The sequence below is a fragment of the Lentimicrobiaceae bacterium genome (genome assembly GCA_020636745.1).
Lineage (GTDB): Bacteria > Bacteroidota > Bacteroidia > Bacteroidales > Lentimicrobiaceae > Lentimicrobium.
This window is the reverse complement of sequence record JACJXH010000003.1, coordinates 57,672-173,014: the sequence shown is the minus strand read 5'-3', so window position 1 is coordinate 173,014 and position 115,343 is coordinate 57,672. Positions and strand designations below refer to the sequence as shown.

The following is a 115,343-nucleotide window of genomic DNA, read 5'->3' as shown; positions in this document are numbered from 1 at the left end:
TTTGACTTTTCCGGCCCGCTATGTACCGCAAAATGCTTTGCACAGGCAGATGTTTTCAGGTAGTCAGGATGATTACCCTGTAATCCCTTCACAAAGGAAACGCCTAACAGGCTGGTTAAATAAGGATCTTCGCCGTAAGTTTCCTGCCCGCGTCCCCATCGGGGATCTCTGAAAATGTTAATATTGGGTGTCCAAAAGGTTAATCCGGTATATCTGTTATAATTGCCTGCCGCTATGGCTGCATTATATTTAGCGCGTGCTTCATCGGAAATGGCGGAAGATACCTGATAAATAAGGCCATTGTCAAACGTGGCGGCCAGTCCTATTGCCTGGGGAAAAACAGTTGCAGTGCCTGAACGGCCCACACCATGTAGTGCCTCATTCCAATAGTCGTAAGGTGGTATATTCAGTCGGGGAATAGCCGGAGTACTCATCAGCATCTGACTTGCCTTTTCCTCCAGGGTAAGCTGCCCAATCAAATCCTTTACTCTTGCATCAGTGTCAGCCTCAGGGTTGAGATACAGGGGCTGCGCATTTAAAGAACTTAAGCCAATAAAAACGAAAAAAAGAAACACTACTTGTTTATACATATAACCTTTTGTTTGAAATATTTTTATCATTTTGATTAACGTTTCACAGTTTAGCAAATTGGCAGATTAAGCACACATACATTTAGTAAAGTACTGATGATTGACAGAAATCAGATTGATTCATTTAATACTAAACAAGTCATTTAATAAATCAGCCCGCATCAATTTGACTTTATGATTTTTCTGATTGTCTTATTGCCTGATTCATCAATTATCTCAATCAAATACATCCCATTTTGCCAACTTTCAATTTCAATTAAACAATTAAAATCAGACATATTTTTCGATAAGACTTCCTGCCCAATACGATTAAAAGCGCTGATTTTTTGTATTCTGAAGTTTGAATTTATAAATAAATGATGAGGAGTTGGACTAGGAAAAACATTTATATGAGATGCATTCTCATAGACATTTGAATTGAGCGTCAAGTCCTCTTGAATACTTATACCAATACTTGGCTGCAGAAATTTACCACAACCTGATTCCATAACTTTTAAAGCCCTTACCATATACCAGTGTGAAGGATTATAATCTGGAATAAGAAAATCAGGTGTTGTAACAATTGAGCTGGATATTCTTTGGTATTTACCAAATTCAGCATTTGATTCATAAATATGATAACCAATAACATCATTATCAGATGAAGGGGCCCATTGTAAAACCGCGTTATTGTTCACATTATTAAGTGTGAGATTGGTAATTGGCCTGACTTGAAACAGACTTAAAGTTGGATCGCCCCATATTTCAAAATGCGTTCTGTTCCACCAATCCTGGGTATCATATTGTTGGGGAGGCTTTTCAAGATATTGATTTACTTCGTTATGATTGATGATTTCTTTCATTGCTTCACCAATGGATAATCCGTCACAAGCCTGATAGAAAATATTAATTCCCATTGTCGTCCATAAAGCGACCAGGCATTTGGATTCCATTCCCAGCAATGTGCGAATGCGACTGTAAACGCCTAGAGGTTGAGGCACATCGCCAAATCCCCAATAACTCTGATCACTTGAATAAACAGTTGCATTCATGCCATAATTTAACCAATCATCAAGGTTGGGTATGGTAACATTTTGCATATATATTTTAAAAGGACCATTGTTTAACACCCATTGATTGTGGTTTGAATTGTCAGTTTTTTGAAAGACATTTTCCGGTTTTGAGATATTTACCAATGACCTATATGAACCATCATTAGAGTTATTATAACCAAAATAAAAGGCAGATTTTTCTCCCATATAGAACCCGTCGCTTACATTTCTATAATGGCTAAGTCTGTCTAAATAGTTTTCTATCAAGGTAATTTCAGGCGTACTAATTTCTGTCAAATCAGCGAAATCAACGCGTCCAAAAGCCATTTCGATGTCTGAGGGGAAAAAATCCTGATCCCATTTAAAATCCCCAGGGTAATTAATTGCCAAAGGGGTAATTAATCCGCCTGGGTCATAAGTGGCGGTATCGGTATAAACGCCATCCATATCAGCATAATAACCATCACTTCCCCGCGCACCGGTATTTTGACTATGATCATCCGGTGCAACAACATTTGTTGAACCACAACGAGGCAAAGGTACATGTCCTAAAATAAAAAGCGATTTTGGCTTGTCATTAGCAGGTGCATTAGCGTATATGGTTTCAATTTGATTTTTTATGCCAATTACTTCATCCCCACTATCCCAATCAGAAGCTCTTGGAACAATTAATTCATTAACAAACCAACCATCAGCAGTCAGTTCCTTTTTTAAGCGGAAATATTTTGCTGGTAAATTATCGGGGATATCATTGGTCACTAAAAGAATCATTTGCCCTTTGTAAATAGAATTATCATGAAGTAATGCCCCCATTGTATAACCGGTTGCACTATAATGATTACCCTCAAAAGTCCATGTATTCTGCCGTTTTATCTGATATTCCCATACTTCACCCAAATTTACGTTTGTATCTATCCAATGCCCTGTACCTGCAGCAATATTGTTGGCAATACTATTCCAGGTATGTGTTCCTGCTAAACGTCTACTGATGAACAGGGGTTCGCTTGAATTTAATAAAGAATCATGAAAAATTAACTTAACCTGTTCATTATTCAGGTCAACTTGAGATGAGACTAAACAAACACGTCTTCCAGTGGTGTTGAAATCAAAATTGAAGTTTTGAGCATTTAAATTCCAAACTATCAAAAGAAATACTATATTAAGTAATCTTGCTTTCATTTTGCTTTTTTGTGATATCTCAAAGTAGTTCTATTACCCAGGTTATTTACTTCTGTGTTCCGAGATACATTGACTGAGCTACTTAATACAATTAGCCTGCCCACTCTATATATAGCAAGCACTATTTTTGTTCAAATGCAAATATAAACATTCTAAACATGCAACAATTGCATGAAGTCTGCTCCGTTCAACGTTTTGATTATATCAACTGCCGTAATTTTCTTTCAGTTTTCTCATTAAAAGTCTGACTCCTTGCTGTGTATCCTGATTAAAAGAGTTTGTAAAAATAATGTATGCTTTTCCTTTTATTCTATCAATTTGAACGAGTGAATAATATGTTCCTGCGGTGCCTGAATGTGTTGAAAATTCTTTGCCATTTTCATAAATATTGTACCAACCCAAGGCATAATTATCCAAGCCTTTATGTATCATTTGATAGGTTTTTGCAGTCAGATAATTATTGTGTCCCTGCAGTCCGTCTATATTCAGCTGAATAAATCTTATGTAATCCTTCAGCCTGATATTTAAGTCTCCTGCTGGTTCAGTAAAATCGAGATGATAATCAGTATCTGAGGGTACTGGAGTAAGTTTTTCATTTTCATAAACATGCCCCCAGGTATCTTTCCGTTTTTGATTCTCGGGCCACGAAAATTTCACATTCAACTTCAGATCGTGATTGAATACTTTTACAATTAACTGCTCCCAACTTTTACCTGTTACTTTTTCTAGCATTAATGCAGCCAATGTATAGCCGGCATTCGAATAGGAAAATTTATGAACAGTATCCATTTCAACCGGATTTAAGGTTAAAACAAACTTCCCAAAAGCTTCTCTTTTTTCTTGTTTTGTGCCTTTAATTTCAGGAATGTCCGGGTCATTGTTACCTTGAAACGGCTGTATTCCGGCCCGGTGAGAAAGTAAATCCTGCAGGGTAATTTGTTGATATGCTGCGTTGGTCATATCTTTCCATTCAGGAAAAATATCAAAGAATTTCGTTGTCCATTTGAGTTGTCCGCTTTCCACATATTTGGCAATCATAAACGCTGTCATCGCTTTGGTATTTGACCCCAGATGGAAGCGGTCGTTTAAAGTTGCGGTGTCATTAAGATCAACTGAGTGATGACCGAGTGCCGCTATCTCCAGTATTGATTTACTGTCAATTACAGCATAACTGATTTCGGGAATGTTGTATGCTTTACGAACTGAGTCAGCATAATGAACCTGATGCTGCCCCAGGCATAAAGATGTTAAACCCAGAAATAAAATGGATATGATTGTTTTCATATTCTTGTCATTTATAAAAATAATGATTGGCTGGTTTTATAAAATCGTTTGAGGGTGTGCGCTGCATTCCAGCCAAATAGTAACTAACCTGTTGTGTAGTAAATTGTTTGAATATTTGCAAAACCCCATTTTTTTTACCTCATATTGAACACACCATGCCTGCATGGATATCTAATTCAAAAATACTGATTCTGAATGTTCTTCAGAAATAATTTGCTTAACATCGTCATAACCCCTACCAATACTGCCCCTCAAAACATTGCCGGAAATGGGCAATAGTTTAACCTGAGGTAATCGTTGGGTATCAATGACTAAACAGAGCCTTGTTTATTATTGTCTGGCGTTAAAATCCTGATAAACTGGTATTTTTATATAACTGTCATTATGCCATTTTATTTGTAAAGGTTCATCTGCATCTTTAATAGTCTCTTCTGAAACGGGCTTTCCTGAACCATAATTAATAATTTCAAATGGATGCTTATTGATGTTGAGCAAAATTACGAACTGACTTCCCTTTCCAATTTTTTTGCTAACAAATCTAGTATTATTAAAAGTAATAAACTCTTTTTTATTAGGTCTTAGAAGTTGTCTGTGAGAATTGTCTTTTGCATAGCTGGCCCGGCCTATATAACGGGTAAGGAAAAAATATTTTCCGTTGGGCATGAGTTCGTATAATACCAAAGAAATGTCCATATCTTTTTTGTTGATGGTTACGTTCAAGCTACCTAAAAACGAACCATTCATTGAAAAATCAGTTTCAAAAGGTTGTGTTTTAAAAATCAAACCATTACTTGCATCAAGGGTGTCAAAAATAATTAGCGGAGTGTAATAATTATTTTGGCTATTCCGGTCAATAAAGTCAACTGTTTGAACTTCAAACCCACTCTTTATTGGTTTTTGGGTTGCAAGCCTTGTGCGGTCTAAATAAAAGGTCAAGGTATCATTATTTATTTTGTCTAATGATGGAGCATGCCTCCATTCATTTGTTCCCATTACCTGAAAATTGATTTTGTCTTTTAATATTTCAGGCTGGGCTTTGTCTTTCAAAATAAAATCAAGCCACTGAAAAGCTAAGTCTCTCATATTGATATTGGCAACACTGTCAATTTCATAGCCCATTAAGTTTCCTTGTGGTTTGCTTTGTCCACCCCAATGGTCATAGGGACCAATTACAAAATAATGGTTCGCATTTTTATTGTATTTATAGTGAAGTTTTAAATATTGAATTGCCCCAATTTGTGACCCGTCATAATAACCTGTCGTTGATAATATCGGAATATCAATTTTTGAGTATTCGAGGGGTGTGGGTACCATTGTTTGCCAGTATGCATCATAAGCAGGATGCTGAAGCCACTTTTTAAAAATTGGGTTGGGCTGACCTCCTAAACTATCTAAACTCCGAAAGGAACTGCCATTATTATACCATTCAAAAACCAGACTTCTGTCGTAAGGTTTGTTTTTATATATATTATCGTTTGCCCAGCCTAGTATATTCCCATAAGGGACGTTGTTTTCCATAGGGGAATCAAAACCTGGCATCACAGCTACTTGCGGAACAATCGTTTTTAAAGCCGGATGAATATTTTTTACAGTTGCCCATTGTGCAAATCCAGTATAACTACCCCCAAACATTCCTACTTTTCCATTGCACCATGCTTGTTTGCTTATCCAGTCAATAATTTTAAAGACATCGGTTCCCTCATGTTCATAAGGAGCATATTCGTTTATATTTGTGCGGATGCCACGCGCATAAGCAACAACTCCAACAAAACCTTTATCAGCTGAAATTTTAGCAAAATAGTCGTCAGTCTTCCCTTGATCGTAAGTTGTATAAAAAAGAATGGCAGGCAAGGGTGTTATGCTCTCTTTTTTTCGGACTATAATAGCCGAAAAGTCAATACCGCCTTCGGTCGGTATGCTTACACTGTCCTGTATAATATAAATGCTGTCTGATGGTTTATATTGCTGGCCAGATATCAACGTAATTTTTGCCAGAAAAAGTAATGTTAGAATTATATATTTCATTTGTTTACTATCCTTGTTTGTTAATTTTTTGAGGCATTGCTCTGACCACATGTTGTTTTCAGTGTGAAATATTCGCAAACCGGAGTATCGGAGCTCCAACCTTAAAACCTCTGCGAATTCATGTAAATGTATTCATGTTCATGAGGCCTTTATATTGTCAGATAATCCATTGATAAAGCAACATGCGGCAGCTTACCCAGTCATTTATATTTGTTGACACAAAAATTATCAGCTGACAGCCGGTGCCAAATAAAACATACCGCAAATGCACAAAGTGCTTTTGAGATGCTCCTTCACCCCTGCCCCTATCATTTGCCCAAACCTGTCCAACTCGGCCCTCAATACATTGCCGGAAATGGGGAAATACTGCAGACGTAACAATTCAAAGGGTGCCGGGGCAAAATACTCATATGATTTCAGATTATTTTTTAATTTCTGAAGCCGCTTTTAGCTCTTCTAAATTTGTAATAACCCCTGAATCCAGATTTCGCTGGAAATAGCTACGGAATAATCTTGGGAACACACCTTGAAGGCTTTCCTCTACTTTTACCATTGTTTTGCCATTAATCTCTACAAATGTCCAATTATGAATAGCACTCGCACCAAAAGTAGTTCCAGTCCAACCAAACATCGACTTTGATTTTACGGTATGTATCTTAGATTTAAAAGAAAGTCCGCCAGCTTTCCAATTAAATTGGGAACCTTCCTTTATCTCTCCGTGAACTTCTGTTTCTGAAACAGCCTTTTGCCAATCTGCCCAGCTACGGATGTTGGTAAGTATCTTCCATACAGTGTCAATTGGAGCATCAATTTCTATTTGATTCATTGACTTTACAGGGGCGTTTTTATTAATTGGTATATTCATACTACCTTTGTTTGGATGGCTAATATACTTATCAAAAGTATAAATTTCACCAATAAATAAAACTGAAATAAACGACAAAAGAATCAAAAGTATAAGGAGTATTTTTCTCATCGCTATCAATTTTTAAGATTAACAAGCTGAGCAAAGCCTGGCAACCTGATCCGTAATTTTTACAAATAAAAATACAAAAATTATCAGCTGACAGCCGGTGCCACATAAAACATACCGCAAATGCACAAAGTGCTTTTGAGACACTCCTTTACCCCTGCCCTTATCATTTGCCAAAACCTGCCCGTCACGCCCCTCAAAACATTGCCGGAAGGCGGATACCACTAACAGCATCTTGTTTATGCTAACACGTTTTTTATCCGTTTAATTTTCCATTGTCTGTCAAGTGAGTAAACATTTTCTTCTTTTTCGAGGTATTCATAAATAATCAGACATTTTTCATAAAGGGACCTGTTTACATCGTGACTGCTTTCTGCAACAAGTAACAGGATTTCGGCAAACATACCTATGTTTTCGTTGGTTAAATTCTTTTTGGACTTGAGTGTGGTTATAAAATCTTCTTTTCGAATCTCCGCTAATTCGGTTATGTTAATATCTAATTCGTTTTTCAGGGTTTGATTTGTTAATTCAATCCCATCGTTGATTTGACCTTTATTTTTAAACCCAGCGAGGTCAGTGAGAATCTGGCCCAAAATGCGACCAATTTGGTCTATTTGTCTCTTTAAATAATCCTGCTGTTCCATCCTCTTCGTGCAGTTAACTTACAGTTTCAACAATTTACCTGATTTCTGCCGGTATCATCTTTCCATCCTCAATTTTCCCATAAAAAATGTGCATGGTTTTTGGCGTTTATAGTAGTGAATTACCTTCCGTTTCTGCCAGAGTCTCATGCTTACACTAACACCAAAGATATGCAGAATTTGTTTTTAATTCTATCAGATAAATCGTTGTTTTGTAATCGTAATCATGATTGTGAACGTGAACGATACTGTAATCGCTGGTTCATAACCGCGAACCTATTTTTATGGTTTAATTTCTGCCTTTACTTCCTACATTATCCACATGTAATACTTTTTCACTTTTAATAGCAAGTGATTTCGTCGGCAGGAGGCTTTTTCAATATCTAACTTGCCTAAACATACTCTTGCCTGTATAATATGTCAAACTTTCGCTTTAACCATAATAGCTTTTGAAACACCTAAGCCTTCTTTCATACTATTATTTCATCATATTTAAAGTATTTATCAGCTGCCTTCTCTTATTTATCTGACCTGTTACAGAATTGATAAGCCTCTCCCCCTTTTGTAACAATTCAGTTGTTCGAAAAGCAAAGAATGTCCTAAAAACAGAAAACATTCTGTAAAAACAGAAAAAAAGTACAAAAAAAGAAAGGACCCTAAACCCGAATGTAACTGCCACAGATTTTAAGAATAGAATTTTGTGTAACTTATGCTTTTCATACCTTCGCAGCCTGAATTTGTATTGACATCAGAAGTAAACATCAACATAAAAAAACATATAACAATGATTAACCAACAACTCATTCAACCGAAAAGCACCGTCGTTATCGGAGGCTCAAACGATACCACAAAGCCGGGAGGGAAAGTACTGAAAAACCTGATTGACCATCATTTTGAGGGCAGTTTGTATGTGACCAATCCTAAGGAAACAGAAATACAGGGAATTAAATGCTATCAGAATCCCAACGATTTGCCTGAATGTGATTTGGCTATCTTGGCCATAGCTGCCAAATACTGTCCTGAAACAGTTGAATTGCTGGCGCATCAAAAAAATACCCGTGCCTTTATCATCCTTTCAGCAGGATTTCACGAAGAAAGTGAAGCCGGGGCTATACTTGAGCAAAAAATTGTAGATACCATCAACAGTGTAAATGGATGCCTGATTGGCCCCAACTGCATTGGAGTAATGAACCCGCACCATACCTCAGTCTTTACAACTCCCATTCCCCGTCTCGATCCCAACGGGGTTGATTTTATTTCTGGTTCAGGTGCCACGGCCGTTTTTATTATGGAATCAGGTATACCCAACGGGTTGTCGTTTTCGAGTGTTTACTCGGTTGGCAACAGCGCACAAATGGGTGTGGAAGAGGTGCTTCAGTATATGGATGAGCATTTTGATCCGGCAAACAGTTCAAAGGTTAAATTGCTTTATATTGAAAGCGTAAACAAGCCTGATTTACTATTAAAACACGCCTCATCGCTCATCAAAAAAGGGTGTCGGATTGCGGCAATCAAATCAGGCAGCTCGTCGGCCGGAAGCCGTGCAGCATCCTCGCACACAGGCGCGCTTGCCAGCAGCGATTCAGCCGTTGATGCGCTTTTCCGCAAAGCCGGAATTGTCAGGTGCTATGGCCGTGAAGAGCTGGCCACGGTAGCCGCCATTTTTATGCACAAAAAGCTTACAGGAAAGAATATAGCTATTATCACACACGCCGGAGGTCCAGCGGTAATGCTGACAGATGCCCTTTCAAATAATGGACTTGATGTTCCCCATATAGAAAGTCCTGAATTGCTGGCCAAACTCCTCCCCGGCTCATCGGTGGCCAACCCGATCGACTTTCTGGCAACAGGCTCTGCAGCCAATTTGGGCGATATTATTGATTACTGCGATACTCAATTCGACCATATTGATGCCATGGCCGTCATTTTCGGAAGCCCCGGTTTGTTTGAAGTTTATGATGTTTATAAACTTCTTGACGAGAAAATGAAAACCTGCAGAAAACCCATTTTCCCGATTTTACCTTCTGTCATCAATGTTAAAAATGAAATTGACTACTTCCTTTCGATGGGCCGTATCAACTTCCCCGATGAAGTCGTTTTCGGACAGGCTCTTGCCAAAATATACCATACAAAAGCTCCTGCCGCTGCTGCTGCTCATCCCGAAGTTGACTTAGCAGCTATCAGGCAGATTATTTCAACCTCAGAAAACGGGTATATTTCGCCTGATAAAGTACAGCAACTGCTCGATGCAGCCGGTATTCCACGCGCTGGTGAAGCCGTGGTAACCACATCTGCAGAAGCCCTGGAATCAGCTCATAAGCTGGGATATCCCATTGTAATGAAAGTGGTGGGCCCGGTGCATAAATCCGATGTTGGCGGTGTGGTCCTCAATGTGAATGACGATAAAACCGTGATAGCCGAATTTGAGCGGATGATGCAGATAAAAGACACAACTGCCATTCTGCTGCAACCCATGTTAAGCGGTACGCAAATATTTGCCGGAGCAAAACTTGAACCAAAGTTTGGCCATATGATTCTTTGCGGACTGGGTGGTATCTTTATTGAAGTGCTGAAAGATGTACAAACTTCATTATCACCTGTTTCGCATGATGAAGCTGCCGACATGATCCGCAACCTTAAATCGTATAAAATTATACAGGGTGTGCGCGGCCAGGAAGGCGTTCATGAAGCTGCATTTGCCGATGCCATTGTACGTTTATCAGCTTTATGTGAAGCTGCGCCCGAAATTGCAGAAATGGACATCAATCCTTTGCTTGGAAATGCCAAAGGTGTTGTGGCCGTTGACGCCAGAATAAGAATTGAAAAGTAAATTGCTTTCTGTTCGTTTTTTTTATCCGTCGAAAACATGTTTACATGTCATTTGTTTACCAATTATTTAACTTAAACTCCCGGATATGAACAACATGGTAGGATGGTTTGAAATACCCGTAACTGATATGGAACGGGCCATAAAGTTTTATTCCACTGTTTTTTCTATAGAATTGCAGAGAAATAAGCTTGACGGATTGGACATGGCCTGGTTTCCTTTTGATGAAAAAGGGCTGGGAAGCTCAGGCAGTTTGGTTTATCATCCTGAGTTCTACAAGCCTTCAACTGACGGTACTTTGATTTATTTTACACCTCGCTCAGGCAACCTGGCTGTTGAGTTGGCAAAGGTTGAAGCTGCCGGTGGTAAAGTGCTGGAGTCAAAGAAACTGATATCAGAAGATATTGGTTACATGGGGTTGTTTCTCGATTCGGAAGGCAACAGAATTGCCATTCATTCAAGAAAGTAGTTTATCTTTTTATTACTGACAAACAAAAAAAGGCTGACAGTGAATGGTCAGCCTTTTTTTGTTTTAGGATTGGGCAACTTACCGGTTTTTAAGTTTATCTCCGGTATTGTTGATCACTTCTTTTTTCCATTCATCGTTATAACCGGGGAATGATGGTGACTGCGGGTATCCCCACTCATTTCTCAGGAATACGCCGTCTTTCTCTTTTTTAACATTGCCGTCCATATATTTCACCAATAAGAACTCGCCAAGTTTTCTCCATCTGTCAACTGTTTGCTGGGCAGTGTTGGCCGAATACCGGGTGATGGTTTCCAGCGCTGCCTTCTGGTCGGTTTTCCAAAGCTCTGCAGCCTTATTGTCAATGTCGTGAATTTCAGAGGCAAACCTGGTTTCGAGCTCATCCTGCACCTTAACCAAATCAGGCATCACTCTGTTATAGAACAGATACTTGAACTGAGCCACACGGTTAAACACCCAAAAGGCTGCATTTTCAGCGTAAGTAAGCATATCGCCATTGCCTTCTGCAACACAATAAGGCACTTCGGTAATTCCGCAATAGAAAGGCATATACACGGTTGAAGTGGCATCATCTACCCCAAACCAAAAAATACCGCCCACAGGATCAGGCATCCAGCTGCGCATTTGGGCAATGAATGAAAAACCGGTTTGCTGTGTGGCTGTTACCCTTTCGTTAAAATACTCCTGCCCTTCATATTCCCAGGTAAGCGGGCGCCAGCGGTAAGGAGAGCCAAATGGGCCGGCACCGGCATCTTTCGACATATCCAAATCAGTTCCCTGCAGATAATCGCGTTTAAATTGCATCAAATCTCTTGCTGTTAACTTCCTGTCGGGTTTAATATACAAGGGCATTCTTTCCTTATCAATGGCTCCGGCAGCATAATCAAAGTATTGCTGCATCTGGCTGTTCACATGATTAAACATGGCCCAAACCCTCAGTTCGCAAAAACGGGCAGCACCAAAATCAAGCGGAGCATACACATCGCTGAAACTGAATTCAGCATCAGAACCTTTAAAATACCCTTTGGCCCTGGCAAAAGAGATCACATCATGAGCATAAATCACTTCCACTTCAGGATTGTTGATGAGTTTAAAATTTTTGCTGCTGATAGAGGTTTTACCATTATCAGCCGGGAAAGTAGTGATACGGGCATGATTGGCATGGGCCGAAATATAACCATCAGGAATTCTGATAGCCACCCACACGGCACCTTTATCGGCATTGTGTGATTTTCCCGATTTTTTATCGAGCGTCATGCGTGTACCTTTTCCAATGAGCTCCATAATCCACACTTCATTGGGGTCGCCGATAGAAAAGGATTCGCCGGTACTGGCATAACCAAATTTCTCGACCAATTCACCCATTACCCGGATAGCTTCACGGGCTGTTTTTGAACGCTGCAGGGCCAAAAACATCAAACTTCCATAATCCACCACGCCCGTTGAATCGTAAAGTTCACTGCGTCCATCAAACGTTGTTTCGCCTATAGCCACCTGATGTTCATTCATAAAACCAATAACCTGGTAAGTATGGGCAACCTGCGGAATTTGCCCCAGAGGTTCAGCGGTTCCCCGATCGTAAAGGGTCACCATGGTACCAGCAGGCCAGTCGGCTGCCGGACGCCAGTATAACTCTCCATAACGAATATGAGAATCAGCAGCATAGCTCACCATGGTTGAACCATCGGCCGAGGCTCCTTTGGTAACCAGGTAGTTTGTACAGGCTTGTGATGGGGTTGAAAAAGCAAAAAACAATGAAATCAGAATGAGTTTCAGCAAGTTATTCATACTTCAGGTATTTAATGAGTAATAAATTTTTAAACAATGATGCATTTATGAAAGTCCCGACGCTTATAATGCTGCATTATCTGAAGCCAGGCGGGGCAACAAATCAGGAGGTGCAAAGCAGGAATGATGAAACAGATCGCCTTCCGAATACGTTCTTTGTATTACGCAAAGTTTTACAATTTTTTTACCCTGGCCATCTTCATAAACTTCAAGTTCGGCATCGTCACCTCTGTAATTGGCCAGTTGAATGTACCTGGCAAATTTAAATCCCATGGATTCAATAAAATCAGCAGCCGGATTTAAAGATACAGCCTCTAATCCCAGCGTTTCCGAGTCAAAAATTTTTTGTTGATCTTCTGTCATTGCTTTCATAATAAGAAGTATTTAGCGTTGAATGTGCTAAAATACAATAAGGATTGAAATGAAAAAGAAAAATTGCCGGCAAGTCATTCTCTCACTTATACATAGTGTATATCGGGTTCATTTCTGCAATTCCTTCTCTCTTTTCTGATGAAATGACTTATCATTGCATAATAAATAAAACACAACTGTGAATTTGTAACGCACTTATATTCAAATATTTAAAAATGATAGTAAGCGAAGAAGCCCGGCTGGAACGCCTTGTAATTCATAAAACAGGAAATAAAAGCCGCGAAGAAGGCATTAAGTTTTCCAAATCTCCTGTGCAGCTTAGCGAAGCAATTAAAGATTTGTTAATCAGGTATTTTCTTTCTCCCTTTGGGAAAAATGAATATTTTAACCTTCATCATGAAGCTGATTTAAATCTGAATGAAGTCTACCATTTTGCCTGCTCCATTTTTGACGATCCGGGAAGTTTTTACCTTAACTCGGTGAACCTGGCCAATCATTTGTATGAAAACTCGGTACATCCCAAGGTAAAAGCCGGTGAATTTTATGCAGCTTACCTCAAAAACCTGATAGTCGACGGCGAAGAGGTAGATGCTATCGGGCTTTTCAAATCAGAATCACACGAAACATTTTTAAAGGTTTATCCCACCAATGACAATTTCAGCATCGAACATGAAGATGGAATTAACATCAACAAGCTGGATAAAGGGTGTTTAATTTTCAATACTGAGCGTGAGCATGGTTTTGTAGTGGCCACGGTTGACAATTTGAGCAAAAGCAACGAAGCACTTTACTGGATGGACAGCTTTTTGAAATTGCGGCCCCGCAACGATGAATATTTTCAGACCAGCCAAACGCTCACCTTATGCAAAGAATTTGTAACCAACAAATTACCCGAAGTGTTTGAAATTGACCGTCCGGCCCAGGCTGAATTGCTCAATAAATCCATGAAATTCTTTAAGGAAAAGGATGCATTTGTGATGGAAGAATTTATGAGCGAGGTATTTACAGAGCCCGAGGTAATTGAAACGTTTAACGAATACCGGCGCGATTTTGAAATTGAAAGAGAAGTGAAAATCAACGATGATTTTGACATCTCAAATCAGGCTGTGAAAAAGCAATCAAAAGTGTACAAAAGTGTATTGAAATTAGATGGCAATTTCCATGTGTACGTTCACGGTAACCGTGATAATATTGAAAAAGGGTACGACGAAGAGCGTAGAATGAACTTCTATAAACTTTACTTCAAAGAAGAGGAATAAAAACCTAAATATACCTGTCGTTCAGCACTTAACCCGTCATTACCTGAACAATAGCTCTAACCTCTTTTTTCTCGAAAAACCCGATCAATCTGAGCAGTGTTCGTACCCATCTGCTTGCAGGATAAATCAATGACAGTCCAAGAGCAGATATCTTTCTGTCCCTTTGTAAAATTACATCGGCCTGATTATCCGATTTATGAATGGTTACAGCATTTTTCCATGCTCCATCGCGGGCCTGGTTGATACTGAAACCAACCAGCATGGTATCTGATTTTCCGGCCCATTGATCCAAAAGCCCAATCAATGGCGAAACCTTTCCTATGGCAGCTTGAACACCCATCGTTAAATCTGAAAGAATTTGATTGATAGCATTGAAATCATCCTGGATATCTTCTATTGGTTTGCCTTTCATGGTTTCAGCTGCAGCAATCCCGAGATCAAGATTGATATGTGCATTCATGCCTGACAACAAATGCTGCAAAACAAGCAATGGTTTTTCAGATGATTCAAATACAATACGCCACGAACCACTCAACGGATGGCCTGATTTATATGCAAAATATGCATCAAAATAACGGTTGGCAAAACGTACATCCAACTGTTCCATGCGCGTGTTATCGTCAAACTCACAACGGTCAATACCCTGCTTTACTTTTACCGTAACTAGCTGATACAATGCAGGAAAAAAAGCCAAGGGGCTGTTATGCTGAGTTTCAGACAATACAATACCTTGCAGTATATCAATCACTTCGTCAATATTGGAGGCTGATGACATATTTGTGGTTGTTGATTGTGCCAGTCTGAACATACAGTTGGCAATAATTGTTTATTTTTACCATCGAATTTTAAGTTTATGAACGAACCACTAAGTTGCCCGGTTTCCGATGAAAGGGTGAATGAAAACATTGTGAGGCTTATTGCCTTTGAGATTGTAATTTTAAGTGCTTTTACCTTATTAACAGGCGCCTGGGTTATAGCCGCTGCCATGACCATTGATTTTGCCCTCAGGGCATTCAGCAAGGGGAATGCAAGCCCGTTAAAGATATTTACCAACATCATAGCCGGGACACTCAGGCTTAGCCCACGCATGATTGACGCCGCGCCAAAGCGTTTTTCTGCCGGCCTGGGCATGGTGTTCGGTTTATTGATTGCTTTTTTCCTGTTTGCCGGTTATGCACTTGCCGCTGAGATAACAGGCTATATTCTTATTTTTTGCGCTCTTCTTGAAAGTGTGCTGGGCTATTGCCTTGGATGTAAAGTTTACACCTATCTGATACTTCCGTTTAAGAAATAGTGCCCCAGTGCAAATCAGCCTGTATTTTGTATAAAAGAAACCCGCCCGACAGTGCCGGTTAAGTGAAATTGTGGATTTTGAAGAACCCAAAGATATGTTTTTGCAAAGATGACAAAGGATTCTATCTTTGCCACCTGATAACATACTGTTCAATACATGAAGCGCAACGATTTACTGTTTACCATCTTTATAATCCTGTTTTTTCTTCCATTCTTTTTATCGCCTGAGGTTTTTGAGTATTACAACTCGTTTAACCGCGAACATGGAATGGTCATGAGTTTTATCAAATTTGCGCTTTTGGCTACGCTGGGCGAAGTTATAGGGCTGAGAATAAAAACCGGACACTACAATACCCCCGGATTTGGCATTCTTCCCCGTGCCATTGTATGGGGAGTGCTCGGGCTCACCATCAAACTGGCTTTTGTTATCTTTACTTCAGGAACGCTTGAATTTCTGACATACATGGGCATGACCAATGCTTCAGCAATCTTTAAAGCAGGTTTCAGCCCCGAAAAGCTGTTTATCGCCTTCTGCATCAGCGTTTTTATGAACACTATTTATGCTCCTGTGATGATGACTTTTCATAAAATTACCGACACCCATATATTAAAAACCGGCGGCACAATCAAAGGGCTGTTCAGTCCAATCGATTTCAGAACAATTTTTGTCAACCTCAACTGGGATGTTCAATGGAACTTCGTGTTCAAAAAAACAATTCCGTTCTTCTGGTATCCGGCACACACCATAACCTTTCTTTTACCGCCTGATTATCAGGTATTGTTTGCAGCCTTACTTGGAATAGCCCTTGGAACAATCCTTGCCCTGGCTTCCATGAAAACCAGATAGCTACATTGCCGATTCCCGATTATTTTTTCATCTGTGGAATATTTTTTCATTGATTGAATTGCCATGTGAAGCCATTTCTATATCTTGCCAGCCATAACGAACTAAGGAATATTTTTTACACTAAGTCAGAAGAAGGGCCATAAGTCATTCATTTGCAGCAAGCTATTGAAATCTGCATTTTTTATGCAGTATGTTGAAGTCTTCAGATTTAAGTGAAACACCGAAAAAACCAACCAGCATAATACAATGAAAGAAGAATTCAGGAAGGAAACTCCTATTGATTACGCAGTAGTATCGGAGCGCATTAAGGAAATGAACCTTACCAACGTTGGGAAGGCCAGTATCCGCGAGATTAAGCGGTTAATTGACAAAATAGAGCAATCAACCGGTAAAAAATATATCAGGATGGAGATGGGAATTCCGGGTATGAAACCCTCCTCCATAGGCACCGAGGCCGAAATTGAAGCCTTACGCAATGGGGTGGCAGCCATCTATCCCGACATTGACGGAACACCAGACCTTAAAAAAGAAATTTCAAGGTTTGTTAAAAACTTCATTGATATTGATGTCATGCCCGAAGCCTGTATTCCTACAGTAGGTTCAATGCAGGGAAGTTTTGCTGCTTTTCTCACCCTGTCGAGAATGGATCCACAGCGCGACACCACCCTGTTTATCGACCCGGGATTTCCGGTACATAAGCAGCAACACAAAGTGCTTGGGCAAAAGTTTGAAAGCTTTGATGTATATGATTTCAGGGGAGAAAAACTCCGCGAAAAGCTCGAATCTTACTTCAGCAAAGGACATATACATTCTGTACTTTACTCCAATCCCAACAATCCCTCGTGGATTTGTTTTACCGACGATGAGCTGAAAACAATAGGAGAACTTGCCAATAAATATAACGTGGTAATCTGCGAAGATCTGGCCTATTTTGGCATGGATTTCCGCAAAGATTATTCTAAACCCGGCGAAGCACCCTATCAGCCCTCGGTGGCCAAATACACAGGCAATTATATACTGTTTATTTCCAGTTCAAAAGCATTCAGTTATGCCGGACAGCGTATAGGCATGATGGTTATTTCAAACGAGCTTTTCAATAAAAAAGCACCGGGCCTGCTGCGTTATTACAATAGTGACATATTTGGGAGAGCCATGATTTTCGGAACAGTATATGCCTTAAGCTCAGGCACGGCACATTCGGCCCAATATGCACTTGCAGCCATGCTTAAAGCAGCCAACGAAGGACGTTTTAATTTTGTGGAAGAGGTAAAAGTATATGGCGAAAAAGCCAAAATAATGAAACGTCTCTTTATTGACAACGGATTTCATATCGTATACGATACCGATGTAAACGAACCGGTTGCCGATGGATTTTATTTTACCATATCCTATCCCGGGTTCACCGGTGAAGAATTGATAGAAGAGCTGCTCTACTACGGTATAAGTGCAATATCGCTGGCCATCACCGGAAGCGAAAGACTTGAAGGGCTGAGAGCCTGCGTATCATTGGTACAACCATCGCAATTCCCCGATTTGGAAGAACGCTTGATAAGGTTCAAAAAACATCATCAGCAATAAAAATAATTCATCGTCAGATAATTATACAATACGTGAACCAATTACTGCCGATCAGTTTAAAATCAGTATAAATAAAGAAATTAAATGATTTTGCAAACGTTTGCAGGCAATCGAATGATAAAATTATTCTAATTTCGTGGCATCAAACTAATACAACATTAAACTCTTAATAACATGGCAAAAGTCGTAGGTGACATTGTAATTGACATCGAAAAATGCAAGGGCTGTGGGGTTTGTATCCCTGCATGTCCGAACGATGTGATTGCATTGGCTAAAAATGTGAACGGCAAAGGATATAACTATGCCGAAACCATAAACGAAGAATGCATTGGCTGTGCCAATTGTGCTATCGTTTGTCCTGATGGTGTTATCACTGTTTACAGGAAAAAAGTGGAATAACGAATTTTAATTACTGAAAGTTTATGAAAGAACTCAGATTAATGAAAGGCAATGAAGCCTTTGCCGAAGCAGCCATTCGCGCAGGAGCCGATGGATACTTTGGATATCCGATTACACCACAGTCGGAAGTAATGGAATACCTGATGGCTGAAAAGCCTGAAGAACGCACCGGAATGGTTGTATTGCAGGCAGAAAGTGAAGTTGCAGCCATCAATATGGTATATGGTGGAGCAGCTTGCGGTAAACGTGTTCTGACTTCTTCATCAAGCCCCGGAATTAGCTTAAAACAAGAAGGAATCTCTTATATCGCCGGAGCAGAATTACCCTGTGTTATCCTCAATGTTGTTCGCGGAGGACCAGGTCTGGGAACAATTCAGCCTTCACAGTCTGATTATTTCCAATCGACCAAAGGTGGCGGACATGGCGATTACCGCATGATTGTTCTTGCTCCTTCATCCGTTCAGGAAATGGCAGATTTTGCCGGACTTGGCTTCGACCTTGCCTTCAAATACCGTAACCCTGTTTTGGTTCTGTCTGACGGAGCTATTGGCCAGATGATGGAAAAAGTTGAACTGGAAGAACAACGCCCGCGTTTTACCGAAGAAGAAATCATTCAGAATACCCCATGGGCAACCACTGGTAAACCCAAAACCCGCGAGCGTAATATCATTACCTCACTTGACCTTGACTCAGGCCGCCAGGAATTGCACAATATCGCACTTCAGGCTAAATACAAGGAGATAGAGAAGAATGAAACCCGCTACGAAGCTATCCAATGTGATGATGCTGATTATTTGATTGTTGCCTATGGAACCAGTGCCCGCCTAAGCCAAAAAGCCATCGATATTTTAAGGGCTGAAGGCATTAAGGTTGGTTTGCTCCGCCCCATCACCCTGTTCCCTTTCCCCACCGAAATTATTTCAAAACTTGCCGGTCAGGTGAAAGGAATTCTTACAGTTGAAATGAGCGCAGGACAAATGATTGAAGATGTCAGACTTGCAGTTGGTTGCAAAGTTAAAGTTGAACATTTCGGCCGCATGGGAGGAATTATTCCTTCACCAACCGAAGTTGTTGAAGCAATGCATAAAAAAATAATCGGAGGATAATCGTCATGGCCAATATAACCAAAGAAGAAATCCGGCAACCGGAAAACCTGATTTACAAAAAAACCGACCTGATGACCGACAATACATTAAGTTATTGTCCGGGTTGTGGTCATGGTACTGCTCACCGCATTGTGATGGAAGTGCTCGAAGAAATGGGCATCCAGGATAAAACCATCGGTATAGCTCCGGTTGGCTGCTCAGTACTTGCTTACGATTTTATGAACATCGATATGCAGCAGGCTGCTCACGGACGTGCTCCGGCAGTAGCTACCGCTGTTAAAAGATTACATCCCGAAAAGTTTGTTTTTACCTATCAGGGCGACGGTGATCTTGCTGCCATCGGAACAGCTGAAACCATTCATGCCTGCAACCGTGGCGAAAATATCGTGATTATTTTTATCAACAACGGTATTTATGGAATGACAGGTGGCCAGATGGCTCCTACAACCTTACCCGGGATGAAATCATCAACTTCGCCTTACGGACGCGATGTTCATTCAATGGGAAACCCGCTAAAAATTACTGAACTTATTGCCCAGCTTCCCGGAACTATTTATGTGACCCGTCAGGCTGTTCATACCCCCGGAAACGTACGCAAGACCAAAAAAGCCATTCGAAAAGCTTTTGAAAATCAAAAACTTAACAAAGGACTCTCTTTTGTTGAAATCGTTTCCAATTGCAACTCAGGCTGGAAAATGACCCCGGTGAAAGCGAATGAATGGATGGTTGAAAATATGTTCCCATTTTACCCGCTTGGCGATATTAAAGTAAACGAAGATTAACCTGAAACCGGCAACTTGCATTTCAGCATTGTAAAACAGACAAATTTTTTTAGTCATGACAGAAGAAATCATTATAGCAGGATTTGGCGGACAGGGTGTCCTTTCAATGGGTAAAATCCTGGCTTATTCAGGCGTAATGGAGAATAAGGAAGTCAGTTGGATGCCTTCCTATGGCCCGGAAATGCGCGGTGGAACAGCCAACGTTACTGTAATTATCAGCGATGAGCGTATTAGTTCACCCATCGTTAATGCTTTCGATACCGCTATTATTCTGAACCAGCAATCGATGGATAAGTTTGAGAAAATGGTTAAACCCGGTGGTTTACTCATTTACGATCCCAATGGAATAACCCGCCATCCTGACCGTAAAGACATCAACATTTACACCATTGAAGCAGCTGACGAAGCCTCAAAAGTTGGTCTCGCCAAGGTGTTCAATATGGTAGTACTTGGAGGTTACCTGAAATTAAAACCAATTGTTCAGCCTGAATATATCCGCAAAGGACTCGAAAAATCGCTGCCTAAACGTCATCATGGTATGATTCCTGAAAACGAAAAAGCGATTGCGAAAGGCAAAGAAATTATTCAAGCTAAATTTCTTTTAAATTAGATTACGCATACACACACACCAACCACCGAAAGCCTCTCCGCCTTGTGCAGAGAGGCTTTTAACTTTAATTCATTTCAGATAACATTCAACCATCAAAATTGTCATCAGCAAATAAAATCATTTATTCAGGCAAAACCATGTTGGTTCGCAAGGCCATTTTTCGTCTTCATTCGCCATTTTTTCTGCCTCAGCAATTAAATAAATCTATCCTTTCGTTTCTGTTCCATCTTTGCACCTGATAAACAAATACATCTGCATTTGCAGATGCCCATCAACCTCAAAAACAAGTGCAATGAAAAAATCTCTTCTACTCCTGGCTTTTATCAGTTGTTCGCTTCTGGCATTTAATCAGACCCTAACCCCCACCTATTCTGATCTGGATTATGTGGGAAACGGCAATACCAAACAAATGCTTGATCTTTACATCCCTTCAGGTGTAAATTCTCCTACACCTCTTATCATTCATATTCATGGAGGAGCATTTATGGGAGGAAGCAAAGGCATTGCAGAACAAGGCTCTTTTCGCACGTTTTACAACGCAGGATATATTTGCGCTGACATAAACTACAGGTTAAGCGGCGATTCCATCTGGCCTGCACAGCTTTTTGATTGTAAAACGGCTGTCAGATTTCTGAAAGCACATGCTGATTTGTATCACATTGATACTTGCCGTATCGGTTTGATTGGTGAATCAGCAGGCGGCCATTTGGTATCCATTACCGGAACAACAGGCAACGACCCATCGGTTGAAGGACTTCACCTGGGAAGTGCAGGAGTATCAAGTCGTGTACAGGCTGTGGTTGACCTTTTCGGGCCTACTGATTTTTTACAAATGGATGGGCATGAAGGTATAGGTTGCACCAGCGCCAATCATAATGCAGCCAATTCACCAGAATCTATTTTATTGGGTTGCGCTCTGCCAACCTGCCCCGAAAGAGTTGAAAGCGCAAACCCTATGCACTATCTTGATTCCGACGATCCACAAGTTTTTGTTTCATGCGGCGATCACGACTGCCTGGTAGCCCCTTATTCAAGTTTACTTTTTGATGCTGCGCTAACTGAAAAGAATGTAACGCATACCTATGAACTGATTGCCGGACAGGGTCATGGAGGAAGTTTCTGGCACAGTACTGCCCAGGACGCCAAGTACCTTGAATTTTTTAATGCAGCCCTTGCCGATGGTTGCAATACCACCGACATCAAAGAACGGGATTTAAAAAGATCAAAAATCAGCATCTTCCCCAACCCGGCTACCTCCGGTTTTACCCTTGAACTTCCCGCTGATGAATATTTTGATATTCAAATGAAAGACCTTACCGGACGAAATGTTTACCAGCAAATGCAAGTTACCGGTAGTCATCATATTTCTATTTCAGATTTTCCTGCCGGCTTATATCTCATCGAAGCTTTTGGCGGGAAACATGTACTGAACGGGAAAGTAATGAAAAATTGAAAATGAAATAATGTGTGAGTAAATGTGGAAACCCGGTGAGATATTTACCGGGTTTCTTTTCTTATGGGGGCAAATGCTGCAAAATCTATCCATGGGTCAAATAGCACCAGGATATGAGAAACAAAAATACCCGGGATTTACAGCTTACAAAGAAAAATGCAACACCATGCATCATACTTTTCAGTACATCGGGGCTCCAACTCATAATCAGATTAACTTTGCTACATGAAAACAAGAGATATCAAGTCGCTGCTCGAGGAGAAATATGCATTTTTCAACGCTCCTGAATTTATTCCGTCCGACCCTGTTGCCATTCCACATCTGTTTTCGAAACGCGAAGACATCGAAATTTCAGGTTTTTTAGTGGCAACCATTGCCTGGGGCCAGCGAAACACCATTGTCAAAAACGGTCACAGATTAATGAATCTGATGGATCAGGCTCCTCATGATTTTGTATTACATGCCGGCCCTGATGATCTTCGCCGGCTCACAAGCTTTGTGCACCGTACTTTTAATGGTGACGATTGCCTGTTTTTTATAGAATCTCTGCGTAACATATACACAAACGGGAACGGGCTTGAAGAGGCGTTTTCAGCGGGAATTAAGGCGCAAGAGCATCATATCTTTCATGCCATATTAAATTTCAGAGAAACATTTTTAAAAAGCCCTCACCTGCCGCGCTCTGTCAAGCACATTGCCAACCCTGCAGCCGGAAGTACAGCCAAGCGCCTCAATATGTTCCTGAGATGGATGGTGAGAGATGATCATAAAGGTGTTGATTTTGGCATATGGAAATCACTGTCTCCAGCTCAACTCTATTGCCCGCTTGATGTTCATGTGGGTCATATAGCACGTAAAATCGGTTTGCTTCAGCGCAAGCAAAATGATTGGCTGGCAGTGGAAGAACTTACAGCTAACCTGCGCTCTTTTGATGCTGATGACCCTGTAAAATATGATTTTGCATTGTTTGGCATGGGGGTTTCCGAAAAAATAAAATAGTTGACCAATTATAGATATACATTGAACAGAATCTGCTAATTTAGCTTTATGAAAACGGAATTAAATAGCCAGTCAGCCCTCGATCAGTTAAACAGCAGCACCCCTGCCCTCCTGCTCTATTTTTATAACGATAGCTGCGCCCCCTGCGTCGCACTCAGGCCCAAAGTTGAACAAATGCTCCTCAGCGAGTTTCCTCAGATGGCCCATTCTTATGTAAATTCAGCACAATTTCCTGAACTATCAGCCTCTAACGGTGTGTTTGCCAGTCCAACCATTGTAGTATTTTTTGATGGAAAAGAAACCTTCAGGGTAAGTAAATATATTTCAATTGATGAGTTAGCCGGAAGAATACGCAGATATTACAACCTGATTTTCAGCTGATTTACATAAAAACATCTGATTAACCCCATATTCCATCTAACCAGATGTAGCATGGGAGTTTCATGAATTCCCACACAACTTTCTGAACTTCCCCCTTGTTTTCATTCCCTGTGCTGTGACTGCTCAACTGTTCGGTTTTAATCACCAAGGTGTTCGGACACGTACATGTTTTTTCACATAATCATTCATCTATGTATTTGATATAAAGAGCATTACAAACATGGCGCAATTATTGAATAATAGATACCCATAAACAATTTCATGATGAAAAAACATCTGTTCACCGCACTTTTAAGCGTTTTATCCGTTTGTTCAGCCTTGATGGCGCAAAACACAGGAATTTATTTGCCACGCGAATATCAGCGTGCCATCAAAAACAACACCCGTAGTACAACGGGAGCGCCCGGAGCGGGCTATTTTCAAAACAGAGCTGATTACAAAATTGAAGCTTCGTTTGATCCCGAAACCCGACTGCTTACTGGTTATGAAACCATTAAATACACCAATAACAGTCCTGATACTTTAAAAGTAATTGTCATGAATATTGACCATGATATATTCAAAAAAGGGATAAACAGGGTATACCAAATTGAGGAAACAGACCTGACCAGTGGCGTGGAAATGAATAACCTCAGAATTAATGGCGATGAAGTGACCATGACAGCCCCTTTATGGCAACAGGATGGCACTGAAGTATTTTTACGGCTCAAAACGCCACTTGCGCCCACGAATTCAGTGCAGATTGAGCTCAACTGGAGTCTTGTTCATCCACTTGTATCTCAGATAAGAACAGGCACCTACGACTCACTTTCATTTTTTATAGCCTATTGGTTTCCGCGCATAGCCGTTTATGATGATATTTTCGGATGGGATTACAGCCAGCATCTGGGCTCAGCCGAATTTTATAATGACTTCGGCAATTTTGATGTAAACATGTCGTTGCCAGGCCATTATATGATGTGGTCAACCGGTGAGCTACAGAACAAAGAAGAGATTTTCACCGGACAAACACTCTCAAGACTCGGCAAAGCCGCCGAAAGCAGCGAACCTGTAGCGATAGTTACTGCGGATGATTTAATACAAAAGTCAGCCTTAAAGCCATCAATCAGAAAAAACTGGCATATAAAAGCTGAGAATGTAACAGATTTTGCCTTTGGCATAAGCCCTGTTTACCTGTGGGATGCAGTAACTGTGCAGCCCGAAGGTGGAAAAAAAGTGCTGGTGCAGGCGGTTTATCCCGAAAAAGCGACAGATTTCAAAGAAGTTGCAGCCATCGGAGCTAAAACCATTCAGCGAATGTCAGACGAAATCACAGGTTTTCCTTACCCATATCCTGTAATGACTGTATTTAGCGGACACGGAGGAATGGAATTTCCGATGATTGTAAATGATGGTCCTGCCACAGAACGTCCTTTTACAGTGTTTGTAACCGCACATGAAATATCGCATTCATGGTTTCCTTTTATAGCCGGTTTTAACGAAACACGCTACGGATGGATGGATGAAGGGCTTATCACATTTCTTCCGAAAGCCATTGAAATGGACTATTTCCCTGAATCCAATCCTCATCGCAATTATATGCGCTCGTATTCACAATGGGCAGGACGTGAAGACGATATTAACATGTCCGTTTCATCCAATTCAATCGCCAACACAGTGTCATACCGTCAAAATGTTTATGCAAGAGCTGCAGCAGCCTTTTATCATCTGGGCGATGCCATGGGCAAGGAAAACTTTGATCAATCACTTCAGACATTTCTTGCTGAATGGGCATTTAAACACCCCTCACCCTATGATTTTATGAATACCTGCAGTCGCATTGCCCGTGAAGATCTAACCTGGTATTTCGGCCCATGGTTTTTCGAAAACGGATATCCCGACTTGGCCATTACCAATGCTGAAATAAAAAATAAGAAGCTGGAGATTACCATTGAAAGAAAAGGAGTTATTCCGGTTCCCATTGATTTAACCTTCAATTTTGAAAACAAAACCAAACAAGACTTTCATGCATCTTCTCAATCGTGGCGCGATGGAAAAAACGAGCTAGTTTTATCTTTTCCTGTTCCACAGAAACTGATTTCCATTGAGTTGGGTGGCGCCAATACACCTGATGCCTTTCCGAAAGACAATCATTGGGATTTTACAGAATAGATAAACTATAAATAGGCAGACCAGGCGAAAAGCTGAAGCATCATCAGTTCGTTAGTGAACCTGATTCGTAAGCACTTTCACCTGGTCTTTTTTATAAGACCAAATCATAATGATAATCGCCATAAACAAGGAGGCAGCTCCCACACAAAAAGTGAACACAAAACCATAGAGCTCGTAAAACAAAACACCAAGCAATGGAGCAAAAACGGCACGGGTCGCAGTCAGAAACAAGTGAACAGACTGATAATCGCCCGCTTCGTGCGGTTTACAAAAATAGGCCGAGCCAATGCTCCACAACAATGACATGGTTGCTGCAAAAACACTATGAAACAATACAAAAGGAATCATGCTGTAAAACAGTTTGAAATTCCCAATTTGCGTATGTTGAGGAAAATAAAAAGTTAAGACCAGACTAAGCAGGTAAAACATGATGGAGGCAAAAGTAAATGCAGCAAACTTACGCGGATCAATTTTACCAAGTATTCGTCCGAAAAACGGAATCAGGAATAACGCTATTATATTATAGGCATTTTTATAGGTTGCCACACTAAAATAATTGAGTCCCAGCTGTTTTTCAAAGAAAATAGTCATCACAGTAACTGTGCTCATAAAGGCAAAACCATAAAACAGGAAACCCAGCTCAAAATGACGGAAGGGTGTATTATCCTTCATGATACGACGCATTCCTTTGGCCGATTCAAGCACCGATTTCAGAAAACCGCCTTTAGGGACTACTGCCGCACTTTCGGTATAATGAATCCTTGACAGCAGCACCACCGATACAACACCGGCCGTTGCTGCCAATGCAAAAACCCAGGTATAGGCATACTTGTCATAATCAAGCAGAATTCCATAAATAAAAGCGGTAACAAGCATCAGAACTTTACCGTAGACGGTTGCTAAACTATATAATCGGCCGAAGTTTTCGTGCCTGTAATTGTTTTTAAGAAACAAGTTGATGGTGGGAAATATGATTGGGTTTCCCAGGTAATAAATAAAGAAAAGCAGTAAAAAAATAAGATGATAAACCGAGTTTGCATTCATGGCCTCTGCTGAACGGGGAAAGAACAGCAAAACGGCAAGTGGCGCCCGGGTAGCAATGCCAACAATCCTGATAAGCTTTTGCTTATTCTGAACCCTCTTCAGCCATTCCGAAACAAAAATCAGAAAAATAAAAGCCAGCACCGAAAACTGAAAAAGGAAACTCAACTGATATGACGAACCGTTCAGACTCCGTAAAAAAACAAATTCATTCAGCGTTAATACACCAGCCACAAAATTATCAAATACCGTGTAGCCCAGGTGCAGTTTAAATGTACGCTTCTCTTCAGGCAGCAGCCCGTCATAGTTAAAATTACGCAGCAGTTTTTGAGCAATCAGATTCATGGGCACAAAGGTAAATCTTTCAGTTCATTATCTAATCTCCTTTTACATCTGCATTGATGAACATTGCTTCACAGAACTTGTTTAAAACGTAAACAAAACCCCCAAAACAAAATGAAACAACTAAGTATAATATTTGCCCTGATTATTTTTTTTGCAGGAGTTTCCGTAGCTCAGAAATCGCTTTATAGTTTTAAAACCAAAACAATAGAAGGCAAAGATTTTGACCTGTCTTCTCTTAAAGGCAAAAAAGTGCTGGTAGTAAACACGGCCTCCAAATGCGGCCTCACACCTCAGTATAAAGAGCTTGAGGAACTTTACAGGAAATACAAGGACCGTAACTTTGTCATTATTGGTTTTCCGGCCAACAACTTTTTGAGTCAGGAACCCGGTACAAACGATGAAATCAAAGAATTTTGTGAAACGAACTACGGGGTTACTTTCCCTATGATGTCAAAAATATCGGTTAAGGGAAATGATCAGGACCCCATTTATAAATGGCTCACTGAGAAATCGGAAAACGGGAAATTTGATGCAGAGGTATCCTGGAATTTTCAAAAGTTTATGATTGATGAAAATGGCCACCTGGTTGATTATGCCAGTCCGCGCGAAAGCCCGATGTCAGAAAAGATTATTAGCTGGATTGAAAAATAGTCTCTCAATGACCTGTGAAGAGTCATCTGTTTCAGATGGCTTTTTTTTTATCGTTTGCAAATTGCTTAATTTTACGTTAATCAAGAAAACATTTCATCATGGAAAATTTTACGGGAAGTAAAACAGAACTCAACATTGCCAAAGCCTGGATGATTGAATCGGCCAACATCAGAAAGTGTGAGATATTTGCCAAACAAGCTAAAAGAGATGGTTATGAGCAAATGGCTGCCATTTTTATGGAAGTGGCCGAGCAAAAACGTTCTCATACCAAAACCCTGTATAAATTTCTGGAAAACAGCACCATTGAAGTTAGTGTTCCTGTCAGTGCCAAAGGTATTGGCGGTGTGTTGGACTGTCTGCTCGAATCTTCTGAAAATGAATTACACGAAGCATCTGTTATTTTTGAAGAATTTGAAAGAATAGCCTGGGAGGAAGGCTTTAAAAAAGTTGCTACCAAACTCAAACTTTTCAGACAGATAAAACAGTTTTATCATGAGCGTTACCAGGTGCTGGCTCAAAATATTGAGGAAGGAAAAACCTTCAAACGTGATAAAAAGGTAAAATGGATTTGCCGCAAATGCGGATTAATTTATGAAAGTGAAAGGGCTTTAAAGAATTGCCCCGGTTGTGAGCACCCTCAGGCCTATTTCGAAATTCTTGCCGAAAACTATTAGCCAACTTAAGAAGTATGCTAAAATCATGATTTGTCAATCAAAATTTACAAAACTTTAGCCACGCACAGCTTATTGCAGAATTAATTCAACCCTGTTCAGCTGATAAAAAAAACAAAGCCATCTCTGATAAATGAGATGGCTTTGTTTGCAGAGTCGCAAAAATTTTACATTTCGGCAGTCAGGTTAATCTTGAGCGAAATTTCATCATTGATAAACTTATCTTTCAGGTTATCAAAAAGAGTTTTGGAACCATACTGAACGTTCCATTGAGTACGATCAATCACAAAAGCAGGAGTTTCGGCAGTAAGTTTGTTGTCTTCGATTTTAACCATGGCAGGGAAAGTAATGCTTTTGGTTACATCCTTCATGGTAAGATTGCCTGTAATATTGTGAGTAACACCTGGAGTGCCATTTACAGCATCTGCTCCGGTAATCTCAAACACGGCGGTTGGATATTTAGCAACATCAAAAAAATCAGGTGATTTAAGATGGCCTACCAATTTGGCATTATCCTCTTCAGAAGTTAAATCACTGTTTACAATAGAATTCATATCAATGGTGAATTTTCCACCAACAACAACACCGTTGCTTAACATTACGCTACCATCGCTGATAGAGATTGTACCATTATGTTGCCCGGTGGGTTTGGCTCCAGTCCATTCCACATTTGAAGCAGCTACATCAACTTTAAGCGAAACATCACCGGTAGCAACAGAAACTTCCTGTGCATCACCAGTCTGGGCTTTTTCGCCCTGCGGCCCACCGCAAGAAGCTGCCAATCCAATGATTACAATAAAACTAAGAGATTTAAATACTTGTTTCATAAGTTTTTAAGTTTTGAGTTAACATATTTCCCTGCATATTATTCAGAAAATATGAAGGTGTTTAATTAACAGACATCTACTTTTTTTGTTCAATACTTGTTGCTCCCTCTGACTTCTGAAAATGAATGCAGGCTTTAACATTTATTAAGTAAAACAACCGGTTTATCATTGTACTTTTGTAACAAAATCAAGCATTATGAGACTGCTGGCCTCTTGTTTTCTATTATTGGTTCTGATCATACCATTTTCAAAATCAGAAGCCCAGTCATATGTTATGATCAGCGGCACAGTGTGGAATCTCAGAGGTGAAAAACTTGTAGGTGCACATGCACTAAACAAAACCCGGCAATATGGCACTTTCACCGATGCCGATGCTCATTTTTTTCTGGTGCTTGCGGCCAATGACTCGCTTAAAGTGAGTATGGTAGGTTACAAACCTTACTTTATGCAAATTCCCGAAGGCCTGACTGCACAAACGTATAGTCTGAATATTACTCTTTTATCAGACACCCTCATATTAAATGAAGCCGTAATTAAGCCATATCCGCTGACCTACCGGGAGTTCAGGCAGGAATTTATAACGCTGAGGTTGCCTGAAGAAGCACTACAAAAAAGGTTAATGATGCCCGATATGCCGTTCAGAAGAAAATTCGAAAATCCTGATGGCGGCTTATTATTGCCCGGTCCTTTCACCATGCTTTACAATGCTTTTAGCAAAGAGGCCAAAGAACTGAAAAAAATGGCTGAAATCAGAGCTAAAGATGCTTTAAGAGAACAATTGCTGGCCATTATCTCACGCGAAGTCATCAGCAACAGATACAACTGCAACACCGACACAGATATTGACGACCTGATTCTGCAATGCGGCATCACCAAAGAATACCTGACAGAAACACCTCATTATCTCATAGCCCGGCGCCTTCATTCCTGCGGTTTAGTATGGAAAGCTAATCTCAAATAATTTGTTGATTCAAGGTTTAAGCTGAACCAATATTCCTGATATTTGTTAACAGTAAGAGCTATTCCGGCTTTGTATTACTATAAAATTTTCAACTTCATGACCACAAAATCTTTAACACAAGCATCTTCTATTTTTAAATCTATAAAGCTAAGCAAAGAAGAAATACTTAATGATTACAGAATTGCTTTTGAAAGCCGTCAGGCAAGCTTGCTCGGCAGACGCGAAGTGCTGACAGGCAAAGGAAAGTTTGGCATTTTTGGCGACGGAAAAGAAATTCCTCAGCTTGCCATGGCCCGGGTTTTTAAGAATGGCGACTGGCGCTCAGGATATTACCGCGATCAAACCTTTATGATGGCATCAGGCATGATGACGCTGGAAGAGTTTTTTGCACAAATATACGGAGACACAGATACCCGCATTAATCCGGGCACAGCCGGAAGGGTAATGAATAATCATTTTGCCACCAGAAGCCTTGATAATCATGGACACTGGAAAAAATTAACCCTTCAAAAAAACAGCTCGGCAGATATTTCGCCTACTGCAGGCCAGATGCCTCGTTTGCTCGGACTTGCCCTTGCCTCAAAACTATACCGTAAAACAGAAAATGCTGAAATAAGCCATGGCTTTTCGGTCAGTGGCAATGAAGTTGCTTTTGGTACCATTGGCGATGCTTCTACTTCTGAAGGCCATTTTTTTGAAACCATCAATGCAGCCGGTGTACTTCAGGTACCAATGGCCATTTCGGTGTGGGATGATGGCTGGGGTATTTCTGTACCCAACAAGTATCAAACCACCAAGCAAAATATCTCGGAGGTTCTGAAAGGATTTGAAGCTGATGAAAATAATCCGGGATACCGCATATACAAGGCAAAAGGCTGGGACTACCCCACCCTGATTGAAACCTATCGCAAAGGCGTTGAAATTTGCCGGAATGAACATGTCCCTGTTTTGTTTCATATTCACGAACTCACCCAGCCCCAGGGGCATTCAACAAGTGGTTCGCATGAACGCTATAAATCAAAAGAACGCCTCGACTGGGAAAAAGAATTTGACGGTATAGCTAAAATGCGTCAATGGATGTTAGATTCGCAGATTGCTGATGAAAATGAAATTGAACATATTGAACAAAATGCAATTGTACGCGTAAAACAGGCGAGAAAATCAGCCTGGGAAAATTATCTGAACCCTATCAAGGCCGAACGCGACAATTTCTTGAAAATGGCCGATGTGACCACCTGCAATTGTGCAAAAACGTTAAAAATTGAAAGCATCAAAGAAGATCTGAAACTGATAGCTGAACCCATCAGAAAGGATATTATTTCATCGGCCCGTAAAATATTACGCCTCATTTGCGATGCTTGCAGCAACCCTGAAAATTCACTTAAAATAAATGTTTCGGCGTGGCTGAATGAGCAAATGGCTAAAAATGCCGATCGGTACAATTCCTTTCTTTACAGCAATTCCGAACTATCTATTGATAACTTATCATCTGTAGCGCCTGTTTACGACGAAAAATCAGTGATGGTTCCCGGCCGTGAAATACTGAGAGATAATTTCGACATCCTGATGCAGCAAAACCCTCAAATGGTTGTATTTGGTGAAGATGTTGGAAAAATTGGCGGCGTAAATCAAACATGGGAAGGTTTACAGGAAAAATATGGTGAAACCAGAATATTTGATACAGGAATACGCGAAGCTACCATCATTGGTCAGGGAATTGGTCTTGCCATGCGTGGATTCAGACCCATTGCCGAAATTCAATACTTCGACTACTTGTTATATGGGCTGCAGGTGATAAGTGACGACCTGGCTACTTTGCAGTATAGAACCAAAGGAGGACAAAAAGCGCCAATGATTATCAGCACACGTGGTCACAGGCTCGAAGGTATCTGGCACTCAGGCTCTCCCTTAAGTATGGTCATCAACTCAGTAAGAGGTGTTATGGTGCTTGTGCCACGCAATATGACGCAGGCTGCAGGTTTTTATAATACCATGATGGCATCAGATGAACCAGCTATCATTATTGAGCCGCTGAATGCTTACCGTCTTCGCGAAAAACGTCCGTCAAACCTTGGAGAATTCAAAATGAAGCCCGGTATTCCTGAAATTATTCGTGGCGGTACAGATGTTACAATTGTTACATACGGCTCATGCGTGAGAATTGCCGAAGACGCCGTTGACCAATTGGAAAACTTTGGCATTTCTGCAGAATTAATTGATGTTCAATCACTTATTCCTTTCGATATTCATCACGACATCGTAAAATCATTAAAGAAAACCAATAAAATTGTATTCTTTGATGAAGATGTTCCCGGAGGAGCAACAGCCTATATGCTGCAAAAAGTGATGGAAGAACAGGAAGGTTACAAATACCTTGATGCCGCTCCCACAACCATCACTGCCAAAGCACACCGTGCAGCCTACAGCACCGACGGCGATTATTTTTCAAATCCTAATGCTGAAGATGTTTTTGATGCTGTGTACAACATCATGCATGAATATGCACCGCAAAAATTTCCGAAAATATTTTAAAGAAATACCTGTTTGTAAATCAAGAGGCCGGCTTTATGAAGCCGGCCTCTGATGCAAATAGTGATTAAGGATTGATTCCTGTAAAATTACATTATTTTCTTCAAAACAAACAAAAATTTAGAATTTATAAGCATTGTCTTCAATCAGTTTGTCGGCAATGCGCCTGCGGGCTTCCTTCACATTGATACCAGCCACTTGCGTAAGTGCTTCAATGGCAGCATTCAGCTTTTCAGATAACGCTGCTTCTGCAAATGAGTTTACGGCATCTCTGGCCGATTTCCGAATCAAATCAGCGGCATCATACACATACACATCCAGCATATCGCGGTATAATTCAGCGCTTCCTCTCAGGTCATTAAGTTTTTCTATCCTCAGGGCCAATGATTCGGCAATATACGTCTGCATGATCATTTCTGAAATGTTATTCATTACCTCCTGCTCTTTGACCAGTTTTTTATCAAAATGTCTGGTAGCACCATGAATAGCCAACAGAATAGTTTTTTTGAAGTTAGAGATATACCTGCGTTTTTCTGCAAAATAACACTCTTCACCATTTTTCCCTGATGAAATGATATCAAGATTATTGTACAACGATTCAGCCGGGCCAAAGAGGTCAAATTCACCTTTCTGTGCACGTTTGATGGCAGTATCGGCAATCAAAAGACGGTTAATTTCATTTGTTCCTTCAAAAATGCGGTTAATGCGCGAATCTCTGTATCCACGTTCTACATCCATTTCAGCAGAGTAGCCCATTCCGCCATGTATCTGAACTGCTTCATCAATAACAAAATCAAGCGCTTCCGATCCGTAAACTTTCAGAATGGCAGCTTCAACAGCATAATGACTGATGCCCTCAATAGTAGCCCGCCCCCGGTCAAGTCCGGCTTTTTTATTTTTCTCAATCAAATCATCAATATCCTTGCTTACGCGATAAACGGCTGATTCAGCAGCAAAAGTAATAATGGCCTGCTGCGCCAGCTTATGTTTGATGGCACCGAAAGAAGAAATGAGTACACAAAATTGTTTGCGCTCATTGGCATACTGAACAGAATCGTTGATGGCTTTCTTGGCAGCACCCAAAACGTTTGCGCCCAGTTTAATACGACCCATGTGAAGAATGCTTAAGGCAATTCTGAAGCCTTCACCCTGCGATCCAATCATATTTTCAACAGGCACCTTCACATCATTGTAAAATATCTGTGCCGTAGATGAACCTTTGATACCCATCTTTTTTTCATCAGGTGCTACTACAACCCCCGGCATATCCTTTTCAACAATAAAAGCACTCAGAATTCTGTCATTGCCAACTTTTGCAAAAACAGTCTGAACATCAGCAAAACCGGCATTGGTAATCCACATCTTCTGACCGTTTAAAATATAGTGAGTGCCATCATCAGAGAGCCGGGCATTGGTTTTGCCAGCATTAGCATCACTACCTGCACCAGGTTCAGTTAAACAGTAAGCGCCCAGTAATTCGCCGGTTGCCAGCCTTGTTACATACTTTTCGCGCTGAGTATCATTTCCGTAATAAGCAATAGGCAGTGTACCAATTCCACAATGCGCCATAAAAGCAACCGAAAACGAATATCCGGCTCCAATTTTTTCAGCAGCAAGCATTTGTGTTACAAATGACTGGCCAAAGCCACCGTATTCTTCAGGCAAAGCAATGCCCATCAAACCCAGTTCGCCCGATTTCTGCAGCGTAGTTTTCATCAACTGAATATCAGGACTATCTATTTTATCCATCACGGGATAAACCTCTGTATCGAGAAAATCCTGACAAGTTTGAGCGATCATCACCTGCTCATCGTCAAATTCTTCAGGAATAAATACATCTCTTGCTTCAACTGTGTCAACAAGAAACTCGCCACTTTTTAATACTTTTCTGTTTTCCATCGTCTGTTATCGGTTTGTATGATTGTAATTAACTACATTTCAGTATTCATCCGGGGTATTTAATGGCAAGCTATTTTCTTACTGACGAAGCAACACATATCAGGCAAATTGAAACAAATCAAACGCTTCAGGTTTTCAGTAGTTGAAAATCGCTTGAAATTTACAAAATAGCATAACCCGGAATTATATATGTTGATAAAATTTTTATTTAAAAGTTTTAAATCTGTAAAAATAAAAAAGGAACGCCAGGTCTGGCGTTCCTTTTCATTGATTATCTGTAAATTACAGAATAGAATATTATGAAAGCTTGAAGTCGTTCACATCTTTGGGATGACAATTATTGATAAAACTAACAGCCGCAATATTCTCAGCCCGGCCTTTTCTGATAAAAATATCGGCAGATTTTGCATAAACTTCATCACGGTTGGCATCGAAAAGTAACAGATAGCCAATTAAGACATTCCCGGCCATTTCGACCAAACGTCTGGCATGAAAATCAATGAATTCATTATCATTGAAATCTGTAACTTTTTCTACAGTTTTAGCATATTGTTCAGTCATTTTAACCAAAGTAGCCCTGAGATATTCAAGTTCAGGTTTCACAGGGAGTTTTTCGCGTTCATGCATTGCATTTAAATAAGCTCCGCTACCCACACCACGGATAGCAGCTACAACCTGGAGTTGTGAAGTGCCTTCGTAAATGGTGGTAATACGCGCATCGCGATAAATACGTTCAATCGGAAAATCCTTCATGTAACCGGTACCGCCAAAAATTTGAATGGCATCATAAGCAATCTGGTTACAACCTTCGCTTGAATAAAGTTTTAAGAGCGGTGTAAAGATGTCGGCCAGTTTCTGATAAACTTTGGCTTCCTGCCTTTCTTCAGGTTCCAGTTTTCTTTCTTTGGAAGCAAAACCATAAGCCTTGTATAAATCAACATATCTGGCAGTTTCATACAGCAAGGTGCGCATGGCATCAATCTTCACTCTCATATTGGTAAGCATTTCATATACAGCAGGATACTGAATAATAGCTTTACCAAACTGTTCACGTTCAGTGGCATATTTGTATGCTTCGCGGTAAGCTGCTTCGGCAATACCCACCGACTGCGAACCAACACCTAAGCGGGCAGAGTTCATCAATGACATGACATATTTGATAAGCCCCATTTTAGTATCGCCAATTAACTTGGCCGGTGCATTGCGAAAAACGAGTTCACAGGTTGGAGACCCTTTGATACCGAGTTTATTTTCAATACGCCTAACGGTCACAGCTTTATCAGCACGGTCATAAACAAACAGAGAAAGACCGCGGGCATCAGAAGTACCTTCTTCAGAGCGCGCCAGTACCAGCGAAATATCAGCATCTCCATTGGTAATAAAGCGTTTAACCCCGTCGAGTAACCATCTGTGGCTTCTGCTATCGTAGGTAGCTTTCAGCTGAACAGCCTGTAAGTCAGAACCTGCATCCGGTTCAGTGAGATCCATGGCAGCAGTTGCCCCTTTATGAAAACGGGGTAAAAACTCAGCTTTGATTTCATCAGAAGCAAATTCATGAATGGTTTCAGCACAATCCTGAAGGCCCCAGATATTGGCAAAACCAGCATCAGCACGCGACACCACTTCACCTGACATTACATAAGGCACAATGGGCATATTTAACCCATCATATTCACGTGGAAGTGTAAAGCCAATCAAGCCGGCTTTAACCATAGCATCATGATTTTGCTGGGTTCCTCTTGCATACTTTACCTCATTATCAATAAGTTCAGGCCCTTCCTTGTCAACTGATTCAGCATTAGGACCAATGATTTCGCCACTGATTTCACCGATAATCTCCATTACTTTATCGTAATTATCGATAGCATCTTCAAAATCGAGAGGGGCAAAATCGTATTTTTCTTTTTCGGAATAATCAGATTCCTTAAGTTTCACAATTTTCTCCATCAATGGATGGGTCAGATGAAACCTCAGATTGGGATTGTCGGTATAGAAATTTTCCATTGCTTTCGGATGATTTACTTCGAATTTTTCTTGTAAAATTTAATCATTTTTGGAATTACATCAGCCACACTGCCAATAATGGTGTAATCAGCAATTTGATTGATAGGTGCATGCACATCGGTGTTGATAGAGATAATCTGAGCCGACTGATCCATGCCCGCCCTATGCTGCACAGCGCCCGAAATTCCGCAGGCAATATAAAGTTTGGGACGAACCGTTACCCCGGTTTGCCCAATCTGACGCTCGTGTTCAACAAATCCGGCATCAACAGCTGCTCTTGAGGCACCAACCTGAGCACCCAGTACTTCTGCCAGTTCAAAAAGCAGGTTGAAATTTTCGCGTGAGCCCACGCCATAACCACCCGAAATAATTACCTGTGAATTCTTAATGTCAATTTTGCTTTTTTCCATATGACGTTCAATAATCGTCACAGCAAAATCATCATCTTTCAGGATTTTTTTGGTGTCAATTTTTTTGAGTTTGCCTTTAAATTTGGCCGAGAAAACTTCTTTTTTCATCACTCCTTCACGAACAGTTGCCATTTGCGGGCGTGTTTCAGGATTGATGATTGTAGCTATAATATTTCCACCAAAAGCAGGCCTAATCTGGTAAAGCAGATTTTTATATTCTGTTTGGGTTTTATTTTCAAAATGGTCGCCTATTTCAAGGCTTGTGCAATCTGCAGTTAACCCGCAACGCAAGGCCGAGGCCACTCTGGGCGCTAAATCGCGTCCAATGCTGGTGGCACCAAAAAGGGCAATTTCAGGCTTTTCTTTTTCAAACAAGTCCAGAATAATGGATGCATGCGGAAGGGTTGTGTATGGAAAAAGCTTCTCATCGTCGGCATAATGAATGACATCAACGCCAAACGGATATAATTGAGCTTCAGGATTGGGCACATTGTGGCCAATTACCAGAGCCTCCAGTTTTACGTTCAGATCTTCGGCCAGTTTCTTTCCTTTTGACAGAAGTTCAAGGCTTACATCTGCGATTGCTCCTTCTTCGGTAACTTCGCAATAAACGAATATGTTGTTCACGTGATTTCTGAATTAGTCAGTGATTTTATTAATTTTTTTTTAACCAATGATATGGGTACTGATTAAGCTCTGCATCAGATCGTCAATCTCTTTATCAGTACTGCCTATCACTTTTGAATCTTTATGCTGAAAAACAACATTTTCAATCTTTTTAACTTTGGTTGGAGAACCGGAAAGTCCAAGCATTGTTGTTTCTGCATTCAAATCGTCAGCTGTCCATTCTTCTATTGACAAATATGGCCTGTCGGTGTATAATTCAGTATAGTCCTTGGTTTCATTCTGAAGCTCGGTAACTGTACGCGCATGTTTGTATTTCATGAGCAATTTAGCTACACGCTGGCGACAAACCGGTGCTGAACTGTGAACAGTAATAGCCGCCGGCAAAGTTGAGTTAACAACTTCAACTCCCCTTTCAAGCCTGCGTTTGACTATAATTTTCTTGGCATCTACCGAGATAATTTCCTCAGCATAAGTTATTTGAGGAATACCCAATTTTTCAGCAGTTTGAGGCCCTACCTGCGCAGTGTCACCATCAATAGCCTGCCGGCCTGAAATAACCAAATGGTAAGGTGCCAGTTTTTTAACAGCCAGCGACAAGGCATAAGAAGTAGCCAGTGTATCAGAACCAGCAAATTTCCGGTCGGTTATCAGATAACCTCTGTCAGCTCCACGGTACATGGCTTCGCGAATAATCTCGGCTGCCCTGAACGGGCCCATGGTTAAAACAATAACTTCAGCATACGGAATTTTATCCTTAATGCTTAATGCCTGTTCCAAAGCGTGCAAATCTTCCGGGTTAAAAATTGCAGGAAGAGCTGCCCTGTTTACAGTGCCATCAGCTTTCATGGCATCTTTACCAACATTCCGTGTATCGGGAACTTGCTTGGCAAGCACAATGATTCTAAAATTCATAAAGTGTAAATCAGTTTGTGACTTAAAAAAAAGTATTTTTCTTGATGTGTCGTTATCAATTCGGGGCAATCATACAATCTGCAAATTTACAATATTAGGGTACAAATCAAAAAATATTTCGCAGCTCGCTCTGTTATCAAGCCATTTAACATGTTATAATATACATATGTACTTATACGTGAGATAGTTAGTCGCTGTAACTGAGCTACTCACGTTTGTTTTTTTCTACAACCGTTCTTTTTATATTTTTTTATTAAGATGCCATCCGGACAACATTATCCATCCGGTTAACGGCAGTCAAATATCACCAGAGTTATGACAGAATCTGTGCAATGGCTGATGATGCTGACTTTTATTTCACAACACTACAGCTATTTGTTTATAACAAACAGTTGTATAATTTTCATTGAACCAGCCAATACAACATTTGGGAACTATAATCCCAAACCCTGCACAATTAACTCAGCGATGTCGAGATTTTTAACCTCTTCGTTGTTTTTATATTTCAATCCGTCGGTAAGCATGGTCATGCAAAATGGACAGGCTGTGGCAACAATTTCGGCTTTACTTTTTAAAATCTCTTCGGTGCGTTCAATAAAAACCTCTTTATTTCCCGGTTCAGCTTCTTTAAACATCTGAGCTCCTCCGGCACCACAACAATAAGAATAGCTTTTGTTTCGCCCGAGCTCAATAAAATTATCTGTAAGTTTTTTCAGGATACTCCGGGGTTCAGCATAAATATCATTCCCTCTGCCCAGATAACAAGGATCGTGGTAGGTGATACTAACATTCTTAAGCAGCTCATGATTGAGCTCAATTTGGCCATTCTCAATGAATTTGTCGAGAAACTGTAAATAATTGATTACCTCATAATTACCGCCCAGGTCAGGATATTCATTTTTAAAAATATTAAAGCAATGCGGGCAGATAGTGATGATTTTCTTTACATTATAACTACTGAGAATCGCGATATTCTGCAATGCCTGCATCTGATACAGCATTTCATTGCCGGCTCTCCGGGCGGGGTCACCCGTGCATGACTCCTCTTTTCCCAATACTGCATAATTAACATCCAGATAGTTCAGAATCTTTGCAAAAGCACGTGTAACCTTTTTATATCGGTCGTCGAAAGCTCCGGCACATCCTACCCAAAAAAGATATTCAGGTTGTTCTCCTTTGGCGAATAAATCAGCCATTACCGGGATTTCTATTTTTTTTGTTTCCATTGGCAGTTAATTATCAGGGTATGTTAATTTCAAGGTTTTCGGCCCAAAGCAACCGGTCTTCGGGCGAGTATTGCCAGGGAGCTCCATTGTTTTCAATATTGGCAAACATGGTTTTCAAACCTGTGGGTGCACTGCTTTCCTCCATAACCAGGAAGCGCCGCATATCAACAATCAGAGTGGGATGATTGATGTTAACGGGACATTCCTGGGCACAGGCATTACAAGTAGTGCAGGCCCATAATTCTGTTTCTGAGATATAATCGCGCAACAAAGCTTTGTTATCTGAAAATTCACGCCCATTTTTAACCATCAGAGGCCCTTTTTCTTTCATTCTGGCACGTAAATCCATCAAGATTTTTCGCGGCGACAACATTTTACCGGTTGTGTTGGCCGGACAAACAGCAGTACATCTGCCGCACTCGGTGCAAGACAATGAATCAAAGTAGTTTTTCCATGAAACATCCTCAACATCCTTCACTCCAAACCGCCCCACTGGAGCTTCATTAACAGGCGCCTCAAAAGTAGCATTCGGATCAAGCATCAACCTCACTTCACGGGTAATATCATCCATATTGGGCAATTTTCCCAAAGGTTCAAGCCTTGAAAGAAATGTATTCGGCACTGACATGAATACATGAAAATGCTTTGAATAAGGCAGAATATTGGCAAAAATGAATATCAGGAGGATATGCGACCACCAGAAAAATTCATAAGTGAAATGCAATCCCTGTGATGACAGTTGACTAAAAACAGGAGCAAGCATCCACCCTATCGGATAAAACCCTTCAATAGTTTCACCTTTTACCAACTGCATTTGCACATACGATGCATTCATCCCCATGAGCGAAAGCATCAGCAACAAAATCATGGATAAAGCCAGATTGGCGTCCTGATGTGAAATTTTCTTCATTTCAGTGCCTTCAAAACGGCTGATATGCATAAAAAGTCGCCGGATGAGAAAGATCACAATAGATATGGCCACCAGCAAGGCAAAAACATCGCCCGAGGCCATGATGAAATGATGAAAGCCGCCTAGTACTTTTAATGAACGCTCAATACCAAAAAGCCCGTCAATGACCATTTCAATGCTGCCAAAAATGATTACACAAAACCCCCAGAAAACCAGTGCATGGAAAAAACCCATCACCGGATGGCGAAAGATTTTGGTTTGTCCAATGGCTACTTTAATCATGACCATAAACCGTTTGCCCAAATCCCTGATGGGAAAATTGGCTTTTGTAAATCTGAAAAAGCTTATCAGACGCAACACTGTGAATGAAAAGATCCCCAAAGTAATGAGGAGCGCCAAGGCAAATACAAGCTGTTTGACCATAATCAATGTGTTTACAGTATGAATTTAAGGCTGGCCGGGCGGTATCAGATTATGGCCGGCCAGTCTTGTAATACTTTATTTTCTGATTTCCTTCAACCGATCAACAAGTTTAGGCAAAACTTTAGCAGCATCACCCACAATGCCATACTGAGCAGCTTCAAAAATCGGAGCATCCTTATCAGTGTTGATGGCCACAATGTATTTGGAAGAGCTGATGCCTGCCAGGTGCTGAATAGCTCCTGAAATTCCTATTGCGAAATAGAGGTTTGGTGCAATAATTTTTCCGGTTTGACCAGTGTGTTCTTCGTGAGGGCGCCAGCCTTCATCTGAAACAGGGCGCGAACAGGCTGTAGCAGCGCCCAGCAATTCTGCCATTTCGAGCAAGGGTGCCCAGTTATCTGCTGAACGCATCCCGCGACCACCCGAAACTACAATATCAGCATCCGTCAACAATATTTTTCCTGTTTGCTTTTGAACTTCATTAACGGTAGTTTTAAAAAGAGATGTATCAGGCTGAATATCTGATTTTTCAATATCCACAGGTTTAGGCAACTCCAAAACCTCAAAGGAATTTTGAGCAAGAGTAAGGATTTTTGATGCTGTTTTAATTTCAACATGAGCAAATGCCTTTCCTGAAAATACCTTTTTGTAAACCACAAAAGGGTTGACTGAAAGGGGCAGTTTGCTGACTCCTGATGCAATTCCGGCTTTTAACCTGACAGAAAGCCTGGGCGCTATTGCCTTTCCGGTATTATTATTTGACAGGACAATAACACTGGCTTCATATTTTTGTGCCACGTCTGCAATCAAACGGGTATAAACCTGGTCGTCAAGCGTATTGAATGCGCTATTTTCAATGCTTACAATTTTAGATGCTCCATAAGCGGCAAGTTTACTGAGTTCATCAGTTTCAACATTACCAATAGAAACAGCAATTGCAGAAACATTCATCATTTCTGCCACTTTTGATGCGTAGGAAACCAGTTCAAAAGAAAGTTTTTTGAATTTGCCATCCCAATTTTCGAGGAAAACTATTACTGCCATATGATATTTCTTTTTATCGTTAAGATTAAATTGACTAAAAAACCCTGGCTTCGTTCTGAAGCAAATCAATTAACTGAGCAGCATTATCTGCATCAACAAATTTACAGGCGGCTCTGGGAGCAGGCATTTCATAACTCAGGACTTGTGTATAGCTTTCAATGGCTACTGGTTCAAAAATTTTAATGGGTTTTGTCCGGGCAGCCATAATTCCACGCATAGCTGCAATTTTAGGCTCTTTGGCAATTCCTTTTTGAACAACAGCTACAAAAGGCGCCGGAATAGAAAGATTTTCCTTTCCACCATCAATTTCGCGCGAAACCGATATTGTATCACCTTCTACTTTAAGTGATGAAACGCATGTAACTGAAGGGCTATCTATTAACTCTGCCAACATTCCTCCAACAGTTGAACCGTTATGGTCACTTGACTCAATACCTGTCAGAATAATGTCAAATTTCTCAGTTTTTAAAACTTCGGCCAATTGAGAGGCCACTGAAAAAGCATCGCCTGCCTCCATGTTAATGCGAATGGCATCATCTGCTCCAATAGCCAGAGCTTTGCGAATTGTTGGCTCTGATGTTACAAGACCCACATGGGCAACCGTCACAGATTGAACCCCATTTGATGCATCATCCTTTAGTTCAAGCGCCCTGGTAAGCGCCAGCTCATCCCATGGATTAATGACCCACTGAATGCCAGCAACATCCAGTTTGGTAAACTCATCTACAAATTTCACTTTTGTTGTAGTATCCGGCACATTACTGATACAGACTAATATTCTCATAGGTTTTTTGCTTTAGGTTGCAGATTAAATAAAACAACAGGTTAAAATCAAAAACGAAACTTACTAATTTTCAGTACAAACCATAAATAAATTCTGATAAGGAATGCGTGTCAAATCTGACAAAATGAAACGTTTTGTACTCAATAAATTTAAATACTCATTGCAAATATAACATTATTTGTTTCTAATAGTTAACGAAGTGAGTGATACTTATTTTTCTTATACTTAAATCTTATATAGTATTGATATTATGCTATTTACATCAATTTATAAATTTACTCCAAGCTGTATTTACCTTATTTTTCAAGTGGAGTTAAGAAAATTAAATAATGCTTGAATTCATGATAAACTTAGCCCAAAAGGGTAAAATATCAGGGTAAATGATAATATCTTTGTGAAATAATCATCAGCACATGTCAAAAAAGAGGAAAAAAGATAAGAATTTCGTTAAAATGCCTCAGTATCCCGGCGGGAACAGTGCCATGCGCGAATTTATCAATAGCCAGTTACGCTATCCTGAAGAAGCTTTGAAAAACAGAGTTGAAGGACAGGTTCACATAGCCTATTCCGTTTCAAACGAGGGAAAGGTAGAAGATGTTGAAGTTTTAAATGGCATTGGCTATGGATGTGACGAAGAAGCAGTTCGGGTTATTTCACTGTTAAAATATGCTCCGGCAGCCAATCATCAGTTTAAAGTCCGTTCAAGTCAGCGAACCCGCATACATTTCAGGCTTCCGGGCACCGCACCGAATACAGCATCAACCATTCAATACACGGTTGTTCCTGAAAAAGAAAAACCGGCCCAGGAAAAGGCCGGTCAGCATATTTATGGTTATACCATTACGCTTGGCAATTGAGCATCTTCAAAATTATGCTTCCAAATGCTCATCATTTAACGGGTTTTCACGACAATTTTTACATTCAAGACTTTTGTTGTACTGCGTCATAGCCCTTGCACTCATACCCATACTGCTGAAGCCTCCATCGTGAAATAAGTTTTGCATGGTCACCTTTTTGGTAAGATCAGAGAAGAGTGTGATGCAATAATCGGCGCATTCATCGGCTGTTGCATTACCCAACGGAGACATTCTCTCGGTAAAATCCATCAGTCCGCTGAACCCCTTTACGCCCTGCCCTGCTGTTGTAGGGGTGGGTGACTGAGATATCGTATTGATTCTGACGTGTTTTTCGCGGCCATAAATATAACCAAAGCTTCGGGCTATTGATTCTAACACAGCTTTTGCATCGGCCATATCATTGTACTCAAAAAGCGTACGCTGGGCTGCTATATAAGAAACAGCGACAATAGAGCCCCATTCATTGATGGCATCAAGCTTTTTGGCTACCTGGATCATTTTATGAAATGAAACCGCTGAAATATCGAGGGTTTTGGTAAAATAATCGTAATTGATATCATCATAAGGCAATTTTTTTCTGACATTGGGCGACATTCCTATTGAATGCAGTACAAAGTCAATCTTGCCTCCAAAAATTTCTATTGTTCGGGAAAATAAATTTTCCAAGTCGGCTACACTTGTTGCATCAGCCGGAATCATTTGTGAGCCGGTTTTAGCAGCAAGCTCATCCATATCGCCCATTCTGATGGCCAGTGGCGTATTTGTAAGCACCAGTTCAGCACCTTCATCATGCGCTCTTTCGGCAATTTTCCATGCAATTGAATTACTGTTAAGTGCTCCGAAAATGATACCTTTTTTTCCTTTAAGTAAATTATAAGCCATATTATCTGTTTTTCATGAATATTCAAATTGACCCGACTTGAGGTCGGTTTAGAAACAATTTAAATCAGAAATTGTTCCGGAGAAGTTCTCTGGCTGTTTCGCGGGCCGATTCTAGTGTGGCATTTCCACTAATCATCAGTGCCAGTTCGTCTATTCTTTGCTGTTCATCAAGCTTAATGATGTCAGACCAGGTGCTGGACTCATCAGTATGCTTCAACACTTTGAAGTGCTCCATGCTTTTTCCGGCAAGCTGCGGCAAATGGCTGATGGCAATCACTTGCATCTTATGTGCCATTTTTTGAAGGATCATGCCCACTTTTGAAGCGATATCTCCGCTAATTCCACTGTCAATTTCATCAAATATGATAGTGGGTAAAAGATTGCTGCTTGAAATCAGGGATTTAACCGCCAGCATTAAACGCGAGAGTTCGCCACCTGATGCAATTTTTGACAATTCTTTTAACTCAGCTCCTTTATTGGCATTGAACATAAAAGTAACAGCATCTATTCCATCACGTCCGGCAACAGGCAAAGGTTCAATATTAACCTTAAACCTGGCATCTTTCATCCCGAGCTGAGCAATGGTTTCTGTGAGTGACTTTTCAATGAATCCACATATGGCCAGGCGTTTCTCCCTTAGATTAAGAGCCTGTTGATGCAGAGACACTTCTTTTTCTGCTATTAGCTTTTTACGTTGTTCAATCTGAAGGTCTAATGAATCACTGGCATTGATTCTATTTTCAATATCATTCCGCAATTCAATAAGTTCATCAACCGAAGTCAGCCGGTGTTTTTGTTCAAGCTGGTAAATGAGGCTGAGTCTTTCATTCAGTTCAGCAATACGTTCAGGATTGTAGGTTATTTCGCCGGCCTTATGTTCAATAACAGAAGCAATATCGCGCAATTCGATTAAACATTCGCCCATTCTACGCTCGCATTCGGCAATATCGGGGCTAAAATCTTTCACTGACTGCAGGTAATTATTGGCTTCGTTTAAGCGCCGGATAATATTGTCGTCGTGATTGTGTAAAATTTCATTTACCTGAAAAAGCTTGTGAATAATCTCTTCAGCATGATTTTGTATTTTGGATTCGGCTTCAAGAATCTCTTGTTCGCCGGGTTTGAGTGCGGCTTTATCAAGCTCATCAAACAGAAAGTTCAGGTAATCAATTTCAGCCTTTGCCTTATCATTCTGAAGAACAAGTGCATTCATTTCGCTCTTCAAACTGTTTATTTCGTTGTAAATGCGTTTATAAGTTTTCAGTAGTTCTGCGTTTCCAGCAACAGAATCTACCACTGAAAGCTGAAAGGACGATTCCTGTAAAAGCAAAGTCTGATGTTGCGAGTGTACATCAATCAATTTACCTGTTAATTCTTTAAGTTGGTTCAGATTAACAGGTGTATCATTTATAAAAGCCCGGGATTTCCCCTGTGGGGTTATTTCCCTGCGAATAATGCAGGTTTGATCATAGTCAAGATCGTTATCTGTAAAAAAAGATTCCAAATCACAGGAAGAGATGTCAAAAACGCCTTCAACAGAGCATTTGGCTGACTTATCGGTAAGGCTGAGATTATCGGCTCTTTGGCCGAGAATTAATGAGAGTGCACCCAGAATAATTGATTTTCCGGCTCCGGTTTCACCGGTTATTACAGAAAATGCGTCGCCGAATTCGATATCGAGTTCACGAATGAGCGCATAATTAACAATAGAAAGCCGGAGCAACATAAGCCTGGTAAAGGTATTTACTCTGCAAAATTACAAAATACTGATTTCGTTCCTGATGTTTATTTTGAACTGTTGATTTTATCGTATTTCGAGGAGTTGGCAGGATCTATTTCCTTCAGAATATTTACCGCTTTGGTTTTATCCATGGGTGATGCTTGCGAATAGATATTGACGATTTCATCGCGTTTAGCTTCAAGGAAAAGCTGAAGAATAAATAATCCGGGTCGTTCACGATTCGCTTTGCGAAGCAGTTCAAGGCTTTCGGTAATAGCCACCCTGCCAGCTTCAACATCATCAGACATAACATCAAGGCCCAACCGGTGATATTTATACATGGCTTCGCGCACAGAAGAGTAAGCCGGGTTGGTCAGGTTCTCAATCATCCAGTAACGATTCTTTTGACTTTCAAAAGCCTTCCAGCCTTTTTCACGGGCATTTTGTCCCATGTTAACAATATTCTGCGCTTTTTCATAATAGGGAGCTCCTCCAAAACGAGAGAAAGAATCACCATCAAGCCCCAGAAACATGTACATATAATATGCAATAGCTGAAGTAAGATTTGAAGTAAATACATTGTCAGAATATTCAAGAGCCTGAAATTCAACATATTTAAACTCAAAATCCTTATCAATATAATTGAGAAGTGCTGTGTTATAAGATGATTTGTAAACAGGACGCCTGAGGGCAATATTCATTTTTGCCGTAAAATCTTCACCTGAACGATTGCTTACAGTAATCAGAATTGTACCTTCAATCCTTTCTTCGGGCTTATAAATAAAATTGGTCCATTTACGATTGTTTACAAAATCGTACAATTCCTGCTGAAGGGTTTCAAATATTTTCTTTTCAGTCCCTTCAACCTGAGGCGAAGTAACCTGCACGGTAACATTAAACTCCTGGGAAAAGGATGTTGACAAAATCATTCCCAATAATAATGTTAAGAGTAAGTTCTTCATAATTAATTTTTTATGGTCATTATCTGGCTTCTGTTACAGATAAAATGGTATCAGCAATAGCTGCTGCTATTTCAGTTTTAGGCAATAATCCGGTTTCATTTACGAGCCCATTTTTAGCAAACATACTCACTTTATTGGTATTAGTGCCAAAGCCGGCGCCCTGATCATTCAATGAATTAAGAACGATCAAATCCAGATTTTTATTTTGCAGCTTAGACAAGGCATTTACAGTTTCATTTTCTGTTTCAAGAGCAAAACCAACAAGTATCTGATGTTTTTGTTTTGTCTGGCCTAAACCTGCAAGTATATCGGTTGTTGGAATCAGTTGTATCTCAAGCGAATTTCCGACTTTTTTAATTTTTTGGCTGGCTGGTTGTAGCACTGTATAATCAGCAACTGCAGCAGCCATTATAGCAATATCACAAACCGGGAACGCATGCTGGCAGGCTTCAGCCATTTGTGCAGCAGTTGAAACCCGTTCAATTTTAATGCCCGGATGTTGCGAATTTAATGCGACAGGCCCTGTAACCAGTTTCACTTCAGCACCTCTGTCAGCCAGTTCTTCAGCCAGGGCAAAACCCATTTTTCCGGAAGAATGATTTCCGATAAACCGGACAGGATCAATAGGTTCATAAGTAGGACCGGCTGAAATAAGCACTTTTTTCCCTTTAAAATCCATCGACTTCCTGAAAAAATCACTGATAATCCTGAAAATAACTTCCGGCTCCTCCATACGGCCAGCCCCGCAAAGTCCGCTGGCCAGTTCTCCTTCGTTGGGAGCAATCAGACGATTGCCGTAAGATTTGAGAATATCAACGTTTTTTTGCGTGGTGGGATGATGAAACATATCCAGATCCATCGCAGGAGCGAAGAAAACCGGGCATTTGGCTGCAAGATAAGTAGTGGTAAGTAAGTTATCTGCAATACCATTGGCCATTTTTGCCAGGGTATTGGCCGAAACAGGTGCCATCACAAAAACATCTGCCCATCTCCCCCAGTCAACATGACTGTTCCAGCTACCATCGGTTTTGTTGTAAGGTTCAATTAAAACCGGTTGCTGCGAAAGTGTTGAAAGTGTAAGCGGAGTAACAAAATCAGTGGCACATTTGGTCATAACGACCTTAACTTCAGCACCTTCCTTTTTAAAAAGTCTGATAAGAAGCGGAATCTTATATGCAGCAATACTGCCGGTAATACCGATAAGTATCTTCTTCCCCTGAAGCATGGCTTAAGAATTACAATTAGAATCTGACTTCCTGGCTGTCTTTCAGCGGATTGCGAAAGTGTACCTGTCCGTTCAAAAATTCCTGAACAGCAATAAGCGTTGGTTTGGGCAGATGTTCATAATATTTGGCAATTTCAATCTGCTCACGATTTTCAAATACCTCTTCAAGGTTATCATTCGGAATCGCAAACTCAGAAATTTTCGAGTTGAGTTCTTCTTTGATTTCCAATGATATCTGGTTGGCACGTTTTGACAGAATAGCAACCGTTTCATACATATTTTCGGTTGGCTCCATCAATTGGTGAATGTTACGGGTCACCGCAACGGTATCGGTTTTGATTCTTTTAAAATCCATAATGTGTTATTGTAAAATTGTCAGGTTTTCTAATTGTTTTTGTGCATCTTTTTGCATTTCCAGGGCTTCTTTGGCATAAGAAGACTCAGGATAGTTTGCCAAAAAATTATCTACAGCTTCGGATGAAAGTTGGAAACGCTCACCCTTTTTCTTATCCACGCTTTTTTCAGCGTAATAGTAATAAGATTTTGCAATATGAAACATTGCTGTTTCACGGTAACGTGTGTCAGGAAAATCTTTAATCAGATTTTCGAAATTTATTACAGATGCCTTATAATCAGACATTTTGAAGTATAAACGTGCAATATCGTAAGCCTTTGTCTCCAGTTTAAACCGCAATTCATCAATCAGTTTATTTGCCTGAGCTACCTTTTCGCTTTTGGGATATTGATTGATAAACAGTTGCAAATCCTTAATGGCATCATTGGTAACGGTTTGGTCGAGGCTTGAAGGCGGCGAATCAAGATAACTGCAATAAGCGCCCATAAATGCAGCTTGTTCAGCATTTTTACTATTGGGGAAATTTTTAGCAAATTGCCTGTAATAGTAACTTGCCAAAATATAATCCTTTTGTTCAAAATGAGCATTGGCATAGTAAAAAGCCATTGTTTCAGCCCTGTCAGTTCCTCTGAAAAAAGGTTGTAACTGGTCAAATAGCTGAATAGCCCTGTAGTAATCTTTGGCATCATAGTATGACATGGCCATTTCATACTTATTCTCATTGTCAGTGCTCTTAAGCAGTTTTTGATATTTGCTGCAGGAAGCAAATACGATAAGTAGTGAGAATAATAAAGGAAAAATGCTTTTTCGAATCATGCTGCAAAAATAATTATTTTAAGCGTACAATGAACGGCATTATCCTACAAATATTACAGTTAACTTAATTCTTAACAATATTTAAGACTAATTCTGACTATAAGCGTCATTCAGCGCACGCTTGTAGGTGTTCAGGCATCTTATTCTGGCTTCTGAGTGGTCAATTATGGGTTCAGGGTATAATTTGCTGCCAAATTCGGGCAGCCATCGTTTGATGTATATCGAATCAGGATCAAATTTTCTGGCTTGCTCAACAGGATTAAATATTCTGAAGTATGGTGCGGCATCACACCCTGTTCCGGCCGCCCATTGCCAGTTTCCGTTATTGGAAGAGAGTTCATAATCGAGCAATTTTTCAGCAAACCAGGCTTCGCCCCAGCGCCAGTCGATAAGCAGGTGTTTGGTCAGAAACCCAGCGACAACCATTCTCACCCTGTTGTGCATAAATCCGGTTTGTAGAAGCTCACGCATGCCTGCATCAACAAGCGGATAGCCGGTTCGGCCTTCACACCATCGCTGAAACTGAGATTCATCATTCAACCATTGTATATGCTGATATTGCGGTTTAAATTCATGATTGACCACATTTGGGAAAAAAGCAAGAATATGCATAAAAAATTCACGCCAGATAAGCTCATTCAGCCAAACAGGGCTCCATTCCTGTCCCGCTTTTATAACATCACGAACGCTGATTGTACCAAAACGCAAATGAACACTCAGACGTGAGGTGGCATCCATGCCCGGAATATTCCTTTTTTCGGCATAAGCCCGGATAAGTGGTTCAGAGAGGGAGGCCTGCTTAAAATCTGACTTTGAGGAAATAAAGCCAAGTTGCTCAAGGGATGAAATTTCTGATATGATTTCAGCATGCAACAGATGCAGCATTGATGCTGAATGATACGATTCAACACCTTTATGCTTAAGTTTCTCCATCCATCTTTTACTGAATGGAGTAAACACCGTATAAGGTTTTCCATCAGGCTTTAAAATCTCACCCGGTTCAAAAAGAACCTGATCTTTATAAGTTCTGAATCCAACGCCTGATTTAGACAGCAAAGTCTCAACGGCCTTATCGCGTATAACAGCATAAGGCTCATAATCGCGGTTGGTAAACACATTCTGAACATGAAATGTGGTAATAAGTTCACTGAAAATATCCGTTGGATTGCCATAAAAAACTGAAATGCCTGATTTGAATTTCGACAATTCAGAATTGAGTTCATTTAATCGCTTGAAAATAAATCCAACCCGCCGATCATCCTTTTTTAGCTTGTTAAGAATATTGATGTCGAAAATAAACACCGGCAATACTTTTACACCTGAATTTAAGGCTTCGAAAAGACCATGATTATCATGTAACCTCAGGTCGCGCCTAAACCAAAAAATGTTAACCTCTTGATTCATTGTTTAATTTTTTCATCACAAACTTTAAACGAATGTTAAGGAGGAATGTTCACCATAAAATTTATCCTCCAATAAGAAAATGGATTTTGATTGTTTGCAAAATAAAATGATAAAAATCCATAGCTTTGCAGCCAATTTACAGGAATAAAAAACTAAAAACCAATTACTGTGGATATATTTGAAAAAAGGGTTATGAACCTGGGTCCGCTTGGTATTTATGCCGAACGGGCAGACGGGTATTTCATGTTTCCGAAACTAGAAGGCGAAATTTCAAACAGGATGAAATTCCGTGGTAAAGACATGCTGGTATGGAGTCTGAACAATTATCTTGGACTTGCAAACCATCCTGAAGTGAGAGAGGCCGATGCACAAGCTGCAAAGGATTGGGGATTAGCCTATCCTATGGGTGCAAGAATGATGTCAGGCCAGACTATCTACCATGAACAACTAGAGCGCGAACTAGCTGCTTTTGTTGGAAAGGAAGATGCATTCCTATTGAATTTTGGTTATCAGGGAATGGTTTCTATTGTTGATTCGCTGGTTGACCGGAATGATGTTATTGTTTATGACTCTGAAGCGCATGCTTGTATTATCGACGGTGCAAGACTTCACATGGGCAAACGGTTTGTTTACCCACATAACAACATTGATAATCTGAAAATTCAGCTGAATCGTGCCCGTAAAATGACGCAGGAAACCGGTGGCGGAATCCTGGTGATCACCGAAGGAGTGTTTGGTATGACTGGTGACCAGGGCAAACTGAAAGAGATTGTTGAACTGAAAAAAGAATTTGATTTCAGATTGCTGGTGGATGATGCTCATGGTTTCGGCACTATGGGCCCAACCGGTGCTGGTACCCACGAAGCCCAGGGAGTTGTTGATGGTGTTGACGTTTATTTTGGAACTTTCGCAAAATCAATGGCAGGTATTGGTGCTTTTGTGGCTACACGCAAGGATATTGTTGATTTCCTCAGACACAATATGCGTTCACAAACCTTCGCCAAATCACTTCCGATGCCGATGGTATTTGGTGCACTGAAACGCCTGGATCTCATCAGAAAACATCCTGAACTTCGTGAAAATCTCTGGAAAATTGTAAATGCACTGCAATCAGGGCTACGTGAGGCCGGATTTAATCTGGGAGCAGCTGCCTCTCCTGTAACACCTGTTATTCTTGAAGGCGGTGTTCCTGAAGCAACGCAGATTACTGTTGATCTAAGAGAAAATTACAATATTTTCTGTTCTATTGTTTCCTATCCCGTTATCCCCAAAGGAATGATACTGCTTCGACTTATTCCAACAGCTGTTCATACCCTGGAAGATGTGGAATACACAATTAAAGCTTACAAAGAAGTACGCAAAAAGCTTGAAGCTGGTGCGTATGCCAATGTTATGTACGACATTTCACAATTATAATAATTCAAATGGATAAAAAAGGCTGCCTGTCAGGCAGCCTTTTTTTTATACTCTACTCTCGCAATTTTTCTTGTTAAAGCTCAAAAATTAGCCCTGCAGGCCGACAGCATTATCATCTGCACTTAACAAATTATTTTCTTTGTTGAATATAATCAGCAACATGCTGGTTAAATAATGTCTGAATCTGCTTTAGCAACTGATTATCAACATCAAAGACAAGCTCCCCTACCCTGTTTACCGGTAGCACTTTGCGCGAAGTGCCTGAAATAAAAAGAGCATCAATACTATTTAATTGATTCGTATGTATTTTACTTTCAGTAAGCGTAATATTGTTATCCCGACAAATTTTTATGATATGCTTTTGCGTAATTCCGGGCAGTGCACAATTGAGCGGAGGCGTAATTACACTTCTGTCCTTAATAAAGAAAACATTAGACCTGCTGCCTTCAGTAATAAACCCTTCTTTATCAACAAGTAACATTTCATAAACATCTGCTTTTTGCTTAAGCATATCAGCCTGAGCCCTTAAAGGGACATCCATCACTTTTGCAGTGGGATTATGGCGTTCGGCATGCAGCAAATCAACTGCAACTCCCGAAATAAACTGTTCGTTTGAAGGATACTGATGAGGAGTGAAATATAAAAGCAGGTTTTTACTGCCTGATTCTTCAGTTTGGATAGCTATTTTAATATTACCATCCCCGCCGTTATTCTGCCGAATTAGCAAACTGATATCTTTTAACAAAGCCTGCCGATCCATTAATTCCTGCTCATCAGCCAAAAGCATGGTTTGAAAAAAGCGTTCGATATGGTCTTCAATAAATAGAGGAATATTATCAATTATTCTGAAAACCTCATAAATGTAATTACGATTTGGCAGGAAACAGGTATCAAATTCTTTAATTTGAAGAAGACTGCCGTTCATAATAAAATAATCCCCCGAACAATCAGACATTGTTTATGCAGATAAAAATCATGAAAATATTATTTTCTGCGGCTTCCCCCGAAAATGGAGCCAAGAATTCCCCTGACCAGTTGTCTGCCAATTTCCGATCCCATGGTTCGGGTTACACTCCTTCCAGCCTGCTTGGTAAGTTCCGACAGCAGATCTCCTCCTGAATTTCGCCGAGCAGCCCTTTCAGCTCTCTCTTTAGCGGCTTCGGCACGCGCCAGCGCAGCCTCTTCCTTGGCATTTCTGAGCTTTTCTTTGGCAGCAGCAGCCTGAGCTTCTTCTTCCTGCTTCAGCTTGTTTGCTTCGGCTACACGCTGATGTAAAATTTCAAAGGCTGATTCACGATCCAAAACCTTCTCATACACCCCGTATACATCAGATTTTTTGATAATCTGCTCTCTTTCTTCAGGAGTAATTGGCCCGATTTGGGCACAAGGAGGTAAAATGAGCGCACGTTCAACCATCATCGGAATCCCTTTTTCATCGAGAAAAGAGACCAAAGCTTCACCAACTCCAAGTTCAGTAATAGCAGCTTCCACATCTACTTTAGGATTAACCCTGAACGTAGTGGCTGCTGCTTTTACAGCTTTTTGGTCGCGCGGAGTAAATGCCCGCAAAGCATGCTGAACGCGGTTACCCAATTGCCCCAGAACAGAATCGGGAATATCAAGCGGGTTCTGAGAAACAAAGTAAACGCCAACGCCTTTTGAACGGATTAACCTGACCACCTGCTCAATTTTATCCTGAAGTATTTTTGGGGCCTCATTAAATAACAGATGGGCTTCGTCAAAGAAAAATACAAGTTTGGGTTTTTCAAGGTCACCGGCTTCGGGCAATTCTTCAAACAACTCGGAAAGAAGCCAAAGCAGGAATGTTGAATAAATTCGTGGAGATTGCATCAGTTTGTCCGCTGCCAGGATATTGAGCACGCCTTTACCTTCAGCATCTGTCTGCAACATATCATTGATATCAAAAGCTGGTTCTCCAAAAAAATGTTCAGCGCCCTGTTGTTCCAAAACCAAAAGATTTCGTTGGATGGCTCCGATACTTGCCGCTGAAATATTCCCGTATGATACGGTAAATTGATCGCGATTGTTGCCTACGTATTCCAGCAAGGAGGTTAAATCCTTTAAATCAAGAACCAACAAATCATTGTCGTCAGCTATTTTAAACACCAGATTCAAAACACCTTCCTGTGTATCGTTAAGATTCAGAAGCCTTGATAAAAGCAAAGGGCCCATTTCACTGATGGTTGTACGCATCGGATGGCCCTGTTCGCCAAAAACATCCCAGAAGCAAACAGGAAATCCCCTGTTTGCATATCCATCCAGGCCCAGTTTATTCACCCGGTCAAGGATTCTCTGGCCCGGAATACCTGATTTGCTCACGCCTGATAAATCACCTTTAATATCTGTCATAAATACAGGTACTCCCTGTAAACTGAAGGATTCGGCCAATACCTGCAGCGTAACAGTTTTCCCTGTTCCGGTAGCTCCGGCAATCAATCCATGACGATTGGCCATTTTAGGAGTAATGTGCAATTCACGATCTGATTTTGCAATATATGTTTCAGCGCCTTTGTATGCCATATTGAAAATAGTTTTAGTCAGGAGCAAATTTAATAAATCTGTCGGTTTTATACCATGTAAATCAAAAACACACACTGATGTAGGACGAAATGCTTATTTTTATCATCTAATCAATGAATAAAATGGACACAGAAATAAACAAACGACAACTCAAAAAATCTCTTTACAAAATTATTTTCGAAGCCGACACTCCTGCAGGCAAGCTGTTTGATGTCATTTTAATTGCTTCAATTTTACTGAGTGTCATACTGGTAATTGTTGAAAGTGTGCATGAGTACAGCAATGAATATCAACAAATTTTCACATTAGGCGAATGGGTTTTCACCATTTTATTTTCGGTTGAATATTTATTACGCATTTATGTTGTCAGAAAAAAGAGTGCATATATTTTCAGCTTCTTTGGGGTAATTGACTTTCTTGCCGTATTGCCTACTTTTATCAGTCTGCTTTTACCGGGTTCTCAATATCTGATGGTTATCAGAAGTTTGAGGTTGATGAGGGTTTTCAGGGTTTTTAAACTTACCGGCTACCTTTCAGAAGCTGAAACACTACGCAAGGCTTTGTTGGCCAGCAGCCGTAAAATTCTGGTATTTATTTCTTCCATTGCGGTTTTGGTTGTGGTGATAGGTGCAGCCATGTATGTGATTGAAGGCCCTGAGCATGGCTTTTACGACATTCCAACAAGCATTTATTGGGCCGTAGTTACTTTAACAACTGTGGGATATGGCGATATTTCGCCGCAAACCAGTGCCGGTCAATTCTTTGCAAGTGTAGTGATGGTTCTTGGTTACGCCATTATTGCCGTTCCTACAGGCATAATGACTGTTGAATTATCCAATCTGAGCAGAAAAAAAACAAATCCCACGACTCAAGTCTGTCCCGAGTGTATGCGTGAAGGCCATGATCATGATGCGGTTTATTGCAAATATTGCGGCAGTATGATCAACCCTGAATGAAAACCCAAAGATGTAAAAAGCAGAAAAGCCTTGAATATCAAGGCTTTTCTGCTTTTATGGTGTGACCCCGACAGGATTCAAACCTGTAACCTTCTGATCCGTAGTCAGATACTCTATTCAGTTGAGCTACGGGGCCGTTTCGAGGGTGCAAAGATACATAATTTTCGGTATTTTCAAATAATTCGGATAATTTTACGGCCTAATTTTTAAAAAAAATGTCATTTATGGAAAAAAACTGGGCTGAAGAGCTCCCCATAGCTATAACAGTTACTAACAAAGAGGGTAAAATCATATACATGAACAACCGTTCTTCAGAAGTTTTTTCAAAATATGGTGGAAAAAACTTGATTGGTAGCCAGCTTGATCATTGCCACAATGCGCATTCGCAGCAAATTATTGCTCAAATAATAGCCAATAAAGAAACCAATGCTTATACGATATTGAAAAATGGCGAAAAAAAGCTGATTTACCAATGCCCCTGGTATGATGAGGGTGAATATGCCGGACTGGTTGAACTGTCTCTTGTTTTACCGGAAAAATTGCCACACTTTGTCAGATCGTAATACCTCCTATTCCCATTCAGGTGGTTTACGGGTTTCCTTTTTGTCGGATCGGGCTTTTTTCTCCTGAAGCCTGGATTCCTTGGCTGCACGCCCGGGTTTTTTAGCTATCCTGACTTTTTTAGGTTTCAGCGATTTAAGAATCAATTCAAAGAAGCGGCGCAATACATCCTCCTTATTGGCTGATTGACTGCGCTCTTTCTGAGAAACCATTCTTAATGTTCCATCCTGCGTTAACCGGACAGATAATCTGTCCATTAACAAATATTTCTGATTTTCAGTCAGCAATACTGAAGCAGGAATATTAAACCGCAGTTCAACTCTGGTTTCAGTTGTATTTACGTGCTGCCCTCCTTTGCCACTGCTTTTCGATGTGGAAAATTCGATTTCTCTTTCCAAATCAGGTAATTTGTATTGAAGGTGCAAAGGTTCCATGAATGAAGGTTTTGTGCAAAGTAAGAACAATTCATTTTCACACACAAAAAAAGAGCCCCTATCGGACTCTTTTTTGCTTAGGATTTTGACATTGCTAATTTTTATCTGCAACCTTTATGGAACATCCAATTGCTTTGGTAAAATCAGGTTGTGGCTTTTGACCTGCCAACAAAGCATTTACAGCCTGCTCAACAAATCTTTCCTTCACAGATTCAGGGTTCTGCGAATTATCATCAATAGCCCCGATATAGGCAACAACCAGGTCTGTTCCAACTTTCTGCAATACATAAACATGAGGGGTTCGCAAGGCTCCGTAAACCGGAAATACTTTCTGGCCTTCATCAAATAAATAAGGGAAAGTAAAACCTTTTTCTTTAGCCCTGAGCTTCATCTCATCAAATCCATCAGAGGGAACAATGGCCGGATCGTTAGGATTGATGGCAATAACCGGATAACCTTTAAGCTTAAACTCCTTGTCAAGACTAATAATTCTGTCTTCATAAGCTACAGAAAACGGGCAATGATTGCAGGTAAAAATAACGATAAAGCCTTTGGCATCGGGATAGTTTTTCAAAGAAACAAACGTATCGTCAATGTTTTTAAGCTTAAAGTCAGTGGCTTTATCGCCCACTTGATAGCCCTGCGCAAACGAACTTAAACCAATAAGCAGAAATAAAGAAGCGGTGATGATGATATTTTTCATGGTTTGATGATGTTTTGGTTAATAATGAGTTCCAGTTCTTCATAAGTGAAACTTTTTTCATAAAACCGGTAGAAATTCCGGTTAAAAATAATGGTAGCCGGAAGTGCACCACTCCATTCCGGATTAATTTCGTTAATCCAGTAATTCGCATCCGGGTCGCTCAGCAATAACACCTGTGGCGTAATTTTATTCTTTTCAAGAAATGGCTTTAGCCGGGAGTCTATCTGTTTGACAAAATCGAGGCTTACCAGCAACACTTTTACTTTATCTTGCCGGAAATTATCGTGAAGCTTTTGGAAATAAGGCAACTCCTTAACGCAGGGACTGCACCAGGTAGCCCAGAAATTGACTACATATGTTGTATCATTACGGGTCTCGATAATTGGCTTAATCCCTTTATAATCAAGAACTTTTATATCCTGAGACAAGGCAATGCGCCCCATAATGACAAATAAAACTACAATAAAGGTAACTCTCATGATGAACCAAATCTTATGCTGCTAAACAGCAGCATTGACAGAAATGTTCAGCCTGAAATAATTAAAGGAGAGTATGCTATTTTTGATACACAGTTTTGCCGCTAATTACGGTTCTTAAAACCTGGGCCTGAGGAATTTCTCTTTCTGAAACCTGCATAATATCCCTATCCATTACAACAAAATCAGCATTTTTGCCGGGTTCCAGACTACCTCTTCTATCCTCTTCGAAACATGACTTAGCAGCCCAGTAAGTGATTGAGCGTAGAGCCTCCTGACGGGTTAAAGCATTTTCTTTCTGAAATCCACCAGTTGGATATCCCCCCAATTCTTTGCGCGATACTGCAGCATAAAAAGTAAAAACAGGGCTGATATTCTCTATTGGGAAATCGGTACCATTAGGAATCCATCCATTCTGGTCCATCAGTTTTTTGTATGCATATGCATTTCTGATTCGGTGATCGCCCAGACGATATTTTGCCCAACGCATATCAGAGGTTGCATGCGTAGCCTGCACCGAAGGAATAATTGAGAATTCACCAAATAGCCTGAAATCGTCAGGATGAACCACCTGTGCATGCTCAATCCGCCACCTTAAATCGTTATGCGGAAGCAAATAATTGCTGTAAACATTCAAAACTGTCCTTACGGCTGAATCACCAATGGCATGTGTATTAACCTGATATCCATTATCATATGCCATTACGCAATATCTTCCAAGTTCTTCAGGCGTGATGGTAAGAATTCCATATTCATTCGGGGCATCCTTATAAGGATTGATGAGACAGGCTCCCCGTGAACCCAATGCGCCATCGGCATAAAGTTTTATAGATCTGACTATTAAACTCTTTTTTCTAACAATGCCTTCTTTCAGATATTGGTCAAAATTCTCTTCAGTTGGATTGAGCATGGCATAAACGCACATATCCAATTCATCGTCAGACTGCATTTTGTCGTACAATTGAATAGTTGAAGCATCAAGACCAGCATCGGCAACCATGGTAAGCCCAACAGCATAGCATTTTTGAGCAGCATCAGAAATATAGGCTTTAAGGTCATCATCAGAAGGCACTGGAATAAGATTGCGAAATTTTTCAGCCAAAGACTCCATAAAAATCCCTGTAAACCTGCCGTTTTCAACAATGGCCTCCTTCTTATTGGCAATACTATCCATGGTGAGTCCCGACAAGGCTATGGCGGCATCATTCACCAAAACGGCATGTCCGTCAACCCTGATTAGAACCACTGGAGTCTGAGGGAAAAGCACATTTAACTGCTTATTATCAGGAAATTGCTTGTTGCTCCACTTGTTTTGATCCCAGCCACGTCCTGCTATCCAGTCAGATTTTGTCTTGCTCTGATTTTCAGTAAGCAACTCCAAAATTTTATCAAAAGAGCCCGCTTCAGATAAATCAATATACCTGCTGAGTAAGGCATAACCATAAAAATGACAATGAGCATCAATTAAGCCCGGATAAATAGCTTTTCCACCTGCATCATACACTGAATCAGCATAATACTTACTGTTAATATAGGCATTGTCTCCTATAGCTATAACTTTCCCGTCAGAAATAGCCATGGCTGATTGAATGCTGAAGACACTGTCAGCTGTATAAATAATGGCATTCTGAACAATTAAGTCAGCAGAATTTTTATCACCATGACATGAGGTTAGTAGCATAATAAGCACCGGTAATGATAAAATGTGACGTAACATCAATCCTTTTTTTTAGCGAAATTAATCAAATATTGCCTTGCTAATTGATGATGCAACTCTTTTTTGTCAACTCGCTTATTTCCATATTGGCCTAACGTTACTCCGGTAGCTGCTATCGCACTGTATGGCGGAGCATTTATCAATCGTGAATCAATGGCATTTATTCTGCCAATAGCAGCCTTGCTTATAAGCAACCTGTTTAGGGGCTTCCATTCAACAATGCATGCCGTTTACATTGCCATGTCAATCACTGTTGTGTTGGGTATTATATTCAGTAAAAGAGTGAAGACAGGAAATATAATGCTGGCGTCACCGGCTTCTTCCGTTATTTTTTTCCTGATTACCAACTTTGCTTCATGAGCCACCGGAATGATGCCTTATACACCTGATTTTTCAGGTTTGATGCAAGCTTACGTTGTTGGCATTCCTTTCTTCAACAATGGCTTATCAGGAGACTTATTTTATAATACTGTTCTTTTCGGAGGATTTTATTTACTTGCCCAGCGCTTTCCGATACTGGCCAAGGCTTGATATTTGAGCCGGCTTTAATTTCCGGTTTGTTAAAAACCCCTGTAATTAACTGATTACAGGGGTTTTAAAAATCAAAAAAGTTCTTCCTCTCTCTCCAGCAAAAGGACTGATTGTTGAGGAACAATAAACAATTTCTCATCATGATACATAATCTCAATTGCACCTTTTTGCAGAAAAATAGCCAGGTCGCCCACTTTAGCCTGAAGCGGAATATATTTTACGGCTTCGTTCGAAGGTTGTTTCCAAGGTTCATCCACTTCGGTATTTGCCGGAATGGGATACCCTGGCCCGGTTTTAATAATATAGCCAGATTGAATTTCTTCTTTTTCGTTGTATCCGGGAGGTAAAAATAATCCACCTCTTGTTTTTTTTGAAGGCGAGAGTGGCCTTATAAGCAGCCTGTCGCCCACAACAATCAATTTATTAAGTTTATCCATCTGATTTTCTTTCATTTCCGAATCCTCAATTTACAGATTAAATGAGCTTTTGGGGGCAAAATTATCAAAAAAAAGTGGTACTTTTGTATGGTGAATCTTACAAGAATTTTGAATAAACGGTTGCACCCTGCACTGTTTGAAGCATATACTGCAACCAAAATCAACTGAGCCATGAAAATTGTCGCTTTTAAAGTACGTAAAGCCAAACAGTTCAATTATAAGCCCCTTTTTTACGATCAGAAAAAGGACGAGATGGAAGAACGTTTGAAACGATATACCCAAAAAGAAGAAGCTGAGGGAGAACGTTTGCGATCACGATTAAGAGAATCGTGGAAAGTGCGCGAAGCCAGAAATAATTTAATTTCAAAAAGGACACTTTACATTTATCTGTTGGTGGCCTTTGCTATTATTTACCTGGTGTTCTTCTATTAATATTCAGGGGTAAATACGAATTATGTCAGATATTATCAGGCTTTTGCCCGATTCAGTTGCCAATCAGATAGCCGCGGGCGAGGTTGTTCAACGACCGGCCTCAGCTGTTAAAGAGTTGTTGGAAAATGCAATTGATTCCGGGGCTGATCACATTGAGCTCATTATAAAAGATGCAGGCAAATCTCTCATTCAGGTTATTGACAATGGCTGTGGTATGTCAACTACAGACGCCCGAATGAGTTTTGAACGACACGCAACCTCAAAAATTAAATCAGCCGACGACCTTTTTAAAATCAGTACGTTTGGCTTTCGGGGCGAGGCCCTGGCTTCCATTGCAGCTATTGCGCAAGTGGAGTTAAAATCAAGGAGAATGGAAGATGAGTTAGGCACTCATCTGATAATTGAAGGTTCAACAGTGCGCGGCCAGCAACCCTGCGCCTGCCCTTCAGGTACTTCCATAATGGTAAAAAATCTGTTTTTTAATGTTCCGGCCCGCCGTAATTTTTTAAAATCAGATCCGGCTGAACTCCGTCATATTATTGAAGAATTTCAGCGGGTAGTACTGGTGAACCCTGATATTTCATTTCATTTTATCAACAATGGCAAACCCCAGTTTCAACTGGCCAAATCAAGTCTTAAACAACGAATTGCCAATGTTTTAGGAAATGGATATCTTGAAAAGCTGCTGCTGGTTGAACAGGAAACCGATGTGGTTAAAATCAATGGTTATATTGGCAAACCAGAAAGCGCCCGCCGAACCAGAGGTGAACAATACTTCTTTGCCAATAACAGGTTTATCAAACACCCCTATCTCAATCATGCGGTTGAAGATGCTTTTCAGCAACTGATTCCTGAAGGGTATTTCCCCACTTATTTTATTTTTATGACGGTAAACCCCGCTGATATTGATATTAACATTCACCCTACTAAAACAGAAGTCAATTTTCAAAACCACCAGACAATCTACGCTATGCTCAGGTCGGCCGTTAAGCAAACCATTGGTAAATACAGCCTTTCTTCGACCCTCGATTTTGAAGCAGAGCAAAGTTTTAATCTGTTTTTTCCAAAAGACAAACCGGTGGTACCTCCGGGTATTACCATTGATACAAATTACAACCCATTTGTTAAAAATACGCAGCCTGAATTAAGGCTCCCGCATAATTCAGGCCCCGTTAAACAAGATCCAACTAACTGGGAGAGAATTTATGATGGCTTTCAGAATCAGTCAGATTTTATTCAGCAGCCTGTACCAGAATTAACCATTGGTTCTGACTTTGACACTGAAAATCAAACAGGCAAAGGATTTATTCAATTTCAGAACAGATATATTGTTTCAAAAGTAAAATCAGGGCTGATGATTATTGATCAGCAGGCTGCACATGAACGTGTGCTTTTTGAAAAATACCTGGAACGGATTGAACAAAAAAAAGGCACTTCTCAACATCAATTGTTTCCGCAAACTGTTAAATTGTCAGCTGCTGATACAGAATTGGTAAATGAACTGATAGAGGAAATTTCATTATTGGGTTTTATTATAGAGCCATTTGGCCTCAACACATTTATTATCAATGGCACACCAGCTGACTTGCCGGATGAAAATATTCAGCATTTACTTGAAAATGTTCTTGAAAATTATAAAATGAATCAACTCGGCCTGAAACTTGATAAAAAGAGTAATCTGGCCAGATCAATGGCCAAAAATATGGCCATTAAACCAGGAAAAGCACTTTTAACAGAGGAAATGCAATCTTTGGTCGATGATTTGTTTGCATGTCAGATACCTAACATCAGTCCATCAGGCAAAACAATAACAGTGATTATCAGTGCCGATGATATTGAAAAAAGATTTAACCGATAACTGAATTACACATGAACTATCAGCAATATTCTCCCCGGGGATTTAATATGCTCCCGCCAGTAGTTAAGAACCTCCTTATCATCAATGGGCTCGTATTTCTTGCTCAGATTACACTGGAACAAGTATTTCAGATTGATTTGGTTGATTATCTGGGAATGCATTATTTCGGCTCTTCAAAATTTAACCCCGGACAATTGGTTACTTATATGTTTCTGCATGGCGGGTTCTCACATATTTTCTTTAACATGTTTGCACTCTGGATGTTCGGGTATACGCTTGAAAATGTTTGGGGCGGCAAACGCTTTCTGACCTACTACCTGGTGACAGGAATTGGTGCGGCTTTGGTTCACATGTTTGTTTTATGGATTGGCATTTCAGGCATGCAGGCCGATGCTGCAGCTGTTATGCAATCACCCGATCCTGCTGCATTTACCGCCTTTATTGACGGTAATTTCCCGGGGTTCAAATCACAGCTTTACGATTTCATCAGTGCCTGGAGTCAAAACCCGGGTAGTCCGGAATATGTAAATCAGGCCTCAAAATATATGGACGACCTGATTAACCTGAAAATGGACGTTCCGACAGTAGGTGCATCGGGCGCAGTCTTTGGCATTTTGCTTGCTTTTGGAATGATGTTCCCAAATTCGCTGATTTATCTCTATTTCTTCTTCCCGATTAAAGCAAAATGGTTTGTAATTTTGTATGGAGCAGCAGAAATTTATTTTGGATTTGCCAATAATCAGGGTGACAATGTGGCACATTTTGCACACCTCGGGGGGATGATTTTTGGATTTTTCTTAATCCGATACTGGAACAGGAAGCTTCACCGTTATAATAATTGGGATTAATCTCTGTCAGATGTTTCAACAGGTATCACTCATTGAGAGAATAAAGATTTTCTTCAGCAGGAAGGAGACATTGCCTTTATTAATTCTTATTAATATCGTCATTTGGATAGCAGTGCTGCTGATTGAAAACCTGGCTTTTTTATTTTCGAGCCCCGATAGTGCAGCCCTTGGCTCCTATAAACTTCAGGTAAGCGAATGGTTATTAAATACATTTGCTGTACCTGCCAATACCCATATACTTCTATTTCGACCATGGACTTTATTTACCTATATGTTTCTGCATGAAGGTTTTATGCATATTCTGTTTAATATGCTGTGGCTTTGGTGGTTCGGTACAATATTTATCAAATATTTATCACAACGCCAACTGCTGGGAACATATATTTTTGGGGGACTTGCCGGGGCTTTCGTCTATATTGCTGCTTTTAACTTCTTTCCTGTTTTCAGCGTGGCCCGCGAAAGTTCACTTGCCCTTGGAGCTTCTGCTTCAGTACTGGCTGTTGTTGTTGCCATTGCATTTTACGTTCCCGATTATACCTTAAACCTTCTGTTTATCGGGCCTGTCAGAATAAAATATATTGCACTGTTCACCGTACTTCTTGACTTACTTATGCTTAAGTCTGGAAATGCAGGAGGCCATCTGGCACATCTTGGTGGAGCAATCTGGGGGTTTGCCTACGTTAAAATGCTTCCGGGAATAGATCCTACGCGGCTGTTTAATTTTTTGTATCAAAAGAACTTTTCTTTTAACCTCCTGAAAAGGAAAAGAAAATTCAAAGTATACAAAACTGACCGACCTCTGACAGATGATGAATATAACAGACAAAAAGTGCTGAATCAACAAAAAATTGATCATATCCTTGATAAAATATCCAAATCAGGTTATGATAGCCTGACAAAAGAGGAAAAAGCCTTACTATTTTCAAACAGCAGTCATAAAAAGTAATAAAACCGGAAATATGCCAGGCTACGAGCAAAAGAAAAAAAGCTCATCGTTTCTGACAAAGGTTCTTCTGGCATTCAACATGGCAGTGGTTATTGCCTTGTTTGCCGGATTTTTTGCCGCTTTTCTGGCTCCTGATATTCACTGGATTTTTGCCTTTGCCGGACTTGCATTTCCTTATGCTGCCATTTTAAACCTGGTGTTTATTTTAATTTGGATGATTCTGGGGAAAAAATACCTTCTTATTTCCCTGATTGCCTTATTATTATGCTGGACCAGGCTAAGTGGATATATTCAGTTTAACGGTAAAAAAACTACCAATACTGAAGAAGAAGGCTTTAAAGTACTTTCATACAATGTGAGAATTTTTGATCTCTACAACTGGAAAAAAAATAAACTTACCAACAATGCAAGCCAAATATTAAACCTGCTGGGTAGTCAGCAACCTGACATTGTATGCTTACAAGAGTACCATGCAGGGAGAAAAGGCATGGTAGATATACAGGACTCCATTAAGCAATACACAGGGCTTAAATACCATCATATTGCTTATGCAAAGTATAAAAACAAAACCAAGCCATATGGCATCGCTACTTTCAGCCGATGGCCGATTATTGCCTCAGAAACCATCAAATTTGAAAACAATACGGTAAATTCATGCATATATTCCGATATTGTGATCAAAAACGATACCGTTCGGGTTTACAATATCCACCTCGAATCTATTCAGTTTAGCAATGAGGATTACTTATATGTTTCAGAATTAACCAATCAGCCTGATAAACAAGAGCTTAACTCTGAGAATCTGTTTAAAATTATCCGGAAACTTAAAAAAGCATTTATTACCAGAGCCAATCAGGCCCGCACAGTGGCAGCATGTATTAAAAAATCGCCTTACAAGGTGGTGGTATGTGGCGACTTTAATGACACTCCCTCCTCTTACTCATACAACCAGATTTCGTCCGGGTTACTCGATGCTTTCAAACAATCAGGCAGAGGTATAGGCCAGACATATGCAGGCACTCTCCCCTCTTTCAGGATAGACTATATTTTGCATGATATGCGCTTTTCATCAACTGAATACGCACGCATCAGGGAGCGATGGTCAGATCACTATCCGGTTACAGCCCGCATTTTCAATCTTAAAGAAGATTGACATGTATCTAAAGCTTAAGAAGTTATACTTATATTCAATTAAATTATCAGGCATTATCCTTATATTGTTGCTGGTTCTTTCGTTGTGCGCTCCTTATATTAATCCTTATTATTTCTGGCCTGCAGCGCTTGCCGGTCTTGCCTTCCCTATCCTTTGGGCTGCCACGTTTGTAAATGCTCTGCTTTTAATCAAACATCGCTTTTGGCTATTGTTGATGCTTGTACCTATGATTGCTGGCCTCCCGATGATGTTGAGGCACTACAATCTGCCGTTAAAAAAATCGGAAACGGGAAGTAAAAATGAATACACAATCATTTCCTACAATGTCCATGGCTTTGCCGGCCCCGGAAATGGCAAGTCAAATTATGAAAAACAGGTTCAGGTGCATCATTTCCTGAACGATTTGGAGCCTGCTGTTGCCTGTATGCAGGAATATGCCATGAAAGACAGACGGCATGCACGTTATATTGATTTTCTGAATTCAGGATTAAATCTTTCGCACAAACACCTTTCTGATTTTGACAGAAGCTTTAAAGGGACCAGTTATACATATGTAACATCAACCAATTACCCGGTTTTGCAGGAAGGGACCATATTTACCATGGAAACTGACATATGTGGAATTTATACTGATATTCAGTTTCCGGAAGGAACGGTAAGAGTTTACAATATACATCTTCAATCGGTTAAACTTCTTGACGAAAAACAACTATTAAGACCTGATAAACAATTACCATCGAAAGAGAATATCTTTCACTATATCAGAATGACTGTTTCCAAATTGCGCACTGCTTACCGTATCCGCTCATACCAAGCCCTGGCCGTGTCTGAAAGTATCAGAAAAAGCCCCTACCCCGTTATAGTCGCAGGTGATTTTAACGATACTCCTGCCTCTTTCGCTTACCGTGTCATTATGGATGGGATGACTGATGCCGCTTATCTTCAGAACCGGGGTTTTAACCGCACTTATGCGCAAAGCCTATATCCTGTCAGAATCGATCACATCCTGATTTCAGATCAACTTATTCCAGGAAATTACAAACGATATAAGATCTGGCTTTCCGATCACTTTCCTGTGAGCGCTTCATTCAGGTTTAAATAAAACCTAATATTCACCCATTTGAATTAACTTAACCGGTGAATAACTGTTAAATTTGCAGCGTTTCACGATTATCCTGCTATGAATTTTAAACTAACCTCTGAATTTGAGCCCACAGGCGATCAACCGCAGGCCATTAAGCAACTGGTTGAAGGTCTCCGGCGTGGTGATCCTGCCCAGGTTTTGCTGGGTGTAACCGGCTCGGGTAAAACTTTCACTATTGCCAATATGATAAGCCAGGTTAACAGACCTACACTGATTCTGAGCCATAATAAAACACTGGCAGCTCAACTTTATGGTGAGTTTAAACAGTTTTTTCCTGAAAATGCTGTTGAGTATTTTGTTTCTTATTATGATTACTACCAACCCGAAGCATTTATACCCACTACCAATACCTATATTGAAAAAGATCTTTCGATCAATGACGAAATTGAAAAATTAAGGCTCAGCGCAACGTCCTCACTTCTTTCGGGCCGCCGCGATATTATTGTAGTTTCTTCGGTATCATGCATTTATGGCATTGGAAATCCTGATGATTTTGCCAACAATGTTATCAGACTTAAAAAAGGAGAAAAATATAACCGCAATAAGCTTTTATGGAGTTTTGTGGAGGGCCTTTACAGTCGGACTGAAGCTGACTTCACACGTGGCAATTTCAGAGTAAAAGGTGATACGGTTGATATTTTTCCGGCCTATGCCGATTATGCCGTTCGCTTGCTTTTCTGGGATGATGAGATTGAAGAAATTGAGTCATTCAACCCTACTGATGGCCAGATGATTGAAAAACTGGAGCAGATAAACATATATCCGGCAAATATCTTCGTTACTTCGAAGGAAAAAATGAAAAATTCATTGCAGGAAATTCAGTCTGACATGATAAAGCAGGTTGAATATTTCAATGAAAACGGAAAACAACTGGAAGCCAGAAGACTGGAAGACAGAGTTACTTATGACATTGAAATGATGCGTGAACTTGGCTATTGCTCTGGTATTGAGAACTACTCAAGGTACTTTGACGGACGTTCAACAGGTTCACGCCCATTCTGTTTACTCGATTACTTCCCTGACGATTTTATCATGGTTATTGATGAAAGCCATGTTACTGTTTCGCAGATTAGAGCCATGTACGGAGGCGACCGCTCGCGCAAAACGACATTGGTTGAATATGGATTCAGGTTGCCATCGGCCATGGATAACAGACCTCTCAAGTTTGATGAATTTGAAAGTATTACAGGCCAAACAATTTATGTGAGTGCAACTCCGGCTGATTTTGAACTTCAGAAGTCAGAAGGTATTATTGTTGAGCAGCTTATCAGGCCAACGGGCCTGGTAGATCCACCAATTGAGGTTCGTCCGAGTCTCAACCAGGTGGACGATTTGCTGGATGAAATCTCAAGAACAATGAAAGCGGGAGGCCGGACACTGGTAACAACACTTACCAAGCGGATGGCTGAAGAACTCACCAAATATCTTACAAAGGTTGATATTAACTGCCGATACATTCATTCTGATGTAGATACGATTGAGCGGGTTGAAATTCTGCGCGATTTACGACTTGGAATTTTTGATGTACTTGTGGGCGTTAACCTTTTAAGAGAAGGCCTCGATCTGCCTGAAGTTTCGTTGGTTGCCATCCTGGATGCAGATAAGGAAGGATTTCTGCGCTCTGAAAGATCGCTCACTCAAACAGCCGGAAGAGCAGCGCGAAATATCAATAGCAAAGTAATCATGTACGCCGATAAAATCACTGATTCTATGCGTAAAACCATAGAAGAAACAGACAGACGCCGCACCAGGCAACTGGCATACAATGCTGAAAATAACATTACCCCTCGCCAGATTGTAAAATCAACCACTTCTATCATCGGACAAACTGCCGTTGCTGATTCATCAACCCGGCCTGCCAAAGCCTATATTGAACAGGAAAGCACCAATCTGGCGGCTGATCCTGTCATAAAATATATGAATAAGGAACAGCTCGAAAAGGCAATTGCTCAAAGTAAAAAAGCAATGGAAAAGGCAGCCAAGGAACTTGATTTTATTGAAGCTGCCCGATTGCGCGATGAAATGTTTGCATTACAGGAAATCCTGAAATCAACTGGAACGAAATAAACCGGATATCAGCTGAAAACCATCCTAAATAGATAGCAAAATGAGAAAAAGAGTACTCAGGTTGATTGTATTTAATTTTATGCTCTTTGTTGTCATTTTTTTGTTAATTGTATTTCTTCCGCGTAATTACAATGTTCCTCATTATAGCATACGTACCGGAACCAGATACTGGTTTTTGTCAACGGGTTCAGCTATTGCCTATACACATATTCCAGCAAAAGGCCGGCAAAAACCTTATCCTGTAATTTTCCTTCAGGGCGGCCCAGGTGGCCCGGTATATAACAAAAACATTGCGCTATTAGCCCCTCTGTCAAACGATGGATTTGATTTGTATTTCTATGATCAGGTAGGTTGTGGTGCATCTGAAAGACTTGAAAATATAGATGAATATTCTGTTGAAAGGCACAAAAATGACCTTGAAGACATTGTAAAAACGCTGGGAGCTGATAAGGTTATACTTATCGGGCAATCATGGGGTGCTATGCTAGCATGTGCCTTTATTGCCGATAATCCTCACAAAGTTGAAAAAGTAATTTTTACAGGACCGGGGCCAATTCTTCCTGTCAATAACTTGCTCGAAAAAGTTAACCCACCTGATAGTCTGAAACTGAGATCCCCACAGTATACCAATCGCCAGGGAAAAGAAAAAGTCTATAACATCAGGGCAAAATTTGTAGAAGGGATGGCCAAAACATTCGGTCTGAAATTGGCCTCAAACACTGAAATGGATGCTTTCTCCACCTTATTGAACTTTGAAATGTCAAAATCAACCGTTTGTGATTCATCTGCATTGGCCAGTCAAATGGAAGCAGGCTCAGGATATTATTCCATGATCAAAACAATACAGAGTTTCAAATCGGTGCATAACATCAGGGAGAAATTAAAAAACTGTCCGATTCCAGCCCTTGTAATGCGCGGACAATGCGATGGCATAAAATGGGGTTACCAAAACGAATATACGAATCTCTTTATCCGGCATACATTTAAAGTCATACCGGATGCAGGCCATTCCATCAGCCGCGAGCAACCAGCAATCTATCTGGATAATATCAGGGAATTTTTAATGTCAGAAAATGAATGACCTTCTATTCATCCATGAACTGCAATCGAAACATGAATGGCTAATCAGCTAAAAAGATAGATAACCAATCCCAACAATGCCACAATAATGGCTCCCATGATTATCAGGCGTTTTCTGTAATTTTCAGCTTTATTTTTATGAAACTGAATTTCAGACTGATAATTTCGGATACTTAATATTGTATTAATTGTTTTTTTCAAATTGTCGAAAAAACCATCTTCTTTCAGAATATAGTCGGTCGCACCTTTCTTGAGCAAATTTACGGCAGTGCCAAGCTCATCAGCAGAAGACAAAATAATAACAGGCGTTTTACGAAGAGGATTATTTCGTTTTACAGGATCTTTAAGCTTGGCAAGAACTTCTCCTCCGTTCATTGCATCAGGCACTTCGCTGTTGAGGTAGTAATCAAGAATGACGATTGACGGGATTTCATCAGGGTGCTCAGCAATATGTTGAAGCAATAGTTCGCCTGTTTGAAAAACCATGACCATAAATCCCAGTTCATTTTCGAGGCCCTTACTGGTAGTGGATGCAAATATCGCATTGTCTTCAACCAAATAAATAAGTTCTTTTTTTTCCATTGTTTTTAGGGTTATTCTTTATCATCAAGGATATCCTCAAGAAACCTGTTTTCGGACGTAATTTTAATCTTTTCCTCACTTGCTTGTTTCCCTTTTGAAACCTCAATTAACCATCTTTTCAGATTTATACTTTCAGAAAGAACTGAAGCAAGAATAAAAAGCAATAATATTGATAATGAGGGATTTATGTTTCTTATTAAAAAGGCAAGCGCAATTATCAGAATATCTGATATGTAAAGGATAATGGCTGCTTTTTTATGATTTGCACCAGTTTCAATTAATAAGTGATGCACATGGGTTTTATCAGGTTTGAAAGGTGAGTTTTTCTTCAAAATGCGTTCGGTAAAAACTCTCAGTGTGTCATATACGGGAAGTAATAAGATACCAACCACAATAATGGTAAGGCTTCCGGAATTGAGATGTAATCCTCCTGAAAAAGCCCCCCCCTTCATAACCACAATTCCAAGCACAGCCATCAAAAACCCAACGATGAGTGACCCAGTGTCGCCCATGAAAATTTTAGCCGGGTTGAAATTGAAAATTAAGAAGCCTAAAAGAGCCCCGGCAAAAGTGAAAGCCAGTATGCTGTACATCACATTGCTCTGAAGAAGCAAAACAAAACCTAAAACAAGTGAATTGATAAATGCCAGACCTCCGGCCAAACCATCTATGCCATCTATTAAATTAAAAGCATTGGTTAACCCAACAATTAATAAAACCGAGAAGGCGTATTGCGCTAATACAGGCATACCATAAATGCCAAAAACGCCATTGAGTGAATCAATTTTAAACCCATAATAGGCTATAACCAGCGCTACAATAATTTGAATCAAAAATTTGACAGATGCTCTGAGATCCTTCAAATCATCAAAAATCCCGGTAACAAATAAAGTAATCAAGCCAAAAAACAGTATCGCGTCTGAAAATTTACCGTAAACAAACATCCAAAAAAGAAAAATGATGATTGTCCCAATAAAAAAACCAACACCGCCAAGAGTGGGAACAGGGTCCTTATGTAACTTCCGATGATCCGGATTATCAACAAGTTGATACTTTTTACTCAATTTAATAATTACCGGAATACAAAGTGCAGTAAGAATAAGCGCTACAGAAAAAGAGCCGATAATTGGAAAAAGCATCTCAACTGAAAATAAATCAGACATATGATTATGTGCTACTTAACAAATTATTTAGCCGAATATTCCCAAAAGAAAAGAAGAAATAATCCCTTACAATGAATAGCAAATATAAGACTATTTCTGCTGTTTAACATGGTTTAACAAGAATTTATCATACAAATAAATCAGCCACCAGGCCCAGTTTAGAAAAAACTCATTATGAAAAGATACATTTGATTTTTCACTCCTGAAATGACACTCCGGCCTGGCAAAAATATTTACAGTTGCAACAATAAACAGCGATTCATAGGAGGCATGCTGGCATAGTTATAAAACATGAAGTTATTTTAAAGAATCCATATTTTAATGGTTCATTATCTAAAATATAATAACCATTCTACTTATATTTTAATCGTTTATTATGTATGTAAAAAATGATTTAATTTTTCATTTATTATTAATTTCATTTTCTATTTTGTTACTATTTCTAATAGCGTCATTTATTTATATTTTTTAATGTATAATTTGCTGTTTATTATAAGGACTGAAACCAAACAGTTGTATTTTTACCTCCATAAAAAAAATAAAGATGAGCTCAGCCGGTAAGTTGAACTATAAGGTAGGATTTCTCTCCTCATTCGACCCTCTTGACAGAAAAGCACTTTCAGGTGTATCTTATAACTTCCTGAAAATGTTTCAGTCGCACTTTGAATTTGTTGAGGTGGTAGGCCCGGTCAACAACAGAAAAATCCTGAAAGGTTTTCTCAGTCGTTTCCTGAGAAAATTCCCAAGACGATACAACCTGGATCATTCTTACTTGCTTTCTTATCTTTATGCTCTTGAGTTTAATAAAAAACTGAAGGGAAAAGAATTTGATTTTATTTTTGCTCCACGGGCTTCATCAGAAATTGCCTTATTAAAAACTGATATTCCAATTATTTATCTTTCTGATGCAACATTTGACAGCCTTTACGGATATTATGAATGGTTTTCAAACTTCATGCAAATATCCATCAGAGAAGGAAACAAAATAGAGCAATTGGCTTTAAACAAGGCTGCAATATGCATATTTACCTCAGAATGGGCAGCAAATTCAGCTATCTCAAAATATCGTATTGATCCTTTAAAAATACATAGGTTGCCGTTCGGTCCCAATATGGACAATATTCCAACGCAACAACTTTCGCTGAATAACAAACAACGGGATGTTTGTAAATTACTTTTTTTAGGTGTTGAGTGGGAAAGAAAAGGCGGAGCTGTGGCATTTGACACTATGATAGAACTTAAAAAGCGCGGAATAAAAAGCAGTCTGACTGTTTGTGGCTGTATTCCGCCTGATACATATCATGACGATGATTTGACCGTAATCCCATTCCTTAACAAGAACAATCCTGAAGATTATAAAGTATTTGAATCGCTGTTACTTGAACATCATTTTCTAATTGTACCCACAAGAGCTGAATGCTTTGGCGTTGTTTTTGCTGAAGCCAGTGCATTTGGCATCCCTTCTTTAACAAGCGATACCGGAGGAACTGCTGCTTCTGTTATGAATCACAAAAACGGATTCAGATTTTCACTTCAGGCCAAGGGCTCAGATTATGCTGATAAGATTCAGGAGATATTTTCCAATTATGAGCAACAATATCTGCCATTAGTGGCTTCTACAAGAGAAACGTTTCTTCAGGAGTATGATTGGGAGAGCATCGCCAGGAAGTTTTCCGGTATAATCCTAAAACATTTTCCTAAAGAATAGACAAAGCAGCAAAATTTGCTATTTTTGCTGCGGGATAAACTATACAGTAATTTTTTTCGGGAGGATTTCATATCTTATCTGCTTTTGGAAATAAAGATCGCAGGCCTAAAAAGCAATTGGGCAACAGGCAATACTATCGATCTCTTATCGATGGCAAGCGCGATTGTTGTTTTTTGGCTGATTTTGAAGGTGATATTCTTTTATTGAACCGGAGTTTTGAAGAACTTAGCGGATACAATGAACTTGATTTAATTGAAATTTCGGTACGAGACATCTTTTTTACCTTTAAAGAAGAGCAAAATCCACTGGACAACCGACAGTTGTTTGAATTCAGTGAAAGTCTCTTTTTATTAAACGCTTCGAACTACCTCATTTCAATTAATCTGGAGTTTAAAGAAATTGAAGGACAAAAATTTTTAGGGATAGTCCATAAAATCAATACACCATCCGCAAAATCAAAACCAGCAGCCCTTCCTAATCCAACCAGCAAAGAAGCTGGTGTAAGTATTTCTGACACTAAACCAAATGCTATATCTTGGAGTATTGACCAACAACACGAAGTAAGAACAGCATTAAATGGCATCATTGGGTTTGGGTCAATCCTTAAAAAGGAAAATACCATTCAGTCTGATTTCAAGATATCAAGCTATATTGATGGAATATTAAAAAATGGAAACCGACTAAAATCAATTATCGACAATAAAGATAAATCTGAGCCAAATAACGGGGCAAGATTAAAATTCACTTACGTCGATTTAGGAGTATTATTTCAAAAATTTGAAATTCTCCTGAGCAACGAAATTCAGTTGCACGAAATTGATTTTGAGCTTAAGAAAAATTTTGACACCAAAATTTTCATTGATGAAGAGCGTCTTACCCAGATTTTATATTTTTTAATTCAAAAAGCCATCAGGTATACCCGAAACAACAAGGTTTCAGTGAATGCATTGTTGGACAATAATACGGATAAGCTTATCATTATTATTGATAACATTGGAATGGATATACCTCAAAGTATCATCAACTCCATCCGGCGTGAGAGCACTCAGAATGAATATGATTACAAGAAAGAACTTTACGAAATTGTACCTTCATTAACAGAAACACTCAATAATTTAAATCTGCTTGAAGGAAAAATATCCTTTCAAACAGGCACTCATTTTGGCGAAATTGCCACTTTAACATTTGCAATTAATCAGGCAACAACCTCAAAAGAGTTAGAAGTTTCTCTTGAAAATGAAATCAAAATCAAAAATTCCAAAATACTGGTCATTGAAGATGATAAAATTAATGCCAAAGTTTTGGATATTTTTATCAATAATTTTGCTGAAATTGTCATTGCTTATTCCGGTAATGAGGCCTTGAATCTGATTGAAATGCATTTTAATAAAGGCATTTTGTTTAATACTATTCTCATGGATATTGGCTTACCAGAGCCCTGGAATGGCATTAGTTTAAAGCGTGAGATTGAGCAAAAATGGCCCGAATACATGAATGTTCCTTTTATTGCACAAACAGCCTTTTCGGAGAGCAACTGGAACAGAAAAATTGTCGAAAACAATTTCAAAGGTACGCTCATTAAACCCATTGAAAAATTAGAAGTACTCCGATTGCTATCCAAAATACTGTAAATAAACAATTTACAATCTGCTTGTTTGTAATTAACCTGATACAGATAAAGCACGCCTTCCATTTGAAAGTTTCTTGCATTTTTCTTAAATATTTTGGTCTTGCCAAATAAGCTGTTAAATGAATAGTTTTTTGAGTAAAATCAATGAAAAGTAAAGGGTGAAGCCATTACTTTAACTGGTTTAGGACATATATTTGTATTAAAATGAATCCAATTACTATGAACAATAAAAAAGCTCTGGTGCTAAAGGCTTTAACAAAACTTTTACCGGCTTTGTGCCTTTGGGTCATTCTGTTTTCTTCGTGTATACCACAAAAGAAGATGCTGCTGATGCAATACAACAAGATAAACGACAGTGTTTTTGCAAATAATTTTGTTGATAATCCTGATATCCAAAAGGACTATAAAATTCAACCCAATGATTATTTATATGTGAATATTCTTTCTATTGAAAAGGAAATCACGGATTTTCTTCAGCCTACTACAGGACTTAACTACCTAAGCACCAACAACCAATCACTTATGGGTTATTATGTAAATGAAGAAGGCAATATTAACTTTCCCTATCTCGGAAACATTAAACTTGGCGGATTAACAATAGAGCAGGCTCATGATACGGTTAAAAGAGCAGCGTCAAGTATCCTGGGAGACAGAATAAGGATTGAAGTAAGGCTGATTAACAATACAGTAAACATTATTGGAGAGGTGAATAAAGAAGGCTTATATAACATGACAAAAAGCAAGATAACAATTCTTGAAGCCTTAACCCTTGCAGGCGGCATGACCAATTATGCAAAAAGACAAAAATTAAAAGTACTCAGAACAATAAATGGTAAAAAAGTTGTCTACCTGGTTGATGTAACCAGTGGAAAACTTATTGAAAATAATATGTTTTATGTTTTCCCCAATGATGTGGTTTATGTTGAACCCATGCGGGCAAAATCAATTGGACTTACGCCCACCTTCTCACTTTCAATCATATCATCACTTCTTACCACCACCATTACGGTTTTCCTTTTATTCAGAAATATTAATGCCAATTAAGATTCATCATGGGAAAAACAGTTAACTCAGTAAAATCAGATATTGATGTAAAGAGAATTCTGTCCAAATATGCCAAAAACTGGTACTTTTTTGCCATCTCGTTAATCATCGCCTTTCTTTTTGCCCGCGATTCCAATAGATATATTGTACCACAATATAGCTTAAAAACCAGTGTACTGATTGAAGATAAAAGCAACGCCTCTGTATTGCAGGAGAAGGGAAATATTTCAGCCGCCCCTATGTTTCTTAGCTCAAAACTAATTGACAATCAGATAGCATTGCTAAAATCATACGGGCAAATTAAGAAGATAATAGAAAAGCTTGATTTTGAAGTCTCATACTATGAGAAAGGTGAATACATCTGGAATGAGATTTACAAAAATTCCCCCTTTATCATTGAATTTGATAAAAACCATAAGCAACCCAGATACAAACGTATTAATGTCAGGTTTATCTCTTCAGGAACATTTGAATTATCCTCAGATGAAACCTCCTTATTCAATAAATCTGCTCAATACAAAACAGGTGCACTTATCGCTTCAAAAGATTATAGTTTCCGGCTTGTACTAAAAGATTCTATAAATCCATCTGAATTGGTCAACCATGACTGGAGTTTTAAAATTAATGAAATAAATGGTTTGGTTGCCGAATACATGGGCAAAACGAATGTGTATGTCGAAAATGGGCCTTCCATATTAATCATTTCAACCACCGGCACCAACAAGGAAAAAGAGAAAGACTACCTGAATCAACTCACCAGGGAATTTCTGCAAAGCAACCTTGATAAGAAAAATGAAATCCTTTCCAACATTATAACCTTTATTGAAGCTCAAATCGTACAGTTTAAGGACGAACTGAGTGTTACTGAACAACAATTGGAGGACTTCAGGAAAACTTACCAGTTTATGCAACTTGAAGAGAAAGTGGGCAGCTTACTCAAAAATCTTGATTCTGAATCAAAAGATAAGAAGAACTTCCTGATTGACCTTGAATACTATAATTACCTGTTGAATTATGTCAAAGAACGAGAAGACCTCGATGATATGGTAATGCCCTCGTCTATGGGATACAATCTTCCCATGTTTAATGAACTTTCAGGCAGACTGTCAAAAAAAATCCAGGAAAGAGACAATCTTCTTGCCAATTCAACTGATAAGAACCCATATATTCAGGTACTTAACCGTGAAATAGAGGTAATGAAGGCCTCACTGGTTGAAAGTATCACTACGGTAATCACCTCTGTAGATCAAAAAGTAAACAGTACCGATTACAGAATGTGGTCACTGAATGATGAGTTTTTAAAGCTTCCGGGAATTGAACGTGAGTATATCGCCATCATGCGGAAGTTTAAAATTATCGATAATCTTTATGATTTTTTGCTTCGCAGAAAAGCTGAAGTTGAAATTCAAAGGGCAGCTAATACTCCTGACCATGAAATTATTGATTTTGCTGGCGAGTCAGGAATTTCAAATGTTTCGAAAAATCCCAAATCAGCCTATATCAATGCCATTATCTGGGCCATTCTTCTTCCTGCCATTTTTCTTTTTCTGATTGTATTTCTAAACAACAGAGTAATGGCTGATGAAGATATTACTTCAAATACACCTGTCACATTAATTGGCTCTATTGCCAATAGTCCGTCAGATAAATCTGATGTTGTACTGCGTTCGCCCAACTCCTACTTTACTGAATTATTCAGAATTATAAGAATAAAACTTAACTTAAAACCCGAGAATCAGGAACAGGTAGTAATTATCACATCAAGTTCTGTTGAAGAAGGGAAATCGTTTTTTGCCATCAACTTTGCCTCAGTTTATGCCCTCACAGGAAAAAAAGCCCTGTTTATCGGCTTCGACTTCAGAAGTCCGAATGAGCTGGCTGATTTTAATCTGAACCCTGATACAGGCATAACTTCCTATTTGGTCAACAACTTACCCATTGAACAAGTTATTCAAAAAACCTATACTAAAAATCTCGACATTCTTTTGTCCGGGCCTATCCCGCCTAATCCTGATGAATTAATTGAATCGGATAAAACTAAAATGATGTTTGATGATTTAAGAAACAAATATGATTATATCATCATTGACACCCCTCCTATTGGCTTATTTGGCGATGCATTTCTTTTGAATAAATATTGCGATGCCACCTTATTTATTGTACGTCACAATTTTACACGTAAAAAAGAATTTGTATCTGCTATCAATGAAGCTGTTGAAAACCAGATGAACAGGTTGTCCATTGTATATAATGATGCAGACATCAGGCTCAACGAGAGAAATATCAGAATTTATGGTGAAGAAGCCCCTAAAAGATTTATCCTTTTTGAGCTTGCTTTAAATTTCAGAAGAAAAATCATTAACTTTTTAAGAAAAATATAACTTAAACCCAAGGCAGGATGAACAATAAAATTGCACTCATTACAGGAATTACCGGTCAGGATGGAGCCTATCTTTCGGAATATTTGTTAAAAAAAGGATACATTGTACATGGTATCAAAAGAAGATCATCTCTTTTCAATACCAACCGTATTGATCACCTTTATCAGGATCCTTTTGTTGATAACCAAAATTTCATTCTCCATTATGGAGATATGACCGATTCTACCAATTTGATTAGAATTGTGCAGGAAACCCAGCCTGACGAGATATACAATCTGGCCGCAATGTCGCATGTTAAGGTAAGTTTTGACACGGCCGAATATACAGCAAACGCTGATGCAATTGGTGCTCTGAGGTTGCTGGAAGCTGTCAGACTCTTAAATCTGACCGAAAAAACTAAAATTTACCAGGCATCCACTTCTGAACTCTACGGACTGGTTCAGGAGATTCCGCAAAGTGAAAAAACGCCGTTTTATCCCCGCTCCCCTTATGCTGTAGCTAAACTATATGCATACTGGATTATGGTAAATTACCGCGAAGCATATAACATGTTTGCCTGCAATGGAATATTATTCAATCACGAATCACCTATCCGTGGAGAAACATTTGTTACCCGGAAAATTACCATGGCAGTTGCAAAAATTGCCATGGGGATGCAGGATTCTCTTCATTTGGGGAATCTTTCGGCTAAACGCGACTGGGGGCATGCAAAAGATTATATCAAAGCCATGCACCTTATTTTGCAACAAGACAAACCTGATGATTACGTAATAGCAACGGGTGTTACCACCGAAGTAAGAGACTTTGTAAGGCTTGCTTTTGAAGAGGTTGGCATCGCGCTTGAGTTTAAGGGTGAAGGAATTCATGAAACAGGCATTGTAGCTTCATGCTCAAATGAAAACTATTACATCAAACCGGGAACTGTTGTCGTTAAAATAGATGAGCGTTATTTCAGACCCACAGAAGTTGAGTTACTGATTGGCGATCCTACAAAATCAAAACAAAAACTTGGGTGGGAACCAGAATATGATTTGAAGGCCTTAGTGCATGACATGATGATGTCTGACATCAAATTGATGCAGAAAGACAAATACCTGAAAGATGGTGGATACGAAATACACAGTTACTATGAATAAAACGGATAAGATACTGGTTGCAGGTGCAGCCGGCATGGTGGGCAGTTCAATAGTACGTGCTTTAATCAAACAGGGATATACCAATGTATCTGGCACTTACAGAAACAGAAAACCATCTGCCGTTTCTGATGCTGTGCGTTATATTCAGATTGATTTAATGAATCAGCACGCTGTTGAAACAATGTATAGTGAATACCAACCTGATTACGTTTTTTATGCTGCCGCTAAAGTTGGAGGCATTGTGGCCAACAATACTTACCGGGCTCAATTTCTTTACGAAAATCTGGTAATTCAGAATAACGTACTGCACAATGCCTGGCAAAGCAATGTTAAAAAGCTACTCTTCCTTGGCAGTTCCTGCATTTATCCTAAACATGCGCCTCAGCCTATTAAAGAAGAGTACCTTCTTACAGGACTTCTTGAATATACGAATGAACCCTATGCTATTGCAAAAATTGCAGGATTGAAGCTTTGTGAAAATTACAATCTGCAATATGGTACCGACTTTATTGCTGCCATGCCAACCAATCTGTATGGCCCTGAAGATAACTATGACCTTCAGAATTCACATGTACTTCCGGCTCTTATCAGAAAATTTCATGAGGCAAAAATCAGCAATAAAGACAAGGTAATTATCTGGGGCACAGGTTCTCCACTAAGAGAATTTATGCATGTGGATGATTTGGCTAACGCCTGTATTTTTCTGATGAATAACTACAGTGGAAATAAGTTTGTGAATATCGGATGGGGTCAGGATATCTCAATTAAGGATTTAGCTTTACTCATCAAAAGCATAGTGGGATTTAAAGGAGAACTTGAATTTGATGTTACCAAACCAGATGGAACCCCCAGAAAGCTTTTAGACATTTCCTATCTTAAATCGCTGGGATATTCACCATCCATTCAACTTGAAGAAGGGATAAAAAGCGCTTATGCTGACTTCCTTTCAAAAAATCAATAAAGCTCAAAATCTGAAATAATATGGCAAATACCAAAATAGCGGGTCAGACTGACACAGGAGCGAATGAATCCTGGACAATTATTTTAAAGCCCAAGCGCAGCCTGTTTGATGTTAATCTTAAGGAATTATGGCAATACCGCGACCTGATTGGCCTTTTCGTAAGAAGGGATTTTGTTTCAAAATACAAGCAAACCATTCTGGGCCCAATCTGGTTCATTATTCAGCCATTGTTAACTACCCTTATGTTTACGGTAGTTTTTGGAAACATTGCAGGAATCCCAACCGATGGAATCCCTAAAATGTTGTTCTATCTCTCAGGAATAGTCGGATGGAACTATTTTTCAACCTGCCTAAATGACACCTCACAGACTTTCATCAAGAATGCTTCAATTTTTGGAAAAGTGTATTTTCCCCGGCTTGCTATGCCTATATCTATTGTGATTTCTAATCTGGTAAGTTTTGTAATCCAATTCCTCTTTTTGCTGGCCTTTTTGTTCTATTTTATGATGAAAGGAGCTGACGTGCACCCTGGAATAACAGTATTGCTTATTCCTGTACTTGTGTTAATGATAGCCGGGATGGGGCTGGGCTTTGGGATTATTATCTCATCACTGACTACAAAATACCGCGATTTGGTTCATTTGGTTACATTCGGAGTAACCCTCTGGATGTATGCGACTCCGGTTATTTACCCCTTGTCGCAAATTCCTGAAAAATACAGGTTACTGGTGCTGGCTAACCCCATGACTCCTATCATTGAAACATTTAAAACTGCATTACTCGGAACGGGAAGTATAAGTTATGCTTATCTTCTTTATTCCTTTGGGTTTACGATTGTCTTATTGCTAATAGGCATTCTTATTTTCAATAAGGTTGAGCGAACTTTTATGGATACAGTTTAATCAGCTACTTTTCTGATTATTAACGTCTTAAATTGAAAAAAAATGTCAAAAGTTGTTATAAAATTCGAGGATGTTTCAAAACAATACCGGTTGGGTGTTGTGAGTACAGGTACGCTGAGTCATGATTTAAACCGATTCATCGCTAAAGTAAGAGGTAAAGAGGATCCTAGCTTAAAAATAGGAAGCACAAATACCCTGGATTCCGTTGGAGATCAATATGTTTGGGCATTACAAAACATTAATTTTCAAGTAACTGAAGGCGAGGTTGTAGGATTAATTGGAAAAAATGGAGCAGGAAAATCTACACTGCTCAAACTGCTTTCAAAAGTGACGGCCCCTACTTCAGGTAATATCAAAATAAATGGCAGAATAGCAAGTTTGCTGGAAGTTGGTACTGGATTTCATCCTGAATTAACTGGCAAAGAGAATATTTTCCTGAACGGGGCGATTTTGGGTATGACCAAAAAGGAAATCAATCTAAAATTTGATGAAATTGTTGAATTTTCAGGAATAAAAAAATATGTGAATACACCTGTAAAACGCTATTCCAGCGGAATGTATGTAAGGCTGGCGTTTGCAGTTGCAGCACATTTAGAACCTGAAATTCTTATCGTTGATGAAGTTCTTGCCGTTGGAGACGCTGATTTTCAGCGAAAAGCCCTTGGTAAGATGGACGAAGTATCAAAAAATGGCCGGACAGTTCTTTTTGTAAGCCATGATATGGGTGCAATACGAAGACTCTGCAAAAGATCGGTATTACTTTCAAAAGGCAGTGTAGAAGCAGACGGAAAAACAGATGAAATAATTGACCATTATTTATCTGATGCATCAAATCAGGTTTCAAGAATGGCTATCTATGGCCAGGGACTGATGTCAAAATCAGAAGATTTTCTTTTAAAGAGCATTCGAATTGTAGATGAAAACAACAGCACTGAATCAATACTCACAAATGGAAAACCTGTATTGGTAAAAGTAAACTATGAGGTTTTGAAAGAGATTAGAAGTATGAGAATTATTGTGCAACTTTTCTCAACCAGAGGTGATGAGATTTTTTATACAAGCGATTTTGTTGCTTGGGACAGAGGCATGCCCAGAGCGGTTGGAAAATATGAAAGCATTTGCGAAATCCCTGCAAACTTTCTGAATGCCCACAAATATTACATTAGAATCATGGTAGATATACCTAAAGAAAGAGTGTTGATTTCTCAAACTGAAACAATCAGTTTTACCATTTCTGAACTCGAGTATGATCAAATGGGTATTTCACTTGGAAGTTTACCTAAAGGACTTATTCATCCGAATTTAAACTGGAAAATCAACCAACTTTAAACGAATGGTAAATTCTGTATTAATTTCAATTGTTATTCCGAATTTCAACAGGGGTAATTTATTGAAAGAGACTCTTGACTCAATTATAAATCAAACCTACCCCAATTGGGAAGCTATTGTTGTGGACGATGGTTCTGACGATAACAGCGATGAAATTGGCCATGCATATGCTTCTGCCGACAGCCGTATCAAGTACCTGAAACGTCACCACGAACCTACAGGCGCTCCGGTTTGCCGAAACATTGGTTTAAAAGAATCAAAGGGTGAGTATTTAATTTTTCTGGATTCTGATGATTTGCTTGCCCCTTTTTGCCTTCAGCAAAGACTGAATGTAATTATACAACATCCTGCACTCGATTTTCTTGTATTTCCAATGCTTATGTTTTATGAATTTCCTGAAAAATCAGAGGTATTGTGGAATATTGAAACCAGCGAACCTGACCTTCTCCGGTTTTTATCGTTGGATGCTGTCTGGCAAACCAGCGGACCAATCTGGAAAAAGAGTGGTGTTGAAAAAATCGGCGGTTTTACCGAAGGCCTGGCATGCTGGCAGGATGTTGATATCCATTTAAAAGCTTTGATCGCAGACCTGAAATACGAAAAATTTTATACGCTCCCGCCGGATATCTATTACCGGCAGCATAAAACCGGAAGCATAAGTCAGAATGAAATTAGCTCGCCTGCAAAAATGAACAGCAGGCTGGAAGTGTTTACAACACATAGCCTTCAACTCATCCATTCCAAAGATAAACCAGTTTGGCAAAAGCTGAGATATTTAGGTCAGAATGTGACTAATGGAGCCATAAAATCGCTGAATTACAAGGTGACATATAAAATTCTTTCTTTTGGAATGAAACACCACATTTTTACTGCAAAATTTGCTGTTAAATCTTCATTCCTCATGCTACTGATGGTGCTCAGACTTTACAAACATTCATTTGTAAAAACGTTTATAAACCGGGAGATGAATAAAGGAAAACTGGAAAGTGGAATAGGGAAACACAAATTACTAAAATAAATCAAGCATGGAAGAAAGCCTGGTCGGTAAAGTAATGGTTTCGGTGGTAATTCCAGTAAAAAACGGAATAGATACACTGCCTTCATGCCTTGATGGTTTGTTCAGGCAAACCGTTAAAGAACAAATGGAGGTGATTATTATTGATTCCGGTTCAACTGATGGCACCCTTGAATTGCTTCAAAAATACCCGGTAAAAATCCACAACCTCCCTCCTGCTGAGTTTAATCACGGCGAAACCCGCAACCTGGGTGTTCAGCTTGCAACCGGAGAGTTTGTTGTTATGACTGTTCAGGATGCAACGCCGGCTACTGACAACTGGATTGAACTAATGCTGAAGCATTTCGAAGATCCGGAAGTTGCAGGTGTATGCGGACAGCAGATTGTGGCACACGACAAAGAGAAAAACCCGCTTCAATGGTTCAGACCGGCAAGTGAAGCTCAACCTTTCTGGTGGCAATTTAAAAATCAGGAAGATTTTACCAGCCTGAGCGGAAAAGAGCAACACAGCTATTGCAATTGGGACGATGTAAATGCGGTTTATCGCAAGTCAATCAAAGAAAAACTGCCCTTTCGGAAACTGATGTTCTCCGAAGATACACTCTGGGCTAAAGATGCGCTTGAGGCCGGATATAAAATTGTTTATGATTACCGTGCCCGTGTGTACCACTATCATCATCAGGATTTTAAATTTTATTTTAAAAGGAGTTACATAATTCTATATCAGAATTATAAATTCTATGGCTATATCAAGTATCCCCCGAATCCGCTTGTGGCTATCCTGAAAGTAAAATACAGATTATTGAAAATGAACGAGTTATCGTTCACAGAAAAGCTCCATTGGATTTTGTATAACTTTACCTTAATCAGGGCCGGTTGGAAGGCTGCTTTCATTTTCAGCTATTATGCAAAAACTAAAGGCATGAACGGGATTGAAAAATCTCAAAAAAAATATGTGGGCTTACCTCCACAGGGAATCCAGGCAAAAAAAAACTAAAGAAACAAGCAAATGAGTACAAATGATAAACCATTGGTCAGCGTATTAATGACCACTTATAACCGGGAAAAATATCTGGCAATTGCTGTTGAAAGCGTTTTAGCTTCTACTTACGAAAATTTTGAACTCATCATAGTTGACGACCAGTCAAAAGACAAGAGTTATGAAATTGCGTTAAGTTATGCTCAGAAAGACAAAAGGGTCAAAGTATTCAAAAACGAAAAGAACCTTGGCGACTACCCCAACAGAAATAAAGCAGCCAGCCTGGCCAGTGGAAAATACCTGAAGTATGTTGATGCCGATGATATGATTTACCCGACCGGCCTGGAAGTTATGGTTTCGGGAATGGAAAAATTTCCGGAAGCTGGCTATGGGTTATCTACTATGCCAGCTGATAAAATGCGGCCTTATCCATTTATGTTGAAATGTGAGGAAGCATATAAGTATCATTACTTTGAGTCTTTGCTATTTCACAGAGCCCCGTTATCTGCAATAATCAAAAAGGATGTATTTGAAAGTGTGGGTGGGTTCACAGGGAAAAGATACCTGGGCGATTTTGAAATGTGGCATGTGTTGAGTGCCAGATATCCTGTTGTTCTTATGGCTCAGGGCGTTATTTGGTACCGCGAACACGAAGAGCAGGAAATGCAGAATAACCGCACTGATTTTACAATACCATTCAAATATGTAAAGTGTGCTGAAGAAATGCTCCTGAAGCCTGAATGTCCGCTTAATGCAAATGATAAAGAAAGAGCTCTGCGAAAGGTAAGATGGAACCAGGCAAGATACATTTTAGGAATTGGTAAAAACCACTCCCTGAAAACAATGCAAATACTTAAAAATGAATCAGGGATGAGCTACACTGAGATATTCAAACGGGTCATATTTAAACCAAAGGAATGGTAAACTCTGGTCATTGACCCAAATTCTCACGAGAGCTTTATTAATTTAGAACCTGAAAATCATGTTGCAAAATTCTCAACCACTCGTTTCTGTTATCATTCCTGCCTATAATGCAGAAAGGTTCATTGCTGAAACGCTCAATTCGGTGGTGCATCAAACCTATCCTGAAATTGAGGTTTTTGTAATTGATGATGGATCGAAGGATAAAACAGTGGAGATTGCCCGAACTTACGAATCCGAAAAATTGAAAGTACTGGTTCAGAAAAACCAGGGTGCCTGTGTTGCCAGAAACAAAGGCCTGAGTTTAAGTAAAGGTAAATACATTCAATACCTTGATGCTGATGATGTTCTGAGCCTTGATAAGATTGAAAAACAAATCAGTATACTCGAAAAAAATGAAGGCTGCCTTGGCATATCACCTTCTGTTCACTTTATGGATGGTGAGGATTACATTGAGATGAATCCACGCGAAGAATCAGCCTGGATATACAACACCGACGATCCGGTTGACTTTCTTGTGAGGCTTTATGGCGGTTATGGCGAACGATGGATGGTGCAGACAAGCGCCTGGCTTACACCCAGATCAATAACCGATAAAATTGGCCCGTGGGACGAATCTTTATTGCTCGATCAGGATGGTGAATATTTTGCCAGAGCTGTTCTTGCCTCAAAAGGCATCAGAACCACCGGTGGTATAAATTATTACAGGCGTTTTATTTCAGGCGGAAACATTTCATCAAAATATAATAAAAAGGCTAATCTTGAGAGTGCTTTGCATGCCTTAAACAGTAAATCCAGCTATCTGAGCGAAAAAACAAATTCAGACGCGTACCGGCAGGCTATGGCAACACTCTATCTGGAAATTGCCATCAATGCCTATCCAATGTATCCCGATATTGTCACTATATGCCAACAAAAAATAAAGGATACAGGCAAAAAGCCATCAAAACCTGTGATGGGTGGTAAAATTATTGAAATCACCAAAGAGTTACTGGGTTGGAAAGCGGCAAAAAAACTGCGGTTAGGTATTCACAAACTTAGCGGTAAAGGATGTTTGTAATATGAATAAAAAAATCTGTATCCTCACCCAGAGTCATTTGTGTCGCAATCCCAGGGTTGTGAAAGAAGCTAATACACTGGCAAAAGCCGGTTATGATGTGACCATTCTCACCACCTTCACTTATGCTGATTTGCTTGAAGAAGATTTTAGACTGATTGATAAGCGGGTGAAGCTTAAAGGCGTCATCAATATGATTCCCGGTCAGGCGGGCAAATGGTACCATTTTAAAGAACGGTTGCGCAAAAGAATAGCCGGAGAAATCATTGCCCGATTAGGGATAGAAAATGCCTACGCCCTTGGTTATGATTATAAACGGAATTTAAAAGCAGCTATCAATGAAAACGCTGATTTGTATACCTGCCATCAGGAGATTAGTACCGTTATTGGCTGCAAACTGATACAAAGAGGGTTTAAAGTTGCCTTTGACTTTGAAGATTGGTATTCACACGATTTGCTGCCTGAAGCCAACCGGACCCGGCCTGTTAAACTACTCGAAAAATATGAAAAACAGGCCTTAAACAAAGGGGTGCTTTGTTACACTACATCTGACAGCCTGGCCAGGGCGCTTGCTGATTTCGCGGCTTCACCCCTGCCTAAAGTGCTTCACAACGTTTTTCCACTTGCCGAACGAAACCTCATGGATGGGAAATTCCTTGACAGAAACGATCATAGCATACCATCCATACACTGGTATTCCCAGACAATTGGACCAGGGCGGGGACTTGAGTTTTTAGTTGACGCCCTAAACGATGTTAAAACCCCTTTACAACTGCACTTGAGGGGTAACCTGTTCGGAAATTTCAAGGAACAACTTCTTAAGCTATTTCCTGCCCATTTGGGTCACAAAATATATTTTCATAAACTGGTGCCTCATCAGGAGTTATTGTCAAGAATTGCTGAGCATGACATAGGTTTGGCTACCGAAGAGTATACTCCTGACAGCAGAAATTTAACCATTACCAATAAAATATTGCAATACATGCTCGGCGGAATTGCTGTTTTGGCAAGCGATACCTCAGGTCAAAAAGAGGTTGCTGCCGCAGCTCCTCATTGTGTTTTTCTTTTTAGAAACCATGATCGCAAAAGTCTGGTTGACACACTCAACAAATTATTATCTGATAAGGAACTGATTGCAGAAGCTAAAACAAACGCCTTGCAGGTTTCCACTGAAAAATTCTGCTGGGAAAAACAGGAAATTATGCTGAAAGCAATGATTACTTCAATATTTAAATAGCTTATGAAAAAAATACTGGTAACAGGAGCCCTGGGATTCATCGGTTTCCATCTGACAAAGAAATTGATTGAAGAAGGATATCAGGTTGTAGGAATTGATGTTATAAACAGCTACTACGATGTAAGGCTTAAATATGCCAAACTTCCATTGCTGGGATTTGACGAAACTCATATTTGGCCAAATGTCATGTATCAGAGCAGCATCCATCCACATCTTAAATTCTCAAAAACCGATATCAGTGAAAGATATTACCTTGAAAAACTGATGAATCAGGAAAAATTTGATATTGTTTGTAATCTTGCTGCCCAGGCTGGAGTGCAATACAGCATTGCCAATCCTCACACGTATATTACCGATAATATCACCGGCTTTATAAATATCATGGATACTTGCAGGCAAACAGGGGTTAGTCACTTTATTTATGCCAGCAGTTCAAGTGTTTATGGCGACCGTGATAATGTACCTTTTCGCGAAGATGATAATGTTGACAATCCAATTAGTCTTTATGCTGCCACCAAAAAATCAAATGAATTGATGGCACATTCCTATAGTCACCTTTTTAATCTTAAAACAACTGGTTTACGTTTTTTTACTGTTTATGGCCCCTGGGGAAGACCTGATATGGCTCCGTTTCTCTTTGTAAAAAACATCCATGAGGGCAAAAAAATCACGGTTTTTAATAATGGTGATCTTGAACGCGACTTCACTTATGTATCTGACATTGTGAATGGTATATTTTTGGTAATTAAAGGAAATCAGAAAAATGACACTTATCAGATTTACAATATTGGAAATTCAAATCCGGTAAATCTTCATGATTTCATACAAACGATTGAAAATGCGCTGGAGAAAAAAGCCATCATTGATTACCAGCCCATGCGCAAAGGAGATGTAAAACGCACTTTCTCTGATGTAAATAAACTAACGGCTGACTATGGTTATAAACCCTCTGTCGGTATTCGGGAAGGAATCAGCCGTTTTGTTGAATGGTACCTCAATTCACCAGTTAATGTAAAAAATCACAGTTAAAACTTGAAGTTCTTAGGCATGAAAAAAGTGCTCATTATATCGCCCAACTTTCCTCCTGTTAATGCAGCTGATATGCATCGTGTCAGACAAAGCCTGAAGTATTTTCATGAAATGGGATGGCAAAGTACGGTTGTTGCAATTGAACCGGCTTTTGTAGAAATGAGTGTTGACCCTGTTTTATTGAAAACACTGCCTGACAATGCTGAAATAATCAGAATAAAAGCCTGGGAAGCTTCCAAAACAAGAAAATTCGGACTTGGAAATATTGGCTACCGCTCATTAAAATCATACTATTTAACAGGCAATAAGTTATTGAGGACGAACAAATACGATCTGATTTATTTTTCCACTACAGCTTTTCCTGTAATGATTTTAGGGCGAATATGGAAGAAAAAGTTCGGCATTCCTTACATTATTGATATGCAGGACCCATGGAGGAATGATTTCTACCTTGATAAGCCTAAAAATGAACAACCGCCCAAATTCTGGATGGCTTATCGGATGGATAAATACATGGAGGCTTTTGCAATGAAAAAAGTAGATGGGATTATCTCTGTTTCGGCCGGATATCCAAAAACTTTAATGGAAAGATATGAGAATATCAGCCCCGAAATGTGCAGAGTAATACCTTTTGGAGGAGCAAGCATCGATTTTGAAATCCTTGATAAAATAGAACTAAAAAATCATCTCTTCAACCATTCTGATGGGAATATCCATCTGGTATACATTGGCCGGGGAGGCCATGACATGAACCTGGCAGTCAGCAGTATTTTTTGGGGATTAAAGAAAGGACTTGAATCAGGAAATGATATTTTCAGTAAGATTAGAATGTTTTTTGTGGGCACCAGTTATGCCGCCGATGGTAAAGGAATCAAAACAATTGAACCCATTGCTGAAAAATATGGTGTAGGTCATCTGGTCTCTGAAATTACAGACCGTCTCCCCTATTTTGAGGCCATGAAAGTGCTTAAAGATGCCGACCTGCTAATCATACCCGGTTCAACTGATACAAACTACACCGCATCAAAACTATACCCTTATATATTAGCCAATAAACCATTACTGGCTGTTTTTAATGAAAATAGCAGTGTGGTTGAAATTCTGCAAAAAACCAATGCTGGAGAGTGCGTAACTTTTATGAATGATGATTCACCCGAAGTGTGTGGTCAACATGTATATTCAATGTTAGCAGCTTTATTATCCAAACTCCCTTTTACTCCGGATACAAATTGGGCCGAATTTGAACCTTATTCAGCCAGAGAAGCTTCAAAGAAACAGGTTGAATTTTTCAATAAAATAATTGAGAGATGAAAAAATTAAAATTAGCAATTATTTCATCACATCCCATACAGTACAACGCCCCCATGTTTGAACTGCTGGCAAAATCTGAAAGTATTGAGCCTAAAGTATTCTATACCTGGAGTCAGAGTTCTGATTCATTGTATGATAAAGATTTCGGAAAAGAAATTAAATGGGATATTCCCCTGCTTAATGGCTATGATTTTGATTTTGTAAAAAATGTGTCAGCCAATCCAGGTCCCGGAAGCTACAAAGGTATCGATTGCCCGGAGTTAAACCACACTATCCAGCAATGGGGAGCTGATGCTTTATTGATTTTCGGCTGGAATTACAAAGCCCACTTTTCTGCCATGAAATTTTTTAAAGGCAAAATTCCTGTCTACTTCAGGGGAGATTCAACTTTACTTGATGAAACTAAAAGTATTAAAATTTTCCTCCGCCGGCTCACACTCACATGGGTATACAAATACATCGACGGAGCATTCTATGTAGGTCAAAACAATAAAGCCTACTTTTTAAAACACGGGCTCAGGGAGAATGAATTATCCTTTGCTCCTCATGCCATTGATATTCAACGTTTTTCTGATGAAAATAATGCTTATCAACAGTCAGCTGATACCTGGCGAAAAGAGTTAGCCATCCCTCAGCAAGCTATAGTTATTTTATTTGTGGGAAAATTTGAGGCTAAAAAGAATCCGGTTTTGCTACTAAGGGCTTTTGTTGCTTGTAACCAACCTGATGTGCATCTGGTTTTTGTCGGAAATGGAATATTGGAAAATGAAATGAGAACCCTGGCGGCCAACGCAAAAAATATACATTTTCTGCCATTTCAAAACCAAAGCAAGATGCCCGTTGTGTATCACCTGGCCAACATTCTGGCCCTGCCATCGCAGGGCCCCGGTGAAACCTGGGGACTGGTTGTGAATGAAGCTATGGCTTGTAAAAAAGCAATCCTTGTAAGTGATAAAGTTGGATGTGCTGTTGATTTGGTTGAAAATGAGAGAAATGGTTTTATTTTTACTTCAGGCAATTACGAAAATTGCAAAAGTGCTATAAATAAAATGATAACCAACAAACACAAGCTTACTGAAATGGGCGAATTTTCATATCGGAAAATTCAGAGCTGGTCTTTTTCTGAAATAGTTAAAAGCATTGAAAATAAATTAATTACAAACCAGTAATCATCTTATAATGTACCTGACAAACAGGAGTCTTGGATTAATATGGATTGGGCTGATAGTATTTGCCTTTTTTCAACTGTTTACCGGACTCTATTTTGTCTCTGCTATTGGAGTTTCTATTTCAACCTGTGTGATTATAAAATTTATTCAGGATCTGGGTAAACGAATAGAAGTACGTGATTTGATCTCATTTCTTGCCCTGATGCAATGGATTATTGGTCCTGTACTGGCATACAATGTCCTGCCTTATGATTCATTATACTATATGGCTGTTGATGAAGCCCAGTATATGAATTATGTTGTACCTGCGTGTGCTGCCATGCTGCTGGGCTTATATTTTCCTTTCACCGACGAAAGAATTATTAACCATGAGGACATTGAAAAGATCACAAAATTTATTGAAGATAAAAAGTACCTGGGCTATATGCTTGCCGCTATTGGGCTCGCAGCAGGTTTTGGCAGCAAATATTTACCTAAAAGTCTCTCATTTTTGTTTTTTCTTTTATCAGGACTGCAATTTGTGGGGGTGTATTTAATTCTTTTTACAAACTCAAAGTTCAAATGGATAGCTTTTGCCGGTGTTATGGGATTGGCTATTTCATCTTCGGTACTTATGGGTATGTTTGGCGAATTGGTACTTTGGATGCTTTTTTCCCTTCTGATTATAGCTTTTGTTCTTAAAATCCCCATGTTGGGAAAAGTGATGATCATTTTTCTTGGAATGGCTCTTATACTTCTTATTCAATCTACCAAGCAGGAATACAGAATGGCGACCTGGTATGCTGAAAGTTCAAAATCCAACTCAGAAATTTACAAAGAAGTAGTCATGAGCCGGCTTTCTCAACCTTCCAGCCTTTTCGAAACATCAACGCTTCAAAACATGGGAGCCCGCCTGAATCAAGGATGGATTATCGCCAGAATACTCAACCATATGCCTGAAAAATATGGTTTTGTGAAAGGTGAAACCATTGAAACTGCTTTATATGCAGGACTTCTTCCCAGGGTTTTGGCACCTAAAAAAGCTGTTGCAGGCGGACGTGCCAATTTTGAAAGATTTACCGGTACCGAACTTCCCGAATCAACAAGTATGGACATCTCCCTGGTTGGTGAAGGTTATGCAAATTACGGAGCAACCGGTGGAATTATTTTCCTGTTGTTTATTGGTATATTTTATAACTGGATTATAATCAAGACAATAGCCATTTCTAAAAATTATCCGACCCTCATTTTGTGGCTGCCTATTCTTTTCTTTCAGGTAGTAAAAGCTGAAACCGATTTCGCCACTGTTTTTAATCATTTCACAAAAGCTGCCCTGGTTGCATTTCTGGTATTTTGGGGCATGACAAAGGTTCTCAAATTAAAGATGTGAATTTATAGTTACAATACCTGCTTTTCTCTATTAAATAAAAGCAAACAGCTTTATCATGGAGACTAAAAAGAACCATATTGTTTACTTTTTCAGAAAACCGTTTACCGATTATTTCAGCATCGAAGAACTCTTCGGGTTTATTCAATCTGCCTTACCTTCTGATATTCATTCTACTAATTATTACCTGAAAAATCCAAGTAAAGGGATTGTGAAACGAATGGCAAGTTGCTTTGAAGTTATAAATAAACAAGGCGATGTAAACCACATCACCGGTGATGTGCATTTTATCGCTTTGTTTATGAAAAAAAAACAAACTGTGCTTACCATTCATGACCTGGAAGTATTAAAAAGACTGAAAGGAATATCCCGGTTTATCATTAAGTTCTTCTGGTTTACCTTACCCTCAAAAAGGGTCAGATACATCACAGTTATCTCGGAGTTTACCAAACAGGAACTGTTGAAAATAATCAAAATAAATCCTGATAAAGTAAAGGTAATTCATAATGCCATTTCGCCTGCCATTAAATACCATCACAAAGAATTTAATAAGAGCAAACCCAATATTCTGCATGTTGGAACAGCTCATAACAAGAATCTTGAACGATTGATTGAAGCCATCAGCGGACTTAATGTAAAGCTCACCATATTAGGACATCTGAGGGAACATCAAACCCAACTTCTTGAAAAGTATAAAATAGATTTTGAAAACTATTTTAGTCTTCCCTATCAACACGTAATAAAGAGATATCAGGAAGCAGATATTGTATCTTTTGTATCTCTTTATGAAGGGTTTGGTTTGCCAATTATTGAAGCAAATGCCATTGGAAGACCAGTTATCACTTCAACTGTAACTTCAATGCCTGAAGTTGCAGGAAATGCCGCCCTGCTGGTTGAGCCCACCAATGTGAGTGAGATAAGGAATGCAATTGTGAAAATAATTGAAAACGAATCAGTTAGAAATAATCTAATTGAAGCCGGTAAAGAAAATGTAAAACGGTTTTTGCCAGCTAATATTGCTGAAAAATATGCTGCGCTGTATCGAAAAATGATTTCTGAGCCCATAAACAAATAAAATCAGGAACATGAAAATAATCCTATCATTTATTGACTGGTATCTTCCTGGTTACAGAGCAGGTGGAACTCTTAAGGCATTTGCCAACCAGGTTGCACATCTTGAAGGAATTTACCATTTCAAAATAGTTACAAGAGATACTGACTACTGCGAAACAGTTCCTTATGATTCGGTAGAAAGCAACAAATGGAATAAAATAGCACCCAATGCTGATGTATATTATCTTTCATCAGATAAAATATCATACGCAAACCTGAAAGAAATTGTCTTTTCAACTCATTTTGATGCGGTATATATCCATGGAATCTATTCCTTTAACTTTTCAATTCTGCCTGTTATACTGGCTAAAAGGAAAGGAACTAAAAGAATTGTAATAACGTCGCACGGGATGCTGGGCAGGCATTCATTATCAGTAAAAGGGTTTAAGAAAAATCTTTTTATTCAAATGGCCAGGTTAACAGGGTTTTATAAAGGTGTTGTTTTTCACGCTGCAAATGAAGCTGAGGCCAATGATATCAGAATAACAATTGGCAAAACATCCAACGTTATTGTTGCAGAAGAACTGCCCATGAAGGTGATTCTGAAAGAGTGGTATCCAAGAGTTAAACATGAGCATGAACTTAAGCTCGTTTCAATCGCCAGAATTTCACCAGAAAAAAACACCCGGTTTGCACTGGAGATTCTGCAGGAATGCCATCAGGGAAAAATAATCTATGATATTTATGGCCCTGTTTACAACGATGCCTATTGGAAAGAATGCCAGGAAATTATTGCCAAACTACCTGATAACGTTACTGTTAAGTACCATGGAAGCCTGCCAGGCGAAAAAGTGCTTGACACATTAAGTAATTATCATTTTATGTTTATGCCTACAACAGGTGAAAACTTTGGCCATATAATTCTGGAAAGTTTCCTGGCTGCAACCCCCGTATTAATCAGCGATAAAACCCCTTGGCTGAATCTGGAAAACAAACAGGTTGGCTGGGACTTGCCGCTTGACAATAAGCACCTTTTTGTGAGTAAAATAAATGCAATGGCAGCCCTTTCTCAGCAAAATTTTAATGTTCTGTCTCAAAAAGCGCTTGAAATTGCTGATGAATTTCTGAAAAACAAAGACATTCTTAATCAAAACATCAGACTGTTTGAAGATGAACAAAACTGACCTTTCCATTTACACAACAGGCTCGTATAATACTGGCGCCGGAGCGGTAAAAAGAGGATTATGGTATTTAATCAATATCCTTTTCTTTATCAATCCCCTAAACCCAATTAGCCGAATAAAAGTAAGTTTATTAAGGGCTTTTGGGGCAAAAATTGGAAAAGGTGTTGTTATAAAGCCTGCTGTTAATATCAAATATCCATGGAAACTGTCTATCGGCAATTATAGTTGGATTGGCGAAAAAGCATGGATAGACAATCTTGACCGGGTAACCATCGGAGACCATTGCTGCGTTTCTCAGGGCGCCATGTTGTTATGTGGCAATCACAATTTCACCAAAACAACTTTTGATCTGATTACCAAACCCATTCATCTTGAGGATGGTGCGTGGATAGGGGCTTTCAGTATTGTATGCCCGGGAGTTATCTGCAAATCGCACAGTGTACTGGCTGTTAATTCTGTTGCCACAAAAAATCTGGATGCTTACCGCATATACCAAGGCAACCCAGCCATTGCAGTTAAAGATAGAATCATAGATTAAGCAAAAATATCTGCTATGAAAATTTCGGTCATTACCATTGCATACAACAGTGCAAATTCAATTCATGACGCCATTAATTCAGTGCTGTCTCAATCATATCCCGACATTGAGTATATCATTGTTGATGGATTATCCAAAGATAAGACGGTTGACATTATCAAATCTTATGGTGATAAGATTACGAAATTTGTAAGCGAACCGGATAAGGGTATTTATGATGCGCTTAATAAAGGCATTGGAATGGCAACCGGAGATGTTATTGGATTTATGCATTCTGACGATTTATTTGCCAATAACCAGATTCTTGAAAAAGTTGCCCATGTCTTTCAAACCCATCATACTGATTCAATTTACGGCGACCTGGAATATGTTTATAAGGAAGACACAAGCAAAGTATTAAGATACTGGAAATCAGGAAATTTTAGCATAAGAAACCTTAAATGTGGCTGGATGCCACCTCATCCTACTTTTTATGTTAAACGCTCAGTATATGAAAAATATGGTGTTTTTAATATTAACTACCGTATAGCAGCTGATTATGACACCATGCTTCGCTTTCTCGGTAAATACAGGATTTCAACCATGTATTTGCCTGAGGTAATGGTAAAAATGAGAGTCGGAGGAGCCAGCAACAGAAGCCTAAAAAATATTATCCGTAAATCAAAAGAGGATTATCAGGCAATAAAGGATAATCACTTTGGAAGCATATTTACTTTGGTATTCAAGAATTTGCGAAAAATTACTCAATTTATTTATAAATGAAATAGACAGAAGTATGGATTTAAATCCATTAATAGCTATTCCGGTTTTTAATGAAGGGAAAAACCTCCCCTGCCTGTTTGCAGGTTTGAAAAAATGGAAAAACAACATCTTGTTCTTCGATGATGGAAGTACGGATAATTCTTTGGAATTAATAAAAAGTTCTCAATTCAATTTTATAACCATTCCATCCAATAAAGGATTAGCGAATTTTTATATTCATATACTTGCATATGCTGACAGATTAAAATGCACACACATTATTACACTGGATAGTGACGGCCAGCATCCTCCCGGGTATATCGATGATTTTATCGGAAAACTGCAAAATGGTTCCATTGTTATAGGAAACAGATTCTCTGATTTGGAAAATATTCCGGAATCAAAAATTGCATCAAATTTATTTGCCATCATGTTGACCAAACAAATTTTTAATGTTGAGCTACCTGATGTTGCGTGCGGTTTCAGAGGATTTAATAGTATAATAAACCGAAAGTTTATATTTAAAACCAATCGGTTTGGTATAATTTACGAGCAATTATTTAAACATCTCACCCTGGATCCTTCGCTTATTTCTTATGTTAAAATACCTGCCATTTATCCAAAATACAGGCCGCTTTATACCAGCCAGCACGAACTTATTGGCTTGCTCGACGCGGCTCTTTTATTCACAGAAAAAAAATCAGTAAAAAATATCCATTCTAAAGCATTACAATCTGCAGATTTTTCAATAGACCTATGTGGTATCAGCTTTAATGCCCGGTTCGAGCCACCCTTCGGCTACATTTTTAATACAAATACTGCTGTGGCCAGTAAATACTTTAATTTAATCTCAAATTCAACCTAAAACAAGGTTAAACAGGTAATGGGAAAAGATAAACTGGGATATCTTACGTCAATCGACATGCTTAGGGGACTAGCTGCCATTGCAGTTTGCTACTTTCATTTTACCCATGGCAACCCCAATCTCCTTGCTGAAAGCAATTTACTTTACAAAACTGGCCGTTATGGTTTTTTGGGTGTCGATGTCTTCTTTGTCATTTCAGGGTTCGTAATTCCCTATGCAATGCACAGGGCAAATTACAACATTCGCAACATAGGAACTTTTTTGTCAAAAAGGTTTATCAGAATTGAACCGCCCTATTTGCTCAGTATCATTCTTGTTTTATTTTTAAACTGGTTAAGTACCCTTTTCCCATTCTATCGCGGAGCTTTATTTAATATTGACTTCACTGTGCTATTCCTTCATTTGGGATATCTGAATGCTTTTTTTGATTTCCCGTGGTTCAACGACGTTTACTGGACACTTGCCATTGAATTTCAATATTACATTATCATTGCCCTGGTTTTCCCTTTGCTGATTTCCAAAAATAAAAAAGACGCCTTCATATTCCTCGCTCTTTTTGGATTGTCAGGCTTTTACATTGGTCAGCACAGTTTTATCTTTAATTACAGCCTCCTGTTTATCGTTGGTATTTTGTTGTTTCAATTCCGCATTGGATACTTAAGCAAAAGTGAATTTGGAACCTTATTGCTGATTACCTTGATGCTGATTTTTGCTAAATTTGATAAAAGGTATCTCATTGCTGCACTTCTGCCCTATTTTTTCATTACCTACTTCGAGTACTCAGGACGAATATCCAGGTTTCTTGGAAATATTTCCTATTCTCTTTACCTGGTTCATATTCCTATTGGTGGAAGAATAATTAATCTTACTGAAAATTTTGTTCATCATCCTCTGGTAAGGGATTTAATGGTTTTCGTTGCATTGGCAATATCAATCTTTGCTGCCTGGCTCTTTTTTCTGCTAATTGAAAAACCAGCCATAACCTGGTCTAAAAATTTCAAGTATAAAAATCACCACCCCAATGAAACTGCGCTGGAACATTAAATCAGACTCAAAATGGGACATTTTCCCGTTTAGAAACATTTTTTCAATAATAAAAACACCTAACTCCTTGTAAAAATGTAATTTAAACAAACTGGCACACTAATTGAAATTGTAAAAAAAAAGAAAAAAAAATGAACAACTTATATCGAATCTCCGGTTTTATTCTTTCATTTTGGGCTTTAAGTATGCTGATATCTTGTAACAAAGAATCAGCAGAAGACAAACCTGTACCCATAACCTCATTGGATGAGTTGGTGATAGCTGACAACTTCAATTATGAAATGAGTGGAGGGTGTAATATTAAAATTTTTACTCAGGATGCTACTGGACACGCAATGCCGGGCGTCAGGGTCGAAATTTACAGCGATTATAATGAAGAAACTGAAGATGGAAATCTGATTATTACCGGTATTACAAACAACCAGGGAATACTCGAGATGGATTATCCAGTGAGTTTTATTACGAATAAATTATATTTGGTTACCCATTATATAGGCTTGCCAACAGTAACCGAAGCACAAATAACAAACAATACAATTCTGGCTACCATTGGAGGAATACCCCAACTTAACAGTTTTAAAAGCAATTTTGAAATTAAAAGCATTGATGCAAACTACAATTACCTTTGTGCGTTTAATTCAAGCGGAGTACCTCAGTGTTTAGTAAATCCGCGCGATAACATTAGTGCTTCCATGCTGGCTGATATTAATGCAGCACTTCCCGAAAGATCTCCGGTACCAGTATATCATCCTGAATATCTGGCCAACTTAAACCAAACTGATATCAAACTTCTGGAAACAGCCGATGTATGGTTAACTTGTGTTCATGAAGGTGCTGCATTCCGCAGTGCAGTTGCCTTTTATACGTATGACGTGAACAATCCACCCACCAATAAAAATCAGATTTCACAAATCACCATTGCTTTTCCTAATTTTTCACTATTAAACAGTGGTGGAGGACTAGTTTCTGGCGATAAGGTATATTTGGGCCAGTTTCCTGCTAACACAGGTATAGGCTGGGTATTAATTGCCAATGGTTATACAGGCTCAGGTGTAAATACGGGTGCAGCGCATTATTATTCCAATCCAAGTTTTAATCCCGAAACAACTGCTGAAAAACGCCAGCACAATGTACTGCTTTTTGATGCAGAACGTCAAATATACCTAATTGGTTTTGAAGATGTTAATCGCACTGCCGGAGGTGATAACGATTTTAATGATGCCGTGTTTTATGTCACTTCAAACCCGGTTGAAGCCATTGATAATTCAAATATGCCTTTTGTAGACCCCAATCTGATAGATTCTGACGGTGATGGTGTGTTTGATGTAATGGATGATTATCCGAACGATGCTTCCAGAGCCTTCAACAATTATTACCCTGGCCGAACCCAATTTGGAAGTTTTGCCTTTGAAGATTTATGGCCCGAAAAAGGAGATTATGACTTTAACGATCTTGTGATTAGTTATCAGATAAATCAGATTACAAATGCCAATAATAAAGTAGTTGATATTGTTTCTACCAACACGATAGAGGCAATTGGTGCCGGATTTAAGAATGGATTTGGCTTTCAGCTCAATATTCCGCCTTCCGCTGTTGCAAATGTCTCTGGATTCAACCACACCGAAAATATCATCTCCTTATCATCAAATAATACGGAATCGGGTCAAAACAAAGCTACTATCATTCCTTTTGATAACACTTATAATCTTTTTGACAATATATCCCAGGGGTATGTTAATACCAAAGAAGATATGGAATACATTACTCCAAAGTCAATTACAGTTACTATCAACCTCTCAACGCCTCAAACAATGCAAGCCATCGGGCTTCCCCCTTTTAACCCGTTTCTTATTGTAAATAAAACCAGAGGCCGAGAAGTTCACCTGCCCGGGTATGCACCAACCAGTCTTGCTGATGCATCCTATTTTGGGACATTTGACGACGATACCAATCTTTCAACAGGAAAGTATTATAAATCAAAAACAAATCTGCCCTGGGCTATGAATCTTCCTGAAGATTTCGCATATCCTTTGGAAAAAAGAAATATCATTACCGCACACAATGTTTTTGGAAACTGGGTTCAAAGCGGCGGATACAGCTATATGGACTGGTACGTGAACAATCCAGGCTACAGAACAACTCAAAATATTTATCAGGCTGGAAAATAATCCTCCCAAAAACAAACAGCCGTTATCATGCGGCTGTTTGTTTTTATACAAATACAAGGTAGGTTATATAAACTTATTCCGAATTCTAAGAACATTCATTAAATTTGTGATCTACAGATAGATCAATATAATTTTATACAAATTCATTTATGGTAACATCCGATGAGTTTCATCCAGATTCCCGCCAAAATCCTACCCATATAGGCATCATTCCTGATGGTGGACGTCGATGGTCAAAGTGCCATAACATTTCACTTAGCGATTCATATAAACTAACCCGAAACCTTTTGGCTGAAATAACAGGCAATTTGCTTGATTATGGTTTTAAAGAAATCAGTCTCTATCTCTCAAGTAAGGAAAACTTTAACAGAATTGAACAAGAGGTAAACGCTTTTAATGAAGTTTCTGAGGAAGCATTCCCTCATGAAATTTTGAATATAGCTCTCAACAAAAAACTAAAAGTTAAAATTGCTGGGAAAAGAGAACTTTTGCCCCTTAAGTTTCAGGATTCAATTAGAAGAGTGGAAGAACAAACCAGCGCATTCAATTCAGCCACGCTTAATTTGTGTATTGCCTATAACCCTCTCGATGAAATAGAGCAAGCACTTTTAAATAATGCGAAACATGAACTTTTTCTAGATAAACTCTGGATAAATACACCGGTTGATCTTGTGATTAGAACAGGTGGCGCTAATTTGCTGAGCAATTTTATTCCTTTACAGTGTGCCTATGCAAGGCTTTACTTTATTGATAAGCTTTTTAATGATATTAAATGGAAGGATATAAAAGATATTCTGGACAAATATCAGATGCTTGAAAGAAAATATGGAACTTAACATACATTGTCGGGAACTTTTATATCTTAAACTGCTCAATGAAATAATAATTCATCAGTTTTAAATACTCCAGAATCACCATTTTGGCACTGTCTCTGTCTCTCCACCATTTCGACTGATCAAAGTCGGTATACTTACTTGGACATGAAATAATGCTTACATGAAGCATATTTTTGTCGAATGCCTTTTGAAATATTTTACTGGTTCGCCTTGAATGATAGCTTGATGTAACAATCAAAACAGACTTTATTTTTTCTGATGATTTTAGATATTCAGTTAACGCCAATGCTTCCTCCTGGGTGCTGGCAGTTACTTTATCAAGAATGGTTATATTCGTATCAGGAACGCCAAGACTGACTAAAGTGCGCTTTAATATGGATGAGGTATTCTCAAGCCTGATTCCGTAAGGTTCGAGTTGATCAGAACCATATTGAAACTCATTGGCAAATACTATCCTTGTAGCATAACCTTCGTGATATAGCTGATAGGCCTGCAATGCCCGGTCGGGAACAGGGCCAAGCAAAATCACAATTAAATCGGATTTTACGGCAGGTTGCCCGTAAACCAGATATTTTCCCATATTTCTGATTACCAGCACACTCAATATAAATATAATACCTATGAAGAATATGATCAAAAACATTTTCCGGTAAGTTGTGTTACGCATGATTTAAATATTATCTCCCAAATACCGGTTGAAGAAAATAACCGGATAATCATTGACGAATGTAATAAACTAATTTCTCTATTCCAAGACCAATAATTTATCACCAGCATATAATCAATCATCCAAAATGTGTTTCCCCATTTCAAAATATCTGATTCAATTCTTATCTTTGGAGTTTAGCTTAAAAATCTGAACATGGCCCAACAATTACATGAAGCGTTTTTTAAAATGGCATTGTCCATTGAAAGTTCTGCTGAGCCGGAAAAAAATATCTTTAACTTTCTTCAAGCAATTGTAGAACAAACTCATTCGAGATTTGCATGTTTTTATCTTTATAAAAGCTTCTTCAATCGTGATTCTAACCACTTAAACGCTTGTGTTCTTTACTCTATATACCCTGACAGTTTATTCTCAACCGGTTTGGAAATCAAGAGTAGCTTTCTGACGAATGACATCCACAAACGGCCATTCCTGATTTATCATAATGATGCTCAGGAAATTAATATGCTTCCCGACTTTTTTCCCGAAGAAAAGAATTTACATTATATCATCCCTGTTGAAGGAATCGGATTCATTCAATTAGCTGTAATTCAATCAAAAAAAGGGCTTTTCAGTAAAAATGAATCTATTTTCGGCGCAACTGATACAGAGAATCTGAAACTACTGATTGAAAAGTTTAAAACTTCTTTATTGAATAGTTTTCATACCTCCACAAAAACTGAAACCAATACTGTGGACCCTGAATTATTGAGTTTTACACAAAATTTTCAAAACAATCCATTTGACTTCAGAAAGAGGATTTTAGCTACAATTAATCATGAGATTAGAAGTCCATTTAGCTTAATACTCGGATATTCTGACTTGTTAAAAAAAACCACGCTCGACGCAACTCAGCGAAATTACCTTGAAATTATCCACAAATCTGAAAATTCGCTCTTCGATGTCATCAGAAAAGTATTGCAATTCAGCAACATATACTTTAATCAATTAAACATTGACAATCAACCATTTGATATCATTGAACTGCTAAAAAACATTGAAGATAAATTTCAAGTACTTGCAACCAATAAAGAGTTGGTTCTTAAGTTTAACGTGAACCTACCTTCAGTTTCCATAATTTTGGGAGATAAAGACAAATTAAATCACATTATAAATTATTTAATCTCAAATGCCATAATTTTTACAGAGAAGGGCTTTGTCACCTTTTCTGCTGAAATTGAAGACACCACTGATGAGCAAATTAAGATTAACTTTTGTATTTCAGATACCGGAAAAGGGATTGACAATTCCAACTTCGAAAAAGTTTTACAATACTTTGGACAGGAAGATGAGAAAATTAACAGGAACACCGGGGGCCTTGGATTAGGATTATCCATTTCAAAACATTTTATATCACTGTTGGGCGGAAAGCTTGAGATGGAAAGTAAACCCGGTGCAGGAACTACTTTTCGGTTTAATTTAACCTTTGAGAAGGGCGAGCAAAAGTACCCGCCCTATCTGATTTCAGCCTCAGTATTAACAGCTGAATTTACTGAAAAAATTAAAGTTCTGATTGTAGATGACGATCCATATCAGCTTGAAATAGGAAAAGTTAGTTTAAAGGGATGGAATATTACAGTTGCCGAAAATGGTAAAAAGGCCGTTGAATTGCTGCAAAATGGTCATGAATTTGATATAATCCTGATGGATATCAGAATGCCTGTGATGGATGGCATATCAGCAACCAAAATAATTCGTGATCAGTTAAACATTCATACCCCTATTATCGCACTTTCAGGTGAAGCTATCAAGGAGTCAATTGAAGAATCTCTGCAAGCCGGAATGAATGCTTTTATTTCAAAACCTTATGAACAGGATAAACTTTTATTCACCATTTTTTCAAATTTAAATATTCCTCAAGTTTCTGAAAACCTGACATCCATCTATAAAAATAACGGATTATCAGGAATGAGCGCCTTGTTTATTTCCGAAGACAAACTACAACACATAATTGCTGAATTATTATCAAATGCAAATATTAAATCAGTCTTTACGTGCAATCTTGATGAAGCAAACTATCTGATTGATAACAATAGTTACGATTTTATTTTAGCTGATGTTGATAAATTCGGAGCAGATTTAGGTGCTGTTTTTGGAAATGATTTTCAAAGAACTAACACGATAATTGCTTACACAGTTGATTCAAATACACTGAACTGCAGTTGTTTATTTGCCGGTATTTTAAATAAAGATATTACATCGCCGGAAGTGTTTCAATCCACCATCAGGGATATTGTAAACTTCAGGCCCATGATTCAGAATCAGAAAGCAAATGCCACTTCTGACCGCTTGTACGATCTTTCAGGTTTAATTCAATTTATTGGAACGGATGAAAGTGCATTGAAAGACTTAATAAATGCTTTTCTAAAATATATGCCTGATTATCTTCATCAACTGAGCACTGCTGTCCGGAATAAAGAATATGAAAAAATTTCAAGGATTGCCCATTCAATCAAGTCAACTGTTAAGCAATATAAAATCAAGCAAGTAATCAATAGTGTTGAATTACTTGAACATAACTCAAAAAATGGCATTGCTCACGACGAAATTGAAGAACTGGTAAAAGCAACAATCCACACCATTGAGCTTACCATTGAACAATTGAAAAACGATTATTTTAATTAAGCCCGAATGAACTAAAAATGCCAAAAATTACACCCTTAGTCTTTAAAATTCAATCAATAATCAAATGAATAATTCAGACTATTCAGCACTATTAAAAATTGCTATCCGGACATCGGTTGAAGCAGGGCGAATCATCCTGGAATATTACTCAAATAATTATGAAATCACCTATAAAGAGGATGCCAGCCCTCTGACATCAGCTGATATAGCTGCAAATAAACATATCTGCAACAGCTTGCTCCCAACAAATATTCCGTTAATAAGCGAAGAAGAAAAGGATGTTCCATTCAAGATTCGACAAAAATGGGATGAATACTGGCTCATTGATCCGATTGACGGAACGAAAGAATTTATTAACAGAAACGGGCAATTTACGGTTAATATTGCTTTGATTAAAAACCAGCAGCCTCACATCGGTGTCATATATATTCCAGTATCTGAAGAACTCTATTTTGGACTCGCAGGCTTTGGTTCCTTTAAAATGCATAAAAATGTTTCTTTAAGCGATATCAACCATCAACCATTTGAATATCTGCTTCAGCATTCCGACAAATTGCCAACCACGTTTAACACCTCAATTATCAAAATAATTGTGAGTAAATCGCATTTAAATCAGGAAACAACTGATTTAATATCTGTTATAAAATCAGGATTCCCCAAAATTGAACTGATTCAAATCGGGAGTTCATTGAAATTTTGCAGACTTGCAGAAGGAGAAGCGCACTATTATCCACGTAGTAGCCGGACAATGGAATGGGATACAGCTGCAGGACATGCCATTGCGGCGTTTGCTGGAATTAACGTATTAAATTTATCGGATAAAAAGCCGCTCACTTACAACAAGGAAAACCTTGAAAACCCTTCTTTTATTGCTTTTAACGAGCTTTTGCCCTTTGAATAAGAAAATATACAAAGTTGGCCGCAATGGCTGTTAAAAAGCCTGTAAATGGCTGAAAGACAAAAAAAAGAGTCACAGGTTTTGTTGTACCTGTGACTCTTTTTCAATGAAAGTTAAATGTTATTTAAAATCCAGAAGCTCAACATCAAATACCAATGTAGCACTTGGCGGAATAGTTGGCATACGGCCATTTTCGCCATAAGCAATAGCGGAAGGAATAATCAAACGGGCTTTGCCTCCTTTTTTCATAAGTGCAATACCTTCATCCCAGCCTTTAATAACCTGACCCTGACCTAACACAAATTCAAAAGGCTGACCTCTGTCAACTGATGAATCGAACTTAGTTCCATCAAGTAAAGTACCTGTATAATGAACTTTTACCTTTTTTCCGCTTACAGGAGATGCGCCTGAACCTTTTGCGGTTTCAATGTAGTACAATCCACTAGCGGTTGGTTTAACAGTAATTTTATTGTTTTTGATATAGCTTTCCAGTTTTCCGGCTTCTTCACCTTTGGCTTTTGCTTTAGCATCTTCAGCTTTTTTCTTTTCAGCAGCCTGCTCTTTTTCATATTGAGCTTTGGTCATAAAATCGAGGATTTCCAGATCATAAAGCAGCGTAGTATAAGGAGCTACCATTTGTCCTCTGCCCTGCTCTCCGAATCCGATGGAAGAAGGCACAACAATACTGGCTTTAGAACCTTTGGTCATCAGTTTTAATGCTTCTGTAGCACCAGCGTTATCAAATTCCTTACCCACTTCCCAGCGCATAGGTTCGCCCTGTTCAAATGAAGAGAAAAATACCCGGCCACTGATGTCAGAAACTTTAAAATGAATGGTGGCAATATCACCATCTTTAGGTTTCTGGCCTGAGCCTTTTTTGGTTTCAGTAAAAATAAGGCCTGAAGCCAAAGGAGCAGTTGTTATATTTTTTTCTTTCAGGTAAGCAGCAAGTTTAGTCTCTTCTTCTGACTTCAAAACAGCCATTTCGGCTTTACGTTCTGTTTCAATCTGTTCCTGAGTTTTTGCAGAAATCAGTTTAACATCAAAAATAATTTCTTTACCTATATAAGCAGAATCAGGCATTTGCGGCATTCTGATTGTTTTCAGGAAAAAAGAATCTGCACTGGTAATAAAACTGGCACTATCGCCTGGCGACATTAAAGCAAGGGCAGTGTAAATATCACCTTTGTAGCTGGGTTCACTCAGTGGAAGCATAAAAGCCTCAGGGCTGGTGTTTGAATTAAACAGAACAGAATCATTAATGCTGTACTTCATCGAAAGAGTAAGAACCATACCGGTTTTAAGTGTAGTAGTGTCGTCTCCTTCTGTATAAAACTTATAATACAGCCCATCATCTGTTTTTTTATATCCGCGATGTTTTGAACAGCTGGATATGGCAAAAATTAACACTGCCATCGAGAGCAGTAAAGACGTTTTTGAGTACTTCATTCTGATGAATTTGGTTTGTTTATTTAACAAGAAATTACTTAAGTGCAACCAGTTCTATATCATATATTAAAGTCGATTTCGGAGGTACTTTATCCTGGTCGCCAAGCAATCCGAAACCGAGGTGCGAAGGTATGACAAATTTCGCTCTGTCGCCTACTCTCATGAATAATATTCCCTCTTCCAGTCCACTCTCCACTCCTCCTCTGCCAATAATAAATTCTTTGAGTCCGTTTTTATCTGAAGAATATATTTCATCACCGTTTATCAGCTTCAGACTGTACTTTAATACAGCAAGTTTTCCTGCAGTAGCTTGCTCTCCGGTTCCATGAACGTAGATATTATAACGCAACCCTGAGCCTGTTGCTGTCATTTTCCAGTTGTAACGCCTGAGAAAATTTTCAATTTGCTCATTTTCGGCTTTTACAGCTTGCTTATTAGCGTTTAACAATGGTTGCTCAAGTGCCTGAGTATTAAAAGTTTCCTGGGGCGATTGCTCTTTATTGCCTTTACAGGAAACTACCAACAACAGCACCAAAAAACAAAAACTGTTTATAGTTACTGGCTTAAAAATCATAATGTAACCGGATTTAGAACAGAAGTTTCTCGTGCCGCATTCATTATTTCGTTCTTATATATTGGCAGTAGCTCTTCAAATTTTTTGAGAGTTTCTTCTATCGTAACAAAAGAATCGCCACCAGCCGCATTACGGTGTCCGCCGCCCTGATAATGCGCGCGCGCAAAGTTATTGACTGAAAAACTGCCTTTTGATCGGAATGAAATTCTTATTCTGTCATTTTTCTCAGTAAACAAAGCTGCAAAACTTATATTTTTGATTGAAAGTGCATAATTAACAACACCTTCTGTATCACCTGGTGTGAAATCAAACTTTTTCAGGTCCTCTTTGCTTAACCAGATATAAGCTGTGCTAAAATCGTGCATAACTTTCATTCTCTCGCTTAAGCAAAATCCCAAAAGACGCATCCTGCATTCAGAATAGGTGTCATATACCAAACGGTGAACCTGCTCTGTATCAACTCCGGCCTGAACCAGTTTTGAAACCACTTCGTATGTGTGCGGATAATTGCAGGCAAAACTAAACGAACCGGTATCTGTCATTATTCCCACATACAAACAGATGGCCAAATCTCTGTCTATTAAATCAATATCTCCTAAAGCAGCAATAAAATCAAAAATAAGTTCCGATGTAGAAGATGTCTTCACCACAGATAAGGCAAAATCAAAATGATTTTCGGGCTCCAGATGATGATCAATCAAAACCTTTTTTCCTTTAGCCTCGAAAAGTCTGTCAGCAAACAAATTTACCCGGGGAATGGCATTATAATCAAGGCAAAAAATGACAGCAGCACGGGCTATCAACTCATCAGCCGTTTTTGAATGATGGAAATAAATACAGGTTTCCTCATGTCCAGGCATCCATTTTAAAAAATCAGGAAAGTCATTGGGAATGATGGTACTAACACGGTGTCCCTTCTTTATCAGATATTTACTCAGTGCCAATGATGAACCCAAAGCATCCCCATCAGGATTATAATGTGTGGTAATTACAATATCTGTAGGCGTATCCAACAGGCATTTTACACTTTCAAGTGTTTCTTTGTTAAACTTGTGCAAGGTCGTATATTTAAAATTATTTGTTCTAGCGAACACAAAAGTAGAAATTATTGTTAATTGCGCAGTTCGATTTAAATCTTAACTTTACACTACCATTTTCAATTAAAAAATTTCAACTATGGCAGGTTCTATTACATTTACCATGATTAAGCCAGCTGCTTATGAAAACAAGTATGCCGGAAAAATTCTTGACATGATTCTCAATAGTGGGTTTCGAATTTCAGCGATTAAAATTGTTAAACTTACGCATGAGCAAGCTTCAGCCTTTTATGCTGTGCATAAAGAAAGGCCTTTTTATCAAGGATTAGTAGATTTTATGTCTTCAGGTCCCGTTCTGGCTGCTGTGCTTGAAAAAGAAAATGCCGTAGAAGATTACCGCACTTTGATAGGTTCAACCAACCCTGCTGAAGCCGCAGAAGGAACCATCAGAAAACTTTTTGGACAATCGGTACAAATGAATGCTGTTCATGGATCAGATAGCGATGAAAATGCCCTGATTGAAGCAGCCTTTTTCTTTTCACAACTGGAACGACACTAGTCTATTCTTCACCTGGTTTGTATTCGACAAAAGTGCGATCAGTATAGAAAACCAGAATTTTCGAAATTTTCCGGACAATCTTTTCAGATTGCTCCGGATTTTTTTTGCTTGCAGCTTCCTCTCCAATGCCTTCATTCCTGTTTTCGGTTAAAATAAAGGGCATAATCTCAGCTTCTGACTTTATCTCTGAAGTTTGAGCCATCTCATTTTTTTCAGGCTCATTTCCGGTTAATTTTTCAGGCTTTATATCTTCCTGTTTATCAGTGAGATTATCATCATATTCCCCGATACTTTCCTCTTTCTGGAGCTCATCTATGCTCTCCTCTTCCTCGTCATCACTAAATAATTCCATTAAAACGGGTTTTGGCTTGTCAGTAAGATGGATGAATTCCTTTTTAACAGAGTGTGAAGATTCCTCCGGGTACGGATTCATCATCGGCCCTTCGCCAAATAAAATCCATTGCATGCTGATATCAGGATAACGCTTGATAAGTTTTTGAACAAATTCAAGGCTGGGCTTATTTCTGCCATTTAAAATATGAGATATTCCTGAGCGTTGAACTCCCAACTCATCTGCTAATTGTGAGGGGCTAATATCCTTGGTTTTCAGGACAAGTGAAATTCGGTTGTTCATACCTTCATAATTTTTTACGAAGTTACAATATTATATCACTCTATCAAACATTGAATTTATATAAATGTTACGTTTGTACAATCTGATAAGATGAATTTTATTTAAACTAATGGTTTATACAATTGCCATATATGGTTATTATTCAGGTTATTAAAATTTGCATTATACTATTTATGATAGTCAAATTTTTCATCATATTTTTTTCAATATATACTTTATTATAAAACCCTTAAATACTGGTTTAGTGTTTATTATGTATTTTCATGATAATTTTTAACCACTATTTTCATTTATACAGATGTACAGTCTATTTTTCCCATAAAACAACGATATACATTTGTATACTTTACACTGTTAATCACGTTACATTTGTAATTACCACGCTTTGTTTACATTTGTCATTTATTTAAATACAGGTCTTATTTAATGCAAATTAAGTGCTAAATTCCCTCGAAACAATGGATAGTTTTAATTAATTGAACTTAAAAATTGCCAATTTTAGAGTTGTTAATCACTTTTATATTTTAATCTATTACTTTATATAGCTGTAATATTGCGCTCTATTATAACTTATTATGTCATATCAATACCTATATTTTGTCTTTATTGTAAGGCTGGTTTATAATACTTCATTGGCAAAAACCGTATAAAAAGTCTAAAACAAGTACACATTTGTATACAATTGAAATAATATACTAAATATTGTATTTACACCATCAGTAAGCTATCTACTAAATGATGAGTATTTAATCACTCAATATAGTACATTATTCGTTAAATACTGATATTTAATATCATCCACTATTTAGGTTACATTTGTATACTTATATTTATTGCATGGATCGATAATTACCAATTTACATCGGTAAACATTTAATGATGCACACACTTATTGGATATTAAACATCTTCTGAATATTCAAGAATGAATGTCTCATGGCACTCTTTACAAACCGGAATATAGAAAATCAAATAAATTGGAGCAGTTGTTCCATTCTCCTTTTGGGGGTAATGATAATTATAATTTTTGGGGATTCGGCCAATGAAAAACAGAGCCCCTATCCTATCTTCCATTCAAACCTCCGCAAAAAATTTTAAACTTCAGGCCAACAATAAATCTGCAAATACTTCTATGAGCATATCCCATTCAGCAGTAAATATTGCTGCACACTTTCCAATACATTGCCAAAAATTGAAAACATTCAGGGATATAACTCCGCTAAACATGCACTAAATTACTGAAAGTCAATAAAAAATCCGGCCAAAGACCGGATATAAAATTTTACTCAGAAAAAATGCGGATGGTTATTTCACCACTTTTTCTGTGATGACAAAATAACCGTCAGAAATTTGAAGCATATAAAGACCATTTCTCAATTTGTCGAGCTGATTAAATCCAATCATGTTCTTTCCTTTGTTTAATTCAACACCGATTAATTCAGCAACGGTTTCTCCGATAGTGCTGATAATTTTTATATCAGCTATAAGTTTGCTTGAAGAGACGACTTCAACGCTAAGATGGTCAGTAAAGGGAATAGGAAAAACAGTCAACTTCGAAAAGGATTCCTCCTGCTGAATCTGGGAAGAAGTAAGGAGATTTCCTGCCAGCATCAAATCAGGGATACCCCAACCTTTATAATTATCGGGGTTTGAAGACTGTGAACCACTCATTTTAATTGCATTCATCAATTCAATGTTAGAAAAAGACGGGTTAGCCTGCCATAAGCAAGCAGCAGCACCAGCCATCACCGGTGATGAAAATGATGTTCCATTACCACCTCCTACACCTGAAGGGATTGTTGCTACGATTGTGCTAACCCCCTGGGCCGATACATCAGGTTTAATGCGCCCATCGGCCGTTGGGCCAATAGAACTGAAGAATGCATATTGACCGTCAGGGTTCACAGCTCCAATTGTAAAAACGCTGTCACCATCAGCCGGCGCTCCAATATAAAGCCAGGGGTCGTTTCCTGAATTTCCCGCACTGTTAACCACCAGAATACCTTTAGATGCAGCCATATCAGCACCTATGGTAACAACTGCCGTATTTCCGTCCATATCACCGTAAACATGATTCTCATCAGGATTATCAAATTCAGTATACCCCAGTGAAGAATTAATGATATCAACTCCCACTGAATCAGCATATTCAGCTGCATTAACCCAGTAATACTCTTCCATAAGGTATTCAGAACCTGCGTCTTCCGACCTTAAAAGATAGTAAGATGCCTTAGGCGCTGTACCAATAAGTTGGCCGGGAAGATATCCGCCCATGGTTGATAATACCATCATTCCGTGGGTACTGATAGATGTATTATAAACATCATTACCAGGTTGTACAAAATCGCGGGTACCAAGAATCTGACCATTGGTAAAAAGACTATCAAAAGCAGCCAGTACATTGGCACTATTGAATCCGGCATCAATCACAGCAATGGTCATTCCGTTTCCTAAAAAGCCCTGTTCGTGTAATTGATCGACCTTAATCATCTGTGCCTGATTCAGCGAAGCTCCATAGTTTAATTCTTTAGAGCTCCTGGTGCGTTTTGAACCTGAGCGTAAAACATGTTTATCCAAACGTTCAATATCGAAAAATGGCTTTTTGCTACTAACTCTGTTTTGCTTGATAAGATAATCAGCCGGAATAATATTCCTGACAAAAGGTTTATCCGCAATTGCATCAGCAATCAGACGATTATCCACACTAATAATCAGCAAATTAAGCCACTTTGATGAATAAATAACTTTTGCACCACTGGCTTCAATTGATTTGATATAACCAGGATTTACCGGAAGATCTGACTCATTTACAGGTATTTGCTGCAGCAACCGTCTTTCGATAGATTTAGCAGATAAAAAATCAGAAGGTTTTGAGGTAGTATAAACTGAATTTCCTTTATCAGTCAACTTTACTTTATAGATAAAGGAAGCAGACTGCGAAAAGCCAGTTGATAGCATGGTTGAAATGAAAAAGCCTATTAAAAGAAGTCGTCTCATGATACTTGAAGTATGAATAGTTTTTGGGTAAACACCTGATTGACAAAAATGTTCGTAAAATCAGAGCGCAAAGTTCGTCATTTATCGTAAAGAAAAAACAGTGAAGTGTTATCCTGTTATGTTAATCTGCAAATATGATAAATGTAATCTGCCTCAACTAAATAACAGTGCTGCAAATAATTATGTGTTATCTGAAAATTCAGGCTTTTTACAACTTAGATATCTGGGTTTATCATGAATATCCTTAAAAATGGTAATGTTGCTAAAACCATCAGCTGTCAATTGTTGTCTAAGATTTTCAGACTCTGCTTCATTAAATTCAAACCACAACTCACCTTCAGACTGAAGATGGCTGTAAGCAAAGGAAGCAATCGCTTTGTAGAAAATCAGCGGATTACTGTCCGGAACAAATAATGCCGTTTCCGGCTCATAATCTAAAACATTTTTATGCATCAATAAACGCTCAGAATCTTTAACATAAGGTGGATTACTGACGATAATATCATACACAGGAAGGTTTTGGGTTTGCTGCCTGTTGAGGATATCAATTTCCATAAAATGAACGTCCAGCTTTAATTCCCGGGCATTCTTCCTGGCTATCTCAAGAGCCTGTTTACTAACATCCAAAGCATAAACCCCGGCATCATTTAAAAAATGGCATAAGCTTAATGCAATAGCTCCGCTTCCTGTCCCGATATCAAGAACTCGTAAACCTCTCTCCTTCTGATGATTCTCAATGATTTTATTCACCATCTCTTCTGTTTCAGGCCTGGGGATTAAAACGCCAGGTTCAACCTGAATATTTAATCCGCAAAACCAGGTTTTACCAGCAATATATTGAACAGGTACAGAATCCAGCAACCTGGGAATTGATGCAAGTATGCTTAATTCAAATGCTGCATCAGCCTCATCACTCCTGATTAGCAAATATTTTGCAGCATCTATCCCGCCTAAATAGTCAAAAAGAAAACGTTGAATCGCTTTTGATTCGTTGAGCCCGTATAAATCAATGATTGATTCAACAAGCAGCTTTTCAAGCTCCTGATACGTCATATGTATTTTTGAAAATGCGAAGATAAGTATTGTATTTTTTATTCGTTTGTTGGTTTTGGCCAAATTTTAAAAGTTACCGCTTACCTTTGCTCCTATTCGGCCATGTTTAGAATCATTTAAAGAATAGAATACATGATTACATTGATAACACCCAATGGAAACAATATCATAGCGCCCGGCGACTGGAAAGAATTCTATGCCAGTTATTTAAAGCAGAACAACACCCCAGGTCTCGCGCTGATAATTGGAACTGAAGCAGGGCAAAACACTGTTCTTCTGGCCAATACCTCTATCATGCCCGAGTCCTGTTTTAATTTTAAAACCATTGTTGATTTTGAAGTATTGAAACAATGTTTCTATTTTGATAATTCGTTTGCACCGTTGCTCGGGGCTTTTCAGGATAATCAATTTCAAGAGCCTTCATCAACTGAGATAGTTCTGCTGAGCTATTTTTACCTTAACCCTCTACCCTTCTCTACTACATTGATTACCAATTACTTTTCAGAAACAGGAACATCAGATTCAAGAGCTGAAAAACTGGCCAGCCTCGCATTTTTAGCAAGAGTTAATAAGGGCGAGTCTGACCCATGGTTTCTCATAGAAGCTGAAAAACAGAACATTGC

Annotated in this window: 104 protein-coding genes and 1 tRNA gene (2 of these 105 cut by a window edge); 62 read left to right on the top strand and 43 right to left on the bottom strand. The window is 39.0% G+C overall.

Annotated features, from left to right (window positions below; genetic code table 11):
• The 6 genes from H6541_06170 to H6541_06145 form a co-directional block, all read right to left on the bottom strand.
• Window positions 1-590: the beginning of a glycoside hydrolase family 3 C-terminal domain-containing protein gene (locus H6541_06170; GenBank protein ID MCB9015365.1), read on the bottom strand. It extends 1,591 nt beyond the left edge of the window; the window shows 590 of its 2,181 coding nt (coding positions 1-590); its start codon is at window positions 588-590; its stop codon lies off the left edge, out of view.
• A 161-nt stretch (window positions 591-751) separates the two neighbouring features.
• Window positions 752-2,800: a T9SS type A sorting domain-containing protein gene (locus tag H6541_06165; protein MCB9015364.1), complete on the bottom strand. Its 2,049-nt coding sequence runs from the start codon at window positions 2,798-2,800 to the stop codon at window positions 752-754.
• 204 nt (window positions 2,801-3,004) lie between these two features.
• Window positions 3,005-4,084: a beta-lactamase family protein gene (locus H6541_06160; GenBank protein MCB9015363.1), complete on the bottom strand. Its 1,080-nt coding sequence runs from the start codon at window positions 4,082-4,084 to the stop codon at window positions 3,005-3,007.
• 330 nt (window positions 4,085-4,414) lie between these two features.
• The gene (locus tag H6541_06155) at window positions 4,415-6,109 is read right to left on the bottom strand and encodes a CocE/NonD family hydrolase (protein MCB9015362.1); all 1,695 of its coding nucleotides are present in this window, start codon (window positions 6,107-6,109) and stop codon (window positions 4,415-4,417) included.
• Window positions 6,110-6,530: 421 nt separating this feature from the next.
• Window positions 6,531-7,085 (bottom strand): SRPBCC family protein, encoded by a 555-nt coding sequence (locus H6541_06150; GenBank protein ID MCB9015361.1) that lies wholly within the window; start codon window positions 7,083-7,085, stop codon window positions 6,531-6,533.
• Between the two features lie 236 nt (window positions 7,086-7,321).
• Window positions 7,322-7,726, bottom strand: a complete 405-nt coding sequence (locus H6541_06145) for a hypothetical protein (GenBank protein MCB9015360.1) — start codon at window positions 7,724-7,726, stop codon at window positions 7,322-7,324.
• A 781-nt stretch (window positions 7,727-8,507) separates the two neighbouring features.
• Between H6541_06145 and H6541_06140 the strand changes: the two genes are divergently transcribed.
• Complete coding sequence (locus H6541_06140) at window positions 8,508-10,553, top strand: acetate--CoA ligase family protein (protein MCB9015359.1); 2,046 nt, start codon at window positions 8,508-8,510, stop codon at window positions 10,551-10,553.
• 85 nt (window positions 10,554-10,638) lie between these two features.
• Window positions 10,639-11,019, top strand: coding sequence for a VOC family protein (locus H6541_06135; protein MCB9015358.1), 381 nt, complete (start codon window positions 10,639-10,641; stop codon window positions 11,017-11,019).
• 78 nt (window positions 11,020-11,097) lie between these two features.
• Here the strand turns inward: H6541_06135 and H6541_06130 are convergent, their stop codons facing one another.
• Complete coding sequence (locus H6541_06130) at window positions 11,098-12,825, bottom strand: C69 family dipeptidase (protein MCB9015357.1); 1,728 nt, start codon at window positions 12,823-12,825, stop codon at window positions 11,098-11,100.
• Window positions 12,826-12,888: 63 nt separating this feature from the next.
• Window positions 12,889-13,197 (bottom strand): hypothetical protein, encoded by a 309-nt coding sequence (locus H6541_06125; protein ID MCB9015356.1) that lies wholly within the window; start codon window positions 13,195-13,197, stop codon window positions 12,889-12,891.
• Window positions 13,198-13,412: 215 nt separating this feature from the next.
• On the opposite strand from H6541_06125, the gene H6541_06120 reads away from it, so the two are divergent.
• Window positions 13,413-14,456 carry a nucleoid-associated protein gene (locus H6541_06120; GenBank protein ID MCB9015355.1) on the top strand — a complete coding sequence of 348 codons (1,044 nt, stop codon included), beginning with the start codon at window positions 13,413-13,415 and terminating at the stop codon, window positions 14,454-14,456.
• Between the two features lie 28 nt (window positions 14,457-14,484).
• On the opposite strand, the gene H6541_06115 is transcribed toward H6541_06120, so the two are convergent.
• Window positions 14,485-15,231: a hypothetical protein gene (locus H6541_06115; GenBank protein ID MCB9015354.1), complete on the bottom strand. Its 747-nt coding sequence runs from the start codon at window positions 15,229-15,231 to the stop codon at window positions 14,485-14,487.
• Between the two features lie 78 nt (window positions 15,232-15,309).
• On the opposite strand from H6541_06115, the gene H6541_06110 reads away from it, so the two are divergent.
• The 12 genes from H6541_06110 to H6541_06055 all read left to right on the top strand — a co-directional run bounded on the left by H6541_06110 (window position 15,310) and on the right by H6541_06055 (window position 26,055).
• Entirely contained in the window at window positions 15,310-15,750 is a 441-nt protein-coding gene (locus H6541_06110; GenBank protein MCB9015353.1) for a DUF4395 domain-containing protein, read from the top strand.
• A 156-nt stretch (window positions 15,751-15,906) separates the two neighbouring features.
• A complete protein-coding gene (locus tag H6541_06105) occupies window positions 15,907-16,596 on the top strand; it encodes a hypothetical protein (protein ID MCB9015352.1) in 690 nt (229 codons plus the stop codon).
• A 246-nt stretch (window positions 16,597-16,842) separates the two neighbouring features.
• Window positions 16,843-18,174 carry a pyridoxal phosphate-dependent aminotransferase gene (locus H6541_06100; protein MCB9015351.1) on the top strand — a complete coding sequence of 444 codons (1,332 nt, stop codon included), beginning with the start codon at window positions 16,843-16,845 and terminating at the stop codon, window positions 18,172-18,174.
• A 174-nt stretch (window positions 18,175-18,348) separates the two neighbouring features.
• Window positions 18,349-18,573 carry a 4Fe-4S binding protein gene (locus H6541_06095; protein MCB9015350.1) on the top strand — a complete coding sequence of 75 codons (225 nt, stop codon included), beginning with the start codon at window positions 18,349-18,351 and terminating at the stop codon, window positions 18,571-18,573.
• Between the two features lie 41 nt (window positions 18,574-18,614).
• On the top strand, window positions 18,615-19,679 hold the full coding sequence (locus H6541_06090; protein ID MCB9015349.1) for a 3-methyl-2-oxobutanoate dehydrogenase subunit VorB: 1,065 nt from the start codon (window positions 18,615-18,617) through the stop codon (window positions 19,677-19,679).
• 14 nt (window positions 19,680-19,693) lie between these two features.
• On the top strand, window positions 19,694-20,461 hold the full coding sequence (locus H6541_06085) for a 2-oxoglutarate oxidoreductase (protein MCB9015348.1): 768 nt from the start codon (window positions 19,694-19,696) through the stop codon (window positions 20,459-20,461).
• 55 nt (window positions 20,462-20,516) lie between these two features.
• Window positions 20,517-21,071, top strand: coding sequence for a 2-oxoacid:acceptor oxidoreductase family protein (locus H6541_06080; GenBank protein MCB9015347.1), 555 nt, complete (start codon window positions 20,517-20,519; stop codon window positions 21,069-21,071).
• Between the two features lie 292 nt (window positions 21,072-21,363).
• A complete protein-coding gene (locus H6541_06075) occupies window positions 21,364-22,524 on the top strand; it encodes an alpha/beta hydrolase fold domain-containing protein (GenBank protein MCB9015346.1) in 1,161 nt (386 codons plus the stop codon).
• 22 nt (window positions 22,525-22,546) lie between these two features.
• Entirely contained in the window at window positions 22,547-22,753 is a 207-nt protein-coding gene (locus H6541_06070; protein ID MCB9015345.1) for a hypothetical protein, read from the top strand.
• Window positions 22,750-23,523 (top strand): TIGR02757 family protein, encoded by a 774-nt coding sequence (locus H6541_06065; protein MCB9015344.1) that lies wholly within the window; start codon window positions 22,750-22,752, stop codon window positions 23,521-23,523. Before H6541_06070 ends, H6541_06065 begins: the two co-directional genes overlap by 4 nt.
• A 48-nt stretch (window positions 23,524-23,571) precedes the next feature.
• Window positions 23,572-23,904 (top strand): thioredoxin family protein, encoded by a 333-nt coding sequence (locus H6541_06060; GenBank protein MCB9015343.1) that lies wholly within the window; start codon window positions 23,572-23,574, stop codon window positions 23,902-23,904.
• A 264-nt stretch (window positions 23,905-24,168) separates the two neighbouring features.
• Window positions 24,169-26,055, top strand: a complete 1,887-nt coding sequence (locus H6541_06055) for a M1 family metallopeptidase (GenBank protein ID MCB9015342.1) — start codon at window positions 24,169-24,171, stop codon at window positions 26,053-26,055.
• A 51-nt stretch (window positions 26,056-26,106) separates the two neighbouring features.
• Here H6541_06055 and H6541_06050 read toward each other — a convergent pair whose 3' ends face one another.
• Complete coding sequence (locus tag H6541_06050) at window positions 26,107-27,441, bottom strand: MFS transporter (GenBank protein MCB9015341.1); 1,335 nt, start codon at window positions 27,439-27,441, stop codon at window positions 26,107-26,109.
• A 111-nt stretch (window positions 27,442-27,552) separates the two neighbouring features.
• Between H6541_06050 and H6541_06045 the strand changes: the two genes are divergently transcribed.
• Together H6541_06045 and H6541_06040 are read left to right on the top strand one after the other, a co-directional pair.
• Window positions 27,553-28,092, top strand: coding sequence for a glutathione peroxidase (locus H6541_06045; protein MCB9015340.1), 540 nt, complete (start codon window positions 27,553-27,555; stop codon window positions 28,090-28,092).
• Window positions 28,093-28,190: 98 nt separating this feature from the next.
• A complete protein-coding gene (locus H6541_06040) occupies window positions 28,191-28,766 on the top strand; it encodes a rubrerythrin family protein (protein MCB9015339.1) in 576 nt (191 codons plus the stop codon).
• A 164-nt stretch (window positions 28,767-28,930) separates the two neighbouring features.
• Here H6541_06040 and H6541_06035 read toward each other — a convergent pair whose 3' ends face one another.
• Window positions 28,931-29,590, bottom strand: coding sequence for a YceI family protein (locus tag H6541_06035; protein MCB9015338.1), 660 nt, complete (start codon window positions 29,588-29,590; stop codon window positions 28,931-28,933).
• Window positions 29,591-29,786: 196 nt separating this feature from the next.
• Between H6541_06035 and H6541_06030 the strand changes: the two genes are divergently transcribed.
• Together H6541_06030 and H6541_06025 are read left to right on the top strand one after the other, a co-directional pair.
• Window positions 29,787-30,551 carry a carboxypeptidase-like regulatory domain-containing protein gene (locus tag H6541_06030; GenBank protein ID MCB9015337.1) on the top strand — a complete coding sequence of 255 codons (765 nt, stop codon included), beginning with the start codon at window positions 29,787-29,789 and terminating at the stop codon, window positions 30,549-30,551.
• A 96-nt stretch (window positions 30,552-30,647) separates the two neighbouring features.
• Window positions 30,648-33,083 (top strand): transketolase, encoded by a 2,436-nt coding sequence (locus H6541_06025; protein ID MCB9015336.1) that lies wholly within the window; start codon window positions 30,648-30,650, stop codon window positions 33,081-33,083.
• A 117-nt stretch (window positions 33,084-33,200) separates the two neighbouring features.
• Here H6541_06025 and H6541_06020 read toward each other — a convergent pair whose 3' ends face one another.
• The 8 genes from H6541_06020 to H6541_05985 form a co-directional block, all read right to left on the bottom strand.
• Window positions 33,201-34,979: an acyl-CoA dehydrogenase family protein gene (locus H6541_06020; protein ID MCB9015335.1), complete on the bottom strand. Its 1,779-nt coding sequence runs from the start codon at window positions 34,977-34,979 to the stop codon at window positions 33,201-33,203.
• A gap of 297 nt (window positions 34,980-35,276) precedes the next feature.
• A complete protein-coding gene (locus H6541_06015; GenBank protein ID MCB9015334.1) occupies window positions 35,277-36,983 on the bottom strand; it encodes an acyl-CoA dehydrogenase family protein in 1,707 nt (568 codons plus the stop codon).
• Between the two features lie 14 nt (window positions 36,984-36,997).
• A complete protein-coding gene (locus tag H6541_06010) occupies window positions 36,998-38,020 on the bottom strand; it encodes an electron transfer flavoprotein subunit alpha/FixB family protein (GenBank protein ID MCB9015333.1) in 1,023 nt (340 codons plus the stop codon).
• A gap of 39 nt (window positions 38,021-38,059) precedes the next feature.
• On the bottom strand, window positions 38,060-38,932 hold the full coding sequence (locus H6541_06005) for an electron transfer flavoprotein subunit beta/FixA family protein (protein ID MCB9015332.1): 873 nt from the start codon (window positions 38,930-38,932) through the stop codon (window positions 38,060-38,062).
• 434 nt (window positions 38,933-39,366) lie between these two features.
• Complete coding sequence (locus H6541_06000; protein MCB9015331.1) at window positions 39,367-40,128, bottom strand: (Fe-S)-binding protein; 762 nt, start codon at window positions 40,126-40,128, stop codon at window positions 39,367-39,369.
• A 43-nt stretch (window positions 40,129-40,171) separates the two neighbouring features.
• Complete coding sequence (locus H6541_05995) at window positions 40,172-41,491, bottom strand: (Fe-S)-binding protein (protein ID MCB9015330.1); 1,320 nt, start codon at window positions 41,489-41,491, stop codon at window positions 40,172-40,174.
• Between the two features lie 75 nt (window positions 41,492-41,566).
• On the bottom strand, window positions 41,567-42,535 hold the full coding sequence (locus H6541_05990) for an electron transfer flavoprotein subunit alpha/FixB family protein (protein MCB9015329.1): 969 nt from the start codon (window positions 42,533-42,535) through the stop codon (window positions 41,567-41,569).
• A 34-nt stretch (window positions 42,536-42,569) separates the two neighbouring features.
• Window positions 42,570-43,319 carry an electron transfer flavoprotein subunit beta/FixA family protein gene (locus H6541_05985; protein MCB9015328.1) on the bottom strand — a complete coding sequence of 250 codons (750 nt, stop codon included), beginning with the start codon at window positions 43,317-43,319 and terminating at the stop codon, window positions 42,570-42,572.
• A gap of 413 nt (window positions 43,320-43,732) precedes the next feature.
• Here H6541_05985 and H6541_05980 point away from each other — a divergent pair, with 413 nt between their 5' ends.
• Entirely contained in the window at window positions 43,733-44,176 is a 444-nt protein-coding gene (locus tag H6541_05980) for an energy transducer TonB (protein ID MCB9015327.1), read from the top strand.
• Window positions 44,177-44,188: 12 nt separating this feature from the next.
• On the opposite strand, the gene H6541_05975 is transcribed toward H6541_05980, so the two are convergent.
• The 7 genes from H6541_05975 to H6541_05945 all read right to left on the bottom strand — a co-directional run bounded on the left by H6541_05975 (window position 44,189) and on the right by H6541_05945 (window position 51,540).
• Window positions 44,189-45,058 (bottom strand): SDR family oxidoreductase, encoded by an 870-nt coding sequence (locus H6541_05975; protein MCB9015326.1) that lies wholly within the window; start codon window positions 45,056-45,058, stop codon window positions 44,189-44,191.
• Window positions 45,059-45,122: 64 nt separating this feature from the next.
• Complete coding sequence (gene recN, locus H6541_05970) at window positions 45,123-46,784, bottom strand: DNA repair protein RecN (GenBank protein ID MCB9015325.1); 1,662 nt, start codon at window positions 46,782-46,784, stop codon at window positions 45,123-45,125.
• Between the two features lie 59 nt (window positions 46,785-46,843).
• Window positions 46,844-47,740: a DUF4835 family protein gene (locus H6541_05965; GenBank protein MCB9015324.1), complete on the bottom strand. Its 897-nt coding sequence runs from the start codon at window positions 47,738-47,740 to the stop codon at window positions 46,844-46,846.
• Window positions 47,741-47,759: 19 nt separating this feature from the next.
• Window positions 47,760-48,965 (bottom strand): bifunctional phosphopantothenoylcysteine decarboxylase/phosphopantothenate--cysteine ligase CoaBC, encoded by a 1,206-nt coding sequence (coaBC, locus tag H6541_05960; GenBank protein MCB9015323.1) that lies wholly within the window; start codon window positions 48,963-48,965, stop codon window positions 47,760-47,762.
• Window positions 48,966-48,981: 16 nt separating this feature from the next.
• A complete protein-coding gene (locus H6541_05955; GenBank protein ID MCB9015322.1) occupies window positions 48,982-49,320 on the bottom strand; it encodes a DNA-directed RNA polymerase subunit omega in 339 nt (112 codons plus the stop codon).
• Between the two features lie 6 nt (window positions 49,321-49,326).
• Entirely contained in the window at window positions 49,327-50,136 is an 810-nt protein-coding gene (bamD, locus tag H6541_05950; protein MCB9015321.1) for an outer membrane protein assembly factor BamD, read from the bottom strand.
• A gap of 87 nt (window positions 50,137-50,223) precedes the next feature.
• Window positions 50,224-51,540 (bottom strand): deoxyribodipyrimidine photo-lyase, encoded by a 1,317-nt coding sequence (locus tag H6541_05945; protein ID MCB9015320.1) that lies wholly within the window; start codon window positions 51,538-51,540, stop codon window positions 50,224-50,226.
• Window positions 51,541-51,708: 168 nt separating this feature from the next.
• Between H6541_05945 and H6541_05940 the strand changes: the two genes are divergently transcribed.
• Window positions 51,709-52,956 carry an aminotransferase class I/II-fold pyridoxal phosphate-dependent enzyme gene (locus tag H6541_05940; protein MCB9015319.1) on the top strand — a complete coding sequence of 416 codons (1,248 nt, stop codon included), beginning with the start codon at window positions 51,709-51,711 and terminating at the stop codon, window positions 52,954-52,956.
• A gap of 130 nt (window positions 52,957-53,086) precedes the next feature.
• Here H6541_05940 and H6541_05935 read toward each other — a convergent pair whose 3' ends face one another.
• Window positions 53,087-53,911: an aminotransferase class IV gene (locus H6541_05935; protein MCB9015318.1), complete on the bottom strand. Its 825-nt coding sequence runs from the start codon at window positions 53,909-53,911 to the stop codon at window positions 53,087-53,089.
• A gap of 29 nt (window positions 53,912-53,940) precedes the next feature.
• Window positions 53,941-55,497: a DUF853 family protein gene (locus tag H6541_05930; protein ID MCB9015317.1), complete on the bottom strand. Its 1,557-nt coding sequence runs from the start codon at window positions 55,495-55,497 to the stop codon at window positions 53,941-53,943.
• A 122-nt stretch (window positions 55,498-55,619) separates the two neighbouring features.
• On the opposite strand from H6541_05930, the gene H6541_05925 reads away from it, so the two are divergent.
• Window positions 55,620-56,453, top strand: coding sequence for an ion transporter (locus H6541_05925; protein MCB9015316.1), 834 nt, complete (start codon window positions 55,620-55,622; stop codon window positions 56,451-56,453).
• Window positions 56,454-56,515: 62 nt separating this feature from the next.
• Here H6541_05925 and H6541_05920 read toward each other — a convergent pair.
• Window positions 56,516-56,589 (bottom strand) — tRNA-Arg (locus tag H6541_05920).
• An 88-nt stretch (window positions 56,590-56,677) separates the two neighbouring features.
• Between H6541_05920 and H6541_05915 the strand changes: the two genes are divergently transcribed.
• The gene (locus H6541_05915; protein MCB9015315.1) at window positions 56,678-57,016 is read left to right on the top strand and encodes a PAS domain-containing protein; all 339 of its coding nucleotides are present in this window, start codon (window positions 56,678-56,680) and stop codon (window positions 57,014-57,016) included.
• Between the two features lie 6 nt (window positions 57,017-57,022).
• Here H6541_05915 and arfB read toward each other — a convergent pair whose 3' ends face one another.
• The 4 genes from arfB to H6541_05895 all read right to left on the bottom strand — a co-directional run bounded on the left by arfB (window position 57,023) and on the right by H6541_05895 (window position 60,344).
• Window positions 57,023-57,448 carry an aminoacyl-tRNA hydrolase gene (gene arfB, locus H6541_05910; protein MCB9015314.1) on the bottom strand — a complete coding sequence of 142 codons (426 nt, stop codon included), beginning with the start codon at window positions 57,446-57,448 and terminating at the stop codon, window positions 57,023-57,025.
• Window positions 57,449-57,542: 94 nt separating this feature from the next.
• The gene (locus H6541_05905) at window positions 57,543-58,151 is read right to left on the bottom strand and encodes a thioredoxin family protein (GenBank protein MCB9015313.1); all 609 of its coding nucleotides are present in this window, start codon (window positions 58,149-58,151) and stop codon (window positions 57,543-57,545) included.
• Complete coding sequence (locus tag H6541_05900; protein ID MCB9015312.1) at window positions 58,148-58,630, bottom strand: TlpA family protein disulfide reductase; 483 nt, start codon at window positions 58,628-58,630, stop codon at window positions 58,148-58,150. The genes H6541_05905 and H6541_05900 overlap by 4 nt, the downstream gene beginning before the upstream one ends.
• A 76-nt stretch (window positions 58,631-58,706) precedes the next feature.
• A complete protein-coding gene (locus tag H6541_05895) occupies window positions 58,707-60,344 on the bottom strand; it encodes an amidohydrolase (protein MCB9015311.1) in 1,638 nt (545 codons plus the stop codon).
• 63 nt (window positions 60,345-60,407) lie between these two features.
• Here H6541_05895 and H6541_05890 point away from each other — a divergent pair, with 63 nt between their 5' ends.
• Both H6541_05890 and H6541_05885 read left to right on the top strand, forming a co-directional pair.
• Window positions 60,408-60,704 carry a hypothetical protein gene (locus H6541_05890; GenBank protein MCB9015310.1) on the top strand — a complete coding sequence of 99 codons (297 nt, stop codon included), beginning with the start codon at window positions 60,408-60,410 and terminating at the stop codon, window positions 60,702-60,704.
• Between the two features lie 9 nt (window positions 60,705-60,713).
• The gene (locus H6541_05885) at window positions 60,714-60,875 is read left to right on the top strand and encodes a hypothetical protein (GenBank protein ID MCB9015309.1); all 162 of its coding nucleotides are present in this window, start codon (window positions 60,714-60,716) and stop codon (window positions 60,873-60,875) included.
• 71 nt (window positions 60,876-60,946) lie between these two features.
• Here H6541_05885 and H6541_05880 read toward each other — a convergent pair whose 3' ends face one another.
• Window positions 60,947-61,327 (bottom strand): co-chaperone GroES, encoded by a 381-nt coding sequence (locus H6541_05880; GenBank protein ID MCB9015308.1) that lies wholly within the window; start codon window positions 61,325-61,327, stop codon window positions 60,947-60,949.
• Window positions 61,328-61,483: 156 nt separating this feature from the next.
• Between H6541_05880 and H6541_05875 the strand changes: the two genes are divergently transcribed.
• From H6541_05875 to H6541_05840, 8 genes are all read left to right on the top strand, one after another.
• Window positions 61,484-61,744, top strand: a complete 261-nt coding sequence (locus tag H6541_05875) for a hypothetical protein (protein MCB9015307.1) — start codon at window positions 61,484-61,486, stop codon at window positions 61,742-61,744.
• Window positions 61,745-61,766: 22 nt separating this feature from the next.
• Window positions 61,767-63,602: a DNA mismatch repair endonuclease MutL gene (gene mutL / locus H6541_05870; GenBank protein ID MCB9015306.1), complete on the top strand. Its 1,836-nt coding sequence runs from the start codon at window positions 61,767-61,769 to the stop codon at window positions 63,600-63,602.
• 47 nt (window positions 63,603-63,649) lie between these two features.
• Window positions 63,650-64,450 (top strand): rhomboid family intramembrane serine protease, encoded by an 801-nt coding sequence (locus tag H6541_05865; protein ID MCB9015305.1) that lies wholly within the window; start codon window positions 63,650-63,652, stop codon window positions 64,448-64,450.
• Window positions 64,451-64,460: 10 nt separating this feature from the next.
• Window positions 64,461-65,396: a rhomboid family intramembrane serine protease gene (locus H6541_05860; protein MCB9015304.1), complete on the top strand. Its 936-nt coding sequence runs from the start codon at window positions 64,461-64,463 to the stop codon at window positions 65,394-65,396.
• A gap of 13 nt (window positions 65,397-65,409) precedes the next feature.
• A complete protein-coding gene (locus H6541_05855) occupies window positions 65,410-66,549 on the top strand; it encodes an endonuclease/exonuclease/phosphatase family protein (protein ID MCB9015303.1) in 1,140 nt (379 codons plus the stop codon).
• A 1-nt stretch (window position 66,550) separates the two neighbouring features.
• Window positions 66,551-67,651: an endonuclease/exonuclease/phosphatase family protein gene (locus H6541_05850; protein ID MCB9015302.1), complete on the top strand. Its 1,101-nt coding sequence runs from the start codon at window positions 66,551-66,553 to the stop codon at window positions 67,649-67,651.
• 78 nt (window positions 67,652-67,729) lie between these two features.
• Window positions 67,730-69,760: an excinuclease ABC subunit UvrB gene (gene uvrB, locus H6541_05845; GenBank protein ID MCB9015301.1), complete on the top strand. Its 2,031-nt coding sequence runs from the start codon at window positions 67,730-67,732 to the stop codon at window positions 69,758-69,760.
• 40 nt (window positions 69,761-69,800) lie between these two features.
• Window positions 69,801-70,841: an alpha/beta hydrolase gene (locus H6541_05840; GenBank protein ID MCB9015300.1), complete on the top strand. Its 1,041-nt coding sequence runs from the start codon at window positions 69,801-69,803 to the stop codon at window positions 70,839-70,841.
• Between the two features lie 44 nt (window positions 70,842-70,885).
• Here H6541_05840 and H6541_05835 read toward each other — a convergent pair whose 3' ends face one another.
• Together H6541_05835 and H6541_05830 are read right to left on the bottom strand one after the other, a co-directional pair.
• Window positions 70,886-71,422: a response regulator gene (locus tag H6541_05835; GenBank protein ID MCB9015299.1), complete on the bottom strand. Its 537-nt coding sequence runs from the start codon at window positions 71,420-71,422 to the stop codon at window positions 70,886-70,888.
• A gap of 11 nt (window positions 71,423-71,433) precedes the next feature.
• Entirely contained in the window at window positions 71,434-72,585 is a 1,152-nt protein-coding gene (locus H6541_05830; GenBank protein ID MCB9015298.1) for an undecaprenyl/decaprenyl-phosphate alpha-N-acetylglucosaminyl 1-phosphate transferase, read from the bottom strand.
• A 544-nt stretch (window positions 72,586-73,129) separates the two neighbouring features.
• On the opposite strand from H6541_05830, the gene H6541_05825 reads away from it, so the two are divergent.
• The 25 genes from H6541_05825 (at window position 73,130) to uppS (ending at window position 102,189) form a co-directional block, all read left to right on the top strand.
• Window positions 73,130-74,293: a glycosyltransferase family 4 protein gene (locus tag H6541_05825; protein MCB9015297.1), complete on the top strand. Its 1,164-nt coding sequence runs from the start codon at window positions 73,130-73,132 to the stop codon at window positions 74,291-74,293.
• Between the two features lie 116 nt (window positions 74,294-74,409).
• Window positions 74,410-75,924, top strand: a complete 1,515-nt coding sequence (locus tag H6541_05820; protein MCB9015296.1) for a response regulator — start codon at window positions 74,410-74,412, stop codon at window positions 75,922-75,924.
• A 218-nt stretch (window positions 75,925-76,142) separates the two neighbouring features.
• Window positions 76,143-76,967, top strand: coding sequence for a polysaccharide biosynthesis/export family protein (locus tag H6541_05815; GenBank protein ID MCB9015295.1), 825 nt, complete (start codon window positions 76,143-76,145; stop codon window positions 76,965-76,967).
• Between the two features lie 8 nt (window positions 76,968-76,975).
• Complete coding sequence (locus H6541_05810; GenBank protein ID MCB9015294.1) at window positions 76,976-79,348, top strand: polysaccharide biosynthesis tyrosine autokinase; 2,373 nt, start codon at window positions 76,976-76,978, stop codon at window positions 79,346-79,348.
• A 17-nt stretch (window positions 79,349-79,365) separates the two neighbouring features.
• On the top strand, window positions 79,366-80,484 hold the full coding sequence (gene gmd / locus H6541_05805; GenBank protein MCB9015293.1) for a GDP-mannose 4,6-dehydratase: 1,119 nt from the start codon (window positions 79,366-79,368) through the stop codon (window positions 80,482-80,484).
• Window positions 80,477-81,445, top strand: a complete 969-nt coding sequence (locus tag H6541_05800) for a GDP-L-fucose synthase (protein ID MCB9015292.1) — start codon at window positions 80,477-80,479, stop codon at window positions 81,443-81,445. The genes gmd and H6541_05800 overlap by 8 nt, the downstream gene beginning before the upstream one ends.
• 20 nt (window positions 81,446-81,465) lie before the next feature.
• Window positions 81,466-82,347 (top strand): ABC transporter permease, encoded by an 882-nt coding sequence (locus tag H6541_05795; GenBank protein ID MCB9015291.1) that lies wholly within the window; start codon window positions 81,466-81,468, stop codon window positions 82,345-82,347.
• Window positions 82,348-82,389: 42 nt separating this feature from the next.
• Entirely contained in the window at window positions 82,390-83,676 is a 1,287-nt protein-coding gene (locus tag H6541_05790; GenBank protein ID MCB9015290.1) for an ATP-binding cassette domain-containing protein, read from the top strand.
• A 4-nt stretch (window positions 83,677-83,680) separates the two neighbouring features.
• Window positions 83,681-84,694: a glycosyltransferase family 2 protein gene (locus H6541_05785; GenBank protein ID MCB9015289.1), complete on the top strand. Its 1,014-nt coding sequence runs from the start codon at window positions 83,681-83,683 to the stop codon at window positions 84,692-84,694.
• A 7-nt stretch (window positions 84,695-84,701) separates the two neighbouring features.
• Entirely contained in the window at window positions 84,702-85,688 is a 987-nt protein-coding gene (locus H6541_05780) for a glycosyltransferase family 2 protein (GenBank protein ID MCB9015288.1), read from the top strand.
• A gap of 12 nt (window positions 85,689-85,700) precedes the next feature.
• Window positions 85,701-86,594: a glycosyltransferase family 2 protein gene (locus H6541_05775; protein MCB9015287.1), complete on the top strand. Its 894-nt coding sequence runs from the start codon at window positions 85,701-85,703 to the stop codon at window positions 86,592-86,594.
• A 58-nt stretch (window positions 86,595-86,652) separates the two neighbouring features.
• Window positions 86,653-87,651, top strand: coding sequence for a glycosyltransferase family 2 protein (locus tag H6541_05770; protein MCB9015286.1), 999 nt, complete (start codon window positions 86,653-86,655; stop codon window positions 87,649-87,651).
• A 1-nt stretch (window position 87,652) separates the two neighbouring features.
• Window positions 87,653-88,885 carry a glycosyltransferase gene (locus H6541_05765; protein MCB9015285.1) on the top strand — a complete coding sequence of 411 codons (1,233 nt, stop codon included), beginning with the start codon at window positions 87,653-87,655 and terminating at the stop codon, window positions 88,883-88,885.
• A gap of 3 nt (window positions 88,886-88,888) precedes the next feature.
• Entirely contained in the window at window positions 88,889-89,914 is a 1,026-nt protein-coding gene (locus H6541_05760; protein ID MCB9015284.1) for a GDP-mannose 4,6-dehydratase, read from the top strand.
• Between the two features lie 18 nt (window positions 89,915-89,932).
• Window positions 89,933-91,225, top strand: coding sequence for a glycosyltransferase (locus H6541_05755; GenBank protein MCB9015283.1), 1,293 nt, complete (start codon window positions 89,933-89,935; stop codon window positions 91,223-91,225).
• Entirely contained in the window at window positions 91,222-92,394 is a 1,173-nt protein-coding gene (locus tag H6541_05750; GenBank protein ID MCB9015282.1) for a glycosyltransferase family 4 protein, read from the top strand. Before H6541_05755 ends, H6541_05750 begins: the two co-directional genes overlap by 4 nt.
• Window positions 92,395-92,404: 10 nt before the next feature.
• A complete protein-coding gene (locus H6541_05745) occupies window positions 92,405-93,763 on the top strand; it encodes a hypothetical protein (GenBank protein ID MCB9015281.1) in 1,359 nt (452 codons plus the stop codon).
• Between the two features lie 55 nt (window positions 93,764-93,818).
• Window positions 93,819-94,835, top strand: coding sequence for a glycosyltransferase family 4 protein (locus H6541_05740; GenBank protein MCB9015280.1), 1,017 nt, complete (start codon window positions 93,819-93,821; stop codon window positions 94,833-94,835).
• 10 nt (window positions 94,836-94,845) lie between these two features.
• On the top strand, window positions 94,846-95,997 hold the full coding sequence (locus tag H6541_05735; GenBank protein MCB9015279.1) for a glycosyltransferase family 4 protein: 1,152 nt from the start codon (window positions 94,846-94,848) through the stop codon (window positions 95,995-95,997).
• Entirely contained in the window at window positions 95,984-96,535 is a 552-nt protein-coding gene (gene wcaF / locus H6541_05730) for a colanic acid biosynthesis acetyltransferase WcaF (protein MCB9015278.1), read from the top strand. Before H6541_05735 ends, wcaF begins: the two co-directional genes overlap by 14 nt.
• Window positions 96,536-96,550: 15 nt before the next feature.
• Window positions 96,551-97,297 (top strand): glycosyltransferase, encoded by a 747-nt coding sequence (locus tag H6541_05725; GenBank protein ID MCB9015277.1) that lies wholly within the window; start codon window positions 96,551-96,553, stop codon window positions 97,295-97,297.
• Between the two features lie 13 nt (window positions 97,298-97,310).
• Window positions 97,311-98,141, top strand: coding sequence for a glycosyltransferase family 2 protein (locus H6541_05720; GenBank protein ID MCB9015276.1), 831 nt, complete (start codon window positions 97,311-97,313; stop codon window positions 98,139-98,141).
• 18 nt (window positions 98,142-98,159) lie between these two features.
• Complete coding sequence (locus tag H6541_05715; GenBank protein ID MCB9015275.1) at window positions 98,160-99,185, top strand: acyltransferase; 1,026 nt, start codon at window positions 98,160-98,162, stop codon at window positions 99,183-99,185.
• Window positions 99,186-99,316: 131 nt separating this feature from the next.
• Window positions 99,317-101,353: an LruC domain-containing protein gene (locus H6541_05710; protein MCB9015274.1), complete on the top strand. Its 2,037-nt coding sequence runs from the start codon at window positions 99,317-99,319 to the stop codon at window positions 101,351-101,353.
• 149 nt (window positions 101,354-101,502) lie between these two features.
• A complete protein-coding gene (uppS, locus tag H6541_05705) occupies window positions 101,503-102,189 on the top strand; it encodes a di-trans,poly-cis-decaprenylcistransferase (GenBank protein ID MCB9015273.1) in 687 nt (228 codons plus the stop codon).
• A gap of 19 nt (window positions 102,190-102,208) precedes the next feature.
• Here the strand turns inward: uppS and H6541_05700 are convergent, their stop codons facing one another.
• The gene (locus H6541_05700; protein MCB9015272.1) at window positions 102,209-102,856 is read right to left on the bottom strand and encodes a YdcF family protein; all 648 of its coding nucleotides are present in this window, start codon (window positions 102,854-102,856) and stop codon (window positions 102,209-102,211) included.
• Between the two features lie 195 nt (window positions 102,857-103,051).
• Here H6541_05700 and H6541_05695 point away from each other — a divergent pair, with 195 nt between their 5' ends.
• Both H6541_05695 and cysQ read left to right on the top strand, forming a co-directional pair.
• Complete coding sequence (locus H6541_05695; protein ID MCB9015271.1) at window positions 103,052-105,520, top strand: response regulator; 2,469 nt, start codon at window positions 103,052-103,054, stop codon at window positions 105,518-105,520.
• 64 nt (window positions 105,521-105,584) lie between these two features.
• The gene (cysQ, locus tag H6541_05690; GenBank protein MCB9015270.1) at window positions 105,585-106,421 is read left to right on the top strand and encodes a 3'(2'),5'-bisphosphate nucleotidase CysQ; all 837 of its coding nucleotides are present in this window, start codon (window positions 105,585-105,587) and stop codon (window positions 106,419-106,421) included.
• 117 nt (window positions 106,422-106,538) lie between these two features.
• Here the strand turns inward: cysQ and H6541_05685 are convergent, their stop codons facing one another.
• The 3 genes from H6541_05685 to H6541_05675 are packed head-to-tail and all read right to left on the bottom strand — an operon-like array spanning window position 106,539 to window position 109,499.
• A complete protein-coding gene (locus tag H6541_05685) occupies window positions 106,539-107,867 on the bottom strand; it encodes an FKBP-type peptidyl-prolyl cis-trans isomerase (protein MCB9015269.1) in 1,329 nt (442 codons plus the stop codon).
• 34 nt (window positions 107,868-107,901) lie between these two features.
• The gene (locus H6541_05680; protein MCB9015268.1) at window positions 107,902-108,441 is read right to left on the bottom strand and encodes an FKBP-type peptidyl-prolyl cis-trans isomerase; all 540 of its coding nucleotides are present in this window, start codon (window positions 108,439-108,441) and stop codon (window positions 107,902-107,904) included.
• Complete coding sequence (locus H6541_05675; GenBank protein MCB9015267.1) at window positions 108,438-109,499, bottom strand: DHH family phosphoesterase; 1,062 nt, start codon at window positions 109,497-109,499, stop codon at window positions 108,438-108,440. The genes H6541_05680 and H6541_05675 overlap by 4 nt, the downstream gene beginning before the upstream one ends.
• 118 nt (window positions 109,500-109,617) lie before the next feature.
• Between H6541_05675 and ndk the strand changes: the two genes are divergently transcribed.
• A complete protein-coding gene (gene ndk, locus H6541_05670) occupies window positions 109,618-110,037 on the top strand; it encodes a nucleoside-diphosphate kinase (GenBank protein MCB9015266.1) in 420 nt (139 codons plus the stop codon).
• Window position 110,038: 1 nt separating this feature from the next.
• Here the strand turns inward: ndk and H6541_05665 are convergent, their stop codons facing one another.
• The 3 genes from H6541_05665 to prmC all read right to left on the bottom strand — a co-directional run bounded on the left by H6541_05665 (window position 110,039) and on the right by prmC (window position 114,720).
• Window positions 110,039-110,671, bottom strand: coding sequence for a helix-turn-helix transcriptional regulator (locus H6541_05665; GenBank protein ID MCB9015265.1), 633 nt, complete (start codon window positions 110,669-110,671; stop codon window positions 110,039-110,041).
• A 1,304-nt stretch (window positions 110,672-111,975) separates the two neighbouring features.
• The gene (locus H6541_05660; protein ID MCB9015264.1) at window positions 111,976-113,667 is read right to left on the bottom strand and encodes a S8 family serine peptidase; all 1,692 of its coding nucleotides are present in this window, start codon (window positions 113,665-113,667) and stop codon (window positions 111,976-111,978) included.
• Between the two features lie 180 nt (window positions 113,668-113,847).
• Window positions 113,848-114,720 carry a peptide chain release factor N(5)-glutamine methyltransferase gene (prmC, locus tag H6541_05655; GenBank protein MCB9015263.1) on the bottom strand — a complete coding sequence of 291 codons (873 nt, stop codon included), beginning with the start codon at window positions 114,718-114,720 and terminating at the stop codon, window positions 113,848-113,850.
• A 132-nt stretch (window positions 114,721-114,852) separates the two neighbouring features.
• Here prmC and H6541_05650 point away from each other — a divergent pair, with 132 nt between their 5' ends.
• A protein-coding gene (locus H6541_05650; protein MCB9015262.1) for a hypothetical protein crosses the window boundary here: on the top strand, window positions 114,853-115,343 show its 5' portion. 493 nt of this gene lie beyond the right edge of the window; only the first 491 of its 984 coding nucleotides appear in the window; its start codon is at window positions 114,853-114,855; its stop codon lies beyond the right edge, outside the window.

What these genes read in the sequence shown, in the direction of transcription:
- H6541_06065 (MCB9015344.1), top strand. Translation starts at nt 22,750, where the DNA reads ATGAAAACAAGAGATATCAAGTCGCTGCTCGAGGAGAAATATGCATTT.
- H6541_05665 (MCB9015265.1), bottom strand. Translation starts at nt 110,671, where the DNA reads ATGAACAACCGAATTTCACTTGTCCTGAAAACCAAGGATATTAGCCCC.
- coaBC (MCB9015323.1), bottom strand. Translation starts at nt 48,965, where the DNA reads ATGCTTCAGGGGAAGAAGATACTTATCGGTATTACCGGCAGTATTGCT.
- arfB (MCB9015314.1), bottom strand. Translation starts at nt 57,448, where the DNA reads ATGGAACCTTTGCACCTTCAATACAAATTACCTGATTTGGAAAGAGAA.
- H6541_05925 (MCB9015316.1), top strand. Translation starts at nt 55,620, where the DNA reads ATGGACACAGAAATAAACAAACGACAACTCAAAAAATCTCTTTACAAA.
- H6541_06015 (MCB9015334.1), bottom strand. Translation starts at nt 36,983, where the DNA reads ATGGAAAATTTCTATACCGACAATCCCAATCTGAGGTTTCATCTGACC.
- H6541_05740 (MCB9015280.1), top strand. Translation starts at nt 93,819, where the DNA reads ATGGAGACTAAAAAGAACCATATTGTTTACTTTTTCAGAAAACCGTTT.
- H6541_05855 (MCB9015303.1), top strand. Translation starts at nt 65,410, where the DNA reads ATGCCAGGCTACGAGCAAAAGAAAAAAAGCTCATCGTTTCTGACAAAG.
- H6541_06130 (MCB9015357.1), bottom strand. Translation starts at nt 12,825, where the DNA reads ATGAATAACTTGCTGAAACTCATTCTGATTTCATTGTTTTTTGCTTTT.
- H6541_06110 (MCB9015353.1), top strand. Translation starts at nt 15,310, where the DNA reads ATGAACGAACCACTAAGTTGCCCGGTTTCCGATGAAAGGGTGAATGAA.
- H6541_06100 (MCB9015351.1), top strand. Translation starts at nt 16,843, where the DNA reads ATGAAAGAAGAATTCAGGAAGGAAACTCCTATTGATTACGCAGTAGTA.
- H6541_05660 (MCB9015264.1), bottom strand. Translation starts at nt 113,667, where the DNA reads ATGAGACGACTTCTTTTAATAGGCTTTTTCATTTCAACCATGCTATCA.
- H6541_06060 (MCB9015343.1), top strand. Translation starts at nt 23,572, where the DNA reads ATGAAAACGGAATTAAATAGCCAGTCAGCCCTCGATCAGTTAAACAGC.
- H6541_06115 (MCB9015354.1), bottom strand. Translation starts at nt 15,231, where the DNA reads ATGTCATCAGCCTCCAATATTGACGAAGTGATTGATATACTGCAAGGT.
- H6541_05835 (MCB9015299.1), bottom strand. Translation starts at nt 71,422, where the DNA reads ATGGAAAAAAAAGAACTTATTTATTTGGTTGAAGACAATGCGATATTT.
- H6541_05710 (MCB9015274.1), top strand. Translation starts at nt 99,317, where the DNA reads ATGAACAACTTATATCGAATCTCCGGTTTTATTCTTTCATTTTGGGCT.
- H6541_05985 (MCB9015328.1), bottom strand. Translation starts at nt 43,319, where the DNA reads ATGAGAATATTAGTCTGTATCAGTAATGTGCCGGATACTACAACAAAA.
- prmC (MCB9015263.1), bottom strand. Translation starts at nt 114,720, where the DNA reads ATGACGTATCAGGAGCTTGAAAAGCTGCTTGTTGAATCAATCATTGAT.
- H6541_05715 (MCB9015275.1), top strand. Translation starts at nt 98,160, where the DNA reads ATGGGAAAAGATAAACTGGGATATCTTACGTCAATCGACATGCTTAGG.
- H6541_06095 (MCB9015350.1), top strand. Translation starts at nt 18,349, where the DNA reads ATGGCAAAAGTCGTAGGTGACATTGTAATTGACATCGAAAAATGCAAG.
- H6541_06145 (MCB9015360.1), bottom strand. Translation starts at nt 7,726, where the DNA reads ATGGAACAGCAGGATTATTTAAAGAGACAAATAGACCAAATTGGTCGC.
- H6541_05880 (MCB9015308.1), bottom strand. Translation starts at nt 61,327, where the DNA reads ATGAAAGAAAATCAGATGGATAAACTTAATAAATTGATTGTTGTGGGC.
- H6541_06045 (MCB9015340.1), top strand. Translation starts at nt 27,553, where the DNA reads ATGAAACAACTAAGTATAATATTTGCCCTGATTATTTTTTTTGCAGGA.
- H6541_05850 (MCB9015302.1), top strand. Translation starts at nt 66,551, where the DNA reads ATGTATCTAAAGCTTAAGAAGTTATACTTATATTCAATTAAATTATCA.
- H6541_05735 (MCB9015279.1), top strand. Translation starts at nt 94,846, where the DNA reads ATGAAAATAATCCTATCATTTATTGACTGGTATCTTCCTGGTTACAGA.
- H6541_05995 (MCB9015330.1), bottom strand. Translation starts at nt 41,491, where the DNA reads ATGGTCAAACAGCTTGTATTTGCCTTGGCGCTCCTCATTACTTTGGGG.
- H6541_05975 (MCB9015326.1), bottom strand. Translation starts at nt 45,058, where the DNA reads ATGGCTTATAATTTACTTAAAGGAAAAAAAGGTATCATTTTCGGAGCA.
- H6541_06000 (MCB9015331.1), bottom strand. Translation starts at nt 40,128, where the DNA reads ATGGCTGATTTATTCGCCAAAGGAGAACAACCTGAATATCTTTTTTGG.
- bamD (MCB9015321.1), bottom strand. Translation starts at nt 50,136, where the DNA reads ATGATTCGAAAAAGCATTTTTCCTTTATTATTCTCACTACTTATCGTA.
- H6541_06120 (MCB9015355.1), top strand. Translation starts at nt 13,413, where the DNA reads ATGATAGTAAGCGAAGAAGCCCGGCTGGAACGCCTTGTAATTCATAAA.
- recN (MCB9015325.1), bottom strand. Translation starts at nt 46,784, where the DNA reads ATGTTGCTCCGGCTTTCTATTGTTAATTATGCGCTCATTCGTGAACTC.
- H6541_06050 (MCB9015341.1), bottom strand. Translation starts at nt 27,441, where the DNA reads ATGAATCTGATTGCTCAAAAACTGCTGCGTAATTTTAACTATGACGGG.
- gmd (MCB9015293.1), top strand. Translation starts at nt 79,366, where the DNA reads ATGAACAATAAAATTGCACTCATTACAGGAATTACCGGTCAGGATGGA.
- H6541_05680 (MCB9015268.1), bottom strand. Translation starts at nt 108,441, where the DNA reads ATGATTTTTAAGCCAGTAACTATAAACAGTTTTTGTTTTTTGGTGCTG.
- H6541_05895 (MCB9015311.1), bottom strand. Translation starts at nt 60,344, where the DNA reads ATGTTACGTCACATTTTATCATTACCGGTGCTTATTATGCTACTAACC.
- H6541_06070 (MCB9015345.1), top strand. Translation starts at nt 22,547, where the DNA reads ATGTGGAAACCCGGTGAGATATTTACCGGGTTTCTTTTCTTATGGGGG.
- H6541_05825 (MCB9015297.1), top strand. Translation starts at nt 73,130, where the DNA reads ATGAGCTCAGCCGGTAAGTTGAACTATAAGGTAGGATTTCTCTCCTCA.
- H6541_05935 (MCB9015318.1), bottom strand. Translation starts at nt 53,911, where the DNA reads ATGTCTGATTGTTCGGGGGATTATTTTATTATGAACGGCAGTCTTCTT.
- H6541_06020 (MCB9015335.1), bottom strand. Translation starts at nt 34,979, where the DNA reads ATGGAAAACAGAAAAGTATTAAAAAGTGGCGAGTTTCTTGTTGACACA.
- H6541_05755 (MCB9015283.1), top strand. Translation starts at nt 89,933, where the DNA reads ATGAAAAAAGTGCTCATTATATCGCCCAACTTTCCTCCTGTTAATGCA.
- H6541_06005 (MCB9015332.1), bottom strand. Translation starts at nt 38,932, where the DNA reads ATGAATTTTAGAATCATTGTGCTTGCCAAGCAAGTTCCCGATACACGG.
- H6541_05900 (MCB9015312.1), bottom strand. Translation starts at nt 58,630, where the DNA reads ATGAGAGTTACCTTTATTGTAGTTTTATTTGTCATTATGGGGCGCATT.
- H6541_05945 (MCB9015320.1), bottom strand. Translation starts at nt 51,540, where the DNA reads ATGAATCAAGAGGTTAACATTTTTTGGTTTAGGCGCGACCTGAGGTTA.
- H6541_05725 (MCB9015277.1), top strand. Translation starts at nt 96,551, where the DNA reads ATGAAAATTTCGGTCATTACCATTGCATACAACAGTGCAAATTCAATT.
- H6541_05770 (MCB9015286.1), top strand. Translation starts at nt 86,653, where the DNA reads ATGTTGCAAAATTCTCAACCACTCGTTTCTGTTATCATTCCTGCCTAT.
- H6541_05980 (MCB9015327.1), top strand. Translation starts at nt 43,733, where the DNA reads ATGTCAAAAAAGAGGAAAAAAGATAAGAATTTCGTTAAAATGCCTCAG.
- H6541_06160 (MCB9015363.1), bottom strand. Translation starts at nt 4,084, where the DNA reads ATGAAAACAATCATATCCATTTTATTTCTGGGTTTAACATCTTTATGC.
- H6541_06090 (MCB9015349.1), top strand. Translation starts at nt 18,615, where the DNA reads ATGAAAGGCAATGAAGCCTTTGCCGAAGCAGCCATTCGCGCAGGAGCC.
- H6541_05750 (MCB9015282.1), top strand. Translation starts at nt 91,222, where the DNA reads ATGAAAAAATTAAAATTAGCAATTATTTCATCACATCCCATACAGTAC.
- H6541_06165 (MCB9015364.1), bottom strand. Translation starts at nt 2,800, where the DNA reads ATGAAAGCAAGATTACTTAATATAGTATTTCTTTTGATAGTTTGGAAT.
- H6541_06075 (MCB9015346.1), top strand. Translation starts at nt 21,364, where the DNA reads ATGAAAAAATCTCTTCTACTCCTGGCTTTTATCAGTTGTTCGCTTCTG.
- H6541_05795 (MCB9015291.1), top strand. Translation starts at nt 81,466, where the DNA reads ATGGCAAATACCAAAATAGCGGGTCAGACTGACACAGGAGCGAATGAA.
- H6541_06040 (MCB9015339.1), top strand. Translation starts at nt 28,191, where the DNA reads ATGGAAAATTTTACGGGAAGTAAAACAGAACTCAACATTGCCAAAGCC.
- H6541_06150 (MCB9015361.1), bottom strand. Translation starts at nt 7,085, where the DNA reads ATGAGAAAAATACTCCTTATACTTTTGATTCTTTTGTCGTTTATTTCA.
- H6541_06125 (MCB9015356.1), bottom strand. Translation starts at nt 13,197, where the DNA reads ATGAAAGCAATGACAGAAGATCAACAAAAAATTTTTGACTCGGAAACG.
- H6541_05840 (MCB9015300.1), top strand. Translation starts at nt 69,801, where the DNA reads ATGAGAAAAAGAGTACTCAGGTTGATTGTATTTAATTTTATGCTCTTT.
- uvrB (MCB9015301.1), top strand. Translation starts at nt 67,730, where the DNA reads ATGAATTTTAAACTAACCTCTGAATTTGAGCCCACAGGCGATCAACCG.
- H6541_06030 (MCB9015337.1), top strand. Translation starts at nt 29,787, where the DNA reads ATGAGACTGCTGGCCTCTTGTTTTCTATTATTGGTTCTGATCATACCA.
- mutL (MCB9015306.1), top strand. Translation starts at nt 61,767, where the DNA reads ATGTCAGATATTATCAGGCTTTTGCCCGATTCAGTTGCCAATCAGATA.
- H6541_06105 (MCB9015352.1), top strand. Translation starts at nt 15,907, where the DNA reads ATGAAGCGCAACGATTTACTGTTTACCATCTTTATAATCCTGTTTTTT.
- H6541_05915 (MCB9015315.1), top strand. Translation starts at nt 56,678, where the DNA reads ATGGAAAAAAACTGGGCTGAAGAGCTCCCCATAGCTATAACAGTTACT.
- ndk (MCB9015266.1), top strand. Translation starts at nt 109,618, where the DNA reads ATGGCAGGTTCTATTACATTTACCATGATTAAGCCAGCTGCTTATGAA.
- H6541_05875 (MCB9015307.1), top strand. Translation starts at nt 61,484, where the DNA reads ATGAAAATTGTCGCTTTTAAAGTACGTAAAGCCAAACAGTTCAATTAT.
- uppS (MCB9015273.1), top strand. Translation starts at nt 101,503, where the DNA reads ATGGTAACATCCGATGAGTTTCATCCAGATTCCCGCCAAAATCCTACC.
- H6541_05720 (MCB9015276.1), top strand. Translation starts at nt 97,311, where the DNA reads ATGGATTTAAATCCATTAATAGCTATTCCGGTTTTTAATGAAGGGAAA.
- H6541_05930 (MCB9015317.1), bottom strand. Translation starts at nt 55,497, where the DNA reads ATGGCATACAAAGGCGCTGAAACATATATTGCAAAATCAGATCGTGAA.
- H6541_06080 (MCB9015347.1), top strand. Translation starts at nt 20,517, where the DNA reads ATGACAGAAGAAATCATTATAGCAGGATTTGGCGGACAGGGTGTCCTT.
- H6541_05765 (MCB9015285.1), top strand. Translation starts at nt 87,653, where the DNA reads ATGAATAAAAAAATCTGTATCCTCACCCAGAGTCATTTGTGTCGCAAT.
- H6541_05760 (MCB9015284.1), top strand. Translation starts at nt 88,889, where the DNA reads ATGAAAAAAATACTGGTAACAGGAGCCCTGGGATTCATCGGTTTCCAT.
- cysQ (MCB9015270.1), top strand. Translation starts at nt 105,585, where the DNA reads ATGAATAATTCAGACTATTCAGCACTATTAAAAATTGCTATCCGGACA.
- H6541_05990 (MCB9015329.1), bottom strand. Translation starts at nt 42,535, where the DNA reads ATGGCAGTAATAGTTTTCCTCGAAAATTGGGATGGCAAATTCAAAAAA.
- H6541_05695 (MCB9015271.1), top strand. Translation starts at nt 103,052, where the DNA reads ATGGCCCAACAATTACATGAAGCGTTTTTTAAAATGGCATTGTCCATT.
- H6541_05700 (MCB9015272.1), bottom strand. Translation starts at nt 102,856, where the DNA reads ATGCGTAACACAACTTACCGGAAAATGTTTTTGATCATATTCTTCATA.
- H6541_05905 (MCB9015313.1), bottom strand. Translation starts at nt 58,151, where the DNA reads ATGAAAAATATCATCATCACCGCTTCTTTATTTCTGCTTATTGGTTTA.
- H6541_05800 (MCB9015292.1), top strand. Translation starts at nt 80,477, where the DNA reads ATGAATAAAACGGATAAGATACTGGTTGCAGGTGCAGCCGGCATGGTG.
- H6541_05780 (MCB9015288.1), top strand. Translation starts at nt 84,702, where the DNA reads ATGGAAGAAAGCCTGGTCGGTAAAGTAATGGTTTCGGTGGTAATTCCA.
- H6541_06140 (MCB9015359.1), top strand. Translation starts at nt 8,508, where the DNA reads ATGATTAACCAACAACTCATTCAACCGAAAAGCACCGTCGTTATCGGA.
- H6541_06155 (MCB9015362.1), bottom strand. Translation starts at nt 6,109, where the DNA reads ATGAAATATATAATTCTAACATTACTTTTTCTGGCAAAAATTACGTTG.
- H6541_05965 (MCB9015324.1), bottom strand. Translation starts at nt 47,740, where the DNA reads ATGAAGAACTTACTCTTAACATTATTATTGGGAATGATTTTGTCAACA.
- H6541_06035 (MCB9015338.1), bottom strand. Translation starts at nt 29,590, where the DNA reads ATGAAACAAGTATTTAAATCTCTTAGTTTTATTGTAATCATTGGATTG.
- H6541_05865 (MCB9015305.1), top strand. Translation starts at nt 63,650, where the DNA reads ATGCTCCCGCCAGTAGTTAAGAACCTCCTTATCATCAATGGGCTCGTA.
- H6541_06135 (MCB9015358.1), top strand. Translation starts at nt 10,639, where the DNA reads ATGAACAACATGGTAGGATGGTTTGAAATACCCGTAACTGATATGGAA.
- wcaF (MCB9015278.1), top strand. Translation starts at nt 95,984, where the DNA reads ATGAACAAAACTGACCTTTCCATTTACACAACAGGCTCGTATAATACT.
- H6541_06055 (MCB9015342.1), top strand. Translation starts at nt 24,169, where the DNA reads ATGAAAAAACATCTGTTCACCGCACTTTTAAGCGTTTTATCCGTTTGT.
- H6541_05685 (MCB9015269.1), bottom strand. Translation starts at nt 107,867, where the DNA reads ATGAAGTACTCAAAAACGTCTTTACTGCTCTCGATGGCAGTGTTAATT.
- H6541_05860 (MCB9015304.1), top strand. Translation starts at nt 64,461, where the DNA reads ATGTTTCAACAGGTATCACTCATTGAGAGAATAAAGATTTTCTTCAGC.
- H6541_05810 (MCB9015294.1), top strand. Translation starts at nt 76,976, where the DNA reads ATGGGAAAAACAGTTAACTCAGTAAAATCAGATATTGATGTAAAGAGA.
- H6541_05815 (MCB9015295.1), top strand. Translation starts at nt 76,143, where the DNA reads ATGAACAATAAAAAAGCTCTGGTGCTAAAGGCTTTAACAAAACTTTTA.
- H6541_06025 (MCB9015336.1), top strand. Translation starts at nt 30,648, where the DNA reads ATGACCACAAAATCTTTAACACAAGCATCTTCTATTTTTAAATCTATA.
- H6541_05955 (MCB9015322.1), bottom strand. Translation starts at nt 49,320, where the DNA reads ATGGATTTTAAAAGAATCAAAACCGATACCGTTGCGGTGACCCGTAAC.
- H6541_05885 (MCB9015309.1), top strand. Translation starts at nt 60,714, where the DNA reads ATGATGCCTTATACACCTGATTTTTCAGGTTTGATGCAAGCTTACGTT.
- H6541_05745 (MCB9015281.1), top strand. Translation starts at nt 92,405, where the DNA reads ATGTACCTGACAAACAGGAGTCTTGGATTAATATGGATTGGGCTGATA.
- H6541_05830 (MCB9015298.1), bottom strand. Translation starts at nt 72,585, where the DNA reads ATGTCTGATTTATTTTCAGTTGAGATGCTTTTTCCAATTATCGGCTCT.
- H6541_05775 (MCB9015287.1), top strand. Translation starts at nt 85,701, where the DNA reads ATGAGTACAAATGATAAACCATTGGTCAGCGTATTAATGACCACTTAT.
- H6541_05785 (MCB9015289.1), top strand. Translation starts at nt 83,681, where the DNA reads ATGGTAAATTCTGTATTAATTTCAATTGTTATTCCGAATTTCAACAGG.
- H6541_05790 (MCB9015290.1), top strand. Translation starts at nt 82,390, where the DNA reads ATGTCAAAAGTTGTTATAAAATTCGAGGATGTTTCAAAACAATACCGG.